Raw genomic sequence first — 113,077 nt, forward strand, 5'->3', positions numbered from 1 at the left:
ACCTCGCGCAGGGTGATTTCGCTGGCCGGGCGGGCCAGGGTCAGGCCGCCATGGGCGCCGCGCCAGGACTTGAGGATGTTGGCCTTGACCATCAGCGACACCAGGCTGCGCACCCGCGTGGGATGGGTCTTGACCCACTTGGCGATGGTCTCGGTACGCAGTTTTTGCGGTGCGTTGGCGGCCACGAACGAGAGGATGTACGAGGCGGTGATCAGGCGGGTCGACTGGCTCATCTGGCGAAAATCCCTGTAGGAGCGGGCTTGCCCCGCGATCGATGTTACAGACAAAACGCTATCGCGGGGCAAGCCCGCTCCTACAGAGGAAGGGGATTGGCAGCGAACTGATTTTGAGTTTAATGTATTTGTCACGATGACAATTACAAATATTTGCATCGATGCGTGCGAGGTTGGCTGAATCCTTTTCTCTGCAGTTCTACAGGGGCAATGCCATGAGCGATAACAACAACAAGATTACTCAAGCGATGCACGACAGCGGTTTGCCGCGTCGGGATTTTCTCAAGTACAGCGCGACGGCGGCGGCCATTGCCGGTGCATTCTCGCTCGGCCTGCCGCTGCGCGGTTGGGCCGAGGAGGCCACGCCCAAGGCCGGCGGCGTGCTGCGCATGGGCCTGGCCGGGGGCAGTACCACCGACTCCCGCGACCCGGGCTCGTGGAGCGACACCTTTACCTTTGTCGGCTTCTCGGCGGTGTACAACACCCTGAGCGAAATCAGCGTCGACGGCACGGCGATCCCCGAGCTTGCCGAGCGCTGGGAGTCCAGCCCCGATGCCCGCATCTGGACCTTCACCCTGCGCCAGGGCGTGACCTTCCACAACGGCAAGACCCTCGATGCCGGCGACGTGGTTGCCTCGATCCAGCATCACCTGAGCGAAAAATCCACCTCGGCGGCCAAGACCGTGCTTGGCGATGTCGCCAAGGTCCAGGCCCAGGGCAACGATACGGTGGTGTTCGTACTGCACTCGGGCAACGCCGACTTCGCCTATGTGGTCGCCGATTATCACCTGGTGATCATGCCGGCCAAGGACGGCGGTGCCGACTGGCAGGCCGGGGTTGGCACCGGCGGCTATCGCCTCAAGGGCTTCGAACCCGGCGTGCGCATGGACCTCGAACGCAGCCCGGATTACTGGAAAGCCGGCCGCGCGCATTTCGCCAGTGCCGAGTTGCTGGCCATCGCCGACGGCGCGGCGCGGGTCAATGCCCTGGTCACCGGCCAGGTCGATGTGATCAACAAGGTCGACCTGAAAACCGTCGCGCTGCTCAAGCGTAATCCCAACCTGGTCATTGAAGAGACCAAGGGCGCCCAGCACTACACCTTCCCGATGCTCACCGACAGCCAGCAGTTCCAGGACAACAACATCCGCCTGGCGCTCAAGCACGCGATCAACCGCGAAACCCTGCTGGCCTCGGTGCTCTACGGCTATGGCCAGATCGGCAACGATCACCCGATCCAGCCCGGCAGCCGCTTCATCAACAGCGCCCTGGAGCAGCGTGGCTATGACCCGGACAAGGCGCGCTTTTACCTGCGCCAGGCCGGGGTCGATTCGCTCAAGGTGCGCCTGCAGGCTTCGGACGCCGCCTACACCGGTGCGGTGGACGCCTCGGTGCTGTTCAAGGAGCAGGCGCGCCAGGCCGGCATCGACATCGACGTGGTGCGCGAACCGGCCGATGGTTTTTTCTCCAATGTGTGGATGAAACAGCCATTCACTACCTCGTTCTGGTACAGCAGCCTGACCGCCGACCGCATGTTCAGCATCGGCTACGCCAAGGGCGCGGCCTGGAACGAGACCCACTGGGACAACGCCCGCTTCAACCAGCTGCTCAATGCCGCCCGCGGCGAGATGAACGCGCCGCTGCGCCAGGAGATGTACAACGAAATGCAGGCCCTGTGCCGGGACGAGGGCGGGGCGATCGTGCCGCTGTTCGCCAGCTCCGTGGCCGCGCGCTCCAAGCGTGTGGCCCACGGCGGGCTGACCGCGCCCTACGGCGAACTCGACGGCTTGCGGCTGATCGAGCGCTGGTGGCAGGCGTAAGCCGCACGAGCGGATTGCACCTTTCTTGGTTGAGCCTGTTCGAGGAGCTGTACGGTGAATAGTCTTTGCAAACTGCTGCTCCAGCGCCTGGCCCTGGGCCTGTTGTCGCTGTTCGCGGTGTCGGTGATCATCTTCCTGGCCGTTGGCATGCTCCCGGGCGACGTCGCCCAGGCCATGCTCGGCCAGGCGGCAACTCCCGAGACCGTCGCGGCGTTCCGCGCCCAACTGGGCCTGGACCTGCCGCCGCTGACCCGCTTCGGCCACTGGGCCTGGCAACTGCTGCACGGGGACCTGGGCCTGTCGCTGGCCAACCAGCGGCCGATCGCCGAGCTGATCGGCGCACGCCTGGGCAACACCTTTACCCTGGCCTTGCTGGCGGCGCTGGTGTCGGTACCGGCGGCCTTGCTGCTGGGCATGCTCGCGGCGCTGTACCGCAACAGCTGGTTCGACCGCCTGCTCAACACCAGCGCCCTGAGCGCAGTGTCGTTCCCGGAGTTCTTCGTCGCCTACATCCTGATCCTGGTGTTCGCGGTCAAGCTCAACTGGTTGCCGAGCATCTCCAACCTGGCCCCGGGCGCGTCCTTCGCCGAGGTGCTGGAGCGTTCGCTGCTGCCGGTACTGACCCTGAGCCTGGTGGTGATCGCGCAGATGATGCGCATGACCCGTGCGGCGCTGATCAACCTGCTGGCCAGCCCGTATATCGAGATGGCCCGGCTCAAGGGCATCAGCCAGGCGCGGATCATCTTCCACCACGCCTTGCCCAATGCCCTGGCACCGATCATTAACGTGGTGGCGCTGAACCTGGCCTACCTGGTGGTCGGCGTGGTGGTGGTCGAAGTGGTGTTCGTCTACCCGGGGCTCGGCCAGTTGCTGGTCGACTCGGTGGCCAAGCGCGACATCCCGGTGGTGCAGGCCTGCAGCCTGATCTTCGCGGCCACCTACATCCTGCTCAATACCACGGCCGACGTGCTGTCGATTGCCAGCAACCCACGCCTGATGCATCCGAAGGGGTAAGCCATGAGCCTGATCAAACCGTTGTTGCGGGCCCCCTTGAGCGCCCAGTTCGGCCTGCTGGTGATTGTCCTGTACATCCTGGTGGCGCTGTTTGCGCCGGTGCTGGCGCCGTTTGGCGAGACCGAAGTGGTCGGCGAGGGCTTTGCGCCCTGGGGCGGGCAGTTCCTGCTGGGTACCGACAACCTTGGCCGCGACATGTTCAGCCGCCTGGTGTATGGCGCGCGCAACACCCTGGGGATTGCCTTCCTGACCACGCTGCTGGCCTTTGCCGTCGGCGGTTTCTGCGGCCTGGTGGCGGCGATCAGGGGCGGCTGGATCGACCAGGGCCTGTCGCGGCTGGTGGATATCCTCATGGCCATCCCGCAGCTGATCTTCGCTTTGCTGATCCTCAGCGTGGTCGGCACCAACGCCACGTCGCTGGTGCTGGTGATCGCGCTGCTCGACGCCACCCGGGTGTTTCGCCTGTCGCGGGCGGTGGCGATGACCGTGGTGGTCCAGGACTTTGTCGAGGCCGCGCGCCTGCGCGGGGAGGGGCTGTGGTGGCTGGTCAGCCGCGAGGTGCTGCCCAATGCCGCAGCGCCGCTGATTGCCGAGTTCGGCCTGCGCTTTTGCTTTGTCTTTCTGTTCATCAGTGCGCTGTCGTTCCTCGGCCTGGGCATCCAGCCGCCGACTGCCGACTGGGGCAGCATGGTCCGCGACAACGCCGTGCTGATCACCTTCGGCGATATCAGCCCGCTGTTGCCGGCCCTGGCGGTGGCGCTGATCACCGTCAGCGTCAACTTTGTCGTGGACTGGGTGCTGCATAAGTCCAGCGGCCTGAAGGAGTGCTGAGTATGACCATGAGTGAAAAGCCGCTGCTGGAAATCCGCGACCTGCACATCGAAGGCCATTACCAGGACGCCTGGCATCCGCTGATCAAGGGCATCGACCTGACCTTGCAGCGGGGTGAAGTACTGGGCCTGATTGGTGAGTCGGGGGCGGGCAAGTCGACCCTGGGCCTGGCCTCCATGGGCTATGTGCGCGACGGTTGCCGCATCACTGGCGGCTCGGTGCGTTTCGACGGCCAGGAGCTGGTCGGCGCCAAACCTGAAGCCTTGCGCACGCTGCGCGGCCTGCGCATCGCCTATGTCGCACAAAGCGCCGCCGCGTCGTTCAACCCGGCGCACCGGCTGATTGACCAGCATGTCGAGACGGCGGTCAGGAACGGCGGTATCGACCGCGTCCGGGCCGAAGCCGAAGCGGTGGAGCTGTACCGCGTGCTGCGCCTGCCCAACCCCGAACAGATCGGCCAGCGTTACCCCCACCAGGTCTCCGGCGGCCAGTTGCAACGGGTCATGACCGCCATGGCCATGGCCTGCCACCCGGACCTGATCATTTTCGACGAGCCGACCACCGCCCTCGACGTCACCACCCAGATCGAAGTGCTGGCGGCGATTCGCGATGCGGTGAAAACCTACGGCAGCGCCGCCCTGTACATCAGCCACGACCTGGCGGTGGTGGCGCAGATGGCCGACCGCATCATGGTGCTGCGCCACGGCAAGCTGGTCGAAGAGGCCGACACCCGCAGCATGCTTGACGCCCCGCAGCAGGACTACACCAAATCGTTGTGGGCGGTACGCAGTTTTCGCACTGAACCCAAGCCGTGCCCGCAACAGGCGACACCGCTGCTTGAGGTGCGCAAGGCCAGCGCCAGTTACGGCCACCAGCCGGTGCTGCATGAGGTCTCGCTCAAGCTCCATCGCGGCCAGACCCTGGCAGTGATCGGCGAGTCGGGCAGTGGCAAGAGCTCTACCGCACGGTTGATCACCGGCCTGTTGCCGCCGACTGCAGGCCAGGTGCTGTATGACGGTGAAGCCCTGCCGGCCGATTATCGCCAGCGCAGCAAAGAGCAGTTGCGCCGGGTGCAGATGATCTACCAGATCCCCGACACCGCGCTCAATCCGCGCCAGCGGATCGTCGACATCATCGGCCGGCCGCTGAGTTTCTACCTCGGCCTCAAGGGCCAGGCCCTGCGCCAGCGGGTCGCAGAATTGCTGGAAATGATCGAGCTGGACCCGGCGTTGTATATGGAGCGTCAGCCCCGCGAGCTGTCCGGCGGGCAGAAGCAGCGCATCTGCATCGCCCGGGCGCTGGCTGCCGAGCCGCAGTTGATCATCTGCGACGAGGTCACCTCGGCCCTCGACCAACTGGTGGCCGAAGGTGTTTTGAAGCTGCTCAACCGTATCCAGCAGCAACTGGGCGTGGCTTACCTGTTCATCACCCACGACGTGGCCACGGTGCGCGCCATTGCCGACGAGGTGCTGGTGATGCAGCGCGGGCAGGTGGTCGATCACGGCAGCCGTGAGGCGATCTTCACCCCGCCGCACCGCGACTACACCGGCCTGCTGTTCTCCAGCGAGCCGGAAATGGACCCGGACTGGCTCGACCGCCTGCTGGCCAGGCGGGCGCTGACTTCCACTGTGCAAACCGTTTAAGGACTCCCCATGAATGTACTGATCGTTCACGCTCACCCCGAGCCGCAATCCTTCACCGCCGCCTTGCGTGACCAGGCTGTCGAAACCTTTACTGCCCAGGGCCATCAGGTGCAGGTCAGTGACCTGTATGCGATGAACTGGAATCCGGTGGCCAGCGCCGATGACTTCGTCAGCCGCGAGAACCCGGATTACCTGGTGTATGCCCTGGAGCAGCGCCTGGGGGTCAAGAGCCAGTCGATTGCCGCCGACATTCAGCAGGAGCTGGACAAGCTGCTGTGGGCCGACCTGGTGGTGCTGAATTTCCCGATCTTCTGGTTCTCGGCGCCGGCCATGCTCAAGGGCTGGATCGACCGGGTGCTGGTCTCGGGGGTGTGCTATGGCGGCAAGCGTTTCTATGACCAGGGCGGGTTGGTGGGCAAGCAGGCGCTGGTGACCGTCACCCTCGGCGGGCGTGAGCACATGTTCGGCGAAGGGGCGATTCACGGGCCGCTGGAGGACATGCTGCGGCCGATCTTGCGTGGCACCCTGGCCTACGTCGGCTTCGAGGTGCTGGAGCCGTTTGTGGCCTGGCATGTGCCGTATATCAGCGACGAGGCGCGCAAGGACTTTTTGCGTAGCTACCAGCAGCGCCTGGCGCATTTGTCCGATGAGCAGCCGCTGGTGTTTCCGCGCCTGGCGCAGTTTGACGAGGCGTTGTATCCGTTGGCTTGAGGGTGGATGCAGTGGCCTCATCGCCGGCAAGGCCGGCTCCCACAGGGGTAGTGCAGGTCACTCAAACTGTGGGAGCCGGCCTTGCCGGCGATTGGCCGTAAGGTAAATGCTGCGCACCTACCCATTCGGGGTATGGTCGCCATCACCGGCTCCCTCGATAGTAACCCCGTCGGCTCACACCGAGCAGATCCTGGTGACACGACGGAGTGGCTATGCGAAAGACACTGAAGGTGACTTCCAGTCTGTTGCTCGCGCCCCTGGCAACGGCGGCGCTCGCCGCCGGCGGGGAGGCGGCCAACACACTCAGGCTGTACAACTGGACGGATTACATCGGCGAAACGACCCTCGCCGACTTTGAAAAAGCCACCGGCATCAAGGTGATCTACGACACCTTCGACGGCTACGAAACGGTTCAGACCAAACTGCTGACCGGGCGCTCGGGCTACGACCTGGTGGTGCTCAACGCCTCCCTGGTCCCGCCGCTGATCAAGGCCCAGGTGTTCCAGCCGCTGGACAAAAAGCAGCTGCCGAGCTGGAACAACCTCGACCCGCAAGTGCTCAGTGACCTGCAAGGCTACGACCCCGGCCTTGCTTATTCGGCGCCCTACACCTGGGGCAGCTCCGGGGTGACCTACAACGTCGACAAGATCAAGGCGCGCATGCCCGATGCGCCCATCGGTTCGCTGGCCATGCTCTTCGACCCGAAGATTGTCTCGCGTTTTGCCGATTGCGGCGTGACCCTGATGGACGCGCCCAGCGAAGTGATCCCGCTGGCCCTCAAATACCTCGGGCGCGACCCCAACAGCGCCACAGCGGATGACCTCAAGGCCGCCCAGGAACTGCTGCTCGGCGTGCGGCCATACATCAAGAAATTCGACTCGGTCAATTACCTGACCAGCCTGCCCAATGGCGATACCTGCCTGGCCCTGACCTGGTCCGGCGACTACGCCACCGCCCAGGCAAGGGCGCAGGAGGCGAAGAAGAACATCAAGCTGGCGTTCTTCATCCCCCAGGAAGGCTCGCTGATCTGGTTCGACAACCTCTACCTGCCCAGTGACGCGCCGCACGCGGCCAATGCCCATCGCTTCATCGAGTTTCTCCTGCAGCCGCAGAACATCGCCCAGGTCACCAACTACATCCACTACGCCAACAGCAATGCCGCTGCCACGCCGCTGGTGCGGGCCGAGATTCGCGACGATCCGGCGATCTACCCGGACGACGCCACCCGCCAGCGCCTGTTCGCGCAGAAAACCCAGAGCGGCAAGGACATGCGCGCCATTACCCGGGTCTGGAGCACGGTCAAGACCGGTAGCTGATTTCTATTTTCCCCTAGCCAAGGACACTGCCATGGCCACGCCAAACAAAGCCTTCGTAGCACCCGCCGCCAATGATGCCCTGGTGGCGGCCGACAAAGCCCACTACCTGCACGGCTACCACGTGTTCGATGAGCATGCCGAGCAAGGCGCGCTGAATATCGTCGCAGGCGAGGGCGCCTACATCTACGACACCAATGGCAACCGCTTCCTCGATGCCGTCGGCGGCATGTGGTGCACCAACATCGGCCTGGGCCGCGAAGAGATGGCCCTGGCCATCGCCGATCAGGTGCGCCAGCTGGCCTATTCCAACCCGTTTTCGGACATGGCCAACAATGTCGCTATCGAACTGTGCGCAAAACTCGCCAGCCTCGCTCCGGGCGATCTCGATCATGTGTTCCTCACCACCGGCGGCTCGACGGCGGTCGATACCGCCTACCGGCTGATCCAGTACTACCAGAACTGCCGCGGCAAGCCGCAAAAAAAGCACGTGATCGCCCGCTACAACGCTTATCACGGCTCCACCTGCCTGACCATGTCGATCGGCAACAAGGCCGCCGACCGGGTGCCCGAGTTCGACTACGGCCATGAGTTGATCCACCACGTCTCCAACCCGAACCCGTATCGGGCACCGGATGACATGGACGCGGCGGAGTTTCTGGATTTTCTGGTGGCCGAGTTCGAGGACAAGATCCTCTCCTTGGGCGCCGACAATGTCGCGGCGTTCTTTGCCGAGCCGATCATGGGCTCGGGCGGGGTGATCATTCCGCCCAAGGACTACTTCCTGCGCATGTGGCAGGTATGCCAGACCTACGACATCCTCTTCGTTGCCGACGAGGTGGTGACCTCCTTTGGGCGCCTGGGCAAGTTCTTTGCGTCCGAGGCGCTGTTCGGCGTGCAGCCGGACATCATCACCACTGCCAAGGGCCTGACCTCGGCCTACCTGCCGCTGGGCGCGTGCATCTTCTCCGCGCGCATCTGGAAGGTCATCGCCGAGCCGGGCAAGGGCCGCTGCTTCACCCATGGTTTTACCTACAGCGGCCACCCGGTGTGCTGCACCGCGGCGCTGAAGAACATCGAGATCATCGAACGGGAGAACCTGCTGGCCCATGTCGATGAGGTCGGCGGCTACCTGGAGCAGCGCCTGCAGACCCTGGCCGGGCTGCCGCTGGTGGGCGAGGTGCGCTGCATGAAGCTGATGGCCTGTGTCGAGTTCGTCGCCGACAAACGCAGCAAGGCGCTGTTTGCCGATGAAGTGAACATCGGCGAGCGCATCCACCGCCGGGCCCAGGCCAAGGGTTTGCTGGTACGGCCGATCATGCACCTGAACGTGATGTCGCCGCCGCTGATCATCACCCGTCAGCAGGTGGACGAAATCGTCGAGACCTTGCGCCAGTGCATTGTCGAAACGGCAGAAGAGCTGCGCCAGGAAGGGGTGCACGTGGGTGCATGAGCAGCCATCGCTGGCAAAGCCAGCTCCCACAGGTGCGGTGTACACCAACCCACTGTGGGAGCCGGCCTTGCCGGCGATGGGCTGCATCGCAGCCCCCAGGCGAGTTAGACTGCCGGGCATGAGCCGAGCCACCGCCGACACTCCGATCTGCCTGTCTTTCTCTGCCCTGCAGCAATGGCATGCAGCGCTGCAGCACGCCTTTGCCCGCAGCGGCGAGGCCGACGCCCTGGCAAGCCTCGCCGCCGCCCTGAGCCAGCTGGTGGCGGTCGAGTCGATGATGATCAGCCTAGAACGCCAGGGCCAGCCGCCGCAACTGCTCTACCAGCAAGGCATCCCCGAGCGTCACCGCGACGCCATCCTCAACCGCTACTTCACCGCCGGCTACCTGCTCGACCCGTTCTGCCTGGCGGTGGAGAAGGGCCTGGCGCAAGGCTTTTACCACCTGCAGGACATCGCCCCGGACCACTTCTTCGACAGCGACTACTACAAGACCTACTACCTGGGCACTGGCTGCACCGAAGACAGCTACTACATCGTCGATATCGACCACCACAGCAAGATCTCCCTGAGCCTGTTCCAGGGCTGCGGTGGCAGCAGCCTGAGCGTCGAACAACTGCACCTGCTGCAGGCGGTGGAGCCCATGGTGCGTGAACTGATCAGCCGCTTCGCCCAGCACGGCCTTGAGCAGAACAGCGAAGCCACTGGCCAGGGCAGCGTCCAGGCGGCCTTCGACAGCTTTGGCTGCAACGTGCTGACCGAACGCGAGCGTGAAGTGGCGCAGATGATCCTGCGCGGCCACTCGGTGAAATCCACCGCTGGCGAGATGGGCATCTCCCCGGAAACCGTGCGCATGCACCGCAAGAACCTCTACCTTAAACTGGAGATAAACTCCCAGTCCGAGCTGTTTGCGCGCTTTATCGACTGGTTGCGCCAAGGCTGACCCTCGGCCTTGTGGAGGCCCTGATGAACCGCTCTACCGAGCAACACCTGCAGGCCTTGGGCAACGACGGCTTCGTCTTGCTGCCGGGCGTGCTCGACAGTGCCCAGGTCAAGCTGCTGCGTCATGCCATCGACGGGCTCCAGGCGTTTCATTGGGACTACAGCGGCGGCCTGATCGAACACTACAAGTGCGTGTTCAACCGCGACCCGCTGTGGCTGGCGTTCCTCGACCTGCCCGGGGTGATCGAGCTGGCCGAGGCGGCGTTGGGTGAGGATTGCCATATCATCGGCCAGACCGCCTGGCGCTGCCATCCGGGCTACCAGGGCATGTCCTTGCACCTGGACTACCTGATGATGGACGCCGCCCCGGCGCTGATGGCCGACCCGGCCTTCGAGCTGCCAATGCAGATCTGCACCGTGCAGTTGTACCTGGATGACATCGACGCCGACCTGTGTCCGACCCGGGTGGTACCGGGCAGCCACAGGGCAGGGCGCGCGCCGCGCAAGAATGAGCAGAGCTGGCAGGGCCGTCCGCCGCAGGTGGTGCTATGCCAGGCCGGCGACGCCCTGGTGTTTCGCAGTGAGCTGTGGCACGCCGGCAGCGACAACCGCAGCGCAGACCGCAGCCGCTACCTGCTGCAGGTGCATTACGGCCGACGCATGGTCGCGCAGAAGTTCTCGCCCTACCTGCACTTTCAGTTCAACCCGGCGGTGCTGGCCGCTGCCACGCCACGCCAGCGCCGCTTGCTGGGCGAACACGCCGAAACCGAGTACGACTGAGCCTCAGCTCGCCCCGCGGATTGCCAGCACGTTGCACAGCCGGTGTTCCAGCACGTGCTCGGTGGTGCTGCCGGTCAGGCGTTCGAGCAGCTTGCGCGGGTGGTTGCCCATCACCAGCACGTCGGCGCGGCTGTGGCTGACGAACTCGGCGATGCTGCGGGTAATCGGCGCCGACAAAAAGTGCTGGCGCTCCACGGGTATTGCGTGACGCTGGGCCAGGTGCTCGAAGGCCTTGTGGATCGACTTGCGTACATCATCACCAAAGCCCGGCATGGTCACGGTCCCGGCGCCGAAGTCGGCGATATGGGTGTGGGCGCTGTCACACACATGCAACAGGTGCAGCTCGGCGTTGCACTGGCGGGCAAGGTCGGCCGCGGCTTCGATCACGGTTTCGTTGAGATCGTTGTGCGGGTGCTCGGGGTGGGTCGGGTCGACGGCGGCAACGACAATGCGTGGCAGCGGGCAATGCACGTCGGTTACCAGGTGCACCGGGCACGGGCATTCGCGCAGCAGTTGCCAGTCCAGCGGCGCGACCACCAGGCGCTTGAGCAGCGGTTCGTGTTGTACATCCTTGATCAGCAGGTCGGGGTCGATCTCGGCGACCTGGGTCAAGGCTGCTTGAAGCACGTCTCGGGCCAGGATCACTTCGGTACTGACGCGAATGCCGTTTTCATGCAGCAAGGTCGCCTCATCGGCCAGCCACTGGCGGTTGTCCAGCATCAGGGTGTCGAGGTGGTGTTCGTCGCCGCTCATCAGGCCGAGGGTGTCGATCTCGTCGATAAAGGCGCAGATATGCAAGGCGGCACCCGTGGCGCGGGCCAGGGCGGCGGCACGTTCCAGTGCCGGTGTGTGGCGCAGGTCGCAGCCGACCATCAGGAATAGGCGTTGGTACTGGCTCATGGGGCACCTCCGGTAGCGTTGTGTTGCCAGCCCCCCCCGTGCTTGAAGTCTAGTCCATGGTGCTGCCCGAAGTGCCTGGCGGGTCCGGTGCAGGCTCCTCGGCCGGGCTGTCGACGGCCAGCGGCTGCGCCACCCAGCTCATGAACAGCTCGTAGCCCACGGCCAGCACCACCGGGCCGATGAACAGGCCGATGATGCCGTTGGTCAGCATGCCGCCCAGGGCGCCGATCAACACCACCGGCATCGGTACGGCCACGCCGCGACCCAGCAGCATGGGCTTGAGGACGTTGTCGGCGAGCCCGGCAAGCAAGATCCAGATGACAAAGATCACCGTGCTGGCACTGACGCCGTCATGGGCCAGCACGTAGATCGCCACCGGCAGGGTGATCAACAACACCGGCAGCTGGGTGATGCCCAGCAGCAGCACCAGCAGGGCCAGCACCCCGGCAGCAGGAACCCCCATAATGACCAGGGCGACACCCACCAGCAGCATCTGGATGAAGGCGATGCCGACCACGCCCTGGGCTACGGCGCGGATGGTAGCGGTGCACAATGCGGCCAGTTGTTCGCCGCGCTGCGGGCCGGCGACGCGGGTGGCAATCGCCACCGCCGCGCGTTGGCCGGTTGCACCCTTGGCCATGATCAGGCCGGCGACGACCAGGGCCACAAGGAACATCAGGATGCCCGAGCCAATCCCGGCCAGTTGTGTCAGCAGGGTCTTGCTCAGGCCTTTGAGGTGCGGCGCGACCTGGGTCGCCGCCCAGCTCAGGTCACTGCTGGCATGGGCCCAAATGCCGTACAGCGGCGCGCCGATCAGCGGCCAGTCACGGACGTTGGCCGGTGGCGGCGGGATTTCGATGCGCTGGTCCTCGAAGCCGGTGATGCCTTGTTGCACGGTGTCGGCCACCGAAGCGCCCAGCAGGCTCAGCGGCCCGATCAGGCAGGCCAGGCCGATGATCACCAGGACGACGGCAGCCCAGCGCGGGCGCCCGCCGAGCCAGCCACCGAGGCGCTGACTCAGCGGATAGAGGGTGATCGCCAGGATCACCGCCCACAGCATCAGGTTGAGGAACGGCTTGAAGATGTCGAAGCAGAACAGCACCAGCACGGCGATCAGCCCGGCGCGGATCAGCACGTCGAGCAGTTCCCGGGCAGTGCCCAGGTGAACCGGGCGATTATTGGCCATGAGTGGGCCCTCGGGCAGGCGAGCGGGTTTCAGTGAACGGCCGGGCAACGGCTGGCACCGCCGCGGGCCGCCTGGCTGACCAGTTCGGTGAAACGCTTGAGGTTCTGTTGATGGGCCAGCACCAGTTCGTCGATGCTGGCGCCGGCCGGGCTCTGGATCACGCTGCGGCAGTTCAGCAGCGCGCTGCCGTTGCCGGCACGCAACCGCCAGCGGGCATCGAACAGGGCGTATTGCCCCGGCACCGAGTCAAAGCGCTGCACCTCCACGCGCAAGCCCAGGCGCGGCTGGGCAGTGCTGCTGACGAACTGGTTGACCAGAGCATTGCGCAACTCGTCGGCGAGGCTTGCGCCCCACCATTCGGTCTCGAGGATCGCCAGGCCGCTGTTGCCCTGGCGAATCACCACCTGCGGCCGATCGACCTGGGGCGGCACGCTGACCTGCTCCAGTTGCACATCGACACTGCTGGCCGGCACCGGTTGCTGCGGGATCAGTGTGTGGTAGTGGATCGGGTCGCTGCGGCAGGCGGCCAGCAACACCGCCAGGCTCAACACTGCAAACGGGGAGGCATGCGCCATGGGTGTGCTCCTGCGGTCAATTGCGCGACGAAGGTTTTAGCGAGTCAGCGGGTGCATCCTTGGGCCGGCCACGCAGCAGCGACTCGGGGTTGCGCCCCAGGTAATCGGCCAACTCGCGCAGCGAGCGCGACATGCGCCCCAGCTCGTCGAGGGTCTGGGTCAGCTGCTCACGCTGGGGCGAATCCTCGGCCAGGGTCGAGTTGGCCGACTGCAGGGTCTTGCTGACCTCCTGCAAGGTGCCCTGGACGCCCGGCAAGGTGCGGCTGTTGAACTGCTGCAAACCTTTGCGCAGCTCCACCAGGTTGGCATCGAGGTTGTTGGCGATGCGCTCGATGGGCAGGCGGTTGAGCCGCTCGACCATGACCTGGAACTGCTCCTGCAGTTGCTCCAGGCTACCCGGCACGGTGGGGATGGTAATCGGCCGGGCCGTCGGGTCGAACACCACTTTGGGCGCCTTGGGGTCGAAGTCCAGGGCGATGTACAGCTGCCCGGTGAGCAGGTTGCCACTGCGGGCCTGGGCGCGCAGGCCGTTGTCGACGAAGGAGCCGAGCAACTGCGCGGCGGCCTTTTCGTCGTCGGGGTCGTGGTTCAGTGCCTTGAGCAACTTGGTGTGGGCCCGGCCCAGGCGTTGCGGATAGATGACGATGCCGACATTGACCGGGAAGGTGCGTTTTTCGACGTCGAAGTCGAGGTTCACCGAAACCACCGAGCCGATTTCCACCCCGAGGAATTCCACCGGGGCACCGACCTTGAGGCCGCGCAGGGCCTGGTCGAAGCGCAGGCTCAGGTACTGTGCCTTGCCATGGGGCGGGGCGAGCGCCCGGGCGCGGTCGTCGAACAGCTCGAACTGGCGGTCTTCGGCGGCCACCTGATCGTCGGGGCTGTAGTCCGGGGCGCGAAAGGCGATACCGCCAACGATCACCGACGACAGCGACTCGGTGCGAAAGGCAAAGCCGTTGGCGCCGACTTCGACATCGACACCGCTGGCGTTCCAGAAGCGGGTGTTGTCAGTAACGAAGGCGTCGTTGGGCGAGTTGATGAACACTTCGATACTGACGCCTTTGCCGTTTTCATCCAGGCCGTAGGCGACCACCTGGCCCACCGGGATCTTGCGGTAGTACACCGGCGAACCGACCCCCAGCGAACCGAGATCGCTGGCGTGCAGGAAAAAGCGCTTGCCCGGTTCGCCATAGGTGATCGGCGGTGGCGATTCGAGGCCGATGAAGGCCTTGGCGCGGGTGTTCGATTCGCCGGAGTCGGCGCCGATGAAATCACCGGACAGCAGGGTATCGATACCCGACACGCCGCCGGCGCCGATGCGTGCCCGCACCACCCAGAACTTGGAATCCACCCGGGTGAAATTGTCGGCCTGCTTGACCAGCTTGACCGTGGCGGTGACGCTCTTCTGGTCCTTGCTTAACTCCACGGCGGTGACCTGGCCGATCACCACATTGCGGTACTTGACCGCGGTCTTGTTGGCTTCCAGGCCCTGACCGGTCTTGAAGGTGATCTCGATGGTCGGGCCTTGCTGCATGACGTTGTGCACCACCAGCGACAAGCCCACCAGCACCGCCACCAGCGGCACGATCCACACCAGCGAGATGCTGAAACGGCGGGTCTTGACCCCGGGCTGGCCGGGTTGTGGGCTGTCTTGGCGGGTATCAGTCATCGGCCTGCTCCTTGTCGCGCTGCCAGATCAGTCTAGGGTCGAAACTCATTGCCGCGAGCATGGTCAGCACCACCACCATGCCGAAAAACAGAATGCCCGGACGCGGTTCGATATCGCCCAGGGCCTGAAACTTGACCAGCGCCGCTACCAGGGCCACCACCAGCACATCGAGCATCGACCAGTAGCCGATCAGCTCGACGAAGCGAAACAGTCGCGCCCGTTGGCTCTGCGCCCAGGTGCTGCGGCGTTGCACGGTGATCAGCAGCAGGGCCAGGGCGACGAACTTGGTCGCCGGTACCGCAATGCTGGCGATGAAGATGATCAGGGCGATGTCCCAGGCGCCATGCTCCCAGAACTCCATGACCCCGCTCATGATGGTGCTGTCGGCGCCGCTGCCGAACAGCGTGGTGTTCATCACCGGCAGCAGGTTGGCGGGGATGTAGAACACCAGCGAGGCGATCAGGTAGGCCCAGGTGCGGGTCAGGGAATCGGGCTTGTGCGCATGCAGGGGTGCGCCGCAGCGTTCGCAGTCGTGCGGCTGGTTGCTGTTGTCGCAGGCCATGCCGCAGGCATGACAGAGCACCAGGTTGAGCTCGGCGGCGCGCGGTGGGCGGCTCATGGCAGCAGGTCCCAGAGTTCGCGTATATCGCGCCCGGCGATGCGCAGTATCAGCAGGCTCAGCGCTGCCAGCGCCACCAGGCCGATGCCCGGCAGCACATCGAGCATGCCGGCCAGCTTGAACACCGCGACCATGGCGCCGAGCAGGCACACTTCGAGCATGCTCCACGGGCGCAGGGTTTCCAGCCAGCGCATGCACAGGCTGAAGCCCGGGGCACGGCCGCCGGCCAGGGCAAAGCCCAGTACCCAGATCAACAGCAGCAGCTGGAACACCGGGGCGATGATGATCGAGATGGCCGCCACCAGGGCAATAAAGGTGATGGGGCCGGTGGCCAGGGCCCGGACCGAGTCCCACAGGGTGGCGCTATTGTGCAAGCCTTTGAGGCTAATGCTCATGATCGGGTAGAAATTGGCGAACACCCAGAGGATCAGCGCGGTGACGCTCAGGGCCAGGCGTTGCTGCACGCTCAGGCCGTTATAGCGCTGCAGCACGGCGCCGCAGCACTGGCACAGGGCTTTCTGGTGTTTGCCGAGGCTGACCTTCTGGTACACGCAATCGCAATGTTCGCAGATGATCAGCTGATGGGTATCCAGCATGGCGCGCGCTCTGGCTGCGGGCGGGGACTAGCTCAATATAGTCGGCGCTGGCGCGGGACTGCGGATTATTTAACCTCTGAGGGAGCGGGCTTGCCGGCGCTTGTAATCCAGGCGCTGCCTGGTGTGCTGGTTGTGTTGGCCTCATCGCTGGCAAGCCAGCTCCCACAATGGATGTGTGTACACCCAACCTGTGGGAGCGGGCTTGCCCCGCGATGAGGCCAGTGTGGCGCGCTGAGTTACCAACCCGGCACCCCGCGCATGTCCGGCAGCTTATGGGCAATGCCCTTGTGGCAATCGATGCAGGTCGCCTGCCCACTGGCCAGCGAGGTCGAGTGCATGGCTGCGGCACGCTTGCTCTGGCGGGTGAAATCCATGAACTCGAAGTTGTGGCAGTTGCGGCATTCGCGCGAGTCGTTGGCCTTGAGCCGCGCCCATTCGTGTTCGGCCAGCTCGCGGCGATGAGCGAGGAATTTCTCGCGGGTGTCAATGGTGCCGAACAGCTTGCCCCAGACCTCCTTGGAGGCCTGCATCTTGCGCGCGATCTTGTGCGTCCACTCGTGCGGCACGTGGCAATCCGGGCAACTGGCGCGCACGCCGGAGCGGTTGCTGTAGTGGATGGTGTCCTTGAGCTCGACGAAGACGTTGTCGCGCATCTCATGGCAGGAGGTGCAGAATTTTTCGGTGTTGGTCACTTCCAGGGCGGTGTTGAAGCCGCCCCAGAAGATGATCCCGGCGACGAACCCGCCCAGGGTCAGAAAACCCAGGCTGTAGTAGACGCTTGGCCGCCAGAGAATGCCCCAGTATTCCTTGAATAGCCTGAACAGTGCTTGCATGGCGCCTCCTCAGGGTTTCTGCGCGGCGTTGGCATCGTCTTGCAGCAGCTTGTCGATGGTTTCGAAGCTGTTGCCCACCAGCGGCTGCACCTCTTTTTGCGCGACGTGGCACTGGGTGCAGAAGTAGCGCCGCGGCGATACCGCCGCCAGGGCCTGGCCATCGCGGTCCATATAGTGGGTGATGCTGATCATGGTCGCCTGGCTGCGCGCGCTGTTGGCGCGGCTATGGCAGGACAGGCACTTGTTGCCGTTGATGTCGACCTGATAGCCACGAATGGTGTGGGGAATGGTCGGTGGCTGGTCGGGATAGTTGCGTTCGCGCTTGAGGTCCTTGTTCTCGTCGTTGGCCAGCGGCGGCGCCGGCATGCTCTGGGTCAGGGTACCGCCAGGGCGGCGACCGTCCGGACCTGGGGCATCGAGGGGGTAGTCGACCTCGGCGGCGACCACCAGGCCGATCACCGCAAACATCAGCAAGGGCAGGCTGCGAATAGGCATGACGGTTCTCCTCAGGCCACGCTGATCAGCTCGATGCGTATGGCGCATTTCTTGTAGTCGGTTTGCTTGGAGATCGGGTCGGTGGCGTCCAGGGTGACTTTGTTGATCAGCTTGTTGGCGTCGAAGAACGGCACGAACACCAGCCCCCGTGGCGGTTTGTTACGGCCACGGGTCTCGATCCGTGCACGAATCTCGCCACGCCGGCTGACCAGCTTCACTTCGCTGCCACGCCGGGCGTTGAGGGCCTTGGCGTCCTCCGGATGCATATACACCAAGGCATCCGGCACCGCCTTGTACAGCTCTTCGACGCGCTGGGTCATGGTCCCGGTGTGCCAGTGCTCGAGCACCCGGCCGGTGCTGAGCCAGAACGGATAGTCGGCATCCGGCGCTTCGGCCGGCGGCTCGTAGGGCAGGGCGAAGATGATCGCCTTTTTGTCCGGGTAGCCGTAGAACTGCACGCCGCTGCCTGCCTCGACGTAGGGGTCGAGGCCCTCGCGGTAACGCCAGCGGGTTTCCTTGCCGTCGACCACCGGCCAGCGCAAGCCGCGCTCGCTGTGGTAGCGGTCGAAGGCGGCCAGGTCATGGCCGTGGCCACGGCCAAACTGGGCGTACTCTTCGAACAGGCCTTTTTGCGGGTAGAAACCAAAGGCCTTGGCTTCATCGTTCTGGTAGCCGGCCTCCAGTTGCTCGACCGGGAACTGGTCGACCTGGCCATTTCTGTACAGCACTTCGAACAGGGTCTTGCCCTTGTATTCGGGGGTCTTGGCCAGCAACTCGGCGGGCCAGACCTCGTCGGTGGTAAAACGCTTGGAAAACTCCATCAGCTGCCACAGGTCCGAACGGGCCTCGCCCGGGGCCGTCACCAGTTGATGCCAGAACTGGGTGCGGCGTTCGGCGTTGCCGAACGCGCCTTCCTTCTCCACCCACATGGCACTGGGCAGGATCAGGTCGGCGGCCTGGGCCGACACGGTCGGGTAGACATCCGAGACGATCACGAAGTTCTCCGGCTTGCGCCAGCCCGGCAACACCTCCTGCATGATATTGGGCCCGGCGTGCATGTTGTTGCTGGCCTGGGTCCAGTACACATTGAGCACGCCGTCCTTGAGCATGCGGCTCTGCTGCACGGCGTGAAAACCGACCTTTTCCTGGAGGGTCCCGGCTGGCAGCTTCCAGATCTTCTCGGCGGTGGCGCGGTGCTTGGGGTTGGTCACCACCAGGTCAGCGGGCAAACGGTGCGAGAAGGTCCCGACCTCGCGGGCGGTGCCACAGGCCGAGGGCTGGCCGGTGAGCGAGAAGGGGCTGTTGCCCGGCTCGCTGATCTTGCCGGTGAGCAGGTGGATGTTGTAGATCAGGTTGTTGGCCCACACCCCACGGGTGTGCTGGTTGAAGCCCATGGTCCAGAACGACACCACCTTGCGCATGGGGTCGGCGTATAGCTCGGCCAGCGCCTTCAGGCGCTCCGCTGGCACGCCCGATTCCTTCGCCGCGCGCTCCAGGGTGTAGGGCCGCACGAACGCGGCGAACTGCTCGAAGTCGATATCGCTCCAGGTGTTGGCCTTGTCGGCGTTCTTGGCCTTGGCTTCCCGTGGATCGTCGGCGCGCAGGCCGTAGCCGATATCGTCGGCGCCCCGGGCAAAGCGTGTGTGCTTGCTGATGAAGTCCTTGTTCACTGCGCCGCTTTCGATGATGTGGTTGGCGATGTAGTTGAGGATCAGCAGGTCGGTTTGTGGTTTGAACACCATGGGGATGTCGGCCAGGTCGAAGCTGCGGTGCTCGAAGGTCGACAGCACCGCCACCTTGACCTGCGGCTGGCTCAGGCGGCGGTCGGTGACCCGGCTCCAGAGGATCGGGTGCATCTCGGCCATGTTCGAGCCCCAGAGCACGAAGGCGTCGGTGGCTTCGATGTCGTCGTAGCAGCCCATCGGCTCGTCCATGCCGAAGGTGCGCATGAAGCCCATCACCGCCGAGGCCATGCAGTGGCGGGCGTTGGGGTCGATGTTGTTGCTGCGAAAACCGGCCTTCATCAGCTTGTTGGCGGCGTAGCCTTCCCACACCGTCCATTGCCCGGAGCCAAACATGCCGATCGCTTCCGGGCCCTTGTTTTTCAGCGCTTCCTTGTACTTGGCGGCCATGATGTCGAAGGCCTTGTCCCAACTGATCGGCTGGAACTCGCCCTGCTTGTCGTACTGGCCGTTGCGCATGCGCAGCAACGGCTGGGTCAGGCGGTCGTTGCCGTACATGATCTTCGACAGGAAGTAGCCCTTGACGCAGTTGAGGCCGCGATTGACCTCAGCCTTGACGTCGCCATGGGTCGCCACCACGCGGTTGTCGCGGGTGGCGACCATCACGCTGCAGCCGGTGCCGCAAAACCGGCAGGGCGCCTTGTTCCAGTTCAGGGTGACCAGGTCGGCCTCGGTCACCAGGTTGCTGGCATCGGTAAAAATCGGCAGGCCGGCTGCGGCGGCAGCGATGGCGGCGGCCTGGGCCTTGGCGAATTCACGGCGGGTCATGCTCATGGGCTGTCTCCTTCTGGGGCGAGGAGTTCGTGGTAGATCAGGGCGGCGTTGAGCACGCCGGGCAGGCTGTTGATCTGTTCGATGCGCTGCAGGATCTGCTGTTCATCGCTTGCCTCGAGCACCACCACCAGCTTGCCGGCGGCGCTTTGCCGGTGCAGTTCGAGGTGGTCGAGCAGGCGCAGGTTGGCTTTCACCGCCTCGAGCAGTTCGGGGCGGGCGTGTACCACCAGGCTGGCAATGTGCAGGGCTTCATCCATGGGCTGGCTCCAGTAGTCTGCGGGCGCGGGCTATCCGTTGGGTGGGCCGGGCGGGCCGTAGAGCAACTGGTAAAACCAGACGAGAAAGCCATAGCCGCCGACAATGGCGACCGAGAGCAAGGGGAACAGGCAGACAACCAGAAACACGAACAGCAGGGTTTCCTTTCTGCGCGCAATCTTCTGTTCTTCAGCCAGTGACATGGAGCGATCTCCAGTCGAAAGTGAACTGAGCCTAGTCCAGCCTTCCATGCGCCGGCCGTGTGGCGCGACCAACGGTATACACGGCCTGCAGCTTGACAAGGCAATCGGTGATCTACACTCAAGCCACTGCTCACAGCACAGCGCCGGTAAGCGATCATGCTCGATTACTTCGCCTTGGGTTTGTTGATTTTCGTCGGCCTGGTGCTGTTCTACGGGATCATTGTGTTGCACGACATCCCCTACGAAATTGCCGTGCACCGCAATCATCCGCATCAGGATGCGATCCATGCCACCGGCTGGGTCAGCCTGTTCACCCTGCATGCGCTGTGGCCGTTCCTGTGGATCTGGGCGATGCTCTACCGCGAAGATCGCGGCTGGGGGTTCGGCGACGGCAAGTCGCCGCAAAACCATGTGCTGCGCCTGGAACAACAGGTACTCGAACTGCAACAACGCCTCGACCGACTCGAAGGAACATCCGCCGCTGACGAACGCGGCGAAGGCATCTGAGCCATGGACCTGCTACTGATCCTTACCTACGCCGCGATCTGCGTGGCGATCTTCAAGCTGTTTCGCATCCCGCTGAACAAATGGACCGTGCCCACTGCGGTACTCGGTGGCATCGTCATGATCGGTGCGCTGATCTTCACCATGAACTACAACCACCCGTATTCGGAGGTAGCGCGTTCGTATTTCGTCTCGGTGCCGGTGATCCCGGTGGTCACCGGCAAAGTGATCGAGGTGCCGGTCAAGGGCAACCAGCCGCTGGAGAAGGGCGATGTGCTGTTTCGCATCGACCCGGCGCCGTTCGAGCACCGCTTGCGCTCGCTCAAGGCGCAGATCGTCGCCGCCAGGGGTGATCTGTACCGCATCAACGAGCTGATCAAACGCAACTTCGGTACCCGCCGCGAGCAGGAAGCGGCCATCGCCCGGGTCGACGACCTGCAGGCGCAACTGGACAACGCCCAGTTCGAACTCGACAGCACCGTGGTGCGGGCGCCGAGCAAGGGCTATGTCACCCATGTATCGTTGCGCGCCGGGATGATGGCCAGTGCCTTGCCGCTGCGCCCGTCGATGGTGTTCATCCCTGAAGAGGGCCAGTACTTCGCCGCCTGGATGCGCCAGAACAGCCTGTTGCGCCTGGTGCCCGGCGATGACGCGGAAGTGGCCTTCGACGGCATTCCGGGCAAGGTGTTTCACGGCAAGGTCAAGAATGTCATCGCGGTGATCGGCGAAGGCCAGGTCCAGCCCTCCGGCAACCTGGTCAGCTACACAGGCTCCCCCCCGGCAGGGCGGGTACCGGTGATCATCGAAATCGACGACCCGGCGTTCGCCCAGTACGCCAAGCAGATGCCCGGCGGTGCCTATGGCCAGGCAGCGCTGTACAGCAAGCACTTTCCGCATATCGCCACCATGCGCAAGATCCTCCTGCGCATGGCCGCGTGGATGAACTACATCTTCCCGTTTCATTGACGGCGTGCAAATGTGCGACCTGTGGGAGCTGGCTTGCCAGCGATGAGGCCGGTACAGCCAGCACATCAGGTGTCGCCTGGATTACGACCGCTTCGCGCTCGATCGCTGGCAAGGCCAGCTCCCACAGGATTGGCGCTATATCTGTAGGAGCGGGCTTGCCCCGCGATGAGGCCATTGCTGCAGCGCTAGGCCGCCCGCGCCTGACGTATTGGCAGTTCGATCCTGAATGTAGTGCCGGCACCGAGCTCGCTGTGCACGCGGATTTCCCCTCGATGGCGCTTGATGATCCCGTACGACAACGACAATCCCAGCCCCGTACCCTGGCCAACCGGCTTGGTGGTGTAGAAGGGGTCGAAGATCTTTTGCAGGCTGTCGGCGGCTATGCCCGAGCCATTGTCGGCCACTTCAATCCATACCTGCTCGCCCTCGCAGCCGGTACGCAGGGTGATGGTGCCGCGCTCCGGGCCAATGGCCTGGGCGGCATTGACCACCAGGTTCATGATCACCTGGTTGATCTGCGAGGGCAGGCATTCGACCTCGGGCAACGGCGCATAGTCCTTGAGCACATCGGCCTTGTACTTGAGTTCGCTGGCAACGATGTTCAGGGTCGACTCGATACCCTGCTGCAGATTGGTCCACTGCCAGTCCTGGCTGGAGTCCACCCGGGAGAAGTCCTTGAGGTCCTTGACGATCTGGCCAACGCGGCTGATGCCGTCCTTGGACTCGCGGATCAGCTGGGGAATGTCCTCGAGGATGTAGTCAAGTTCGATCTCGGTGCGCAGTTTCGCCAGGCTTGCACTCAGCGCTGTCGGGTCGATGGCCGTCTCGGCGTCGCGGTAGGCCTTGAGCATGTCCTGCAAGCGGCTGAAATAGTCGTCCAGCGCCCCCAGGTTGGATGATACGAAGCCAATCGGGTTGTTGACCTCGTGGGCGACGCCTGCTGCCAACTGGCCCAGGGACGCAAGTTTCTCCGATTGCACCAGTTGGCTTTCCAGCAGCTTGCGCTCGTCGATCTCCCGTTGTAGCGCGGCGCTGGCCTGGGTCAATGCCAGGGTGCGCTGCGCGACCCGCTGTTCCAGTTGGTTCATCTGCAACTGGGCACGGGCGGTCATTTCCCACTTGGTGGTGAGGGTGTTGGCCATCTGCAGGACTTCGATGTTGTCGAACGGCTTTTTCAGGATCAGCAGGCGGTCATGGCCGTTCAGGCGGTTGAGCAACTCGTCCCAGGAGTAGTCCGAATAGGCCGTGCACACCACCACCTGCAGCAACGGGTCGTGTTGCCACAGCGCTTCAATGGTCTGCGCGCCATCCCAGCCATCGGGCATGCGCATGTCGACGAAGGCCAGGGCGTAGGGGCGCTGGCGGCTCGCTGCATCGATCAGTTTGCCCAGGCCTTCCTGGCCACCGTAGGCCGAATCGAGTTCGAACACGGTGGCGACGGCCTTGGGTGCTTCGCCGAACAGGGCGTTTTCCAGGGCATCGAGATCGGGGTTGGAGGCGCATTCCGGGGCCAGGATCTTGCGAAAATCGTCATGGATCGCCGGCGTGTCGTCGATCAACAGGATGCGCCGGTTGCAGGGCTCGGTCATGATTCACCTTCGGCGATTATCAACGGGATTTGCAGGACGAAGCGGGCACCCTTGCCCGGCCCGTCGCTGTAGGCCGCCAGGTGGCCGTTCATTTCCACCGCGGCCAGGGCGCAGCTGTGCAGGCCGAAACCATGGCCTTCCTTGCGGGTGGTAAAGCCGTGGGCAAAGATCCGCGTCATGTTTTCCGGGGCAATGCCTTCGCCTTCGTCGGTGACGCTGATCAGCAGGGTGTCGTCGAGCCGGTTGACCCCCAGGGTCATGTTGCGGGCGTGATTGCACACGTCCGACATGGCGTATTTGGCGTTGCTGATCAGGTTGATCAGAATCAGCAGCAGGCGGTGTTTATCGCCCATGATCCGCGGTACTTCGTCGTACTCCTTGAGCACCGTAACGTGGTGGCGGGTGAGGGCGCCGGCGTTCATGCGCAGGGCATCTTCGAGCAGCGTGCTGACCACCAGCGGCTCCAGCAACGTGCTGGCCCCGGCATAGGATTGCTGGGTGGCGACGATGTCCTTGATGTGATCGACGCTCTTGCTCAACTGGGTCAGCTCATCGGCCATTTCCTTCTGCTCCAGGCTGATCGCCTCGACCAGCTGGTTGAGGTAACCAGGGAGCATTTTGCCTTTGGCGTCTTCGCTCAGGTAACGCCCCAGGTCGTCGGGGTGCTCATTGATCAGCTGCATGGCCTTGCCCAGGCCCAGAGCCTTGCTGTTGCGCAGCTTGCGGGTCACCAGGTCGGCGGAAATGTTCACGCTGTTGAGCACGTTGCCGACATTATGCAGAACGTTGGTGGCGATTTCCGCCATGCCGGCCTGGCGCGCGGTGTCGAGCAGTTCGCTCTGGGTGTCCTTGAGCTGGCGGGTGCGCTCCTCGACCCGTTGCTCGAGCTCGTCGTTGGCACTGACCAGCGCGCGGTTGACCCGGTTGATCTCGCCAAAGCTGCGCATCAGGCGTATGCCCATGTAGATCAACAGCAGGACCAGCAGGGTGGAGAACACCAGCAGGTAGAAATGGTACTGCTGGTCGACCAGGGTGGCGGCACGCTCGTCGCGATCGAGCATCAACGTGATGTCGTCCAGGCGTTCGGCCACCGGCACTGCCTCGATCTGTTCAAGCAGTTGGTTGACCTTGGGTTGCTCGCGCAGGATCAAGGCAATGTGGTTGCTGAGGATATCGATGGGGACGTGGAACTCGACGGGCAGACGCTCTTTGTTGATGGCCAGCTTGTTCAGCCCGACCAGTATGTCGGCGGCCTTGTCGTCGGTGGTCATCTGGGCGAACTCGAGGCTGCTGAGCATCAGGTCGTAGGTGTCGGTGGCGATGGTGTGCAGGCGCAGTTTGTCGGCATCTGCAAGCTGCCCTAGCTGGGCCTGGATACCATCTTCGGCGGTCGGTAAAAAGGCCAGGGAATTGCGCAGCACGGCGTTATGCGACTTGAACTGTTCCACCAGCCGCGACTTCTGCGCCAGGGCGCCCTGGTAATCGGCGTAGGCCGTGCGCCAGGCGGGTGTATCGCTGTGGCCATGCAGGGCCTCTGTGGTTTCGAACGCCTGCCACAGGCGCGTCATCTCCACCAGCGGCGACACCAGCGGGTCATAGTTGTAGCTGATGGTGATGCGCGCCTTGAGGATCTCGTTTTCCCATTGCGAGTCGTATTGCTTGATCTGCCGGACCAGATCGCGGGCCCGGGCGTAGGTTTCGGTTTCATCGGCCTTGGACATGATGTACAGGTACACCAGAACCGAGGCCAACAGCGCCGCACTGGCGCCCAACAGGAACAGACCGTGCCGGTGGGTCAGTCTCATAACGGTTTGCCCTCCCATTCACCGGTCAGGGTCTTGAGGAACTGGACGATCAGCGCCTGGTCCTCGGCGCTTGGCGTGCGCCCGAGCTGATAGCGGAACATGACCTCGACCGCCGCTTCCAGGGTCGCTGCCGAGCCGTCATGAAAGTACGGTGCGGTGACCGCGACATTGCGCAGGCTGGGCACTTTGAACACATGCCGGTCGTCCTCGTCACCGGTGACGTTGTAGCGCCCCAGGTCTGCCTCGCTCGGGTTGCCGCGGTCTTTGAAGTAGTCACCCAGCACACCGAGTTTCTGGAACATGTTGCCGCCGATGTTCACCCCCTGGTGACAGGCGATGCAGCCATACTCCTGAAAGCGCTGATAGCCGTATTTTTCTTCGGTTGTGAGGGCCTCGGTGTTGCCTTGCAGGTAACGGTCGAAGCGCGAGCCGGGGGTGAGCAAGGTGCGCTGGAAGGTGGCCAGGGCATTCTGGATGCTGTGCTCGCTCACGCCTTCGCTGTAGGCCTGGGCAAAGCCGCTGCGGTACTGCGGGTCGGCGGCAATGCGTTGCACCACTACCGTCCAGTCGCTGCCCATTTCCGTCGGGCTTTGCACCACCAGGTGCGCTTGCTGCTCCAGGGTTTGCGCGCGGCCATCCCAGAACTGGCGAAAATTCAGGCTGGCGTTGAATACACTGGGGGTATTGACCGGCAAGGGCTTGGCATCGACGCCGAGCGAGCGCGGCAAACGGTCGGCACCGCCATGGTCGAGTTGATGGCAACTGGCGCAGGACAGGCTGTTGTTGCTCGACAGACGTGGATCGTTGAACAGCTTGCGGCCCAGTTCGACCCGCTCGGCAGCCAGTACCGGTAGGGCCGGCAGCGGCATGAGCGGCCCGCCAACGCTTTGTGCCAGGGCCACGGCGCTGGCGCCAAGGGTTGCTGCAACTACCAGCAAGGGGAGGGGTTGTGCCATCCATGCGCTCTCAATCGTGGGGTGCGATGCGTTGTGGGTAGGTGTGCAGCAGCCGGGCGAACGCTGCAGGGTCTAGCGGTTTGCTGAAGTAGTAGCCCTGGCCTTGCTCACAGTCCTGGGCCTTGAGGAAGCTCAGTTGCTCGGCGGTTTCAACCCCCTCGGCGATAATGTTCAGGTTCAGGCTCTTGCCCAGGCTGATGATGCTGCTGACCAGCCGGGCATCGTTGTTGTCGCTGCCCATCTCGCGGACAAAAGACTTGTCGATCTTCAACACATCGACGGGGAATTTCTGCAGATAGCTGAGGCTCGAATACCCGGTGCCGAAGTCATCGATGGCCAGGCGCACACCCAGTTGCTTGATCGCCTGCAGGGTGACGACCGTGGCGTCGACGTTGCGCATCAGCACGCTTTCGGTGATTTCCAGTTCGAGCAGCGACGGGTCAAGGCCGGTGTCATTGAGCACGCCGGCCAGGTTGTCGACAAAGCCGCGCTGGCGAAAGTCCATGGCCGAGACATTCACCGAAACGCGCAATGGCGCCATTCCTTGCGCTTGCCACGCGCGTGCCTGGCTACAGGCCTGGCGTAGCACCCACTGGCTGAGGGCGATAATCAGGCCGCTGTCCTCGGCCACCGGAATGAAATCGGCGGGGTACACCCAGCCGTGGTCGGGACGCTGCCAGCGCACCAGCGCCTCGGCACCGACGATGGTGCCGTGGCGCAAGTCCACCTTGGGCTGATAGTGCAGGACAAACTCGTCACGCTTGAGGGCCAGGCGCAGGCCGCTTTCCATAGACTGCTGGCGGCGCGCGCGCAGGTTCATGTCGTCGATGAAAAAGTTGAAATCGTTGGGGCCGCTGTCCTTGACATTGCGCATCGCGGTCTCGGCCTTCTTGATCAGCCACACCGGGTCGCTACCGTCATCGGGATAAAGGCTGATACCCATGCTCGCGGTCACCGTCAGGTCATGGCCCGCCAGGGCATGCGGCATGCTGATCGAGGCCAGGAGCTTTTCGGCGACGCCCTGGGTTTGCTGCGGATGGACAATGTCGCAGAGGATCACCACGAACTCGTCGGCGCCGTAGCGGAACACCGAGTCCGACTCGCGTACGCTGCTGGTCAGCCGTGCTGCGACCTGTTTGAGCACTTCGTCGCCGACCGGATGGCCAAGGGCATTGTTGATGCGCTTGAAGCGGTCCAGGCCAAGGAACATCACCGCGGCCTTGCGCTCGTGACGACGCGCATGCAACAGATGCTGGGTCAGGCGGTCACCGAGCAGTGTGCTGTTGGGCAAACCGGTAAGGGCGTCGTAGTGCAGCAGTCGGGACACCTGCAGCAGCTCCTGCACCCGCTCCTCGACGGTGCGTTGCAGATCATGCAGCTTGCGCGTGGCGTCCTGGGCCAGTTGCCACTTCCAGCTCAGGGCATTGGCCATCTGGCGGATTTCCAGACTGTCGAAGGGTTTTTTCAGGATCAGCAACTGGTCGCCGAACTCGATGTGCTCGGCCAGTTCGTCCCAGGAGTAGTCCGAGAACGCCGTGCACAGGGCAATTTGCAGGTGCGGGTCGGCCTTCCACAATGCCTTGACGGTTTCCAGGCCATCCCAGCCAGGGGGCATGCGCATGTCGGTGAATGCCATGGCGTAGGGACGGCCTTGCGCACGTGCGCGGGTGACCAGCTCCAGCGCGTCTTCACCCCGGTAGGCGGAATCGAGTTCGAACTGCAGGCGTCGCCTGGCGGATGAGCCGAACAGCAGCGCCTCGGTAGCTTCCAGCGACTCCCGGCCCAGCGGCTCGGGGCTGAGGATCTTGCGAAAATCCTGATGGATTGCCGGGGTGTCGTCGATGATCAGGATTCGCCGGTTGGCGGGTTGGCTGAGCGGGTTCATCGCCTCACCTGCGGCAGTGGCATGCTGTCGAGCTTCAGCAGTTCCAGCGCCTGGGCGCTGTCCAGCGAGCGGCTGAAGGCATGGCTGATCGGCTGGGCAGCGTCGCTTCCGAGGAGGTCATGTGGCTGCGACAGTTCATGCCGGTCGGCGATGATGCCGATACCGACGTCACGGGCAAAGTTGATGATGGCGCGCAAGGTCTGCGCGCAATCGGGGTCGTTGCTGGCGCAGTCGAGTAGTTGCGGGGCCAGTTTGAGATGGTTGACCCGGTAGGTCTTGAGGTAGTCGAACGAGGAATACTCGCTGCCGAAATTGTCGATGGCGATCTTCACCCCCAATTGGCACAGCCGGGGAAGGATATCGTTGTGGGTCCACTTGGTTTGCGCCAGGGTCGCTTCGGTGACGTCGAAGCGCAATTCCCAGGGGCAGATGTTCCAGCGGGCGGTGGTGCGCAACACGTCGTAGATCAGGTCCGCGCCCGACTTGAGCTGGGTCAGTGAAACCTCCATGGCGATCAACGGTGGCGCGATGCCCTGGTCATGCCACTGGCGCATCTGCCGACACGCCTGGTCCAGCAGCCAATGGCCAAGGGCGATGCTGACACCGGTTTTTTCCGCCGCCGGCATGAACACCTCGGGTGCCAGCCAGCCGCGCTCGGGGTGCAGCCAGCGCACCCGGGCCGCCATGCCGAGCACCTTGCCACTCCCCAGGTCGATCTCCGGCAGGAACTGCAACTGCAGCTCGTCGTGCTCCAGCGCGTGCTTGAGGTCGTTGGCCAGGGTTACCCGCTCGCCGACTTCGCGGGTGATCTCCTCGCTATGGAACTGGAACTGGTTGCGGCCTTTTTCCTTGGCCCGGTACAGGGCCATGTCCGATTGTGCCAGCAAGCCATCGGCGCTCAGGCACTGGGGGGTGTACAGGCTGATGCCGATGCTCGACGACAGGCGCACGGCATTGTTGTCCAGGTAGTAGGGCTGGGCCAGGGCATCGCAGACCTTGCTGGCCAGGGCGGCACAGCGGGTCGGCTCGTCGACGTCCAGTTGCAGAATGGCAAACTCGTCGCCACCCAGGCGGGCAACCACGTCGTTCTCGCGGGTGCAGGCGCTGAGCCGTCGTGCCACCTCCTGCAACAGCAAGTCACCGACCGGATGGCCGAGGGTGTCATTGACCCGTTTGAAATGATCCAGGTCCAGGTAGAACATCGCAAATGGCGTTGCACCGCGCCTGGCGGCGGCAAACGCCTGGTGCAGGCGCTCGATCAGCATGGCCCGGTTGGCAAGGCCGGTGAGGCCATCGGTACGTGCCATCAGTGCGAATTTCTCTTCGGCCAGGCGGCGCTCGGTAATGTCGAGGATGATGCCTTCGATTTCCACCAGCTGGCCCTGGGCGTTGCGTACCGGGATATAGCGGTTCTCGACCCAGCGCAGGGTGTCATCGGCGGTGCGCAGGCGGAACTCGATGGAGGCCGCGGCGGCATCACGGTCCAGTACCCGCGCCATGGCCTCGTCGAGTTTGCCCAGGTCATCGGCATGCACCAGGGTGCTGGCCCAATCCGCAGCACCGACCAGCCGGGCTGCCGAGTGACCGAACTTGGTGATGTTGTGCGAGATGTACATCAGGGCAAAGGGCGGCTCGCCCCTTAGCCGGTAGAGAATGGTCGGGCTGTTCTGCACGATGATATTGGCATCGGCCAGCTCGCGGGTGCGCGCTTCGACCGCCTGCTCCAGGCGTTCGGCCTTGAGTGCGGCCTGTTCGGTCATCTGCCATTTGACCGTCAGGGCATTGGCCATTTGCCGGATCTCGATGGCATCGAAAGGCTTTTTCAGGATCAGCAGGCGGTCACCCAGGTCAAGCTGGCCGGCGATGTCTTCCCATGAATAGTCGGAATAGGCGGTGCAGAGCGCAACCTGCAATTTGGGATCGACCTGCCAGAGCCGTGCGATGGTCTGCAGGCCGTCCCAGCCGGGCGGCATGCGCATATCGATGAACGCCATGGCATAGGGCGCCTGGGCATTCAGGGCCGCCTCGACCTTGGCCAGCGCCTGCTCGCCCTGGAAGGCTGAATCGAGGTCGAAGTGCTGGGCTGGCGCCGTCGGCGGGGCGCCGAACAGCGCGTGCTCGGTTTCCCCTAGCGCGTCGTGGGTGCAGGAGCCGGCGTCGAGGATCTTGCGAAAGTCCTCATGAATTGACGGCGTATCGTCGACGATCAGAATCCGGCGATTGATGTCGGTCGGTGGCTGGCTCATCGCAACGCTCCGATGGCGCGCGCAACCGGCAAGTGGACGTGCATCGGGCAACCCTCCCTGGTAGCAATGCTCATGGAACACCTTCAGGGTCAGCATAGTCAGGCAAATGCCCATGCGCGAACCCGGGCACAAAGGTCGACCGTTTCGGCAAATGTCATCTAGCCTGTGTTCAGGAGCTGGTGCGCAGGCCCAAGGTGCAGGGAGGGGACCATGGAAGAACCCGTAGCGGATAAACCCGTCGTGTTGCTGGTCGACGACGAAACCTCGATTCTCAACAGCTTGCGCCGCCTGCTGCGCAACCAGCCTTACGAGGTGTTGCTGGCTGAAAGCGGCGCCCAGGCCCTGGAAGTGCTTGAACAGCGCCCGGTCAGCCTGGTGATCAGCGATGCGCGCATGCCCAACATGGACGGCGCCACCTTGCTGGCGCACATCCATCAGCGTTTTCCCGCGACCTTGCGCATCCTGCTCACTGGCTATGCCGACATGGACACCATCGCCAAAGCCATCAACGACGGTCAGATCCATCGCTATATCAGCAAACCCTGGAATGACGAAGAATTGCTGGTAACCCTGCGCCAGGCGCTGGCCTACCAGCATTCGGAAAGCGAACGGCGACGCCTGGAACAGTTGGCCCAGACGCAGAACCAGCAACTCAAGGCGCTCAACGCCAGCCTCGAACAGCGCGTTGCGGCGCGTACCGCCGAACTGCAGCAGACCGCCGACATGCTCGACCTGGCCTACGAAGAACTCAAGCGCAGTTACGTGACCGGCACCGAAGTGTTCTCGCTGCTGGCCAACCTGCGCCTGCCCAAAGCCAAGCAGACCAACCGCCAGGTCATCGAACTGATCCGCGTGTGCTGCACCCGCCACCGTCTGGACGAAGGCCGCAGCCGCGACCTGACCATGGCGGCGGCGCTGTACAACATCGGCAAGATGAGCTGGAGCGACAGCATGCTGACGTGCCCGGCGGACCTGCTGCCGCATACCGAGCGCGATCTGTACCGGGCCTATCCGCAGCACAGCGAGTCGCTGGTAATGACCCTGGAGCCGATGAAGGAAGCGGCGCGCATCATCCTTCACCACCAGGAACGCTGGGATGGCAGCGGCTTTCCCGGCCGTCTCAAGGGTGAGGCCATTCCCCAGGATGCGCGCTGGCTGAAACTGGCGGTGGATTTCATCGAGCTGCAACGCGGCTTGATCCTTGAACGGCAAATGAACAGCGATGAAGCGCTGGTGTATATCCGCAGGTACGCCGGCAAGCTATACGACCCGGGGCTGGTGGAGGATTTCGTCAAGGTCTGCGCCGAGTTCCTCAGTGACGTGACCCTGGCCGATCCGACGGTCAAGGTGCTGAGCACCCGCGATCTGGCTGGCGGCATGGTGCTGGCGCGCAATCTCAATGCCGACAACGGCATGCTCCTGCTCAATGCTGGCAAAGTGCTGAGCGCGGCACTGGTGGACAAGCTGATCGCCTTCGAAGAGATGGAGGGCGGCAAGTACAGTATTTTCGTCAAAGCTCCCGAGGAACTGGTATTGCCTGCCGTTGCGCAAACCACGGCTTGATACGGTGGAGTACAAATGTACTCCGTGGCGGTTTTACATGCAGTAACGAATGCCGGTGCACTGCTTTCGGCATGCTTACGCAGGTGGCACTAAGCTTTTAGCCCTTGAGCCCAGGTCTTCTCAGGAGGTGTGCCATGCCTACCCGTCGCCACTTTCTCGCGGCCAGTGCCACCCTGGCCGCAGGGCTGGCTTTCACCCGCGCGGCCTTTGCCCAGCCCCGCACGGGATTGCTGACCCGTAAGATTCCTGCAACGGGCGAGGCGCTGCCGGTAATCGGTGCCGGTACTTCCGGCAGTTTCGAGGTCGAGGCCGGTTCCGCCGAGTACCAACAGCTCAAGGAAGTGCTCAAGGTGTTCTTTAACGGCGGCGGCCGAGTGATCGACACCTCGCCCAACTACGGCGGCGCCGATGCAATGCTTGGCCAGTTGCTGGAGGAGGGTGGCTGGCGGGATAACACCTTCATCGCCACCAAGATCGCTGCTGACAGCCGCGCGGGGGCCGAAGCGCAGTGGGCCGGGTCCCTGCAAAAGCTGCGTACCGACAAGGTCGACCTGCTGCAGATCCACAACCTGCGCGACTGGCGGCACCAATTGCCCTATGCCCGCGAACTCAAGGCCCAGGGCCTGACCCGTTATGTCGGCGTAACCCACTACATTGACAGCGGCCTGGATGAGCTGGAGCAGATCCTGCGCAGTGAAGCCCTGGACTTCATCCAGATCCATTATTCGGTCAATGCTCCCAATGCCGCGCGTACGGTACTGCCTCTGGCCCAGGACAAGGGCGTGGCGGTATTGATCAACCGCGCTTTCGACGACGGCCGGCTATTTGCCAGGGTCAAGGGCCAGGCCTTGCCCGGCTGGGCGACAGAGGCGGGGATCGGCAGCTGGGCGCAGCTGTTTCTCAAGTTCGCCATCAGCCACCCGGCAGTGACCACCGTGATCCCGGCCACCAGCCGCCCGGATCGCCAACTGGATCAGCTCAAGGCCGGCAGCGGGCCGCTGCTCGGGGCCCAGCAACAACAAGAACTGATCAAGCAGTTCGGCTAAGGCCATGAAACGCCTGAGCACCCGGCTGTTGAATGTCAGGCCCGGCGAATCGCCGGCGGTGGTCGCTGGCCTGGCCTTGTTCTTTCTGTTGTTCGCCGGCTACTTCATGTTGCGCCCGGTGCGCGAGACCATGGGCGTGGCCGGTGGCGTCGAGAACCTGCAATGGCTGTTCACCGGCACCTTCATCGTCACCCTGATTGCCTTGCCGTTGTTCGGCTGGCTGGCTTCCAAGGTACAGCGCCGGCGTATCCTGCCCTGGACCTATGCGTTCATGGCCAGCAACCTGCTGCTGTTCGCCGCCTTGTTTGCCGTGCAACCCGACAACCTGTGGGGCGCGCGGGCGTTCTACATCTGGTTGTCGATGTTCAACCTGCTGACCATCTCGCTGGCCTGGAGCGTGCTCGCCGACCTGTTCTCCAGCGAGCAGGCCAAGCGCCTGTTTGGTTTGCTGGCGGCGGGGGCAAGTTTCGGCGGCTTGCTCGGGCCGTTGCTCGGGACCTTGCTGGTGGGGCTGATCGGCCATGCAGGGCTGGTGGTGCTGGCCACGGTGTTCCTGCTCGGTAGCGTGGTCGCGGCCATGTACCTGCAGCACTGGCGCGACCTGTATCCGTTACCGGCGCAAACCGAGCACCCCCGTTCAAAACCGTTGGGCGGCAATCCTTTTGCGGGTGCCAGCGAGGTGTTGCGTTCGCCCTACCTGCTGGGCATCGCGGTGTTCGTGATGTTGCTGGCCAGCGTTAGCACCTTCCTGTACTTCGAGCAGGCGCGGCTGGTGGCCGAGCACTTTACCAGCCGCACCGAACAGACCCAGGTGTTCGGCCTGATCGACAGCGCCGTGCAGGCCCTGGCGATTCTTACCCAGGTGTTCGTCACCGGGCATATTGCGCGCAAGCTCGGGGTCGGGGTGTTGCTGGTGGCGGTGCCATTGGTGATGGTGCTGGGGTTTATCTGGCTGGCCCTGACGCCGCTGTTTGCCGTGTTCGTGCTGGTCATGGTGGTGCGCCGGGTGGGTGAGTACGCGCTGGTGCGGCCGGGGCGCGAGATGCTCTACACCGTGGTGGAGCCGGAGCAGAAGTACAAGGCCAAGAATTTTACCGACACCGTGGTCTATCGCGGCGGCGATGCCGTGAGTGGCTGGCTCAAGCGTGGGCTGGATGTCATGGGCGATCATCCGCAACTGGCGATGTTGATCGGCGCGGGTATTGCCTTGGGCTGGGCGGGGACCGGATGGTGGCTGGGGCGTCAGCAGCGCCGGCGCGAGGATGGGCGCCATTGATGTGCTGGCTGAACCGGCCCCATCGCGGGTCAAGCCCGCTCCCACAAGTTGCCAGCTACACTGTTTCTACTGTCTGATTCCGGAGTCCATCATGAACAGGTTGCCATCCATTGGCCTGTGCCTGGTTTTGTCGGCTGTGTGTGCCCAGGGCTGGGCCGAAACCGTGGTGCCGATCAAGGGCCAGAGCGCCCAGCAGGTACAGACTGATATCAACGATTGCCATAACGTCGCCGCCAGCTCCACGACCAGCCAGCCCCATGTCGGTGGCCGGGTACGCGGCGCGGCCGTGGGCGCTGCCGCCGGAGCTGCAGGCGCTGAGGTGCGGGGTCGTCAGCACGATGAGGTGTACGACCGGGTCGACGACGATGTCAAACAGCAATACCGGCAGAACCGTGCCGGTGAAACCGCCGCTGCCGGTGCGGTGGTCGGCGGCGCCCGGCAGCGTCAGGAACGCCGCGAGGACCGGCGCACCAGCGAGGCAACCAGCGCCTCGGCCTACACCAGTTGCCTGCAGAACAGGGGGTACCAGGTCACGCCATAGGCGCCGTTGATCTGCTAGTCTGCTGGCTTTGATCCGTGTGCAGGCAGCCATGAACAACGATATTCCTGAACCCCAAGCGGTGTGCAGCCCGATCACCAGCAGCGCGATTTTCATGGTCGCCACCCTGGCGCCCGGCCGTGACGCGCTGCACACCGTGCGCGAATGGTGCGCCGATATCGCCGGCCTGACCCGCTCGGTCGGCAAGCGCGTGCCGGCGGGCAACCTGTCGTGCGTGTGCGGTTTTGCCGCCAGTGCCTGGGACCAGCTGTTCGGCGGGCCGCGGCCAGCGGCCTTGCACCCGTTCCGTGAGTTTGGCGTAGAAGGGCGCCGCGCACCGGCCACCCCCGGCGACATCCTCCTGCACATCCGCGCCGACCAGATGGACCTGTGCTTTGAACTGGCCACCCAGCTGATGACGGCCTTGGGCGATGCGGTCAAGGTGGTGGATGAAGTGCAGGGCTTTCGCTATTTCGACATGCGCAGCATCGTCGGCTTCGTCGATGGCACCGAGAACCCGGTCGGTCGCCAGGTACCCAAGTTCACCCTGATCGGTGATGAAGACCCGGCCTTCAGTGGCGGCAGCTATGTGCTGGTGCAAAAGTACCTGCACAACATGACCGCCTGGAACGCGCTGCCGGTGGAGGCGCAGGAGCGGGTCATCGGCCGCACCAAGCTGTCGGACATCGAGCTCGGTGACGAGGTCAAGCCCAGCAACTCCCACAGCGCCCTGACCACCATCACCGGCGCGGACGGCGAAGAGCTGAAGATCCTGCGGGACAACATGCCGTTCGGCCGCCCCGGCGCGGGTGAGTTCGGTACTTACTTCATCGGCTATGCACGTTCGCCGGCACCGATCGAACTGATGCTCGAGAACATGTTCGTCGGCCGTCCGGTCGGCAACTATGACCGCCTGCTGGATTTCAGCACGGCGGTCACCGGCGGGCTGTTCTTCGTGCCCTCGGCCGAGCTGCTCGAAGACCTGGCCGAGCGGACACCAGACTAGTGCCTACGCCGGTTTCAATTCGCTGTCGAGCAGTGATTTAACCTCGGCAAAGCACTTCTCCGCGATTGCCGAACGCGGCTCGGTACGCCGCAGCAGCAAGCCGATGGGGGCATGCACGCTGGCAGCACTGATCGGCACGATGCGCAGGTGCTCGCTCAAGCCTTCCAGGCCGTAATCCAGCGGCATGATCGCGCAGCACATGCCGGCGCAGGCGGCCTGGATCAACTGGTAGCTGGAATCGCTTTCCAGCACCGCATGGGGCTGCAGGCCGCGGCTGCGAAAGCTCAGGTCGACCGACTGGCGATAATGCATGCCCTTGCTCAACAGCCCCAGGGGCACTTCGCTGACCGCTTCCCAGGGGAGTTCAGCCTGCTCGAACTGGAAATGACGCACGTCGTACAACAGGCCCATGCGCGTGGTGCCCAGTTCGATCACGTCGAAATAGGCGCTGTTGATCTGGTCCAGGTAGCAGATACCCAGGTCCAGCTGGTTGCGGCTCAGGCCATCGGTGATCTGCTCCGAGCTCAAGGATGACAGCTGGAACTGCAGCTCCGGATAGCGCTGGGCCAGGGGCTGGAGAAACTGCATGGGGTTGAAGCTCGACAGCGGCACCATGCCCAGGCGCAGGCTGCCGACGATCTGCCCGCGGCAACTGGCGGCTTCGGCCTGCAAGCCGTCATAGGCGGCAAGCAAGGTGCGGGCCCAGGCCAGGATGCGCTCGCCGGCCTCAGTGAAGCCCTCAAAACGCTGGCCACGGGTTACCAGCACCAGGTTCAGTTCGTCTTCCAGGTTGCGCAGACGCATCGACAACGTCGGCTGGGTGATATGGCACAGCGCCGCGGCCTGGCCGAAGTGGCGGGTCTGGTCCAGGGCGAGGAGAAACTTGAGTTGTTTGATATCCATGGCACAGCCTGGCAAGTCAGTGGGGGCGGGTGGGAAAACGGTAAAGCAAAGGGCCAGGCCCGTCCAATGAGCATTAGTGACCGGGTGATAGAGGCGCTTGATCAGTAGACGATAGACCCACTCGATAAGCCGGTCGGATCTATCGATTGGACGCTGCCGGTGTTTAGTTCTAGCGTTGCCCGCAACTTCCTGACTGCTGCCAAGGGGCTTTGCATGAGTATCAAACTGGACGCGGCCTTTGTGCCGCTGAATATCGCCGTGCTGACCGTCAGTGACACCCGCAGCTTTGACAACGACACCTCTGGCGAACTGCTTGCCAGGCGCGCGGTGGAGATGGGGCACCGGTTGGTTGATCGGGTGTTGCTCAAAGATGACCTGTACAAGATTCGCGCCCAGGTGGCGGGCTGGATTGCCGAAGACGACGTGCAGGTGGTGCTGATCACCGGCGGTACCGGCTTTACCGGCCGCGACAGTACCCCGGAGGCGGTGGCCTGTTTGTTCGACAAGCACATCGACGGTTTTGGCGAGCTGTTCCGCGCCTTGTCGATCCTCGACATCGGCACCTCCACCGTACAGACCCGCGCCCTGGCGGGCCTGGCCAATGGCACCCTGGTGTGCTGCCTGCCCGGCTCCACCGGCGCCTGTCGCACCGCCTGGGAAGGCATCCTCGCCGAACAACTGGATGCCCGCCATCGGCCTTGCAACTTCGTTGCCCACCTCAAGCCTGGCAAGCTGTGCGAATCGCGCCAGTGAACTAATCGCGGGGCACCGCTCCCACAGGTCTTGCGCCGACCTTGTGGGAGCCGGTCTTGCCGGCGATCGAGCGCGAAGCGGTCGTAACTCAACCCACAGCTGATGTGCTGGTTTCAGTGGCCCCATCGCTGGCAAGCCAGCTAGCACAGGTATTGCGCCGACCCCGCGATGGGGCGCTTCAGCTCAAGACAAAATCCACCGGCAACAGCGGCGGCGGCAGGTCCTTGCGCCCGGTTGCACCCAGCAGCTCGCGCTCCAGCGTACGCACCATGGCATCGGTTGGCAGATCGTTCTCGTCGCGGCCAAACGGGTCCTCGAGCTCGTCGCTGATCGCATCCAGGCCGAAGAAGGTGTAGCTGACGATCAAGGTGAAGATCGGTGCCAGCCAGCCCAGCGGCTCGGCCATGGCGAACGGCAGCAGGATGCAGAAGATGTAGATGGTGCGGTGCAGCAGCAGGGTGTAAGGGAAGGGCAGCGGTGTGGTCTTGATCCGCTCGCACACCGCCTGCGCCTCCGACAACCCGCGCAATCGCTGCTCCAGGTTGAGGTAACGCCATTCGCTGATCTGCTGTTGCTCGGCCAGTTGCGAACAGCGCTTGCCGATGCTTTGCAGGATCCCGTCGCTGATGTTGTGCAGCGGCAAGTTCGAAGACTCTGCCACCCAGGGTTGCGCCGCTTGCAGCTCATCTTCGCCACGCAACCTGGCATTGAGCGCATGGGCATAGCCACACAGCGCCAGCAGCAATCCATCGCGGGTCTTGCGGTCGGCAATCGCCACGCTCTCGCGAATGAACGAGCGCACCTCGATGATCATCTGCCCCCAGGCCTTGCGCCCCTCCCACCAGCGGTCGTAGCAGGCGTTGTTGCGAAAGCTCATGAAGATCGACAGGGAAATACCCAGCAGGGTGAAGGGTGTGGCGTTGACCTTGGCGAAGAACGCCGGATGCAGGTTCTCCACCAGCACGATCAGCGATGCCAGGGCGGTGACCATCACGCTGCGCCGGGCAATGCGTTTGGCGATCGAGCCTTTGAGGGAAACCAGGACGTTGAGCAGGTTGGGTTTGGGATGGACGATCATCGGGCTAGCCGCCAGTCATGTTCATGAAGCGCAGGATCTGCACCTCACCGTTGATATCGAAGGTGTGGCTGTAAGGCTTGAGGGTCATGGCCTGGCGGATGGCCTTGTCCAGGCGTTCAGTGTCACCCGGGTGGGCACGCAGCACCTGCTTGAGGTCGGCGGAATGTTCATTGCCCAGGCACAACAGCAGCCGCCCTTCGACGGTCAGCCGCACACGGTTGCAGGTGCCGCAGAAATTGTGGCTGTGGGGCGAAATGAAGCCGATACGGATGTCCGGTGCTTCGGCCAGGCGCCAGTAACGCGACGGGCCCTGGGTCGATTCGGCCGATTCGAGCAGGGTGAAGTGCTCGGCGATACGCGCACGCACCTCGTCGCTTGAGCAATAGGACTCGCTGCGCTGGTGCTCGCTGATCACGCCCAAGGGCATTTCTTCGATAAACGAGATGTCCAGTTGGCGGTCGATGGCAAAGCGCACCAGGTCGACCACTTCATCATCGTTGCGGCCCTTGAGCACCACGCAATTGAGCTTGGTGCGGCGAAAGCCTGCGGCATGGGCGGCATCGATGCCGGCAATCACCTGGGCCAGGTCGCCGGTACGGGTCAGGGCCTTGAAGCGCTGGGCATCGAGGCTGTCGAGGCTGATGTTCAGGCGCGACAGGCCGGCATCGAACAGCGGCTGGGCCAGGCGGGTGAGCTGCGAGCCATTGCTGGTCATGCACAGCTCGCGCAGGCCAGGCAGGGCGGCAACCCGGGCGCACAGCTCGACGATGCCCGCGCGCACCAGCGGCTCGCCGCCGGTCAGGCGGATCTTGCGGGTGCCCATGGCGACAAAGCGTTCAGCAAGCTGATACAGCTCTTCAAGGGTGAGGATGCGCTGGCGCGGCAGGAACTGCATGTCTTCGGCCATGCAATAGACGCAGCGAAAGTCGCAGCGATCGGTGACCGACATGCGCAGGTAATCGATTTTCCGACTGTAGCCGTCGACCAGTTGTTTGCCGTTTGCACTCATGATGGGCAGGGCCTCTTATATCGCGGCAGAGATGCTGTTTGGAGAATAAACCTTTGATAGTTGTTGAGGGTAAATAGCCCATGCAAGTCGGTCAAATCACTAATAATGACCACGTGATAAGGTTCATCTATCGGTGGCTTTAGAGGCCCGTATTCAGGGGCTTTCGGCGCGGTGATAGAGGGTTTTGATCGGTTCGTCATTTCTTTTGATTAGACGCAAAAGTCCACGCTCAATAGCCTGAAAGGGTAGAAAACGAAGTTCGCCATTAACTGCGATGTAACTATCAAGTTGTTAGATGGCGAAACGTTAAAGTTGTCCTGCGTGCCAAGCGAGGAAGCCCCGATGAGCCAAGATGAACATATAAAAAACTATGACGCCCCCGCCGCCGGTTGGGGCGCGCTGAAGAGCGTGACCAAGAGCTGGCTGGGCAGTGAAAACGCCTTCAAGAACCTGCGGGTGATGCTCAAGACCAACCAGAACGGCGGTTTCGACTGCCCGGGCTGTGCCTGGGGCGAGTCGCCGGAAAGCGGCATGGTCAAGTTCTGCGAGAACGGTGCCAAGGCGGTCAACTGGGAGTCCACCGGGCGCCTGGTCGATCCGGATTTCTTTGCCCGCTACAGCGTCACCGAGCTGGCCCGGCAGAGCGACTACTGGCTTGAATACCAGGGCCGCCTGACCCATCCGATGCGCTACGACGCCGCCACCGATCACTACGTCGAAACCAGCTGGGAAGACGCCTTCGCGCTGATCGCCAAGCACCTCAACAGCCTCGAATCCCCCGACCAGGCCGAGTTCTACACCTCGGGCCGGGCCAGCAACGAGGCGGCCTTCCTCTACCAGTTGTTCGTGCGCGCCTATGGCACCAACAACTTTCCTGACTGCTCGAACATGTGCCATGAGGCCAGCGGCGTCGGCATGTCGGAAACCCTCGGGGTCGGCAAGGGCACCGTGGTGTTCGACGACCTGGAGCACGCCGACGCAATCTTCGTCATCGGCCAGAACCCTGGCACCAACCACCCGCGCATGCTCGAACCGCTGCGCGAGGCGGTCAAACGCGGTGCCCAGGTGATCTGCCTGAACCCGCTCAAGGAGCGTGGCCTGGAGCGTTTCCAGCACCCGCAACACCCGTTCGAGATGCTCAGCAACGGCTCGGAACCGACCAACACCGCGTACTTCCGCCCGGCCCTGGGCGGCGATATGGCGGTGATGCGCGGCATCGCCAAGTTCCTCCTGCAATGGGAACGCGAAGCCCAGGCCAAGGGCGAGCCCGCGGTGTTCGACCATGCCTTCATCGCCGAGCACACCTCGGGGCTCGACGCCTACCTGGCCGAAGTCGATGCCACCCGCTGGGCGCATATCGTCGAGCAGTCGGGCCTGAACCTGGCCGAGCTGGAGTTGGCCGCACGCATGTACCGCCGCGCCGAGCGGGTGATCATGTGCTGGGCCATGGGCGTGACCCAGCACCGTCACTCGGTGCCGACCGTGCAGGAAATCATCAACCTGCAACTGCTGCGCGGCAACGTCGGCAAACCGGGTGCCGGGCTGTCGCCGGTGCGTGGCCACAGTAATGTGCAAGGTGACCGCACCATGGGCATCGACGAGCAGCCGCCGGCACGCCTGCTCGATGCCCTGGAAGCGCGCTTCGCCTTCAAGGCCCCGCGCCTGCACGGACACAACGCGGTGCTGGCGATCCAGGCCATGGAAGAGCAGCGCGCCAAGGTGTTCATCGCCCTGGGCGGCAACTTCGCCCAGGCCACCCCGGATACCCCGCGCACCCACGATGCCCTGCGCAACTGCGAGCTGACCGCGCACATCGCCACCAAGCTCAACCGCTCGCACCTGGTGACTGGCCGGGATGCGCTGATTCTGCCGTGCCTGGGCCGTACCGAAATCGACGTGCAGGCCGAAGGGCCGCAAGGCATCACCGTCGAAGACACCTTCAGCATGGTGCATATCTCCCATGGCCAGCTCAAACCCTGCTCGGCGCTGCTGCGTTCGGAGCCGTCGATCGTCGCCGGCATCGCCAAGGCCACCCTCGGTGACCGGCCGATCGACTGGGAGTGGACCGTGGCCGACTACAGCCGCATCCGCGACCTGATTGCCGACGTCATCCCGGGCTTTGCCGACTTCAACGCGCGCCTGCAGCACCCCGGCGGCTTCCACCTGGGCAACACCGCCTCGCAGCGCGAATGGCTGACGCAAAGCGGCAAGGCGCAGTTCACCGCGAGCGTGCTGCCGGCGCAACTGGTCAACGAAGAGGTGCTGGCCCGTGGCGACACCCCGGACCTGATCCTGCAGACCCTGCGTTCGCACGATCAGTACAACACCACCCTGTACGGCCTCGATGACCGCTACCGTGGGGTGTTCGGCCTGCGCGACGTGGTCTTCGTCAACGAGCAGGACATCCGCCGCCTGGGCTTCGAGCCCAACGAAAAAGTCGACATGGTCTCGCTCTGGGAAGACGGCCGCGAGCGCCGGGTCAGCGGGTTTACCCTGGTGGCCTACGACATCCCGCCAGGACAGGCGGCGGCCTACTACCCGGAAACCAACCCGCTGGTGCCGCTGGAAAGCTATGGCGATCGCACCTTTACCCCGACCTCGAAGTTCATCGCGATCAAACTCGAGAAAGCCAGTGCAGACAACCTGATTCCATCAGCGCACATCTGACACTTCACTCGACTTCCACCTACTGACTGAAACCCTGGACCCTGCAGCCGCCATTTACTGGCGGTCGCAGGTGGGCCAGCGGTTTCTCGGGATACTGTCATGTTCAATCTGGATGCGTTGGATCTGGCGCGGATTCAGTTCGCCTTCACGGTCTCGTTTCACATCATCTTTCCGGCGATCACTATCGGCCTGGCCAGCTTTCTGGCCGTGCTCGAAGGTTGCTGGCTGAAAACCCACAATCAGGTCTACAAGGACCTCTATCACTTCTGGTCCAAGCTGTTCGCGGTCAACTTCGGCATGGGCGTGGTCTCCGGCCTAGTCATGGCCTATGAGTTCGGCACCAACTGGGCGAGGTTCTCCGACTTTGCCGGGAGCATCACCGGGCCCTTGCTCACTTACGAGGTACTCACCGCGTTCTTCCTCGAAGCCGGTTTCCTGGGGGTGATGCTGTTTGGCTGGGACCGGGTAGGGCGGCGCCTGCACTTTTTTGCCACGATCATGGTGGCGATCGGCACGCTGATCTCGATGTTCTGGATCCTCTCGTCCAACAGCTGGATGCAGACCCCGCAAGGCATCGAGATCGTCGACGGCCGCGTGGCGCCGGTGGACTGGTTCAAGATCGTCTTCAACCCGTCGTTCCCCTACCGATTGATGCACATGGCGCTGGCGGCGTTTCTCTCCACCGCGTTCTTCGTCGGTGCCTCGGCGGCCTGGCACTTGCTGCGGGGCAACGACACGCCGCAAATCCGCAAGATGCTATCGATGGCCATGTGGATGATCCTGGTGGCCACGCCCGTGCAGATCGCGGTCGGCGATGCCCATGGCCTGAACACCCTGGAGCACCAGCCGGCGAAAATCGCCGCCATCGAGGGCCACTGGGACAACAAGCCCGGTGAGCCATCGCCGCTGGTGTTGTTCGGCCTGCCGGACATGCAGGCCGAAACCACCCGCTACAGCCTCGAAGTGCCGTACCTGGGCAGCCTGATCCTGACCCACAGCCTGGACAAGCAGATCCCGGCGCTCAAGAGCTTTGCCAAGGAAGACCGGCCCAACTCGACCATCATCTTCTGGAGTTTCCGGGTCATGGCCGGGCTGGGCATGTTGATGCTGCTGTGTGCCCTGGCCGCCCTGGTACTGCGCCGCAACGGCGCGCTGTACCGCAACAAGGCCTTTTTGTGGCTGGCCTTGCTGATGGGCCCCTCCGGGTTGATCGCCTTGCTGGCCGGCTGGTTCACCACCGAGATCGGCCGCCAGCCCTGGGTAGTCTACGGCTTGCTGCGCACCACCCAGGCCGCCTCGAACCATGGCGCCTTGCAGATGAGCGTGACCCTGGCGTTGTTCGTGGTCATTTACTTCTCGGTATTCACCGTCGGCATCGGCTACATGATGCGCCTGGTGCGCAAGGGCCCGAACGCCGCCGATGCACGGCACACCGATGACGCCACCGCGCGCAGACCGCTGTCTGCGGCTGATTGAGAGAGGATTTGAACATGGCAATTCAAGGCATCGACCTGTCGATCATCTGGGGCGTGATCATCGCCTTCGGGCTGATGATGTACGTGATCATGGATGGCTTCGACCTGGGCCTGGGCATCCTCTTTGCGCTGATCGAGGACTCCCGCGAGCGTGACGTGATGATGAACACCGTGGCGCCGGTGTGGGATGGCAACGAAACCTGGCTGATCCTCGGCGGCGCGGCGCTGTATGGCGCCTTTCCGCTGGCTTATGCGGTGATCCTCGAAGCGCTGTACCTGCCGCTGGTGCTGGTGCTGGCCGGGCTGATCTTTCGCGGCGTGGCGTTCGAGTTCCGCTTCAAGGCCGAGGCGCACCGGCGTCATGTGTGGGACAAGGCGTTCATTGGCGGTTCGATCGTCGCCACCTTCTTCCAGGGCGTGGCGATCGGTACCTATATCTCCGGTATTCCGGTGGTTGACCGCCAGTTCGCCGGCGGCGCCCTCGACTGGCTGGCGCCGTTCCCGCTGCTGTGCGGCGTCGGCTTGCTGCTGACCTATGCCTTGCTCGGCAGCACCTGGCTGCTGATCAAGACCGAGGGCATGCTTGAGTCGCGCATGCGCCATTACAGCCGACCGCTGACCTACCTGCTGGCCCTGGTGATTGTGCTGATTTGCGCCTGGACCGCCTGGATTCACGCTGATATCGCCCAGCGCTGGCTGGCCGGTAGCCACTGGATGCGTTCGCTGCTGCTTGCTGTGCTGGCCGTCGGTGCGGTGGTGATGATCCAGAAGGCCCTGCGCAAACGCCATTCGCACCTGCCGTTCATCGGCGTGGTGGGGCTGGTGTTCCTCGGTTACCTGGGCCTGGCCATCAGCATCTGGCCGAACATCGTGCCGCCCGGCATCAGCCTCTGGCAGGCCGCTTCGCCGCCGTCCAGCCAGCTGTTTGCCCTGATCGGCGCGCTGTTCATCATCCCGGTGATCCTGGTCTACACCTTCTGGAGCTACCACGTGTTCCGCGGCAAAGTGAAAGTCGGCGACGCCTACCACTGAGGCAATATCGCCCGTCATCGCACTTTTTCGGATTTGTCGGCTCTATTCATGGCCAGGCGGCGCTGATCCCCAGCACCGCCAGAGATTTCCGACCCGGTGCCGATGGTTGATCCGTTCCTCGTCCGTTTACTGCGAAACGTGCGCCTGCCATTGATGGCGGGCGCCTTGCTTGCCAGCCTCAGCGCCTGCACCCAGCAACAGGGCCGCGACATCGCCAGCCAGTTCAGCGAAGGCCGCCCCCAGGAACTGTTCCAGACCAGCGTCGACCGCATGGCCACGCTGTCGATGCGCGACAACCTGCGCAGCCTGTACCTGCTGATGAACAAGTTGTACCTGCGCAACCCCAACCAGTGGCGCCTGTCCGGCTATGTCGACGCCACCACCGCCGAGCGGCAGATCCGCCAGGCCATCGAGCAACGCCAACCCTTGCCGCAACTGGGCGAGCGCCGCGACCTGGCAGCGCTCAGCTATGCCCTGAGCCCGGAGTTTCGCGGCGACCGGGTCGGCGCCTTCATTTATGCCATCGGCAGCATGCTGGTCACCGCCCATGGCGGGCGCAGCGAATTCTTCATGACCGATACCATCGACCCGCAGTTCGTCAGCAACGCCGCGCGCAACATCGAAAAGGCCACCTGGCTGCTCAGCCAGCGCCAGGACGCCAATGGCGTGCTGCTGTTGTTTTCCAACGAGATATCGGAGGAGGGCAGCAACCTGAGCTTTGCCGTGGAGTTCGGCAAGATCGTCGCGCGCCTGGACCTGCTGGCGCAGATGCTCGACGAGCGCTACCGGCGCATTGGCCTCAATTATGCGCAGAGCCTGTTGCTGATGAATTTCCTGCCGGTGCAGTAGGGCAGGGAACTCAGGGTGACTTACGGCAATCCTAGTTGATGTAGGCACTCTTTATCCGGAGGCATCATCATGCGCCGTTTACTGCTCGTTTCCTCGCTTGTGTTCTGTCTGCCCTTCGGCTCGGCCCTGGCCAAAGTCGACGCCGGTGATGTCGCCACCTCGGCCGGGGTATCCGCGTCGCTGTACTCGACCTTCAAGGATGACAAACGGATCATTCCGGCGCGGGACGATGCCTCGTCGTTCATCGCCAGCGGCGGTGCAATCCGTGGGGTTTACCTGGAGTCGATGCTGCAGAGCATCCGCGCGCAGAATCCGGACCTCAACGCCAGCGATGAAGAGTTGGCCCGGGCGATTTTGCTCCAGGATGAGTTTGGCGCCGGGCAGTAACGGCGACCGCTGCGGTCGATCGCGATAGGCCTGACGGTCGCCGCACGTCTAAATCCCCCGCATAATGGCCACCTGCTACTGCGCTTCTGCTATACCTCTACCCCTGCCAATACCACTTCAGGAAGGATTCCGATGGGGGCATCCAGCAGGGAGCAGGGCGCCGCAAGCAATGGCGTAATGGGGCCTTCGCGGGCCATGCAGGCATTGCACGCACTGATGGAGCGGGTAGCGGCAAGCGACCGTCCGGTGCTGATCTGCGGCCCCACCGGGGCCGGCAAGGAAGTCATCGCCCAGCAACTGCATCGTCTTGGTGCGCCTGGCAAGCCGTTCATCGACCTCAACTGCGGGGCAATTCCGGAGTACCTGCTCGAAGCCGAGCTGTTCGGTCATGCTCGAGGGGCCTTTACCGGGGCGGTGGGTGAGCGGGCCGGGCATTTGCAGATGGCCGGTACAGGCACCCTGTTTCTTGACGAAGTGGGTGAGTTGCCACTGACCCTGCAACCGAAGTTGCTGAGGGTACTGGAAACCCGTCAGTACCGGCCGCTGGGCAGTAGCGAGAACCGCCACTTCGCCGGGCGGGTCATCGCTGCCACGCACCGTGACCTCAAGACGCTGGTGCATGAAGAACGCTTTCGCGAGGACCTTTACTACCGCCTTGCCGTGTTCGAACTTGAGCTGCCAGGCCTGGACGCCCGGCGCGAAGATATTCCCGGCCTGATCCAGTACTTCTGCAGCCTGCAGCCACGCCCGCTGACGTTCGACGCCCGGGCGACGGCGCTGCTGTGCCAACGGGACTGGCCTGGCAATGTCCGCGAGCTGCGTAACCTCATCGACCGTATCGGCGCCCTGGCCCAGAGCCCGCTGATCGACTGTGCCGCCCTGCAGGCTTTCCTCGAGCCGGCGCAGCACTCGCCGCAGAAATGGGCGAACCTCGCCGAAGCGCTGCTGCAACTGGATGGCGGTGACAAGCTGGCAGCAACCGAGAACCTGCTGGTGGAACATGCGCTGCAACGTTGCAAGGGCAACAAAAGTGCGGCCGCGCAGTTGCTTGGGGTCAACCGCAAGGTAATCGAGCGGCGCCAGAAGTTGCGGGCCGACAAGCGCCTGGCGGTAGAACGCTACCTTGCCCAGGGGCGCCTGCTGATCGAAGACGCCGACTTCCGTGGCGCCTTGCCGGTATTGCAGAAAGGCTTGCAGGTTGCAGGTGAAGTCTTCGAATGCAAGGACCTGTGGCGCCTGCAGTTCGAACTGCACCGCTTGCTGGGCGTGAGTTTTCGCAGCATCGAGGGTTGGCTCAGCGATACCAGCCAGGCCAGCTACCGTAGCGCCCTGGCTCTCGCTGCGGAACAGGGTACTTCAGACGAGCTGTCGTCGGTGCAGTTCGGTGTCTGGACCACCCAGTTGATGAGCCTGGATCTGGGCAAGGCGCGGGCCACCGCCCAGGACATGCTGCAGCGGGCGCAACTGGCCGGGCTCAGTGCCCTGCGCATCGAGGCGCATGTGGCGATGGCCAATACCTTGTTCTGGCTCGGCGATTTCGAGGAAAGCCTGGCCTGCCTGAACCGTGGTGAGCTGCTCAGCGAATACCAGCCGGACTGGCCCCAGACCCAGGGCCTGGACCTCATTGGCCTGGCGATCACCTTCGAGGGGCTGGCCGCCTTCGAGTTGGGCCGCTTCGCTCAAGCCCGCCACGCCCAGGCCCAGCTCACCGCCCGGGCCGGGCAGACCGATGCCAACGCCTTCAACCGCGCCGTGGCCCTGCAGGGCGCTGCCTGGCTGGCGGCGCTGCTGGGCCTGCAACCCGACCTGGGCGCCCTGGCGCGGGAGCTGGAGCAGCTATCGGCATGTCACGAGTTTTCGTTCTATCAGGGCGTCGGGCAGATCCTGCGCGGTTACCACCAGGGGCTGGAAGGCTTCTACGATGAGGGTGAGCGCGCCATAGCCGACGGCTACCACCACCATGTCCTGCGCAACGGCGGGCAGTTGTTCCACGGTTTCCAGGCCTGGAAGCGCGCAGAAGTGTTGCTGCTGGCCGGACGGGTACGTGAAGCACTGGCCCTGGTCAACAGCGCCCTGGACCTTGCCCAGGACCATCAGGAGCGCGCCTACCTGTGCGAGCTGATGCTGCTCAAGGGCCGCGGATTGCTGGCTGCCGGCGAGCAGGATGAAGCCGAAAGCGCCCTGCGCAACACATTGTCCACCGCCCTGACCCTCGGCAACGTCCCGGCGCGCCTGCGCACCGGCCTGGAGCTGACCCGCCTGTTGCAGCGCGACGGTCGCCCGGAACAGGCCGCCCAGGTGCTGGAGCGGGCCTTGCGCGGCATCGAGGCGGATTGCGGCTACCCCCCGGCGCAGGAAGCCAGTGACTGGCTGGCACGGCTGCGGCGCTGACACCTCTACGGCAATTCACCCACAGACAACACCAGGAGCAAGACCATGGCTTTCGAGCTGGAACATAAGGATATGCGTGCGTTGATCGATGGCGGCTGTTTTTTCGGCAGTGGTGGGGGCGGCACGCGCACCTCGGCCCTGCACTTGCTGGAGCATTTCCAGGTCGGTGATTTTTATCCCGCCACCCGGGTCAGCGTGGTCAGCGTGGAAGAGGTAGAGGAGGGCGACGCTGGCGTATTGGCCTACATGGGGGCGCCCGAAGCCATCGCCGGTTGCCGCTACCCCCTTGGACCGGTCCAGGCCTTGCAGAGTCTTGCCCGGCGCCTGGCCAGCGAAGGTCGCAGACTGGCTTATGTGGTGCCGCCAGAGAGCGGTGCCCTGGGTTTTCTGGTGGCGTGCCTGGCGGCTGCACGGCTTGGCCTGGCGGTGGTCGATGCCGACGGTGCCGGACGGGCAGTGCCATCGTTGCCGATGCTGACCTTCGCCGCCGCTCAGGTGCCGCCACGGCCGGCCTTCGTGGTCAGCCACAACGGCCTTGAGGTGGAGTTGAACGTGACCCCACCCGTCGACGCTGCAGATTACAGCGATGATGCCAGCGTAATCGCCGAGCAAATGCTGCGGCCGATCGTCGCTTCGCCGGCATTTGGCGAGTTCGGTGGCTTGGCGTTGTGGGTCATGAGCCCTGAGCAACTGCACCGGGCATTGCCGATTCGCGCCACGCTCAGCCGCGCACTGGCCCTGGGCCGGGCCTTGCACGCCGGTGAGCTGGGCAGCACCGAGGCACTGCTGGCATTCCTTGCCAACCGCTGCGGCATCCAGGCCCGGGTGCTGTGCGGGCCGGCGCGCATCGACCATGCCGGGGCCAACACCATGGGCGGCTTTGATATCGGCACCATCGACCTGCAAAGCGCCGATGCCAGCCTGCGCCTGTGCTACGAGAACGAGTCGCTGCTGTTGTGGGACAAACAGCAAGCGCAACCGCTGGCCATGGCCCCGGACAGCATCAGCTGGTTCATCCCGGGCTCCGGCCCTGGCCCGCAGGTGGCCTCCAACGGCGACCTGGTCGGCAATGACGGTGCCCTCGTCGGGCCCTACAGCGGGCGGCCTGTCTGCCTGCTCGGCTGGCAGGCCGAGGCGCCGCTGCGGGTACCTGGCGGGCTGATCCTCTGGAGCTTCCAGCAATTGCTCGCCGGCCTGGGCTACCCCGGCCCCTATCGCAGCGTCGGGCAATTGCAGGAGCTCCGCTCATGAGCCTGCGTATCGCCATGCTTGCGCCGGTCAACAGCAGTGCCTACAACACGGCCCTGATGGCCTCCATCGCCCCGGTAGTGCCGGCGGACGTAAGCGTCCAGGTGTTCAACCTCGACCAGGGCAGCCCCTGTATCGAAAACCGTTTGAACCTCAGTGAAAATACCCCGGCAGTGGTAGCGCTGGCCCGGCGCCTGGAGCAGGAGGGCTACGACGGTATCTGGCTCAGCGACTTTGACATGTGTGGGGTAGAGGCGGCCAGGGAAGTCATCGACATCCCTATCATCGGCGGCTTTCCCACCTCGGCGTTCACCGCGCTGGGGCTCTGCCAGCGGTTCTCCATCATCACCATCCTGCAGAGCACCCTGGCCCTGCAGCGTGGTCATGTGGCCAACTACGGCCAGAGCAGCAACTTTGCCTCGATTCGTGCCATCGACTGCCCGGTGGCGAGTTTGAGCGATGTCGATGTGGTCCTGGTCAAGGCACTGGAGGCTGGCCTGGCGGCAGTCCGCGAGGACGGCGCGCAGGCGCTGCTGCTGGGTTGCACCGGTTTCATGGGCGTCGCCGAACGGCTGTCGCGCCTGCTTGAGCAGGACCTGGGCTGCTATGTACCGGTACTGGACCCCAACCAGTGCGGCTTCAGTTTCCTGCTGTCGCTGGTGCGCATGGGCTTGCGCCCGAGCCGTTTGTGCTACAGCAAGGCGAGCCTGGGCTGAGGTGGCCGATTGCGTCCCCGGCCACGGGGACGCAATGGACGAAAACGGCCAACCATTTTTCGTTGTGTTTTGCCAAGTCATTGATTTTACGGTCATTAGCGACTTGGCACAGATGCTGCTCTTCTCTCCTTGCGTGGCAGACGAACTGCCCGTACCCAACACGACAATGGAGAGTGTCATGCCCAATTACTACGTGGACTTCAATAACAACACCAGCGAAACCTGGACCATGGGGGTGTATCAGGAACTGCCAGGCTCGATCGGCCTGGCGAGTGTTTCCTGGAAGCAGACCACCGTACCGCAGATGGGTGAAAGTGGCGTGGAATGGTCGGTTGACTACAACGTGACCATCGCCAACTACAAACAGATCGGCGGGATTGGTGTGTACAAGGCCAGCCAGACCCTGGAAGCCAGCCTGGGTTCGGTGTGGGATTGCGTGTTCGAAAACAACGTGCAGCAACTGCGTCTGGGCAGCGGATCCACCTCGCCGGACTCGATTCAGATCCGTAACGCCTCCAACCAGTTGGCCAACCTGGGCATTGGTATGAGCGGCCAGGGTTCGGTGTACAAGCCCGATGTCGTCGGCGGCGGCACCGCGCAGTTCCAGGTCACTCCGACCTATTACGTCGGCTTGTTCAATAAACTGGTGCTCGGTGAAGTGATCAGCAGCAACGTGGTGGTCGGCCCACTGAAACTGGTGTTCCCGTCCGGATTGAACTGCGCCACCGTCACCGCGCGGATGGACGGTGCCAACATCCGCTTGAGCATTACCTATTCGCAGGCGTCTTCGGTGTCTTACGAGGTGACCAAGCGCCTGCGTGGTATTCAGAAGGAACGTACCGGCGAACTGCTCGAGTCCGCCTAAGCCTTGCCCTCGGTGTGCTGCGCCCGTGCGCGGCACATCCGGGGTGCGGTTTGCCCTTTTTGCAAGGAGCTGATCATGAATGAAGCTGTGAAGTCCCAAGCCCTGACCCAGGACGGCCCGCTGGCTTTCAGCAGCGGTGCGGACGTCAAGCCAACGGAGCTGCAGAAATTTGTCGCAACGGTCGACCAGCAGGCCGCCGAAGTGGCCCGCGGGCTGCTCGACAGCCTGAAGAAAGAAGGGGTGAAAGCCCGCGTGGAGCAGCGCCAGAACCAGTACCTGATAATTCAGGAAGCGCTCAACCCCAGTGTCGCCGAGCTGGCGGCGGTCGAGCCGAACAGCCGGCCATCACGGATCCGGCTGTTTATCCGCAGTAGCGATGCACCGCCGACGATCAACGCCCTGCGGCTGTTTTTCCGCGACTGGCGGGCGGTGGCCGGGCTGGTCGCTGTCGGCGCCACCTGGCAGGCCGGCCAATGGCTGATGACGGTGCGCCGGCGCGAAGGTCCTACCCAGCACTAAAGGCCTGTTGGTTACAGGTCACGCAGGGCTCAGGCAGGCGTGACCAAATCGCCGAACAACGGATGTCCTGCAAGTTGAAGCCTGGCCTGAGTAGTGGCAGCAAGCACCGCTTGCTCATTGATGGCCAGGCCTTCCAGGTAGACGAAGTGCACATTCTGCAGGCCGAGTGTACCGAGCACGTGACGCAGGTAGGCGCTCAGAAAATCCGGCTGGCGAGCCCGTGCCCCCCGATGAAAACCACCTGAACTGACGATCACGTAAACCGGCCGATCCACCAGCAGGCCGACCTTGCCGTCAGGGCCGGCAATGAAGGTACGGTTGATCCGCAACACATGATCGATCCAGAGCTTGAGCACTGCCGGTACGGTGAAATTGTGCATGGGGGTTGCGATCAGCAGTAAGTCGCAACGCTCCAGTTCGCCAACAAGTGCCTCGGAACTGGCGAATACCGGGTCGTGTGCCGGCGTCAGCCGGGTCAGCGCAGTCGCATAACCGGCGCTCAGGGGTGCCAATGGCTCTGCTGCCAGATCACGCAGGGTTACCGTGGCCTGCGCGTGGCGTTGTCTGATGCAGTCGAGCAGTTCACTGGCAAGGCGCAAGCCAATCGAGGCGCTGCCGCGCGTGCTGGCATTGATCAGCAGCACGTTATCCATGGCGCTGTGGCTCGGTGGCTGGCAATGCCTGAACGAAATGCATGCCTTTGCCCAGCAGTCCCTCGCGATAATAGAAGCGCTGGGCCAATGGCATGTGTAATCCGGTATCCAGCACCAGGTGCGCATGGCCGCAGCGCAGGCCTTCTGCGCGCGCCGCATCGAGCAACGCTGCGCCCACACGAAGGCCACGCAGTTCGGGGGCTACCACCAGATCGTCGACATAGGTAAAGCGCCCATAGAGCAGATTTTCGCTGTGGCGCACACCGGCCAGCCCAATGAGCTGCTCGCCGTAAAAAGCCCCAAGCAGCCTGTAGCCTTGCTGCGCTTGCCGCCTGACTTGCTGAGCAAACGCGTCGGCGTCAATCAGGTGCGGCCGAAGCTCGCGCATGAGCTCGAATGCGGCGTGCTGTTCGGCGCCGTCTTGCAGAAACCGGATGGTTGCCTGTTTGCCCACGGGTATCTCCCTGATCAAGTTGAGGCGTTACTTTACGGCTGTAACGGACTACCTTATAGATCCAAATAATGCACAAACGACTAGGACATGCCGAACACCTACCCGCCACTCGACCCACAGGCGGCGACGCCGATCTACCGTCAGCTCTACCTGCGCTTTCGCGATGCCATCAGTGCCGGACGCCTTCAGCCTGGCGAGCGTCTGCCGTCAGTCCGGGCCCTGGCGGCGGAACTCAACCTCGCGCGTGGGACGGTCGAGGCGGCTTACCAGATGCTTGGCGGTGAAGGCTATGTGCAAGCCCGAGGGCCGGCCGGTACGGTGGTAGCGCCCTTGCTCAGTACAACGCCGGTTGCTGTCGGTGTGCAGCGGCTCGAGCGGCCACCGACCGCTCCGGGTCCTTCAACACTTGTACCCATGCCTTTGCAGATTGGCTTGCCAGCGCTGGACGCATTCCCGCGCAAGCTGTGGACGCGCCTGGTCGGTCGCGCCTTGCGCCAGGGCGGCCTGGATGGCCTGGTGTACCCAGATCCTCAGGGGCACCTTGCACTGCGCAAGGCCCTGGCTATTTACCTGGGGGTGTCACGGGGGATTTCCTGCACAGCGGAACAAATTTTCATCTGCGCCGGGTACCGAGCCTGCCTCGACCTGATATGCCGCAGCCTGCTGCACGATGGCGATCGCTGCTGGTTCGAAGACCCGGGCTACTTCCAGGCCAGGCGCTTTCTTGAGCAAGCCCGGGCGCAGTTGGTCCCGGTTCCGGTGGATGGCGACGGCCTGGATGTCGAAGCCGGTATGGCGCTGGCCCCGGACGCGCGCTTCGCCCTGGTCACTCCCCATCACCAGAGCCCCCTCGGGGCCACGCTCTCGCTGCCCCGGCGCCAACGCCTGCTGGAATGGGCCAGCAGCCAGGGCAGCTGGGTCATAGAGGACGACTACGACAGCGAATACCGCTACCGCGGCCGCCCGGTACCGGCACTGAAGAGCCTCGACACCCAGGGGCGGGTACTGTACTGCGCCACCTTCAGCAAAGTGCTGGCGCCAGGCCTGCGTCTGGCCTATCTGGTGGTTCCCCAGGCCGAGGTGGCGCGCTTCGCCACCGTGGTGGGGGACATGCAGAACCACTGCCCGCAACTGTTGCAGGCGACGGTGAGCGCCTTTATCGAAGAAGGGCACTTTGCCCGGCATTTGAGAAAAATGCGCGGCCTCTATGCCGACAGGCGCCGGTACCTGGTCGACGCCTTGCAGGCCGAGTTGGGCGAGCACCTGCAACTGGACAACAAGGCGGCGGGCATGCACCTGGTGGCGCATCTGAGCGGCGGGGGCGACGATTGCACGATCGCCAGGCGGGCGCGGGACCTTGGCCTGGCGATCGAACCCCTTTCTGGCTGGTATCGCGGGCCGGGGCAACGGCACGCTCTGTTGCTCGGCTTTACCAATGTCGCCAGCCGCGAACAGGCCGTTGCGCTGGCCAGGCAGTTACGTCTGGCGATGGACCTTTAACCGTGGCGGATGTCAGTTGCGATCCACCCACACGGTCTGCGCATTGCAGAACTCGCGCACACCGAAGTGCGAGAGCTCGCGGCCAAAGCCGCTTTTCTTCACGCCGCCGAAGGTCACGCGCGGGTCGCTGGCGCAGTAGCCGTTGATAAACACGCCGCCGGTGTCCAGCTCATCGGCCAGTTGCTCGGCCAGCGCGGCGTTGCTGGTGTAGATGGTCGAGGCCAGGCCGAACTCGCTGTCGTTGGCCAGTTCCAGGGCATGGCGGGGATCGCGGGCGCTGATGATCGAAGCCACCGGGCCGAACAGTTCCTGCTTGAACGAGGTCATCTGGTCGGTGACGTTGGCCAGCACGGTAGGCTGGTAGTAGTTACCGTTGCCTTCGGCCTTGCCACCGCCGAGCAGCAGCGTTGCGCCTTCGGCCAGGGTCGCCTGGACTTGCTGGTCAAGCTCCTCGCGCAGGTCGAAGCGGGCCATCGGGCCGATGTAGGTGTCGGCGGCGTGCGGATCGCCCATGACCAGGGCCCGGGTGGCCTCGACGAACTTGCGGGTGAATGCTTCGACCACGCCTTGCTCGACGATCAGGCGCTTGGCGGCGGCGCAGACCTGGCCGGTGTTCTGGTAGCGGCCGATCACCGCGGCTTTTACCGCTTCATCGAGGTTGGCATCGTTGAGCACGATGAACGGGTCGGAGCCACCCAGTTCCAGCACGCATTTTTTCAGCGCGGCACCGGCCTGGGCGCCGATGGCGGTGCCGGCCCGTACGCTGCCGGTCAGGGTCACGGCGGCGATGCGCGGGTCGGCAATGGCCTTGGAGACGCCGTCCGGAGTGACGTTGATCACCTCGAACACACCTTCAGGGAAGCCGGCGCGCTTGAATGCATCGAGCAGCAGGTAGGCGCTGCCCATCACGTTTGGCGCGTGCTTGAGCACATAGGTGTTGCCGGCCAGCAGTGCCGGTACTGCACCGCGCAGCACCTGCCAGATCGGGAAGTTCCACGGCATCACCGCCAGCAGCGGGCCCAGCGGGCGGTATTCGATGCGCGCCTGGCCAGCAGGTACCTGGGCAGGCTCGGCCTGGAGCATGGCCGGGCCATTGGCCGCATACCATTCGCACAACTGGGCGCATTTCTCGATTTCGCCCTGGGCCTGGGCGACCGGCTTGCCCATTTCATCGGTGATCATCCGCGCCATGGCCACGGCGTTGTCGCGCAGGGCGCCGGCCAGGGCCAGCAGCAGGTCGGTACGCGCCGCTACCGGCGTGCGGCGCCAGGCGGCAAAGCCGGTGGCGGCCCGGGCCAGGGCGGCATCCAGGGCGGCAGCGCTTTCATAGGCGTAATGGCCGATCTGCTCGCCGCTGGCGGGGTTGATCGACAAAGCATGGGTCTGGAAGTTGATCGCGGTCATCACGGCGGTCCTGATGGGAGGAGAACGGCTTCAGACTACTGCGTTGTATCTTTGCCTGAAACTGAATAATACTGAGCAAAACATTCACGCAGAGAGAATGACGATGGACCTGGTGCAACTGGAGATGTTCAAGGCGGTGGCCGAGCAGGGCAGCATCAGTGCTGCGGCCCAGCACATCCACCGCGTGCCGTCGAACCTGACCACGCGGATCAAGCAACTGGAGCAGGAACTGGGTGCCGAGCTGTTCATCCGCGAGAAAAGCCGCTTGCGCCTGTCACCGGCGGGCTGGAACTTTCTCGACTATGCCCGGCGCATTCTCGACCTGGTGGCCGAGGCGCGGCTGACCGTGGCCGGTGACGAGCCGCAAGGCGCCTTCGCCCTCGGCTCGCTGGAAAGCACCGCCGCCGTGCGTATCCCGACGCTGCTGGCGGCTTACAACCAGGCCTACGCCAAGGTCGAGCTGGACCTGACCACCGGCCCGTCGGGGGCGATGATCGACGGTGTGCTGGCCGGGCGCCTGAGTGCCGCGTTCGTCGATGGCCCGGTGCTGCACCCGGCACTGGAGGGGGTACCGGTATTTGTCGAAGAGATGGTGCTGATCGCACCGCTGAACCATGCGCCGATTACCCGCGCCGCCGAGGTCAATGGCATGACCATTTACGCCTTTCGCGCCAATTGCTCGTACCGGCATCACTTCGAAAGCTGGTTTGCCCAGGACGAGGCGGTGCCGGGCAAGATCATTGAAATGGAGTCGTACCATGGCATGCTCGCCTGCGTCAGCGCCGGTGCCGGCCTGGCACTGATGCCGCGCAGCATGCTCGAAAGTATGCCCGGGTGCAGCACGGTGAGTGTCTGGCCGTTGTCGCAGCGCTTTCGTTACCTGCGCACCTGGCTGGTATGGCGGCGGGGTACGGTATCGCGCAGCTTGAGGACGTTTGTGCAGTTGCTGGAGGCACGCGGCGAGGTGCTCAAGGTCGAGGAGGCGCAGTGAAGTGTGCGGCGCCTGGATTTTCGAGCGCTGTGCGCTCGATCGCCGGCAAGGCCGACTCCCACAGGTTCGATGGCGCCAGGTTGTCCGCGCTGCGCACACCACGCAACTGATCCGCAAGCTGGGCATTGATCGCCACCAGCTTGGCAATGTTTTGCCGCGCCTTGAGCAATTCGGTGTTCAGGTACTCGGCTTCGTTGGTCATCAGCACCACCTGATGCTTCCACATTTCCACCAGGGTCGGTGAGTCCGGCGTGGCGAAGTCTTCATCGTAGTCGTTCATGATGGTTACTCGTTGTTACTGTATGCATATACAGTAATCGATGTTTGCGACCTTTTGCCAGCCCAGCCGACAAACTGCAGGCGATGGACACCCGGGTGTGGCATTGTCAAATGCCGCACAGGTTCTACCGGGATGGACATGACCGAACAGCCAACAGCCCCGCGCGACAGTGGCCTGGACTTGCTCAAGTGGCTGGCAATCATCACCATGGTCGCCGATCACCTGCGCTTTGTCTGGCCGGCCGAGCACTGGCTGTTTGTCGTTGGCCGCCTGGCGTTTCCCTGGTTCTGCCTGGCGATAGCCGCCAACGTTGCACGCAGCATGCCCGGGCAAGTGTTTAGCGCCGGCAATGTCCGGTATGTGCGAGGGTTGGTGGTTTTCGCGCTGCTGTCGGAGTGGCCTTATCGCTGGCTCAATGGCCCTTCGCCGACGCTTAATGTCATGCCGACTTTGGCGTTGGGGTTGCTGATCGCCTGGGGGCTGCACCATCGCACCCGCGCGGCAGGCCTGTTGGCACTGGCAACGGCAGTGGCCGCGACGCTGGCGTCCGGTCGCTTGATGTACGGCGTGCCGGGTGTGTTGTTGCCTGGAGCTTTTCTTCTGGCCATGCGCTACCGGTCGCTGGGCTGGCTGCTGCCCGCCCTGTTGGCGCTGGCGGCGAACCTGACCGACCTGTGGCTTCGCGAGCATCCGCTGCACGCGATTGCGCTCATGGCCCTGGGCACCGCGTTTATATCTGCGCCGTTGGGGCTGATCGTGGTTCGGCTGAAATGGCAGGGGAACCTATGGCGGGTCGGCCGCTGGGGATACGGGTTCTATCCGTTGCATCTGGCGTTGATCAAACTGATTGCCGGCATTGACTATACTTGAGTTCAATGTACTGGCTCACCGGTCGATGTTGCGCGGATCCAGGTATATCGATCAGTGAGGGCTTGCTCAGGGCCCCAGGTATCGCAGCATGATGAACATTCACTGGGGCTACTTGTTGTTGGCAGCGATGCTGGTCGCTTCTGTCGGGGTACTGGCCTGGGGTGCTGCCGTGTCCCGGCGCCGTCGGCGCGAGGAGAGCATCGCTCGCCAGCATGACCGCGACAGCGATGAGTGACTAATGTGGGTACCTGGCCAGCACCGGCTGGGTCGTCAGGCCATGCACCACAATGCTCAACGCGACGATCGACAGGACCAGCCCCGTGCACTCCCGCGTAACGGATACCGGCAAGCCCAGGTTCAAGGTATAGAACAGGTAGTACAGGCTGCCGATGCCGCGAATCCCGAACCAGCCCGTCAGCAGCCGCTGCTGGCGATTGAGCAGCGTCCTCCAGGGTAGCAGGTACACAGCCAGCGGCCGGATTGCGGCAAACAGGATCAGCCCCACGGTTACCGCTCGCCAGTCCCAATGGCTCGCCAGGACGATGCCCAGCAGGGTCACCAGAAACACTTCCATCACCCGTTCCACCAGGTTACCGAAGGCCAGCATGTCGCCCATCATGATGCCGGCGGCCACTTCGCTGTCGTCCAGCGCCGCGGTATCGCCATGCACGGCCTGATCGGGTTCCAGGTGCTGGTGGCCGACTACGGGTTGCACCCGATGCTCGGCGGGCACCGAGGCGCTGCCGCTGGAGCTGACTTCGGCCTGACGCAGGCCGAGACCCGCGGCGAACACCGAGAGAAAGCCGTAACCCTCGATCATCTCCGCCCCCACGTACGCCAGGGCGATCAAGGCCAGGGTCAGGTAATCGTTGGGTGATACCGTGCTGTCTTCGTTGCGGATGCTCAAGGCCAGCGTCACCCGGCCAAGGCCACGGCCCATGGCGTAGCCGAGCATCAGGCCGGCGGGCACTGCCCAGAGCAGGTCGTACAGGGTCCAGTGCAGCAGCGTGGCGGCATTCAGTTCCCGCGGGCTGATCATCAGTAGCCCGAGCAGCACGAAAGGGAAGGCCACGCCATCATTGAGCCCGGCCTCACCGGAAAGGCCAAAGCGCACCGCGTCCACGTCCTGGGCATTGCTCACCTGCACCAGCGAAGCCAGCACCGGATCGGTAGGCGCCAGAATGGCCGCAATCAACAATGCCACACCCCAGGGCAAGTCGAGCAACAGGTGCAACAGCAGGCACAGGCCGGCGATGGTCAACAGCATGACCGGGCCCGCCAGGCCAAAGGCAACGCGCCACAGGCGTCGGCTCAGGGCCAGGCGCAACTTGAGGCCGCTGACGAACAGTGAAAACAGCAGCGCGACTTCGGTCAGGTGCTCCATCCACGGCGCCGCTGCCACCAGGTCCAGTTGCAGCAGCCCAAGGCCCGAGGGGCCAATGGCGATGCCCAGCACCAGGCACACCGCCGAGGTGGTGACCGGCAACCAGCGCAGATAGGACGCGGCCAGGGCCAAGGCCAGCAGCACGACACCCAGTACGGCCATCCAGAGAATGAAACTCATCGCTGCGCCTCGAATGGCCGGACCCTTTCGTACAGCTTAGAGCGCTGCAGCCATACGAAATGTTCCTTTGGCCTGATGATTCCCGACCAGATGAGGGATATGGTGTGGGAGCCGGTAGCGGCCTTGCGACCAGTGACGTCTGAACGACAGGCAGGCTTCGGGGATCTTACTTATAGGAACCCGGCGAACAGTGCGGGGCAGAACCCCGTGGGGGTGCCAGATGAACCCAGCAGACAACTCTACCGAGCCGCAACCACGGCCCAGCCACCCGCGCTTTCTGTACTTTACCGACGACGGCACGACGCCGAACAGCCGTTTGCCGGTGCTGCTTTATCATTTGCCGATGAAGAAGGAGGCCGACAACGCAGGCTTCTTTGAAACCCTGTTCGCGCGCAACCGATGGACCCCACTGTGGCGGGCAGGCATCTTCGATTATCAGCATTACCACTCCAACGCCCATGAAGCCCTGGGTGTCGCCCAGGGCAATGCCCGGGTAATCCTCGGCGGGCCTAGCGGGCTCACCCTTGGCATTGGCCGTGGCGATGTTCTGGTGCTACCCGCTGGCACCGGCCACTGCTGCCTGGAGAGCAGCGAAGATTTCCTGGTGGTGGGGGCCTACCCGCAGGGCCAGGAGGCCTACGACATCCAGAGGCCCGCCAGCAGCAACCACGGGCCCAGCAAGGCGCGGATCGCCAGGGTGGCGATGCCGGATGGCGACCCGGTCACGGGCCGCGCCGGCATGCTCAACTCGGCATGGTCTGCCGCCAGCGCTCCTGAGGCTCGCTAGCCCATCCGGTCGATCTCCCGCACAAATGTATCTGTGCCCACCGAACCTGTGGGAGCGGGCTTGCCCCGCGATCGTAATCCAGGCAACACCTGAGCGGACAGGCAATTCAGGTTGCCGGGGCCGTCGGCTTGGCCAGCTCTATACCCGCCGCGCCCAACCGCTTGAGAATCTCGAACAGCAGGTCACTCTTGGTGGTGCCGACGATCCGCGGGCTGCTGACGTAGCCGGTCACCGTCAAGGTAATGCCGTCGGGCGTGAGTTTGCTGAAGCGCACGAACGGCGCAGGCTTGTCGAGGATGGTCTCGTGCTCGCAATAGGTGTCGTAGAGCAGGGTCTGCACCTGCTCGGGGTCAATGTCCAGAGGGAACACCAGCTCCAGCGTCGCCACCCCCTGGGCGCTGCCGCCGAGGGTCACGTTGCGCAGGTTCTGCGAGATCAGCTGCGAGTTGGGCACGATGACGATGGAGCGGTCGCTCAGCTGGATTTCGGTGGCGCGCACGTTGATGCGGCGGATATCTCCCTCGACCCCGCTGATGCTGATCAGGTCGCCAACCTTGACCGGGCGCTCGGTGAGCAGGATCAGGCCGGAGACGAAGTTCTTGACGATTTCCTGCAGGCCGAAGCCGATCCCCACCGACAGGGCACTGACGATCCAGGCCAGGTTGGTCCATTTCACCCCCAGCGACGACAGGGTCAGGAGGATCACCAGGGCATAGCCGATGTTGGCGAACAGGGTGCTGAGCGAGGCGCACATGCCCGGGTCCATGTCGGTCTTGGGCAGGAACTCGTTGTCCAGCCAGCGGCGCAGGGTGCGGATCAGGTAAATGCCCAGTACCAGGGCCAATACGGCATTGAACAGGTGCCCGGGGATGATGTTGAACTGACGCAAACCGGCGCCGCCGAGAAACGCGACGATGTTGCTGATCAGTTGCCCCAGAGTGGTGCCGATGCCGCCGACGAACAGGGTGATGACCGCCAGCAGCAACAGCCCGGCGCGGCCGAAGCCGGAGATCAGCGTTTCGACCTGGTCCAGGCGCCGGTCACCGATGCCCAGCAGCTCTTTGAGCGCCTTGCCGCTGGCCTGGCGGGGCGAGAACACATACTCGCAGCCGTCCTTGAACACCTGCATCAGCAAGTAGAAACCGGCCAGCAGGATAAACACCCAGACCACCTCATAGGTGACGAAGCGCGCCAGCGACACATAGCCGGTGAGCAGGGCAATCACCGAGGTGACCATGGCGATGCTGGCAATGGTGTAGATCAGCCCGGCCATGGTCGACGCGGCTTCCGGCGCGTCCCCGGCGGCGGCCATCGCCCGGCGGGTAGTGCTGGTGCGCACCAGCAGGGCGATGATGAGGCCGGTGATCACCAGCGCGGCAATGCCTCGGCCAGCGATGACCAGCTGGTTGCTCATGCCGGCGGCATTGGAGATCTGCACCAGGGTCACCAGCACCAGCAAGGCACCGGCCAGCCAGCGGGCATAAGGCTGCAATGCCAGGGCCACTGGATCGGCGATATCCGGCAGGCGCCAGGAAGGATGCTGGGTCGACAGCAGCGCCCGGCTCAACCCGGTAATCAGCACACAGGTGTAGGCAAGTTTCTCGAACTCCTGGGAGAAGGTCGCCAGCATCGACGGCAACGGCAGGTGACGGGTACAGGCGTAAAACAGCAGCTCCAGGGCAATGCCGGTGGCCAGCAGGGTCGCCAGCACCGAGGCCAGGGCCAGTGAACTGCGCCGCAGGCGGCCTTCGGGCACGCGGTTCATGCACGCCCAGGCCAGCCAGCGTTCCACCATCCGGCGGCCCAGGGTCCAGGTCAACAGGGCCAGCAACACCAGCACCACCGTGGAGAAACGCTGACCCGGCTGCCAGACGGCCCCGGCGGTCACGCCCAGCTCATTGAAGAACGCCTGCAAGCGTTGGCGGTCGTCAGGCGAAGGGTTGAGTACCGGCGACCAGAATGCAGGGTTGAGCAGGCTGTGGGTGCTCAGGGTCAGTTCGCTTTCGAGCATGCTGCGACGAATGCCGGAAATCTGCGTCAGCAGGTTGGTGGCGCTTTCCTTGAGCGTCTCCAGCGTTTTGAGGGTGGTATCAAGGGTGTTTTTTTGCTCGGTGAGTACCGTGCGTTGCGCGGCGATGTCCGACTTGCCCGGCACCAGGGCTTCAACCGGGGCCGGGCCGAGCACCTCCAGTTGCGCGCGCAGTTGTGCCTGCTCAGGCAGGAGCGCAGTGGACAGGCGGTCGATATCGACGATCAGCGCCTGCAGCCGGTCTTGTGGGCCTTCAAGCTGGTTGTAGTTGTTGGCCTGGGAAATCTGCTGCTTGAGGCTGTCCAGGCGCAGTTGCAAGGCTTGCAGGTCGTTCTGGGTCACCTTCACCGCAGGAACTGCAGCATTGGCCGTCGCAGGCGCTGGCGGTTCGGCTGCCTGCCCGAGGGCAAACGGCTGCAGCAGGGTAAGGGCAATGATGCCGATGATCTTCAAAGCATTGCGCATGGTAATGCCCTGTATGGTTGTTGATCTCCCAGCTTTTGAGGGTAGGCCATCAGCGGTTGATCGCGGGATCAATTTGCAGTCATCTGTACGTCAGGCAAAACCCTCATTGCCCTGGGAACCCGCGAGGTTTATGACGGGCAAGTGAAGTGGGTGGGGGCCTGGGGTGCCAGGACCAGGTGCAACGGTACAGGCTGTTGCCCATCAAGGGCAGGGGGCTCGAAACTCACCACCAACAGCGGCTGGCGCTCGGTCGTGCCGCCTGCCACTGCGTTGGTCATCCGGGCGTGGTTGGCTGCGATTTCATTGAGAGTAGACACGTTACATCTCCGGTGACCGAGCAAGGCTATTGCTGGCGTCCATAAGCGTTAGGTTGATTCGCCGTCGCGTCAGGATTACGTCGCTTCACGACGGCGAGCGCCAGCCTTTGCAATCCGTACGCCAGCCTTGTCAATAAACGGGCAGGCGCTGCCGGTTTGCGATGAACGGAGGTGAGGCAGGGCATCGCTCATCGTTAACCTGAGTGTAACGATGAGCCATGCCCTGGGTGCTTAATGCACAGGATTGATGAACGGGCCACCTGTCATCTGGACGAAGAGCTTGCGAAACTCTTCATTTTCAGGGGTAAGGATCAAGGCTTGACGCAGGAACTCAAGCCCTTCGCGAGCATTGTCCAGCTGGCAGCTGAGGGCGAAGGCCAGGTAGAGGTTATGGGGGTTGAAGAAGTCGAACGACAGCGCGACCTTGACCAGGTGCAGCGCACCTTCCAGGTCTTGCGCCTGAATCCGGGCATTGAGTTCATCGTTGAACTGACTGGACTCTTTGTATGTCAGGGCCGACAGGCCGACTTGCTTTCTCAATACAACAGTATGGCCATTGCCGACTTTCGTATCAGTCTCTTCGACGCCTTCGATCAACCAGTGCCCCAGCCCCACAGAGTTGATCAGGTTGATTGCCCGCAGCATGCTTTGCAACGAGAACACGTGGTAGTGGCCGCGCCAGTTGTATTCATCCATCTGGCTCATGTCGATGCGCTTTTCGTACGCATCGATCATGTGCTCAAGGGTGGTCAGCGCTCGAACCCGGTCATTGGGGTCGGCGTTTCTTTTCGGGAATATGCAAAAGAACACGCCGTCATTCTTTACCACCCGCGAGGCTTCGATGTAGGCCGCAAACAGGTTCGGCACATGTTCGATGACGTGCGAACTGATCAGGTAATCGAAGGTTTCGTCGGCGAACGGAATGTCGGTGAAGTCGCCCAGTGCGTCGATCCGGGCGGGCTCGGTCTGGTAGTTGGCCTGTTCGTTTGCGTAGAGCTTGAAGCCTTTCAGATCGAGCGGATACAGAAACGACTCGCCGTCACAAGGCCCCACATTGAGGCAGTCCGGCTAGTAGAAAGCATTATGGCTGCCGGCACCGATTTCCAGGCCGGAACCCTGACAATACTTGTTGGCCAACGCCATACCGTTCACGTTCATATCGACTCGTATTCCCTCTGAAAATAAATGCCAAACCGAGCATCTGGCCCACGCAACGAGGCTATCGGCAGGGATGGAAAATAGTTGAGCCATCCCCGCCGCCCGGCCTACAGAAACTTGATCGGATAATTGACGATCAAGCGGTTCTCATCAATGTCGTAGGTACTGAAGTCCCGGCGCAGGGTCGAATTGCGCCAGCGCACCGACAGGTCCTTGAGCGGGCCGCTTTGGAAAACGTAAGCCAGCTCCGACTCACGCCCCCATTCCTTGCCATGGTCGGTGGCGCTGGTGTGCACATGGTCACCGGACAGGTAGCGGTTCATCAGGGTCAGGCCCGGCACGCCCAGTACGACGAAGTCAAAGTCGTGACGCAGTTGCCACGAACGCTCGTGGGCGCTGTCGTAGCTGGAGTTGTAGGTATCGTTCGCCAAGGGGTAGCCGGCCGTGCCGTTGACCCGCATCCAGCCGGTCTCGCCATATACCCGCTGCAAGCCCAGGGAGAAAGTCTGCCCGCCGGTTTTGGCGGAAAGCATCAAGGATGCGGTTTTATTGTCCATCTGCCCGGCTTTCGCCGAACCGTGTTCATCGCCAAGAAACAGACCCAGGTTGGCACCCAGCCGCCAGGTGCCGACGGCCTGGCTATGGATCACGTTCAGGTATTGCTGCTGGTAGATATCCTCAAGTTGGGCATACCAAAGGCCCACCTGCGTGGCCTTGTCATTGAACTGGTACTCGCCGCCGGCGAAGTTGAAACGGTCCGAAGTGGCGTCGGGGCGTCCGCTCATGAACAGGCGCTCCATGCTGGCGTCGTTACGCGGGCTGTTGCCGCGAAACTGGCCGGTATAGAGGGTCAGGTTCTCGATTTCCCGCGAGGTGATCTGCGCCCCGCGAAAGGTCTGTGGCAATGAGCGGCCGTCATCGGAGCGCAGGATAGGCAGCAGGGATGCCCATTCACCGACTTTCAGTTCAGTGGCCGAGTACTTGGCTTTGACCGCGACACCCAGGCGGCCGAAATCGTCTGCTGGCCTGCCGCCATCGTGTACAGGCAGCAGTTGCGTACCCGCCGTGCCGCGGCCGCCGTCCAGCTTGACCGAGTACAACCCCAGCAGGTCGACGCCAAAGCCCAGGCTGCCCTGGGTGAAGCCTGAGCGCAGATCGAAAATGAAGCTTTGCGTCCATTCTTCGGCCTTGCCCTGGGGGTAGGCGCGGTCGACGAAATTGCGGTTGTGGTAGAAATTGCGCAGGTTCAGCGATGCGCTGGTGTCGTCGACCAGGCCGGCTGCCGCCACCCCAAGCGAGGCCGTCGAGCACAGCAACAGGGTCGCAAGTTCTGGTGTTTTGCCGCGTACAAGGATTTTCATTATTGTTATTTCCTTTCTATTGAGCGCAGGACGCCCTCGCAGCGCAAAGGCTGCGAAAAATGATGGTGTCCGCGGTTACGGGGGGAGGGGGGTTACGCGCCCAGCAAGGCAACCAGGGCCGGAACGGTTAGCACGGCGGTGTAGTAGCCCATGAACTGCACGCCAATGTTGAAGCCCAGAAAGCGTGAGAGAAATCCGCCCAACAGGCCAATGGTGACAATCACCAGCAAACCGAGCAGGCCCCCTTCCCAGATGCCGATCACCAGGATCAGGCCGACAAAGGTGGCGATCACCGCTTCATGGCTGATCTTGCGCGACACATAGGAGGCCGCCCGGTGCGCGTAATTCATGGTGAAGGGGTAGGCGATCAGAATGGCCACCACCACCGCCAACATGCCGTAGCCAAGAAACTCCCAAGTGCTGAGCATCGAGTGCAGGTTGTTCACCTGGCCGGTGGCGGTATCGACGCTGAAGCGCGGCGGCGCATTGAACAGTGGCGCTGCCGGGCCGGCGGCGACCGGGCTCAGGGGCAGGCCGAAGGCAATCAGCGGAATCAGGGCTTCGGCGAGGTAGGTGGATTCGGTGACGCCATTGCGCGCCGTGATGACCGTGGTCAGGCGATGGTAGACATGCTTGACCCGTGAGCCGACGGCCTCGCCCATGATCACCGTCATGGCCACCGGGCTGAACACGAAGGTAGCGCTGGAGACGATGGCGGTGACAGCCGTCCACAGGCTCTGTTTGCTGTCCAGTACGCGCAGCGGGTTGGGAAAGAACCCGCCCCAGCTTTTTACATCCGGCGACAAGGAGAACGTGCGCAGTTCCTGGCGGCGCATGGCGGCGCGCTCGGCCGGCGCGAGCAGGGAGAACAGCGCGGCAATCAACGGGCCGATGGCAATGCCGAGGAAGTAACTGACACTGAGCTTGACTCCGTACTGCGCGGTCAGGCTTTGCAGGCCGACAATCACCATGACGAAGGGTATCAAGGTCAGTACAGCGGCCAGGCGGCCTTTGGAGAACCAGGCGATGGCCACTGCCGCCAACAGGAACACCCAAGGCGCAGCGTGTTTGATCATGTCGCCGAACGGCGCAAGCATCACCGCGAACAACACCGCCATTGGCACCGCAATCAAGGCAGCAATCACCGCACCGGAAATCATCTTGCGCAGGGCAATATGCGGGACGCCCAGGTTGCGCAAGAAATTCGCCTCGCGCATGAGTGGCGTCGCCATGGTGTCGCCCGGAATACCCAGCAATGCCGTCGGTACGGCATGGGTCATGTGCTTGGCCACGGCGCCCGCCAGGAAGAACGTCAGCACACCGGCTGCCGGCACGCCCAGCAGTACCACCAGCAAGGTCAGCGGGGCGAGGGTAGTGGTTTCATCGCTGCCGGAGATCAGGCCGATCCCGGCAAATATCACCGCGCCGAGGATACCCATGCCCAGGGCGATCAGCAGCTGATCCAGCAACAGAGCGATCATGACCGGCCTCCATTGACACTTGCTGCGCGCACAACAACGGCAGGTGACACATCAGGGTTTGGCGGGAGCGCGTTCAGGCCTTTCTCGTAATCGGCGAACAGATCATAAAGATCCATCTCCCGCAGCTCCGCAATCGTCGCCGCGGGCAGGTCAGCCAGACTGCCAAGGGGGCCGAATTCGTTCTCCAGCTCCACGAGGATTTTCGCCCGCCAGGCGGGGTCTGCCAGGTGCTCGACGACATTGCGCTTGGGCTTGAACAGCGCGGCACTGATGGCGCCGCCGGCCAGGCAGCCGACAATGCCGACCAGCATCGCGTAGGCACGGGCCATCTGCAGCGACTCTACCCAACCGACCAGCAGCTGTTGCGCGGTGAAAAAGGCGCCGAGGCTGACGGTTGCGCCGATGGCGATGGAGTAGACCAGGTGGCGACCCTCCACGGTGTCGCCCCAGACTTCGAACAGTTCGGGTTTCATCTAGATTCTCCCACTGCCCTTGCGGGCTTTTATTGTTATGAACGTGAAGAGATAGCGCTTATCGCATTGTGCCCAGGCTACGTTTGGCGTGCAGGGCACGGGCTACCCTGGAGGCCGTTGGCCGGCCGAGTTCGGCACTGATGAACTCACCGGTATCGATCAGTGCCTGAAGATCGACGCCGTGGCTCAAGCCCAAGCCGTCGAGCAGGTACACCAGGTCTTCGCTGGCAACGTTGCCCGTGGCACCTGGCGAATACGGGCAACCGCCCAGGCCGGCGACCGAGCTGTCGAAGACCCGGACATCGGCCTCCAGCGCCGCATGGATATTGGCGATCGCCATGCCGTAAGTATCGTGGAAATGCCCGGCCAGCGCGCTCACCGGTACAACCTGGCGACAGGCCTGGATCAGCGCCCTGGTCGCCGCCGGTGTCCCGGTGCCAAGGGTGTCGCCCAGGCTGATTTCGTAGCAGCCCATCCCGAACAGTGAAGCACTGACGGCCGCCACGGCTTCAGGTTTGACCGGGCCTGTGAACGGGCACGCCATGACGCAGGACACGTAGCCGCGCACCCTGACGCCGGCATCGCGGGCGCGCACCATGACCTCCTGGTACTGGCGCAGGCTTTGCGCAATCGAACAGTTGATGTTCTTGTGCGAGAACGCCTCGGAGGCCGCCGCGAACACGGCAACCTCCCGGCAACCTGCCGCTATTGCCGCCTCCAGGCCTTTGAGGTTGGGCACCAGCGCCGTCCAGGTCACACCCGGGCGCACCGGCAATGCCTTGAACACTTCATCGGAACCGGCCATCTGCGGCACCCAGCGAGGCGAAACGAACGCTCCGGCCTCCAGGGTTTGCAACCCGGCGTCGGCCAACCTTTGCAGCAACCGCACCCGGGTCTGCGGCGACAGCGTCAGCGTTTCATTCTGCAGGCCATCCCTGGCGCCGACTTCGACCAGCCGTACAGCGTCCATTACTGCGCCCGCTTGTGCTTGAGCAGTTCAGCCGCTTTGTCGGCGCGCACGTCGCGGGCCTCGACCATCTGCTTGACCAGCCAGTTGACCTCTTCGCCCCGGGCGCCGGCCGATAGGGCAATGTTGCGCGCGTGCAAGGCCATGTGACCACGTTGTATGCCTTCGGTCGACAATGCCCGCAGCGCACCGAGGTTTTGCGCCAGGCCAACGGCTACGGCGATTTCGGCAAGTTCCTGGGCGGTTTTCACCCCGAGAATGCGCAGTGACAGTTGCGCCAGGGGGTGAGTCTTGGTGGCGCCGCCAACCAGCCCGACCGGCATGGGCATTTCCAGGGTGCCGACCAGATGCCCCTGGCGATCTTTTTCCCAGGTGGTCAGCGAGCCGTAATGGCCCTGGCGGCAGGCGTAGGCATGGGCGCCGGCTTCCACTGCGCGCCAGTCATTACCGGTGGCGACGATCAACGGGTCGATGCCATTCATGATGCCCTTGTTGTGGGTGGCGGCGCGGTAGGGATCGACCACGGCGAAGTTGTAGGCATCGAGGATGCCTTCGATGACTTCCTCGCCCTTGTAGGCGGCGGTGGTCAGCAGTTCAGGGGCGATGCGCACCTGTGCCCGGGCCAGGCGCAGGTCGGCCAGGTTGGAGAGGATGCGCAGGCGTACCGTGCCGCCGGTGATTTCCTCCAGCAACGGCGCCACCGCTTCGGCCATGGTGTTGACGGTGTTGGCACCCATGGCGTCGCGCACATCGACAATCAGGTGGGCGACCAGCATCGGCCCGCGTGGGCTCTGGGCGAAGGTATGCACTTCGATGTCACGGCAGCCGCCGCCGAGCGTGTTGAGCAACTGGTCCTTGCGGTTGGCCAGCTCGATGATCTGGTCTTTGCGGCGCAGCAGGCTCAGGCGGGCACTGAAGGGGTCGTCGATATCGACGATCTGTACCTGGGCACGCATCAACGGCAGCGAGCTGGAGGTCTGGAAGCCCCCGGCCTCGCGCGCCAGCTTAGCCATGAACGAGGCCGCGGCGACCACCGAAGGCTCTTCCACCACCAGCGGCACGATGACGTCGCGGCCATTGATCTGGAAGTTGCTGGCCACCGCGTAGGGCAATTCGAATGTACCGAGCACGTTTTCGATCATGCCGTCGGCGATTTCCAGCGGCAACGCGCCGGCATCGCTCAGCAGGGCAACGTCCTCCTGAGGAAGGCCAAGCACCTCTTGCAAGTGGCTCAGGCGTTCAGTGGGCGACATGGCACGGAACATGGGCAGGCGGGAGTCGATGCTCATGGGGAGGGCTCTCTTGCAGTTATTGTTGTGAGTTGGCGCCACCCTAGTCCGATCTGTTCCGGCAAAGAAGGTACAGTTTGGACAGACAGTACCTAAGCTGTACCCTCTGTGAACCAACGCATTCAGGACTCCCGACCATGGCGCGGCTGACCCTCGCAGAGCAACTGGCAGCATCCTTGGTCGAGCAGATCGGCAACGGCACCTACCGCGTCGGCGAGCGCTTGCCGTCACTGCGCGAGTGCATGCGCTTGTTCGGCCATTCGAAAAACACCGTGATCAACGCCTATGAAGCGCTGGCTGCCCAAGGCCTGGTTGAAGCGCGACACGGGCAGGGCTTCTTCGTCAAACAAGGCGCGCCGAGCAGCAACGAGGCGGAAGAGCCACTGCCTTACGAGCGGGCGATGGACACCATCTGGCTGATGCGTCAGCAGTTCGTCCGCGAGCCCGGTCATTCACCGCTGGGGGAGGGCTTCCCCCCGGTCGAATGGTTGAAGGACATGCGCCTGGACAAGTTCACCCGGCAAATCATGCGCACCGGGGTGACCACGCTGTTCCGCTATGGCAACCGGTTGGGCAACGCCAGCCTGCGCCAGCACCTGGTGCAGAAGCTGGCCAGCTATGCGATCACCGCCAGCCCCCGGCAAATCGTCACCACCCATGGCGCCAACCACGCCCTGGACCTGATCATCCGCCGCTTCATTGCCCCGGGCGACAGCGTGCTGGTCGAAGACCCTGGTTACTACCCGCTGTTCGGCAAGCTGCAACTGCAAGGCGCGCGGATGCTCGCGGTACCCCGACTGGCGGACGGCCCGGACCTCGAGGTGCTGGAGCAACACCTGCGGGTGCATAAGCCCAAGCTGTTTTTCATTCAGTCCGTTGGCCACAACCCGACCGGCTCCGATATTTCCCCCGGCAAGGCGCATCGGCTGGTGCAGTTGGCCGAAGAGCACAACTTCATTCTGGTGGACGACGATGCCCTGGCCGATTTCAAGCCGGCCTCGGCGATCAAGGTATCGGCGCTGGATCAATTGCAGCGCTCGCTGTACGTCGGCAGTTTTTCCAAGTCTGTTTCAGCGGCCTTGCGGGTCGGCTTTATCGCCGGCAGCAAGGAGGTCATCGATGAACTGGGCGATCTGAAGATGCTCCTGCACACCAGCACCTCGGAGCTGTGCGAGCGCACCGTCGACGTGATCCTCACCGAAGGCCACTTTCTGCGGCATGTGATCCGCCTTCAGGAACGCTTGAAAGCGGCCACCACGGCCGGCTTGCAGATGCTCGACGAGATCGGTGCCGAGGTGTTTGCGAGACCGGAGCAGAGCCTGTATCTGTGGGTCAGGTTTCCAAGGGTAGATGACGCCAGGGAGCTGACCCGGCAGTTGCTGCCCAAGGGCTTCATGATTGCGCCGGGGCATATTTTTTCGCCGGAGCAGGCCCGGGTGAATCCGTGGACGCGGTTGAACGTGGCGTACTTGAATGATGCCTTGCTCAAGGCGGTATTGAGCGAGTGAGCGGGGCGCCACTCGCGTTGGTGAAATAGTGGCAATTCGGTATCATTGGCGGCTTCGTTCAATAAGGAAGAACAATGCGTCCGTCGTTTTCACTGTCGTCCCTGAAACTGCCTGTTGTCTTGCTGATGACGGGCTTGATCAGCGCATGCTCCAACTATCACTACAAGCACTACCAGGCTGATTGGGCGCCGGAGTCCATGACCCCGTATGACGTGTCCAACAAGGCGGTCGATGCGCCTGAAGTGTATTTCGCAACCGTACGCTACCGGGCACTCGGCGTGCCTTATCATCGCCTGCTACTGGTGACGCATGTAGATGACCAGTTGCTCGAAGGCGCAGGGCGCCGCTCGATTCTCGACGTCTCCGGCCAGCAGGCGCTGCGGCTGACGCCAGGCAAACACTCCCTGACCTGGTGCTGGGCATCGATGAACGCGCTGGGCACCGGCGGGGCCAAGTGCGGGCTTACTGCCCGCGATGTCGAGTTCCGCGCCGGCCAGCGCTACATCGTCGACTTTTCGACCCGCGAGAGCATCAACGGCTATCCGGGGCGTGAAACCATGACCATCAGCATCGACTCCGAGATTCGAAACCTGGATACCCGGGAAGTCGTCTACCCGCCGCAGGGTGTCGGCAAGGTCATCAAGAGCCTGGAACAAGGCTGAATTCGTCGCAGCCATGCAACGCAGGTAGCCAGGCATCCGCAATCAGGCGCCAGCCCCGGTGAACACGGGGGGGCGCCGCTCCAGGAAAGCCTCGACCCCTTCACGCAGGTCACTGCTCTCGCAGGCCTGGCGGCGCAGTTCGGCGATGCGCTCCATCGCCTCCACCGGCATCGGCTGCAGGTCTTCCAGTATCCGCAGTTGTTCCTTGACCGCCTGCACCGCAAGCGGCGCCTTGGCGGCGATCTGCACGGCCATTGCAAGGGCCACGTCATCGAGTTGCTCAGGGCTGGTCAGGCGATTGATCACGCCAAACTGCAGGGCGCGGTCGGCATCGAGCGGGGACGCGCAGAAGAACATCTCCTTGAGCACATGAATCGGCAGGTTGTGCATGAAGCGCAGCAGCCCGCTGGTGGTGTAAGGCACGCCCAGATTCGACGGGGTCATGGTGAAACTGGCGCTACGGTCTGCCACCACCAGGTCACAACTCATCACCAGATCGACCGCTGCGCCCCAGACGCTGCCAGACACCTTGGCGGTGACCACGCCCGGGTAGGCACGCACCCGTCGCAGCAAGCGGTCCAGGGGTTTGCCATGAGCCACGGGATCGCGTTCCGCCAAAACCTCGGTGATGTCGTGTCCGGCGCTCCAGACGCCCTGCAGCGGATCGCAGCCGAGGATGACAACCGCGATGCGCTGTTCAGCGAAGCTGACTAACTGCTGATCCAGTGCCGTCAGCAATTCGCAACTGAGCGCATTGCGGCTGCCGGGATTCGACATCGCTATGGTGCCGACCCGCCCCTGGAGAACACTGACCGACAGTAACGGCGACACATCATTCTGACTCATTGCAGCTCCCTTCCTTTGCGCCCCTGATATCCGGCACTCAGGACTATAGTGAGTATTCTCATAGCCATGAAATATGTTATTCCTTGGCCCCGATCTGTTTTACTTATGAACCTCGCCGAGCCGCCCTATGGACCTTCGACAGTTACGCTACTTCGTCAGGGTTGTTGAACACGGCAATGTCACCCGCGCCAGCGAAGCCCTGCATATTGCCCAGCCGGCGGTGAGTCAGCAGATCCGCAGCCTCGAGCAGGACCTGGGCATGCAGCTGCTGACCCGCAGCGTGCATGGCGTCAAGCCGACTGCCGCCGGCCAGACCCTCTATCGCCATGCCCTGGACCTGTTGCGCCAGGCCGACAGCACCCGCGAGCTGCTGCGCCAGGACGCCGAAACCCCACAAGGCAAGGTGTCGGTGGCCATGCCGTCGAGCACGTCACGGCTGGTCGCCATTCCCCTGGCGCGAATGATCCGTGATCGCTACCCGGGGATCATGCTCGAACTGATCGAAGCCCCCAGCGCCGACCTGCCGGGGCTGCTGAGCAACAGACGGGTGGCCCTGGCGGTGGTCACCGATGCGGTCGAAACGCCCAGTCTGGCCTTGCAGCCGTTGCTTACCGAAGAGCTTTACCTGATGGTCTGGCCCGAGTTCGCCCTGAGCTCGAACAAAGTCTCGATTGCCGAGCTGGCGCAGATGCCACTGGTGATGCCCAGTGCGCCCAACTCGATCCGCAGCCGGGTCGAATGGGCGCTGCGCGAACACGGGCGCCCCTGCGAGATCCTCTTCGAAGCCAGCTCGACCTCGCTACTGTTTGCCGCGGTGATGGCCCGGCTTGGGGTTACCGTATTGCCGTGGTCTGCCGCGTACCTGGAACTGCATGAACACAAACTCAAAATGGCCAAGGTCGATCACCCGCAGTTCACCCGCGAGCTGTCATTGTCCTGGCATCGCGCCGATGTCATGAGCAATGCCGTGCAGAAGGTCAAAGCCGCGATCATCGAGCTGACTGGCGAACTGCGCCAGCGCCCCGAGTGGGCCCGGCAAGATGACCAGCCCCGGCCCCACTGATCACAGCACGCCGGGGACCACCAGGGTCAACCAGGCGACACAGGGCCCCAGCAAGGCAATCACAGCGCTGTAGACCAGCAAGCTGCGCAGCACTTTTTCCCGCTGCTCCTGGGGGGTGTTGGCCACCACCAGTGCGCCATTGGTGGAGAACGGGCTGGTGTCGACGATGGTGGTTGAAATAGCGATGGCCGCGACCACGCCGATGGCGCTGATCTCGCCCTTGCTCAGGAACGGCACGGCCAGGGGAATGATCACCCCGAGCAGCGCCGTGGACGAGGCGAACGACGAGACGATCGCGGCGGTGACGCACAGCAGCAAGGCCACCAGCAGCGGCTGGCCCAGGCTGGAGATGCCATGGGCGACATAGTCGATGGTGCCGATGGTCTGCATCACCCCGATGTAGGTGATGATCCCGGTGATCAGCAGCACGGTCGACCAGCTCACCTTGTCGATGGCCGCCTTCTGCGCCTTGGGCGCGATCATGGCCAGGACCACCGCGACCGTCATCGCCACCAGCCCGACATTGAACTTGAAGACCAGCGCCGAAACCCCCAGGACCAGCAAGCCGACCAGCGTCGACAGCTTGGCCCAGTCCAGGTCATTGACCGCTTGCAGCGGCGCCCCGGCACCGGTCAGGCCGGTGCGGTGGTACGCCGGGGAAGCCGGTGTGCCGCCATGGCCGAGAATCGCCAGGGATGCGCCGGCGACATGCAGGTCGGGCCCCGGGCCGACCGCCACCAGCGCCAGGCGTGCGCTGCGCAGCCCGCCAAAAGCGACGAAGACCACCATGGCGATGCCCAGATTGAACAGCAGGCTGGTGATGAACAAGGTGATCGGCGCATAGGGCAGGCCAGAGGAGGCAACGATCTGATTGGTGATGCCACCGAATATACTCACCGGCGAGAAACTGCCGCCCTGTGCACCGTGAATCACCATCAGCCCCATGAGCACGGGATTGATGCGGTACTGCACGGCAAAGTTGAGGGCAATCGGCGCAAGGATGGCCGCCACTGCCGGGCTCAGGGCGCCGAAACCGGTGAGCAGCGCCGCCACCACGAACATGACCCAGGGTATCCAGGCCACATGGCCGCGAACCAACAGCACCGCGCGCTCGATCAGCCAGTCGATGGTACCGTTGTTCTGGGCGATGCCGAACAGGTAAGTGACGCCGACCAGGGTTAGAAACAGGTCACTGGGAAAGCCGGCGAAGATGGTCGCCGGGGCCATCTCCAGGAGCAGCGAACCGACCACAAAGGCCGCGGCGAAGGCCAGCGCGCCCATGTTGATGGGCAGGATGCTGGCGATGCCGAAGATGATCACCAGGACGATGATCGAGAGCATTTCATTGTTCATTTCAACCTGACTCCCCGCGTTTGGACGGCCCCGCAGAGACCGTCCTTGTTGTTATTCTTTCGGGTTTTTTGCTGGCCGGTTCAGGCCACGCCGGGTGCGCTGAAGCGATCGCGATAAGCGTCGCGCAGCAGGTTCTTTTGCACCTTGCCCATGGTGTTGCGCGGCAGCTCATCAACGAAGATGATCGCCTTGGGTTGCTTGTAGCGCGCCAGGCGCTCTTGCAATGCGTCCAGCAGCGCCTGCGCCTGCAGCCTGATGCCCGGCTTGCAGACCACCACAGCGGTGACGGCCTCGCCAAAGTCACTGTGCGGCACGCCGATCACTGCGCTTTCGGCCACGCCCTGGAGCTGGTCGATCTCGGTTTCGATCTCCTTGGGGTAGATGTTGTAGCCGCCGGAGATGACCAGGTCCTTGCTGCGCCCGACAATGTGCAGGTAACCCCCGGCATCGATTTTCCCCAGGTCGCCGCTGACGAAGTAGCCATCGCCACGAAACTCGTCGGCAGTCTTCTGCGCCATGCGCCAGTAGCCCTTGAACACATTGGGGCCTTGGATTTCGATCATCCCGACCTGGTCGACAGCCAGCGGCTCACCCGTAGCCGGGTCGGTAATACGGATCGACACGCCCGGTAACGGCATACCCACCGTATTGGCGATGCGCTCGCCGACATAGGGGTTGGACGTGTTCATCAAGGTCTCGGTCATGCCGTAACGCTCAAGGATCGCGTGTCCGGTACGGCTGAAAAACGCGCCGTGGGTTTCCGCTAACAGCGGCGCCGAACCGGAGATGAACAGCCTCATTCGCGCGGTACTCTGCCGATCCAGGCCCGGATGCTGCAGAAGGCGGACGTAGAAGGTAGGAACCCCCATCATCACCGTCGAGCGTTGCATCAGCGCAATGATTTCGAGGGGATCGAAGCGTGAGACGAAGCACATCGAGGCACCGGCCAGCATTGCGGTGTGAGTGGCCACGAACAGACCATGGGCATGGAAGATCGGGAGCGCGTGAATCAGCCGGTCATCGGCGCTGAAGCGCCAGGCATCACACAAGGTACGGGCATTGGAGAGCAGGTTGCCATGGCTGAGCATGGCGCCTTTGGCACGGCCCGTAGTGCCGGAGGTGTAGAGAATGGCTGCCAGGTCGTCGCTGGCACGAGGCACCGCCTCGAACTCGGTCGCGGCCATGTTGACCCGTTCGCTCAAGCTGCCTTGCCCCTGTTCATCAAGGGTCTGCAGCGTAGCGCCATGCTCCAAGGCGATTGCCGACAGTGCATGCAGCGCCTGGGGGCGGATGACAAAGACCCGTGGCGTCGCATCGCCGAGGAAATAATCGAGCTCGGCTGGCGTGTAGGCCGTGTTGAGCGGCAGGTAGACAGCGCCGCAGCGCAACGTGCCCAGGTACAGCATCAGCGCATCGACGCTTTTATCGACCTGCACTGCCACCCGGTCACCCGGCAGTACACCGAGGCTACGCAAGGCGTTGGCAAATTGAGCGGAGCGCGCGAATGCCTGGCCATAAGTGAGTGGTTCGCCGGTGGGGGATTCCAGCAGCAGCGCAGCCGCCGGCGCGGACCTGAACAGGGCGTGGAACAGATTGCCGTCCATTAGGTGCATCCTCTTTCTTGTCGTTTTATTGAGTGTTGCGAGGTCAGCCGGCTATGGGGGCAGTGTATGAGGGCGTTCGAGAACTGAACAATATGAAATTCATTGGTCGCCATAGGAAGGGCTTATGGCAGTGGCTTGCTGATGCGCGCAGATCACTGTCGATTTGTCGGTGGAGACGTCGTGGTCGTCGGCTTAAGATCTTCAGGCCTGCACGTGTCTATCCCTCATCCAGGTCAAGGCCAATAGTCTATGAGCGCTTACAATAACCCGCTTCCGCCAAGACCCGAGATGGTCAGAGCGATGCTTGGCAGCGACAGCGCCTATGAAGGGGTGTTTTTTACCGCGGTGAAAACCACCGGGATCTTTTGCCGCCCGACCTGTGGCGCGCGCAAGCCAAAGCCTGAAAACGTCGAGTTTTTTGCCCAGGCGAACGAGGCCATGGCCGCCGGCTATCGGCCATGCTTGCGATGCAAGCCTTTGGACCTGGCCGCGTCGGCGCCAGAGTGGGTCAGGGGGCTACTCGCCGCTGTGTCGGCATCGCCTGATGTTCGCTGGAGCGATGCTGAACTCATGCAGCGTGGTATCGACCCCCTGCGCTTACGCAGGTGGTTCAAACAAAATTTTGGCATGACCTTTCACGCCTGGCTCCGTTCTCGCCGGCTGGGCATAGCGTTAGGCCGTATTGTCGTGGGAGAAACCTTGGATGACACCGCGTTTGATTCAGGGTACGAATCACTCAGCGGTTTCAGGGATGCGTTCAAAAAAACCTTTCAAATTACCCCTGGCAAAGCGAGCGAGACGTCGCTCCTGCTTTACCGTCACCTGACCACGCCCTTGGGCCCGATGATTGCCATGGCGGAGGAACGAGGCCTGGTGTTACTTGAGTTTCTAGACCGCCCGGCGCTCACCGCTGAACTCGATGAATTACGCCTGCGCTATGGGTATTCGATTGCGCCGGGCGAACATCGCCATATTGAGCAGATAGACCTACAGCTCAAACAATACTTTGATGGAAAACTGAGAAATTTCTCGGTGCCCCTGCACATGCCAGGCAGTTCTTTCGACCGGCTTATCTGGGGAGCGCTATTAACAATCGACTATGGGACGACCTCGACCTATGGTGCCATCGCTCGGCGCATCGGAAAGCCGGGTGCAAGCCAAGCGGTAGGCAACGCAAACGGGCATAACCGTTTATCCATCGTAGTTCCCTGCCATCGTGTGCTGGCGAGCAATGGTGCGCTCGCCGGATATGGAGGAGGCCAGCCACGCAAAGAATTTTTGCTGCGTCTGGAAAAGGCGGCCTTGCAGATGACGCAGCAGCAAGCCTTGCCATTGGCCTAGCGGCTGGTCACAGATGACGCTGCTGCGCTATGCCTTCACTCGACGTGCGCAGCGCCAGTGAAACGCATGGACGGCAAGCACCTCTGCCAGCCCAGTGTCATCAGTGCCAGCAGCGCTGCGACGAGCCCGACCCAGGCGAGGCTGGCCAGTCCCCAACGGCTCAAGGCGACAGCCCCGAGCATCGAGCCTAAAACAACACCTGCGTTAAAGGCTGCGATGTTGAGGCCGGAGGCCACGTCCAGCGCCTGCGGTCGATGGCGGCGGGCCAGGCTCAGGATGCGCGCTTGCAAGGGCGGAATAGCGCCATAAGTGGTCAGGCCGAGCGCCATGACCAATACCAGCATGAGCAGAAAACTGTCTTGCGCCATCCCGATCAATGCCAGCACCAGGGCTATGCCACCCAGCACCCAGAACGAGGCACGGTCCATGCCGATACGATCGCTCATGCGCCCGCCGACCATATTGCCAACCGCCGCACCCAGGCCATACGCCAGCAAGACTGCACTGATACGACGAGTATCGGCATGCGTCACCTGTAACAGCAATGGCGTAATGTAGGTGTAGAGCGCGAAAGAGCCGGTGTAGGACAACAGCGGCAAGCTGGCGCCTGCCAGCAAACGGCGGTCGAGCAACACGGACAATTGGCGCCGGCCTGGGTTGTCGCCGGTGATATCGCCTGCACCTGCCGGCATCCAGCAGGCCACACCCAGCGCCCCCACCAGCCCGCAAAGCGCAATCAGGGCGAATACCCACTGCCAAGGCAAGACGCTGCCTAGCCACGTGCCTGCCGGTACCCCCAACGCCATCGCGACGGTCACACCGCCGAATACCAGCGACAACGCCGCCCCGGCACGTTCCGGGGCCACAAGCCGCGTCGCCACGCTGGACGCCACGGCGAAGAACACACCGTGCGCCAACCCCGACAACAAGCGGGCCGCCAACAGTTGCGGCAGCTGCGTAGCCAGCGCCGCTATCACGTTGCCCACAGTGAAAATCAGCATCGCGGCTACCAGCAGGCGCTTACGAGGCCAGCCTGCAGCCATGGCCGTCAGGACCGGCGCACCGATCACCACACCCGCCGCATATAGCGTCACTGCCAGCCCGATCTGCGCCGTGCCAGCCTCCAGGCTGCTGGCCAGCGAAGCGGCAAGACCAATACTGATGAACTCGGTAAATCCGATAGCAAACGCGCAAAGGGTAAAAATGTAGATGGCGACAGGCATGTAGTGACTCCAGGGCAGGCTTCATCGCCGGTAAGGCACGAAGGTGATGACTCAGCCGCCATTCTGGGAAACCTGAACTTATCCAAAAAGGAGTAGATTGGTGAAACATTTGTGATGATCTGGAACAAATAGCAATGCGCAACATGGATGATTTGGCGGTATTCCTTAAAGTCGTGGATTGCGCTGGTTTCTCTGCAGCCGCGCGGATGATGGACCTTGCACCTGCCACGGTGAGCAAGCAGATTGCACGGCTGGAGCAGGAGCTGGGCGCTCGATTGTTCGAGCGAAGTACACGCCAGTTGCGCATCACCGACGAAGGTCGAGCCGTCGCCGAACGCGTTCGTCCAGCCCTGGCGTTACTGGCTGAGGCTGCCGAAGTCGCCAGGCAAGGCGTGCAGACGCTCACCGGAACGATACGTCTGACGGCGCCTGTCCCCCTCGGTTCGCGCTATGTGGCACCAGCGATCGCCCTGTTCCGTGAGCAGCACCCGCAGGTAGGATTTGACCTGCGATTAAGCGATCACGTCGTCGACCTTTACGATAGCGACCTCGACCTGGCCGTGCGGGTTGGCGCACTGGCCAGCTCGCGCCTCATCAGCCGCCGGCTCGCTGAAAGCCGGCGCATCCTGGTGGCAGCACCCAGCTACCTCCGGCAGATGGGATTGCCTGCCGGCCCAGGCGAGCTACACCAGCATCGCTGCCTGTTGTTCTCCTACCCAGGCCTTCGGCAAAACCACTGGACGCTCCGGCACGAAGGTCCAGGCGGCGACACGGAGCTCGTTGAGGTTTCGGGCGAGTTGCGCAGCGACAACGGCGACGCACTCAGGGCTTGGAGCAGAGCCGGGCTGGGGATCTCGTTGCGCGAGACCTGGGACGTCGCCGACGAACTGCGCAGCGGTGAGTTGGTACGTGTGCTCCCAGAATGGGAGGAGCCGGCGGTGCCGATTCAGGCAGTCCGTGTGCAACGTTCGTTAGTCCCGCGCAGGGTCAGCGCGTTCGTGGACTTTCTCGCCAGTCATTGGTGTTCGCCACCTTGGGAGCACTAGGGTTTGTACGAAAAGTCTAGGCCTGACCCGGGTTGCCCGCTCATTGACAATGAAGCTTCCGTGAATCTATCTTTCATTCAATAGATTAATTGAATGAAAGATAAGACCGATGATGGGCTACCGATTCACCAAGCGCCATCAGGTCCGGGGAGCCGAATACCATGTGGGATGAATACTACGCCAGCGATGAATACATCTATGGGACAGCGCCGAATGCGTTCCTGGCGGAGCACGCGGGCCTGCTTGCGGGACCTGTGCTCAGCGTGGCCGAAGGGGAAGGGCGGAACGCTGCTTTCCTGGCCTCGATCGGGCTCGATGTGCTGGGCGTGGACAGCTCCGCCGTTGGCCTTGCCAAGGCGCACAAACTCGCCGCATTGAAAGGCGTAGCGATCCGCACCGAGATTGCCGATTTTGCCGCCTACATGCCGCCGGAAGGGGCGTTTGGCGCGGTCGTCTCGATCTTCGCCCACATGCCCAGCCGCGTGCGTAAAAGGTTGCACGGCTTGGCAGCACAGGCGCTGCGCCCGGGTGGAATCATCCTGCTTGAGGCCTACAGCAAAGCGCAACTAACACGGGATACGGGCGGCCCGGATGATCTGGACATGCTGATGGCTGGCTCGGAGATAGAGCAGGAATTCCCCCAGTGTGACGTGCTGTTGTCCCGGGAAATCGAGCGAGATGTGATCGAAGGAACCTTCCATACCGGGCTCGCCTGCGTGGTGCAATTCATTGCAAGAAGACGATAGGCCGAGCACGCTCAACGTTCGGGAAAATGCCGTCAGGCAATCTGCTGGAGGATGCCTAGCAACCGGTCGAGGGCAGGATCGATGTCCAGTGTGTCGATGCCGCCGAACCCCAGTAACAGGCCTGACCGTATTGGCGCCTGGTAGTAGAACGCGTCGATCGGGTAAACACCGACCTCGACTTTGCGGGCCAGCTCTGTGAGCAGGCGGGTATCGACGGGTACCTTGAACAGCGCCCCGATATGGAACCCGGCGGTGTTGGCGATCGGCTCCAGCCAGGCGGCCAGGTCGCCGTTCAGACGGTTGAGCAAGCGCGTTCGGCGACCGGCATAAATGGCGTGGCAACGACGGATATGCTTGTGCAGTTCGCCATCGGCGATGAACTTGGCCAGGGCCCATTGGGTGAGCGACGACGTATGCCAGTCGGTGACCTGCTTGGCCCTGATCACAGCGTCGATGAGCGAGCCTGGCAACACCGCATAGCCCAGGCGCATCTCCGGAAAGGTGGTCTTGGAAAACGTGCCAACGAAGGCCACCAGGCCATCCTGGTCCATGCTCTGCAAGCAATCGGTGGGCCGGCCCTCGAAGCGGAACTCGCTGTCGTAGTCGTCTTCGATGATAACCGCGCCCAGTGCCTTGGCACGTCGCAACAAAGCCTGTCGGCGCGCGGTGGTCATCGGCATGCCCAGGGGATACTGGTGCGCAGGGGTCACGTAGATCAACCGGGTGTTGTCGGGAATGAGGTCGACGCAGATGCCCTGGTGGTCAACAGGCACGCCGACCACGGTGGCACCCAGGGATGAAAACAGCTGGCGGGCAGGGGAGTAGCCGGGATCTTCGACAGCAACAATGCTACCCGGCTCGAGAACAACCCTGGAGATCAGGTCCAACGCCTGTTGCGTGCCGTTGCAGACCACCACATCGTGGTCCTGGCAAATCACCCCGCGAGAAAACGAAATGTGCTGGGCAATCGCGCTGCGCAGTGCCGGCAAGCCTTCGGCATGGCTGTAGAAACCGGGCGAGCGCTGCATCTGACGCAGGCCGTGCTGCACGCAGCGACGCCATTCGTCCTGGGGGAACTGCCCTTTGCTGGTGGCGCCGCCGATAAACTCGTAGCGCAGGGTGCCTTCCAGGGTCGGCGTGGGTATGGGCGCCGGCAGGTTGCGCCAGCGGTTGATCTGCGCCTCGCACGCCAACCCCATGGCACTGGCGTGACGTGGATGGGCGACGGGGCGAGCATTGACGAAGGTGCCTTTGCCGACCCGACCAATCAGAAAATTCTCGTATGTCAGCTGTGTGTAGATGTCGGAAATGGTCTTGCGAGAAATACCGAGTTGCTCGGCCAGCAGGCGGGTCGGCGGCAACTGCGTGCCTGCTGCCAGGCGACCGCTCTCGATCGCGCTGCGCAGTTGATTGTACAACTGCCCCGCGAGATCCTTTCGGCCCTTGATGACAACATGAAGTTCCATACTGCTCCCTGTAAGGGTATTTATTAACTTGGCGTCCATTGGTCTACGGAAAATAAATGCCAATGGTCTTCGACTTCACCCTGCGGGCGACCTAGCATGGTCTGCGGATCGGGGTTCCAAGGTGCAGGGAGCACATTGCCGTGGGGACTCGGTCTGCAATAGCTGTCGGTGTTGGAAAAGATTTCAAGCGGCTGAAAGTTTCTTGATATTTTGCCTCGACGACAGTCTCCCTTGAACCGTGAATATTATCCGGTGGGTTATTCCGGCACGCTATCGGGTTTTATTCGCGTGATTTGACTTTAGGACTCGGCCAATTTCGCGAGTCCTTTTTTTTTCTGAACATTCGAGGGTCAAAAAATACCCCCGCCTGCACCACGGGGGCCTGTCAGCACAGCGGCCTCAACCGCGCTCGGACGGGTCACCCTCCTCGGACTTCACGGTGTTGCGAACATCATTTCCGGCGCTCTCGCCCTCGGATTTGACGGTATTGCCAATATTGTTCTCAGCGTTCTGCTGATCGCCAGGCAGGGCCTGCGCGCGTACCGCCATCCGTTCTATCAGACGATCACTGCCCCCTTCGGCAAAGGCGATGTTATGGATAGCGAATACGAGCAGTGCGCCAAGCGTCAGAATGTTTTTCATAAAATTTCCCTGATGGAAAGTCCGTCGAAAGTGATGGCTTCAGGTTCAGGATAAAAAATCGAGCGGCGTGATTGAATAGCCAATATGCAGTAAAAGCACGGAGCCAATCGGTAAAAAGCAACGCGAGCGTGGACTATCGGTTTTATCAATAATTGGTGCTTTCGTGGTGGGTATTAAGTTCATAAGGTGATGGCGTGAGTGAATAAACTCTCGTGTTTTTCGACATGAGTTTACTTTTCAGCGAGAACCAATATGAATGCCAATCTGCGCATGAGCTATAAGAGCCGGGCAGTGCTCGCCATCAGCACGCTAACGGTAGTGGGCGTCGCCAGTTACTACCTCAATGGCTCCATGGCCACCCCAACCCCATCGCTGCCGCTGGCACCGACACCGGTGGGGGTGGCCAGCGTGATCGAGAAGCCAGTCATCGAGTGGAGCGAGTTCTCCGGACGTGTCGAGGCGATCGAGCATGTCGAAATCAGGCCGCGAGTCACCGGCACCATCGACACGGTGAGATTCCAGGAAGGGGAGATCATTGCCAAGGGTGCGCCGTTGTTCACCATCGACCCGCGCCCCTACCAGGCGGTGCTGGCCAAGGCCCAGGCGACCCGCGAAAGTGCCGCGGTACGGTTGAACCTGGCGCGTAGCGAGCTGGCCCGCTCGAACAAGCTGATCCAGGAACGGGCGACGTCGCAACGCGAGCACGACCAGCGCGCCAACGAGCAACTCGAGGCCCGGGCTGCCCTGGCAGCGGCGCAGGCCGACGTACAGGCCGCCCAATTGAACCTGCAGTACACCACCATTACAGCGCCTGTCAGCGGGCGTGTGTCACGTGCGGAACTGACCGTCGGCAACCTGGTCGGCACCGGCCCCGATGCTCCGGTACTGACGACCATCGTTTCGGTGTCGCCGGTGTACGTGAACTTCGAACTCGATGAAGCGAGCTATATCCGCTACGCGCGCAATGGCACCCGAGGCAGCACCGGCGTCGCCGAGTTGCCGGTGCTGATGGGCCTTGCCACCGAGACCGATTATCCCTACAGCGGGCGCATCAAGTCGTTGGACAACCAACTGGACCGCAACTCTGGAACCCTGCGGGTACGTGCCGTGTTCGACAACGCCAACGGTGTACTGACCCCCGGCATGTACGCCCGTGTGCGTACGGGGGACGGTGCCCCGCGCGCGGCCGTTCTGATCGACGACCAGGCGGTCGGCACCGATCAGGCGAAGACGTTCGTGTTGGTGGTCACCCAGGGCAACACGGTGGAGTACCGCGAAGTGCATCTTGGGCCGTTGTTTGAGGGCCTGCGGGTGGTGCGGTCCGGGCTGGCACGCGGTGAACAGATCGTGGTGCAGGGCCAGCAGAAGGTGCGCCCCAATGACCAGGTAGACCCGCAACCGGTGGCATCGTCCATCGCACTCCAGCAACAAGATCGGCCAGGCCGGTCCTGACCTGTAGTGAAGAGGTCTTGCACATGAACATTTCCCGCTTCTTCATTGATCGGCCGATTTTCGCTGGCGTGCTGTCCGCGATCATCTTCATTGCCGGCTTGATTTCGATCTTCAACCTGCCCGTTTCTGAATATCCGGAAGTCGCGCCACCCTCAGTGGTGGTCAAGGCTCAGTATCCTGGCGCACATCCGCAGACTATCGCTGAAACCGTCGCCACGCCCATCGAAGAGCAGATCAACGGCGTCGAAGGCATGCTGTACATGAATTCCCATGCCACGGCGGATGGCCAGTTGACCCTGACCGTGACCTTCCGCCTGGGCACCGACCCCGACCTGGCCCAGCAGCGGGTGCAGAACCGCGTCAACCAGGCGCTGCCGCGGCTGCCAGAGCCGGTGCAGCGGCTGGGCGTGACCACCGTCAAGAGCGCTCCCGACCTGACCATGGTGGTGCACCTGCGCTCGCCCAACGAGCGCTACGACATGCAGTACCTGCGCAACTATGCCCTGCTCAACGTCAAGGACAGGCTCGCCCGCATCAACGGTATCGGCCAGGTGCAGGTGGCAGGTTCCGGCGACTACGCCATGCGCATCTGGCTCGATCCGCGCAAGCTCGCGGCGCGTAACCTGGCACCTGGCGATGTGGTCCAGGCCTTGCGTGAGCAGAACGTCAATGCCGCCGCCGGGGTGATCGGCGCCGCGCCTGCGGCGCCCGGAGTGGACTATCAGATCTCGGTCAACGCCAGCGGGCGTCTCAATACCGAAGAAGCGTTTCGTGAGGTGATCGTGCGCACCTCCGCGGATGGCCGCATCACCCGCCTGCGCGACGTGGCACGGGTCGAACTGGCCGCCGGGGAGTATGCGCTGCGCACCTTGGTGGACAACAAACAGGCCACGGCGCTGCTGATCTACCAATTGCCCGGCGCCAACGCACTGCAGATTTCTGACGACGTGCGCAAGGCGATGGTCGAGCTCAAGCAAGCAATGCCCGAAGGCGTCGATTACCAGGTGATCTACGACCCGACCCAGTTCGTTCGTGCGTCCATCGACGCCGTCATTCACACCCTGCTCGAAGCGATCCTGCTGGTGGTCGTGGTGGTGATCGTGTTCCTGCAGACCTGGCGCGCCTCGATCATTCCATTGCTCGCGGTACCGGTTTCGGTGGTCGGCACCTTCGCCGTCATGCTGGCCATGGGGTTCTCGATCAATGCCTTGAGCTTGTTCGGGCTGGTCCTGGCGATTGGCGTGGTGGTGGACGATGCGATCGTCGTGGTGGAGAACGTCGAGCGCAATATCGGCCTGGGGCTTTCGCCTCGCGAGGCGACCTATCAGGCCATGCGCGAAGTGTCCGGGCCGATAGTCGCCATCGCCCTCACGCTGTGCGCGGTGTTCGTGCCGCTGGCGTTCGTCAGCGGCTTGTCCGGGCAGTTCTTCAAGCAGTTCGCCCTGACGATCGCCATTTCCACGGTGATCTCGGCGTTCAATTCGCTGACCCTGTCGCCGGCGCTGGCAGCGATGTTGCTCAAAGGCCACGAGGCACCCAAAGACGGCTTCCAACGGGTGTTCGACAGGTTATTCGGCGGCTTCTTCGTGCGTTTCAACCGGCTCTTCGGTCGCGCCTCCGACCATTACGGCACCGGCGTGTCGCGGATTCTCAAGCGCAAGAGCGCAGCGTTGCTGGTGTATGCGCTGCTGGCCGTCGCCGCGGTGCTGATCTTCAATCGCGTCCCCACAGGCTTCGTGCCGCCGCAAGACAAACAGTACCTGGTGGGTTTCGTGCAACTGCCCGATGCCGCCTCGCTGGATCGTACCGAGTCGGTCTTGCGCGAGATGACCACCATGGCCCTGGCCCAGCCGGGCGTGGATGCGGTCACTGGCTATGCCGGCTGGTCGATCAACGGCTTCGTCAGCAGCCCCAACTCGGGCGTCGCCTTCTTCGTGCTCAAGGATTTTGCCGAGCGCAAGGGCCCCGGCATGACCGGCAACGAAATCGCTGCGCAACTCAACACCCGGTTCGTCGGTATCAAGGGGGCCTACACGGCGGTGTTTGCGCCGCCTCCCGTGTCCGGCCTGGGGAGCGTGGGCGGGTTCAAGCTGCAACTGCAAGACCGTGCCGCCCTGGGCAATGCCGCGCTGGACCAGGGGCTGCAGGCGTTCATGGCCGAAGCGCGCAAGGCCCCGGAGCTGGCCGGGTTGTTCTCGAGCTTCCAGATCAACGTGCCGCAGTTGTATGCCGACGTTGATCGTACCCGCGCCCAGCAGTTGGGCGTCTCCATCCCGGCGGTGTTCGAAGCGTTGCAGATCTACCTGGGGTCGATCTACGTCAACGACTTCAACAAGTTCGGGCGGACGTTCCAGGTCAAGGTGCAGGCCGATGCGCAGTTCCGCGGGCATGCCGAAGACATCGGTCTGCTCAAGACCCGCAATGACAAGGGCGAGATGGTGCCGCTGGCCTCGCTCCTCACGCTACGACAGAGCTACGGCCCCGACCAGGCCATGCGCTACAACGGCTTCCCCTCCGCCGACGTCAGTGGCGCGCCAGCGCCGGGCTACAGCAGCGGCCAGGCCCTGCAGGCGGTGGAGCGTATCGCCGAACGGACCTTGCCGCGTGGCATCGGCTACGAATGGACCGAGATCACCTACCAGGACAAGATGGCCGGCAATACCCTGATCATCATCCTGCCGCTGGCGATGCTGCTGGTGTTTTTCGTGCTCGCCGCGCAGTACGAGAGCCTGACCCTGCCGCTTGCGGTATTGCTGATCGTGCCCATGGGCATTCTGTCGGCGATCACCGGCGTATGGCTGACCGGTGGCGACAACAACCTGTTCACCCAGATCAGCTTCGTGGTGCTGGTGGGGCTGGCCTGCAAAAACGCGATCCTGATCGTCGAATTCGCCCACGAACTGGAACACCAGGGGCGCTCGATCCGCCAAGCCGCGATCGAAGCCGCACGCCTGCGCCTGCGGCCGATCCTGATGACTTCAATCGCCTTCATCGCCGGAGTGGTGCCGTTGATCCTGTCCAGCGGGGCGGGCGCCGAGATGCGCCAGGCCATGGGCATCGCGGTGTTCACCGGGATGATCGGGGTGACCGTGTTCGGCCTGTTCCTGACGCCGGTGTTCTATGTGCTGTTACGTCATCTTTCGCTGCGCTTCACACGCCGTGAGCGCGTTGCCGCGCCGCCAACCGAGGGCTCGCGCGAACCGCTCGACCAGCAGCAGACCCAGGAGGCTTGAGCCATGAAACCCATCACCTTCACATACAGCCTGCTGACCCTGGCAGTGCTGCTCAGTGGCTGCTCCCTGGGTAAACCTACAGAGAGCATCGAGGTCGATATCCCGGCCAGCTACCGCGAGATCGCCGCGGAAAATGCCGACCGCTGGAAGTTGGCAGAACCCGCTGACGGCAAGGACCGTGGCCGCTGGTGGCGGGTATTCGCCGACCCGCAACTGGAGCGTTTGATCCTCCAGGCCGAGCAGGCGAGCCCGACGTTGACTGTGGCCTTTGCGCGGGTTCAGGAGGCACGTGCGCAAGCGGGCATGGCCAAGGCCGATAGCGCCTTGCAGTTTGGAGTAGGGGCCGGGCCAACGCGCCAGGGTACAGCACGGTCGACCCAGACCCGCCTGCGCGCCCAACTCAACGCCAGCTATGAAGTGGACCTGTTTGGCGCACTGCACGACAACTCGCGGGCTGCCGCCCTCGAGGCCATGGGCGAGGAGGCCGCTTATCGCTCGGTGTTGCTGGCCTTGCAAGCGGATGTGGCACGCAGCTATTTCAGCCTGGGTGCCTTGGATAGCGAGATCGCGGTGCTTACCCAGACCATCGGCCTGCGCCAGGAGGCGCTGCAGATGGTGCAGCGCCAGTTCGATGCCGGCGATCGAAGTGAGTTGGAAACGGCCCAGGCCCGCACCGAGCTGGCATCGGCGCAGGCCTCGCTGGAAGCGGTGATGCGTCAGCGGGCCAGCCAGGATCATGCCCTGGCAGTACTGGTCGGCAAGCCGCCCGCGGCGTTCAGCCTGACGGCCGGCGGGTTGCACTCAAGCACGGTGCAGGTGCCTGCCGGGCTGCCGTCCGAGCTGCTGGAGCGGCGCCCGGACATCGCCCAGGCGCAGCGGCGAATGGCGGCTGCCAGCGCGCGTATCGGCGTCGCCAAGGCGGCGTTCTTTCCACGCCTGGTGCTGACCGCCTCGGGTGGTTTCGAGTCCTCCGATCTCAACGACCTGTTCAAGTGGTCGAGCCGCAGTTGGGTGCTCGGGCCGCTGTTAGGCACGGTGCTGAACATGCCCTTGCTCGACGGTGGTCGCAATCAGGCGGGGCTGGACAAGGCCAATGCCCGGTACGACGGGGCGGTGGCGGCGTATCGGCGGCAGGTGCTGGTGGCCTTCAAGGACGTCGAGGACAGCCTCAGCGACATCCGCACCCTCGACCGCGAGCTGGCCTTCCAGGACGAAGCGGTCAACGCTGCCGGGCGGGCTGCAGCGCTGGCCGACACGCGCTATCGCAATGGCTCGACCAGCTATTTCGAGAGCATCGATGCGCAACGCAGCAGTCTCGATGCCCAGCGTGCGCAGGTGCAGGTGGCGGGCGAGCGTTCCAGGGCCTATGTCCGCTTGATCACCGCCCTGGGCGGCGGCTGGGTGGATACGCCTGGGTCCGCTCCGGCGCAACTGGCGAAGGTCACCGAGCACTAGTGGCCGGGCGCCAGGCCGGAAGCCGGTGGCTCATTGGTCTGGCGTTTTTCCCGGTTATTGGCTGTGGTTCGCGGGCGCACCGCGTCCTACAGTTGATCGACAACGACAGTGGAGCCAACGGATGGAATCTAGACTCGATTACTACTCGGCATCACCCAAGGCGATCAAGGCGATGATCACCCTGGAGGCCATGACCAATGACCTGAGCATCGAACAGCAACTGTTGCACCTGATCAAGATTCGTACCTCGCAGCTGAACGGCTGCGCCTTCTGTACCGACATGTACTCGATTGACTCCCGTCGCCTGGGCGAGACGGATCGCCGGCTGTATTCGGTGGCCGTCTGGCGTAGCAGCGACTTCTTCAGCGCGCGTGAAAAGGCGGCTCTGGCCTGGACCGAAGCGCTCACTTCGCTGACCCAGGGCGATGTCTCGGACGAGATTTACCGTCAGGTGAAAGCGCAGTTCAGCGATGCCGAGATAGTCGACCTGACCATGGTCATCAACGCCATCAGCAGTTGGAACCGCCTGGCGGTGAGCTTCAGGCAGAAACCCAGCATCTGAGCTGGACTTACGCTTGCCTCAGACGATAGGCCGTGGCGCTATTGCCATTGCGCTGGCGAGTCCAGCCGGCAGCCTCCAGCGGCCTGGCGATCAGCTGATTCATGATTCCGTGCTGACCTTGGGTGCGGGCTGGCTGTTGATTTCGCAACGTTCGTACTGCTCGATCCAGTGCTTCATATCGCGCGCTGAAATCTTGCCGGAGGTGGCCAGCTCAACGCTGACCATGACGCATCAGGATGTTTTCCAATCCTTGATTTGCGCTTGCGTGCGGACGCGTTACTACAGGATTTCTGTCAGTTGGGAGAGCTGTTGAGCTTCTGCAGTTCAATTTGCTCGGCGGCACTGCGCTCAAGGTTGATGCGTTCCTCGTCCAGATACCGATAAATACTCTGGAGGCTGTCGATTTTCTGTTTGATCGCTGCCATCTTTTTTTCAATCAGTTTCGCGCCGGCAGCACAATCGATCAGCTTGTTGCGCTGCGCATCGAGAATCTCGCCAATCTCCCCGAGGGAAAAGCCCATGCTCTGTGCGCGCTGGATAAAGTCCAGGTCCTGCAGGGTTTGCGAGGTGTAGACGCGGTAGTTGTTGGTCCGCCGCTGGGGTGAGATCAAGCCGATTTGTTCGTAGTAACGAAGGGTGTGTCGACTCGCTCCGCTGCGGGCTTCCAGTTCGCCGATTCTCATGAAAACATCGCTTGACTGTAGAGTTGGGTCGATAGTTTACGCTTGATTTCTCACCTTACCAAGGAGCAGAGAAATGAGCGTGGAGTGCTTTGTCACGGGGGGTACTGGCTTCATCGGTCAGCATCTGGTGGCCCATTTGAGTGCCCAGGGGCACAAGGTTCGGGTCTTGATGCGTCGCCCGGAGCGACTGGCTGAGTTGCGCGAGCAAGTTGCCAGGCTGGGGGGCAATGCCGCCCAGGTGTTTGCCGTAGCCGGCGATCTGGAGCGGAGCGAACTGGGTCTGAGTGTGGCCGACCGAGCACGGCTAAGACAGGCCAGCATCGTGTTTCATCTAGGTGCCCAGTTCGCGTGGGGGCTGTCGCTGCAACAGTCACGCGCAGTGAACGTCGAGGGGGCGAGGCAGGTAGCGCTGTTGGCCGCTGAGCAAAAGAGCCGTTTGGTGATGATCGGCGGCTACATGCTGAAGAATCACGCGCATCTGCGCAACATCGGCATTGATCCCCAGCGTCCGCAACTGACCGACTGGCCCGCCGTCTACCGCCAGGTCGGTGGTTATGAGGCAAGCAAGCTGGAGGCCCATTTTGCGACCCTGCAGGTCATGTCGGCCCAGCGCGGGGAGATGACCGTTGTCCACCCCGCGACAGTGTGCGGCCACAGTCGCACCGGCCATATCCTTGAAGGACAGCCCCTGGCGGCGCTGATACGCAACCTGGTGCAGGGCAAGCTGGCGGCCGTGCCAGGTAGCCCCGAGCACTGGTTGCCACTGGTTACCGTGGATTACCTGGTTGAGCTGCTGGCAGCCTGCGCTTTTGATGACGCGATGATTGGCCAGGAACTGCTGGCCCTTGATGAGCGCACACCCCATTTGCGAGAACTGCTGGCCCAGGTGGCGCAACCGCTTGGCGTGAAACCGCCGAAGCATCACCTGTCGCTGCGACTGATGAAAATACTCCTGAGCGTGCCTCCCATCGCGCGGTTATTGAATACCAGCGTCGAGGCCTTGGACTTTATCCAGACCACCCGTTTTGATACAGCGGCGACCGGGCAATTTGCTGACCGGCATGGCATTGTCAAACCGGATATCCGCGAGGCGCTGCAACTCACCGCCATGTTCGTCAATGCACATTGCCTGGGCAAGGGGGGATCAACCCGGCAACAACCCCCAGTCCTTTGCAAGCTGTCTTGCCGAGTCCGCAGGCAGTAGGGTCGATCCGCTGCGGCGAACCCGCGCCGCATGATCAGCAAGCCCTTCGACGAGTGCGGCCCACTCCAATCGAGGTTCCTTGACATAGTCCCAGCCAAGTCCGAGCCATGGGCATCGCCCGCCGATCCGGGCTAGTGTGGCGGTTGTCGCCTGCGTGGCATAGTCGGGGAGTACCGGCGCATCTTGTCGCGATTGGCAAGCCTTCACCGCCGGCACATGCAATTGCAGCGCGCCATGCTTGTCTCGTGTCACCTGCATTGCCCCGAGAAGCGCGATGTCATAGGGCACCGCCTGGTTTCGGGCAGCATAAAAATAGGCCATGCGGCGAATGTTGTCGTAGTCGGCCGTGGCACGGTAGAGATAGGCGCAGATGACGCCCAGCATCGGATCGACGTGCTTTTCGTGTCGCAGGTCTGCGGCGAGTCGATCAAGGCTGTCGACTCGAAGCCGGCCGGCGGCGAATTCATTGATGGCCCTCAGGGCCGCGCGATATCTTTCGGGGGAACCTTGCGCTCCGTAGACCTGGAAAACATCCCCGTCGGTGCTGGGTGCAACGACCGCATACAGACCCACATAAGGAACGACAGGGGTAAATTGCCCATCGGCCAGCTCCACCAGGACAGGCATCCCCTTGCAGTGGTCATCAACGTGGAATGCGTTGAAGGGGGGATCGGATCTGAGGGGCTTGAGCGCAGGTTCGGACAGGAGCTTCGCCTGATCGCCCCAGACGATCAGGTTCGCGCTGCCGGGACGGTTGACTTCCATGAGTCGGCGTTCAACCTCCAAGGCGACCGACTCAGCCGTGATCTTGAGGGCGTGAATGTCTGGCCCCTTCGGCAGGACAGGCTTGAGCCCGAAACCTTTGCCGAGGAGGCGATCCCGGAAGGCGCGGTTGGTCTTTGCGCGCTCCAGGATTTGCTCGGTGGATTCCGCTACGCCAACGGTCTTACCTGCGCCGAGGACCGCCGAATTGCTTCCAGATGGCCAGGGTTGCAGGTCGGCAGGGCCTGGCTGCGGGGTCGTGGTGTCGCAAAGCACCACGGACTCGGGATCGACCTGGCATTGCGGATCGAGTTTCAGGTGGTACTGGCTTGCACGCTCGGTTGTTCGCGAACGAACGCATTTACCCAGCGTCGTGGTGGTTATCATCCCGTTTTCGATGGCGGTTGGTTCCAGGCCCCAGAGTATGTCTGCGATGACGCCAGAGAACACGCATTTGCCCGGTGCGGCTGCGGCAGGGTCATAGACCATATAGCCGAGCTGTCCGTCCTGGCAGGATGCAAGGCGGTCGAATCTGGGGCTGTCAACGCGAGTGCCCTGTACAACGATCCCGCGTACACCATCAAGCCGCATCAGCTCCAGGCTCTGCGGCGCTTCGCGGCAGGTGTCGGTAATAAGCGTTATGCGTTTGACGCCGTGCAGAAGTAACTCCTCATAGAACCCATCGACCACGATACGGTACTTCATGTGCAGCGAGTCGCTGAACAGCCAAAAGATCGAGCCGAAGTTCGCCCCGGTCAGTCCATGCCCGCAAAATGACAGGATCAACTGGTCAACGACCTCGGCGCCCACCGGGAACAGTTCATCGACGGCCCGCTGTACCCGCTCTCGTGTGACCGGGTTCGCTTTGCCGTCGGTTGAGCCGTCGTCGACGACTCTTACGTTGTCGACGCCGAAACCCGAGCGCAGGGCCCATTCTCCCATTGCGCGAGCGGCGAAAACGGCTCCATCCAGATAGGCGAAGTCCAGGGCCAGTTTCGCGACAGGCGTCACCGTGCTGACGCCGATTGCCAGACAAACACGCCTAACCATGGGGACGCTCCGCATTGCGCTGGGTGAGGAGGGTGTAAAGGTGAGCGGGTGAAAAAAACCGGGGCCAGCACCAGCGCGCAGGGCCAGGAGGCGTGAACCGTTCAGCCAGCATGATGACGCCAGTGAACAGCATCATCGGAATGTGCCAGGCGCCGCTGACAACGGGCACCAACATCCAGGCCCAGCACGAGCCAATACAATAGGCCCCATGCGTCATGCCGAAGACCAGGCAATCTCGGTCGGCAGCCCGACCGAACAGGCCTATTCGCCGCGGTTGATGGCTGCGATTGAGTGCCGCACGGTGCCACGGGCTTGCGCTCCAAAGCAACGCGATCAGCAGGGCTATTGCCAGGGCGTTGTCCACGACAGTGATCTGTAGCAACAGCGCCAGGGCCGACAGGACCAGGCCTGCGGCCATCCACGGCGCGCAGTAGCCGAGCAGGAAACCGGCGCTCGCACGTATTCGCCTGTTTGGCAGGCTGGAGCGCCACACATGCATGAGTGGCATCGCCAGAAGGGGCGGCATCATGGTCAACAGCATCAACAACCAACCCGCCAGGATACGGTGGATCGGGTTCACCGCGAGCTCCGCTTGCAGCACCGCGGGCCAGCTGGTGAAGATCGATAGCCCATTGGTGGCCACGCAAAACGCGGGACCTTCTGTACTTGCGTCGCTGTAAATGGAAAGGGCCAGGCCGAATCCCGCCGTGGCCAGAAGCACTGGCCAAGGGGCATAAGTGAAACTGCGTAAAACCAGGCCTGGCCGCATGAGGCCGCCCCCTCAACTGACGATGCCGCTTCGCTTGAGCACGCTTATGCGTTCAACGGTTATAGGTTCTTCATCGGTTATCTGCTCTCCAGGCACCAGGGTCACCCGCAGATGATTCGGATCAAAGTCCCCGGCGTCCGCCAGCCGCTGGGCCAGATCGGTGATGTCGATCGTATAGCCCAACCCGCTGCCTGCATGGGGGCCGTCCGTTTGCGAGGCAACGTTGAGACCGAAAAGCGTAAGGCTACCGGCGTACCGGTCAGGGCTAAGTGCCGGGTCGGCGCCTTCGGGCAAATTGACGTACACATCCAGCAGAGGCGAGGGTGCGGAGCCGCGCACAGACTCCAGGGAAAGATAGAGCCGGGCCACTTCCTTGCCTGGCGATGTCGCGCCCATCGTGGCCATGCTGTTGGCGGCGGCTGTCGGTTCGAGGTCAATATGGGTACCTACCGGCGCCCCGCCGATCTTGACGACCGCGGCATTGGCGCCGATTGGCTGAACGGTTTGTTTACTGGGCGAGCCCATATTGACGCGTGCCACAGCATGCACTCCCGGCGTTACACCCGTGCCGATGATCAAATCATCATAGGTCCGATAAAATTTGCCGCCTTTCAACGTGTCCTTACTGGTGAACGTTACTCCAGGTGCATTGTCTCCGGGTACTGGCATGATGAAACTGCGGTCTGCCGGGCCATTGAGCCAGAGCGGATCGCGAACCATTGTCTTGCCCGGCGTGTTCATCCACGCCTCCCAGAGCCGATCGATGTTGCAATGATGAAGCCAGAAGATCGGATCAAGACCTGCGAGCAAGGCATTGCCCATGTATCCTCCGACGAGGCCATGGACCGTGTTATGCGGGTTGGTCTCCAGCTCGCCGGCAACCCCGTCGAACTGGACGAAATTGCCGGTAATCCCCCCACCAAATCCCAGGGTCCCGTTACCTACGATGAAGTCATTCTCATCCATCGCCTCAAGGCTGAACCCGCGCACAGGCTTGATCGCCTTGATTCCGGGGCGGCGAGGGTACTTGTTCAGAGGGTTTGGCTTTCCGTCGGGTAATGTCTTGGCGACAAAGGCATCGGGCAGGTACAGCGCTTGCGGGTTGCTGCTGTCGAGGTAGTTCCAGTAGGGAAGTGCCCAGTCGTCACCCGTCAGCTCCTTCACTTTAGCGGCGACGATTGCCTCGAACGCAAACAGATACGCACGGTGCCAGGACAGAAAATACCAACTGCCGTGCTGACACTGATTGCCGTAGGTATGGTTGGTCAAATCCGCTGGAATCGGGGCACCTGACTTGATCAGGCGCTCGTTGATCCATAATTGGGGATGAAATCCATGCATGGCCCCGAGGAATTTCCAGCTATTGCGGTCCGCTATTGGCTGTTCATCCAACGCTTGCATGGCCAGTGCGTAGTTCAGTAATACCTTGTTCCACCCTGGGCCGAGTTTTGCGACATCCTGACGAGAAGTACTCATGAGATTTCCCTCCGTTCCTGTTGGGTGCTGTCTGCCGGGGTGAGGCCGGACTTCATTTCGCGGCGACAGCGCTACTCTGTGTGCACCTGCCTGCAGGCCTCTCAGGAAGGGCCTGTGCGCTTGAGCACATTGGCGATGCTCTCGGCGAGAGCGCAATTGCAGGTGCTTCCGGCGCCTGGGGTGTAGACCGGCGGTTTGGCGACGGAAGGATCGCCACTGAAGAAGGGGGGGGCAGGGGTTGTACTGAACAGTTCGTAGGGGGCGCTGACGTCGAGCAGGTCGACACCGTCGTAGACCGGGATTGCAATCAAGTACTGTCCTGCGGCAGGCATGATTCCCTCCTGGGAAACACCGCGGCGAACGCGCTTGCGTCGTCAGGTGTATAGCTTTCTGCTAATCAGCGTTGCGATGCCCGGACGGCAAAACCGGAGGTCGGCCCGCTCAAGGCTAATGGCCATTAGGGCTGGTTTTGGCAGCATAGTCGGCGTTGTTTTACCTGCAAGGTGTTTTTGCGGGCAGGTGCTGAGCGGTAGTGCTCGAAGCGTATCGGTCTGCAGTGCTAGCACTGTGATCAGTTCGCTGAGGGCGCCACCGGGCACTGGCTCAGAAACGCTTGCAGCCCTTGCTGATATTCCTCGGCCGGCATCAGGTCACTGTGTTTGGCAATGAGACAGGCCACGCCCTGGCGCACCATGTCCGCGCTCGCCACGAGGTAGAAGTCCGGTGTTTCCTGCAGGCGCGCGATCTGTTCCCAGACCAGGGTGCTCTTGCCGCTGCGGGCTTTGTCCAGGCTGACCAGGCCTGGATATGGGCGGGGGTGATGCTGTAGTGCAATTCCATGAGGGCTTGATCCGAGGTCCGTGTTCGGTGAGGGCGGCAGTTTAGCGAGTTTCGGGGGGGGGGGGTAGCAGCGGTTTGTGCGCGTATGCGAACTCGCCGCTCAGGCTGGAAACTGCTCTATATGGCGCTCCACCCATTCGTACAGGCGCTCGTCGAGCCGAAGCCGCTGTTGGCTGAAACTGTCCCGGCAGGCGTTGAACAACGGATCCTGATTGACCTGCACGGCCAGCTCGATGGGGCTTTCGCGCTCGGCATGGGCTGCCCGTAGCTGTCGCTGGCGCTGATCGGCCTGTTCCAGGGTGTCCGCCAGGGCATCCAGTTGCAGGTGCCTGAACTGGGCGATGGCCTGCGGCAGATGAAAGTGCAGGGCACTGTCGAAGCCTTCCCAGTCCTCGAAGGCCAGCCATTCGTGGAGCACCATCAAGCAGCGCGGTGCCGGGGCCAGTTGCTCCAGCCGCTCGAAGGCCAGCCAGTACTGGCGTGGCAATTGTTCGGCGGTTTCGATGGCCTGGGCGATCAGGTCCAGGGCCCGGGCCTTGTCCTGGTGATGTTTGCGCAGGATGCGCCGGGTCAGGGTGAAGCGCGCTTGTTCCAGAGCACTCAAGGCGCGGTTCAGGTCATAGCCTGCGTTGTGCAGATATTCCTGGGCTTGATCGGGGGGCAGCCCGGACTTGTCCGCCAGCACCTGCAGCAGTTCGGTTTTGTAGAGTTCGGCAGCCTGCTCGGGGTTGCTTGCGCAGCGTTCCAGCAGGATCTGGGCGTGGCGCAGGCTGATGGGGATCAAGCTGCGTAGTCGTTGCAGAGCGTGGATGTGCGTCGGGTCCATCGACTGGGGTGCCTCGGGGTGTGCTGGTGGTTGGGGATGGCGGGCCGCACCTGTCACGGCTCTGTGTGCAGGGTGTGAGCTTTTCACCATCTTGCCGGACAACCTGGTTATCGTCACGGAACTCGACGCTAGGTGTTGCACAGATATTCGACGTGGGAGCAATATTTGCAGCCGCAGGCTGCTTCCTTGGCTTGCGGCCGAGCAATGCAGCGACACACTGGTCGACCCAGGACGGGCGACCCGACAACAAAAACAAGAGAAGTCATCGACATGGATGTTAGATGTGATCAGCTCAAGACGCTGACGGGCACCCTGTGCCTGGCGTTCGCCACCGGGCTGCCGCTGTCGGCTGCGGCGGCCTATCAAGAGACCGGCCGCCCGGGCGACCCCGCCAGCTGGCGGTCGGCCGAATACCAGCAGGACTGGGGCCTGGAGCGCATGCAGGCGAGCCAGGCCTATGCCGCCGGGATCACCGGCGCCGGGGTCAGCATCGGCGCCCTGGACTCGGGTTTCGATGCCGCCCATCCCGAGGCCAGCCCCGGACGTTTTCACGCGGTTACCGCCATCGGCCAGTACCTGGACGGCACCCCGTTCAGTGTGTCCGGGGTGCTCAATGGCGCCAACGACAGCCATGGCACCCATGTCACCGGCACCATGGGCGCGGCCCGTGATGGCGTTGGCATGCAGGGCGTGGCCTTCAATGCCCAGGTTTACGTGGGCAACACCAACCACAACGACAGTTTCCAGTTCGGCACCGGCCCCGATCCGCGGTATTTCAAGGCGGTCTACGGTGCCCTGGTGGATGCCGGTGCGCGGGCCATCAACAACAGCTGGGGCAGCCAGCCCAAGGGGGTCAGCTACCAGACCCTGGGCGACTTGCGCGCGGCCTACGCCCAGCATTTCCAGCAGGACACCTGGCTCGACGCCGCCGGCGACGTGGCGCGCCGTGGCGTGATCAACGTGTTCAGCGCCGGCAACAGCGGTTATGCCAATGCCAGCGTGCGCTCGGCGCTGCCGTACTTCCAGCCGGAGCTGGAAGGCCACTGGCTGGCGGTGTCGGGCCTGGACAAGAACAACCAGCAGAAATACAACCAGTGCGGCATCGCCAAGTACTGGTGCCTGGCGACCCCGGGTGCGGCGATCACCAGTACCGTGCCCGGTGGCGGCTACGCCACCTACAACGGCACCTCGATGGCCGCGCCCCATGCCACCGGGGCCTTGGCCCTGGTCATGGAGCGTTATCCCTACCTGAACAACCAGCAGGCCCTGCAAGTGCTGTTGACCACCTCGCGCCAGCTCGATGGCTCGCCGACCCAGGGGCCCAGCGACCGTGTGGGCTGGGGCGTCCCGGACCTGAGCCGGGCGTTGCACGGCCCCGGGCAGCTACTGGGTGAATTCGACGTCACCCTGGGCCGCGGGCAGGGCGATATCTGGAGCAACGGTATCTCCGACCAGGCCCTGCTACAGCGTCAGGCCGAGGACGCCGCGGAACGCCAAGCCTGGCAGCAGACCCTCAAGGATCGCGGCTGGGAGAATGGCCTGGCACCGGGAGCCAGCCAGCAGGATCGCAGCGACTATGCCCTGGGCATGGCCCGGGACGCGGCTGCCGCGCAGCGGGTCTACCAGGGCAGTCTGGTCAAGTCCGGGGCCGGCTGGCTGGTGCTCACGGGTGACAGCAGCTACCGCGGCCCGACCCGGGTCGATGGTGGATTGCTGGCGGTCAACGGCAACCTGCAATCGGCGGTGACGGTCAACGCAGGCGCTACCCTGGGCGGCAACGGCCGGATCGGTGCTCTGACTGCCAGCGCCGGGGGCGTGGTGGCCCCGGGTAACTCCATCGGTACCTTGAATGTCGCCGGCAACCTGGACTTGCAGCCGGGCTCGACCTATCAGGTGGAGCTTTCGCCCACGGCCAGCGACCGGCTCGTCGTGGGCGGTCAGGCCAGTGTCGGTGGCGCCAATCTCAGCCTGGTGCCCCAGGCGCAGCCGAACCTGTTGGCCGGCGGCCCGGTATCCAGCCTGGTGGGGCGCCAGTTCGACATCCTGCAGGCAGCGGGTGGGGTCAACGGGCGTTTCGCCCAGGTCCAGCCCGGCTACCTGTTTCTGGGGACCGTACTCGATTATTCGGCCAACGACGTGCAGCTGGACGTGACGCGCAGCGGCACGACGTTCGCCAGTGTCGGTGCCACGGCCAACCAGCGCGCCAGCGGCGGCGCCGTGGAACTGCTGGGACCGGGCAATCCCGTGTATGAAAGCCTGCTGCTCTCGACCTCGGCGGACCAGGCCCGGGACGGCCTGCGGCAGCTGTCCGGGGAGATCTACCCGGCGCTGGACTCGATGCTGCTCAGCCAGGGCTCGGTCTTGCGCGATGCCTTGGGCGAGCGTGTGCAAGGTCCTGCACTGAATGCCAACGCGCCTGGAACGACTGCGAGCGAGCCAGGCTCGACCCAGCTCTGGCTCAAGGGCCTGGGCAGCTGGGGACGCATCGAGGGCGTGCAGGGCAGCGAGTCCTATACCAGTTCCCTGGGCGGCATGCTGCTGGGCGTGGACCATGACCTTGACGAGCAGACCGGCGCCGGCCTGGCCGCAGGCTACAGCGACAGCTCCCTGGGCATGGGCGGCAGCCACTCCCGGGCCACGGTCGACAGCTACCACCTGGGCGCCTATGCCCGCCACGACCTGGACCAGTTGCGCTTGAGCCTGGGCGGCAGCTACAGCTGGCACCGTGCCGAGGTCCGGCGCGACTTGGCCTATGCCGAGGTGTCCGGCCGCCAGCGCGCACGGGTCGATGCCCGCAGCCAGCAGTTATTCGCCGAGGCGGCCTATCGCCTGGCTTTGCCGGCGCTGCAGTTGGAGCCCTTCGTCAACCTGACCTACCAGCATCTGGACCGCGATGCCTTCCATGAGAAGGGCGATGCCGCGGCGCTGCATGCTCGCGACGAGCAGCGTGATGCCTGGCTCAGCACCTTGGGCCTGCGTGGGCGCCAGCAATGGCAACTGGGCCCGCAGCAAGACCTGCAGCTGGCGGCAAGCCTGGGCTGGCAGCACCGCCTGAGCGGGACCCAGGATCGCGAGCACCTGGCCTTTGCCGGTAGCGACCTGCCGTTCCGGGTGGAGACTGCGCCGGCCTTGCGCGATGCCGCGCTGGTGGGGCTCCAGGCACGGGTGGGGCTGACCCGCGACCTGGACCTGAGCCTGGACTACCAGGGGCGCCTGGCCAGTCGTGAGCAACAGCATGGCGCGGGACTCAACCTGCAATGGCGTTTCTGAAGCGCTGTGGCGCTGGTGGGGCCAAGGGCTCGCCGGCCAGGCGTTGCAATACGGAGTTTGACCAACGCGGTTTTTATCAATGCAACTAAGGAAGGTCGTAGTGAAGCAAGTCAGAAAGGATGACAGCGCACTCGGGCAGGGCTGGTCCCTGGCCCCACTGGGTCGCGCATTGATGGGCTGGGCGGCGCTGATGGGCACGGCCCAGGCCGCACCCTACGTGGAGAGTGGGCGCCTCGGCGACGCCGGCAGCTGGCGCAGCAGCGAATTCAAGGCCGATTGGGGGCTTGGGGCGATCCACGCCGACAGCGCTTATGCCGCCGGCTACAGCGGCAAGGGGGTCAAGCTGGGGATCTTCGACCAGCCGGTATACGCCCAGCACCCCGAGTTCGCCGGCAAGGACAAGATGGTGACCCTGGTCACCAGCGGCATCCGCCAGTACACCGACCCCTACATCCCGGTGAAGGCCGGCGATGTTTTCCGCTATGACGGCAGCCCGTCGGTGGGCTCGGATGGCAAGCTCGGTTCCCACGGCACCCACGTCGGCGGGATCGCCGCCGGCAACCGTGACGGCGTGTCGATGCACGGCGTGGCCTTCGATGCGCAGATCATCAGCGCCGACAACGGCGACCCCGGCCCCGAGGATGGCATCGTCCTGGGCAACGATGGCGCGGTGTACAAGGCCGGCTGGGACAGCCTGGTGGCCAGCGGCGCGCGGATCATCAACAACAGCTGGGGCATCGGCATCACCGATCGTTTCGCCAAGGGTGGGCGCAATCCGGAGTTCCCGCATTTCACCATGGACGATGCCCGGGCGCAGTTCGCGCAGATCCAGCCACTGCTGGGCACCATGCCCGGTGGCGCCTATGACGGGGCCATCGCCGCCGCCCGCAGCGGGGTCATGACGATCTTTGCCGCCGGCAACGACTACAACCTGAACAACCCCGATGCGATTGCCGGGCTGGGCTATTTCGTGCCGGAGATTGCCCCCAACTGGCTGACCGTGGCGGCGTTACAGCAGAACCCCGACACCAGCAGCGCCAACCCGTACCTGATCAGCACGTTCTCTTCCCGTTGCGGCTATACCGCGAGCCTCTGCGTATCGGCCCCCGGCACCCGGATCTACAGCGCGGTGATTGGCGGCACCAGCCTGGAAGACCTGACCCAGGGCTATGCCAACAAGAACGGTACGTCCATGGCCGCGCCCCATGCCGCCGGTGCGGCGGCGGTGCTGATGGAGCGCTTCCCCTACATGAGCGGCGCACAGATCGCCAGCGTGCTGCGCACCACCGCCACCGACATGGGCGCGCCCGGCATCGATGCCTTGTACGGCTGGGGCATGATCGACCTGGACAAGGGGCTCCGGGGCCCGGGCATGTTGGTCACCGAACAGGACATTCCCGAGGCGTTCCGCATCGCCGGTGGCTACGGCCCGAGCCAGTTCGTGGTCGATCTGCCGGGTATCGGCGCCCTGGTGGATGCCGGCAAGCCGACCGAGCGGCGCTGCAACGACCTGGGCTGCGGGCTGGACCTGTGGAGCAACGATATCGCTGGCCATGGCGGCCTGACCAAGCAGGGCATTGGTACCCTGGTGCTTACCGGTAACAGCACTTACTCCGGCCCGACCCTGGTCAACCAGGGACGGCTGGCGGTCAATGGTTCGCTGCAATCGGCGGTGACGGTCAATGCCGGCGGCGTGCTGGGCGGCAATGGCCGGGTCGGCGCGCTGCTGGCCAACGCCGGCGGCGTGGTGGCGCCAGGCAACTCCATCGGCACCTTGCACGTGAGTTCCGACGTGACCTTCCAGCCGGGCTCGACCTATGCCGTAGAGGTGGATGCCGCTGGCAGCGACCGCCTGGTCAGCGATGGCAAGGCTTCCCTGGACGGTGCGAACCTGGCCCTGGACCTGCAGAACCCCGGGGTTTCGCTGCAGTCCCAGCGGACAACCAGCCTGGTGGGGCGTCAGTTCGACATCCTGGAGGCCGCGGGCGGCGTGCAGGGCGGTTTCGCCAGTGTGCAGTCCAACTCACTGTTCCTTGGTGGTGGCCTGGCCTATACCGGCAGCGGGGTGCAGTTGGCGGTGCAGCGTAACGCCACTTCTTTCGCCAGTGTCGGCTTGACCGCCAACCAGCGTTCGGTGGCCGCGGCCGCCGATCAGCTCGGCGCGGGCAACCCGGTCTACGAGAGCCTGCTGTTGTCGGCCAATGCCGGCAGCGCCCAGCAGGCTTTCGATCAACTGTCCGGGGAAATCCACCCGGCGGTGGGCAACCTGCTGCTCAACGACAGTCGCCAGTTGCGCGACGCCGTGGGCGAGCGAACCCGCCAGCAGGGCGTCGCCGCCGCGCCGGCCGTGGAAGGCCAGGACAACGGCCTGTGGGTCAAGGCCCTGGGGGCCTGGGGCAAGGCCGAGGGTGATTCCGGTCGGGCGCGCTATAGCAGTTCCATTGGCGGCATGTTGCTGGGGATTGACGGGCAGATGAGCGAGGACACCCGCGTCGGGGTCTTCACCGGCTACAGTGACAGTTCGTTGAGCATGGGCGATGGTCGTCATTCCTCGGCCAGCGTCGATAGCTACCACCTGGGTGCCTATGCCGGCAAGGAACTGGAGCAGATGCGCCTGAGCCTGGGCGGCAGCCATAGCTGGCACCGGATCGAGACCAAGCGCGAGCTGCAGTACAACGAGGTCAGCGATCGCCAGAAGAGCAAGCGCGATGCCCAGAGCACTCAGGTGTTCGGCGAGGCCGCCTGGAAGGTCGCACTGCCGAGCATGGCGCTGGAGCCGTTCGCCAACCTGGCCTATGTGCATATAGCCAGCGACAGCTTCAAGGAACATGGCGGCGCTGCTGCGCTCAAGGGTGGGCAGGATAATCGGGATGCCTGGCTCTCGACCCTGGGCATGCGCGCCGGCAAGCAACTGCAATTGTCCGGCGGCCAGGCGGTGGAGCTTTCCGCCACCCTGGGCTGGCAGCACAACCTGAGTTCCACCGGGGCCGACCAGCACCTGGCCTTCGCTGGCCAGGGCGATACCTACACGGTCCAGGCGCTGTCCCTGGATCGTGATGCGGCGGTGGTCGGTGCACGGGCGGGGATCGCCCTGGGTCGCCAGGCCCGGGTCAACCTGGACTATAACGGACTGCTGGGTAGTCGCGACAAGAGCCACGGGGTCGGGCTGACCCTGGACTGGGCGTTCTGAGGCCCCGGCAACAGATATGCAAGGCCCTGAGTGCCCAGCCGATGCCGGGTGCTCAAGCAGTGCATGGTGCAGCTGGCGATTCTGCGGGTGGATCTGGCCTTCTCCCGCGCATGCTTGGGCGCGATGCCCGCCACATGGCGCACCAGGTTACATCCAGGCGTTGCTCACGGCACCTGCAAGCTCGGCAGCGCTGCCCGACCCTGTGGCGACAGCAGCGGCTCCACCTGCTTCCAACTGAAGGTCACGTCTACGTCACAGCCATCGCCGGTGGGCTGGTTGGCCAGGCGCATGCCCTGGGCGTCGAAACTCAGGTCGTAGGAGTCGTAGCTCGCCACGCCGGGGCAGTCGCTGTCCGCTGTGGCCTGAGTCTGGAGCCAGCTGGCGAATGCTTTCGGCAGGCTGACATGCCCGGAGTAGGGGCTGTACCACTCAAAACGCGCACCGATCCAGGTCCAGGGATCGACGCTTTCGCCGGTCTGCAGGTTCCAGGTATGCAGGCCCCAACTGATGCCGCCGCGACCATAGCCTGCGGTCCAGCGGTAAAACCTGACGGTGATCCACTGCGACGACCAGTACGTGGGGGCGACGCTGATCTCGCTGGTGTCGGCGGAGCCGCTGCGGCCCAGGTATTCGCGTCGCTCGCTGAAGAACGCTTGCTGGCCCTCGGAGCTGACCGCGAGACGTGCCAGGTGTTGATTGATCTTGCGGATAGCCGGGCCATCCCCCTCCAGCTTCAAGGTCACCTGGGCGCCTTGGGTCCTGACCTGATAGGCGTGCTCGCCGAAGGTTTCTTTCTCTACCTTGACCGGTAGCGGTGCCGCCTCCATTGGCGCGTTATAGGCGTCGCCACCACAGCCTTCGGCACTTGAACGCGTCAGCGCCAAGGGCAACGGCGTGCCGCCTGCGGCCTTGCTCCAGGTTCCGGCCAGCGTATCGCCCTGGGGCGCGTCCAGTTGCCAGAACCCCGTCTTGCCGGCTTCGGCCCAGGGTTCGCCGGCCTTTTCCCGGGTAAGCTGGATCGGCGTCAGGAAGCGTTGGTAGTAGTAACTGCCGTTGCTGTCGGGGGCGGCGTTGAAACAGGCGGTGATCGCGGTCTTGCCGAGGGTGCCTTGCCAGACGCCGACAAGGTCGCTGGGCGCGGCGTTGGCATAGCTAGAAGCACAGGCGAGCGTCAGGAGGGTCAAGGGTTTGAGCATGCGGATCGGGCTTCCAGTTGTCTGACGGGCGGGCATCATATCTTAGGGGCAAACAAGTCAGTTGCTCCCACATCTATCTGCGACAAATCGCGATGCTGTAGGTGTTTTCTGTCAGACCGTTCTGAATCATACTTCCGGCGCCGTTGCTCTGTTGTGCCGGGCCCTTCATGGCCCTAGGCTGCTGCCGTCGTTGGAAAATCCAATGACCGGATTTAGCAGTCCGAACACGCATCTAGAGTTCAACGGAAACCGCTATATGGCGGCTGTACGTGGGGCACCTTCGGGTGCGCCGGTTTTGCTCTAGGTGCCCGGTCTGCTAACCCGCGTATAGCTGCCACCCTTCGTTTAGCAGCGAAGCGTGGTCGCTCCACCGCACCTTTGGAGCACGTTATGAAAAAGTTGGTCCCCGACCCCCGTCATTTCAGTTTGCATCGACCGCCCTCTGAAGCAATGCATTGCGCACAGTGATGGGTGTCTCGCCTTCGAGCTACAGCTCGATGCTTGGCACAAACCCGAGATTCTGAGACCCGTCAGCCAGAAACCAGTAGAGTGTTCATCAATACATCAATCGATATTTGAAGAATGAATCGTCCGCTGTTTGTGTCTCTCGATGGGCCCAAGGGCACCGGTAAAACCACACTGTTGGAGGCCGTGACGAAAGCACTGCGGGCAGACAACAGGAAGGTGATCCGACTGTGCGAGAAAAAAAGCGATCCCTACAGGGGTGAAACAATGGCCCTGGTGAACAAACTCGTCAGAGACCCCTGCCGGGATCTGGAGCTGGGGGTGTGTGAGCGCTTCGCTGATAGCCGTTATTGGATTTCCCAGCACGTGCTGACTAAACAGCCCGCAGACAGCATCATCTTGATCGATCGCTGGTACCCGTCTGATGCTGCGTTTCGCCGGATAGTCCCGTTTGCAGAGATTCTACAGTTGAACATGGATCGAAACGTGCGAGTGCCAGACCTGCATGTCGGGGTTGTCACCGCCCCAGAGGTTTCATGGGCGAGGGCAGCGGCACGAAGCCGTGGGCTGAGCAGTACCGTGATGCATAAGCTGGAGGAACAAGTCGCTAGTACCGAGGCGTTCGAGCGAGCGATTGCCGATCACGGCTGGGTTTTATGCCGCAACGAAGGAACAATCGAAGACGCAACGATGCAGGTGGTCTCCGAGATCTACAAGGCGCTTCGAGGGGCCGGCCAAAACCCTCCATTGCGCAGTTGAGCACAGCCGCCGAATTTCCTTCGGGACGTGTGTGATGTGGCGCTGACGATGGAGTCTTGAAGGGAGCAATGACTGAAATGGACAGCCTGGTTATCCGTCGTGCCAGCGCACTTGATGCGCCGGCGGTGTTGAATCTCTTTGATGAAGTAATTGCCTGGTTCGTTGGCATGGGCAATGTGGGGCAGTGGGGCAGTGAACCATGGTCACAGTCACCTCGGCAGATTGAGCGGGTGACGGAAGCCTGTACGCTACCTGAGGCGTGGGTGGCAGAAGATTGCGCAGGCAGGATTTGCGCCGCATTGGTCCTGGGCGAGGCCATGCCCTATGTGCCTTGTGCTAGCGCGCCGGAGATCTATGTGAGAATGCTGATTGCCTCGCGTGATACACGGGTTCGCGGAGTGGGTCGGCGTCTGTTGGCCTTTGCCGATGAACGCGCACGGGCTGTGGGAGTAAGTCGCTTGCGCGTGGACTGCTATGGCGGTGGGAAGAGGGCGCTGGTGCGCTTCTATGAATCCTGCGGGTATGAGCCGATTTCAGCTTTCAGCGTGGATGGCTGGCCAGGTCAGTTGCTGGGGCGTAGTTTGTGACGCGGGCGTTATACCGGCCTATGCATCGACTTCATGTTCATCTTCAACATCCATGAACCGTTGCAGGTCGAGCACATCCAGATTGATCCGGGCGATAAAGGCCGAAAAAGCAAGACCGGCGGCGAGCCGCCGCAGGTCGCTGGCCCAGGCCGGAATAAAGGTTGGCCCCACCAACCAGCCCGACTCAAACAGCGGCGCCAAGTGCAAGGTGTCGCCCAGGCTCAGGCGCCCGGCAAACAAGTGCCCGACCAGCTCCGGGCGGTTGTCGCGGATCGCTACGCGCAGCAAAGTGTGCACGCCGAGCAGCCCAGTCAGGTACGCGGCATCCTTGGTGAATGCCGAACCACCTCGCACATTGGCGCCACGGAAAATCCGCTGCGTTGAGCGCAAGGACTCTTCCGGCGACTGGCCAGCCTTGAGAAAGCCTTCGAACACCTGGATGAAGTCGGCGCCATCGAGCGCTTGCTGCACCGCGAGCACGCGCAAGGCGAGGCGCCGCAAGCGGTTGATATCCATGCTGCCGGTGAGCAGTTCAGCCAGCGTGGCAATGCCTTCTTGTGTCTGGGTGGTGCGTGGCGCCCCCAGGGCCAGGCATTTGAGGTTGGGCTGGCGCGCACCGTTCTGTGCGGTGGCCACGTGCACAAAAGCCTCGTGCTGCAGCAACTGCTGCTTGTCCAGTTCGCTGAACAAGGCACTGGCACGCAGGCGAATGCGGCTTGTCCCGGCAATTGCCTTGGCAGCCAGGCCAGGCTCAAGCTTGATGCTGATCTGGCCTGCACCAAAAAAGCGGTCCAGCTCCGGTTGCAGCCAGGCCGCAAACACATCGGCCGGAATGTCGGCAGGGCTGGGGGGAATATGGTTGCCACCCAACAGGGCGTCGGTGGTTTTCAGAAAAAAATGGGCGGCGTCCAGCATGCTCAGCTTTTGCCTGGGGTAGTAAAAGTCCGGGCGTCGGTACAGCGCCGAAGAGTACCGGGTAAATGCCGGGGTACCCATGGCCCCCAACATACGCCCGGCCGTGGCATAGCTGTGCGCGGTCCTGGCGAGAAAACGGCCCGCCGGATGCCCCTGATCGCAATGCTCGACAAAGCTGTCCAGCGCCGCGATGTCGGCGCTGTGTTCGCGCGGCCTGAACTCGACCTTGGGCAATTGCGCCTTGCCGCTACGCCATTGGGCGAGGAAAACCTCCTCGCCCCCCTCGGGCCACGCCAGAGCATCGAGTACGCGGATCTTGCGGGCCAAGCCGGGCAATGCGGCATCGAGTTCAGATAGCGACAGGGCACTCATGGCATTCACCTTGAGAGTCGAAGATCCATCGTACCAGCTTAGCCCCTGCCGGGGCGTGGAGCGTCGTAGTCCGGCCGGACGATGACGCCCGTGGGCATCGATCTATCCTGTGGGCGATCCCTCCCCAGCGACAGGAGTACCACTGATGGCCATTACCCTGGACGACATTCTCGAGATCGAGCAAATCAAGCAGCTCAAGTACCGCTACTTTCGCGCGGTTGACTGCCATGACTGGGCGGCACTGGAGGAGTGCCTGGCTGAAGACCTGACCACCGCCCTGGATAGCGGCAAATACAGCTTCAACAGCCGGGCGGCCTTTATTGGAGGGCTCAAGGCGATTCTCGACCGCCCCACGTTTCTGTGCAAACACCAGGGGCATCATCCCCAGATCGAGATCCTGGGGCCGGACACGGCCCGCGGCACCTGGTACCTGGAAGATCACGCTATCGACCTTGAGGGCGACTGGATGCTGCACGGTACCGCCTTGTACCAGGACGAGTACGTCAAGCGTGACGGGCGCTGGATAATCGTTGTGACAGGCTACCGGCGCATCTTTGAAACCGTGACGTCACCGATTCCCGCACAGCTCAAGGTTACCGCCAACCTGTTTGACCAGCGCTAAAGGCGATACTGACTGGTGGGCAGCACGTCGATCTTGTCGAAATCGATAAAGCGCGCACAGCTGTCCATCATGATCGCCAGGTTGCGCTGGAATTTTGCCTCATCGCCGACCGCGTCAAAGAAGGCCAGCGGATCGGTCATCGCCGCGGGCGGGAAGCACTCTTCGACGATGGCGTCGATGGGCGGGGCGCCGTGGGTCAGCACTTGTACCACCAGATTCTGCACGTACTGGAAGTTGTCCTGGGTATCGATGGCCACTGCCGTGTGGTGGTTGCGCCAGATGTCCAGCCAGGCGTGCGGGGTCAGGCGAGGAGGGCGAGTCAGCAGGGCGATCTGCGCGAAACCGTAGGTCCGTTCGCCGGGCGCGCAGGGAAAGCGCGTGTTGCGAATGGCTTCAGACTCACACACCAGATAGGCCGCCATACGGGCCGTTGCCTCCAGGATGAGCGTGTCAAACGGATGCCTGGCACTGGCATTGGCGCTGTCCAGCCACAGCGACAGGCTGGCATCCGGCAGAGGCCGGTTGTTCTCCTGGCGCAAACCTGCCGCGGGGGTGACGTCGGTGTCGGCCAGGTTCAGTTGCAGCCTTTGGGCACCCAGGGCCTGCAGTTGCGCGGCAAGTTCGTTGCGCAGTTGCCGGGCGAAGGTTTCGCGCGGGGTCTGCGTGTCGCGCCAGAGCAGGTAGATGACTTTTTCCATGGCGATCAAGTTCCTTCGCAGTTGTTCAATGAACGGGCGGGGTATCGACTCGAAGCCATGCTGGGGTCAAAGCAAATTAACGGAATCCTCCGAACAGACTACTGAAGCGGCGATTGGCTGACGCCTGCCCAAACGCATCGCTACAGCTAGTCCCAACAGACGATCAGCATTCGCTCGCGGCTCGATAGACTCAACTCACCCCAAGTGCGAGGTCTGCCGAATGAGCCTGGAACAACGCATTGCCCACCTGGAGGCGCTCGACGCCATTCGCCAGCTCAAGCACCGCTATTTCAATGCCTGTGACCTGAAGCAAGTGGCGGTAATCCGCGACTGCTTTGCCGAAGGCGAGATCCTGATCGACTACGGCCCGGTAGGAGTCTTTCGCGATCGCGACAGCTTCGTGGCGCTCTATCAGCAACTGGCTTGCCAGGACCGGGTGATTGACCTGCACCACGGCGCCAACCCGGAAATTCAATTGACCAGTGACGACGAAGCCCAGGGGCGCTGGGCACTGTACTACTTCAACCTGGATGGCGAGAGCGGCGCCACGCGGCAACTGGGTGGCATTTACCTGGATCGTTACCGGCGCATCGATGGGCAGTGGAAGTTGATCGAGACCTGCTTCAGCGCCCATTCCGTGGTGGTGGGACAGGCAGGTGCCTAAACGGCTGTACCTCCCCCCTGAGTAGCTAAACTTGGTCTATTGCCAGTATCTGCTACCCACATCGTGAAAGGAGGTGTTTGAGATGCAACTCATCACGTTGAAAATCGACAAGCCGGAAGCGACGAACTTCATTTTGGGCCAGACGCACTTCATCAAGTCCGTCGAGGACATCCATGAAGCGTTGGTAAATACCGTGCCGGGTATCCCGTTTGGCGTGGCCTTTTGTGAAGCGTCCGGCAAATGCCTGGTGCGCTGGTCCGGCACCGACACCGCGATGATCGAACTTGCCCGGAAAAACGCACAAGCCATCGCTGCTGGCCATAGCTTCATCATTTTTCTCGGCGACGGTTTCTATCCGCTGAACGTGTTGAACACCGTCAAGATGGTTCCGGAGGTGTGCCGGATTTTTTGTGCAACCGCCAATCCCACGGAAGTGATCCTCGCCGAGACGGAACAGGGGCGCGCAATCCTGGGCGTAGTGGATGGCTTCTGTGCCGGTGGCATTGAAGGCGACGAAGACATTTTGTGGCGCAAGGGCTTGTTGCGACAGATCGGCTACAAGTTGTGAATGAAGAGCGGGCAGGGTGGGTACACGGAGGATGCGATGAACAAATGGGCGATGTCGACTGTTCATAAGAGATCCAAACACCAGTCACGGTTTAGCTTTCGTACAGTTTTGATCCCGCGGGGCAAGTGCTTATGCCATGCGCCGCAACGCCACGGCCATGGCCCCGCCGAGTACCGCCATGCCCAGCAGCAGTGCCGGGAACGACAGCCACCAGGGCATGCCGGCGGTCATCACGCTAAACTCCGACATACCTCCGATGCTGGCCAGCAGGTTCAACGGCAGGAACACCACATTGATCAGCGTCAGATTGCGCAGGGCGTGATTCATGCCGTTGTTGGCCAGGTTTCCGCGGGCCTCGATGAGATTGGTGAAGACCTGGGCGTGGATCTTCGCCTGCTGGTAGCTCTGCTCGTTTTCGATGATCAGGTCGTTGAGCGCCTCCAACTGGTCGGGCCCGAAGCCGTGCTTCTGGCCATGGCTGCGCAGCAGCGCCAGCACGGCACCGTTGCTCTGAATCGCATTGACGTAATAGACCAGGCTCTCGCTCAAGCTGTACATCTGCACCAGGTGCTGGTTGTCCATGGTCCGGCCGAACTGCAGCTGGATCTCGCGGGCCACCTGCTTGACGATCCGCAGGTGGCCCAGGTAGTGATGCACGCTCTCGGCCAGCATCGCCATCAGCACTTCCAACGGCGTGCTCATGCCGGCCTGAAGGTCCACCCTGGCGAGCAGCGAGTTGCTGGAACAGATCACCACCAGGCGTCTTTCGCTGAGCACAACGCCGAACGACGACACGTTGAACACCCGCCCGTCGAAGCTTTCCGGGCGCTTCCAGATCAGGAACAGGTGGTCGGGCTTGATCTCGATGCGCGCCACTTCATCTGGGTCCAGAGAGGATTCCAGAGCCTGGGCGCCAACCCCTAGGCGCTCGCACAGCCGGGACTGCTCGGCCGCGTCCGGCGCAACGCACAGCCAGACGCTGGCCTGTTCCTCGGGAGCCTCAAGGAGGGCACCGTTTTCGGTGCGAAAGCATTCGATCATCGCCTACCACGCCTGGCCTAGGTGTTTGCGTTCGAGCCTCTGCACGAAGGCCTGCAGCACGCGCCGGTAAAGCTCGTCGCCCAGCACGGCGTCTTCGGTGCCGGCATCGAGGTTGGGGTTGTCGTTGACTTCGATGACCAGCACGCGGTCGCCGGTTTGCTTCAGGTCCACCCCGTACAGCCCATGGCCGATGAGCCGGGCGGTGTCGACGGCCAGCTTCACCACCTCGGGCGGCGCCTGCTCCACCGGGACCGCGCGGCACTGGCCGTTGACTTCGCCGGCCTGGGCCTTGTGGTTGTAGATCTGCCAGTGTCCCTTGGACATGAAGTACTGGCAGGCGTACAGCGCCTCTCCATTGAGTACGCCGATGCGCCAGTCGTATTCGGTGTAGCAGTACTCCTGAGCCAATAACAGCACCGAGTGCTCGAACAGCTCCTGTGCCGCCGACACCAGCGCCTGGGCATCGGCGACTTTGATCACACCCTTCGAGAAGCAGCCGTCGGGGATCTTCAGCACCAGCGGGAAACCTAAGCGGCGGCCCACTAGTTCGAGCTCCTGCGGCCGGTCCTTGTAAAGGATTTCCGTCGCCGGCGCGCCCAGGCTGTGGCGTTTGAGCAGGTCGGCCAGATAGACCTTGTTGGTGCAGCGCAGTATGGAAGAGGGATCATCGATCACCACCAACCCTTCGCTTTCGGCCTTCTTGGCGAATCGGTAGGTGTGGTCGTCCACCCGTGTGGTTTCGCGGATGAACAACGCGTCGAACTCGGCCAGGCGCGCGTAGTCCTTCTTCTCGATCAGGTCGACGTCGATGCCGAGCTGTCTGCCGTTCTCGATGAACTGCTCCAGCGCCCGGGCGTTGGACGGCGGCAGCGCTTCTGCCGGGTCATGCAGGATCGCCAGGTCGAAGCGCGCCAGGCGTTTGGAGGCGGGCTGGCGCCAGATGCGGCGGTTGAAAGCGTCCAGGGCGTCGGCGAAGAAGTGCTGCTGCTCATCGCGCAGCTTGTGCAGGGTACCGGCCTTGA

General features: G+C 63.1%; 101 protein-coding genes (1 of these 101 cut by a window edge). 50 read left to right on the forward strand and 51 right to left on the reverse strand.

The annotated features are described in order from the left end of the window. The coding region (locus JV241A_RS11535) for an Rrf2 family transcriptional regulator (protein WP_134062590.1) at nt 1–233 on the reverse strand (233 nt) is incomplete at its 3' end. A 215-nt stretch (nt 234–448) separates the two neighbouring features. Here JV241A_RS11535 and JV241A_RS11540 point away from each other — a divergent pair. The 9 genes from JV241A_RS11540 (at nt 449) to JV241A_RS11580 (ending at nt 10,734) form a co-directional block, all read left to right on the forward strand. Continuing rightward, nucleotides 449–2,050 carry an ABC transporter substrate-binding protein gene (locus tag JV241A_RS11540; protein ID WP_134062592.1) on the forward strand — a complete coding sequence of 534 codons (1,602 nt, stop codon included), beginning with the start codon at nt 449–451 and terminating at the stop codon, nt 2,048–2,050. A gap of 54 nt (nt 2,051–2,104) precedes the next feature. Further along, nucleotides 2,105–3,064, forward strand: coding sequence for an ABC transporter permease (locus JV241A_RS11545; protein ID WP_115086555.1), 960 nt, complete (start codon nt 2,105–2,107; stop codon nt 3,062–3,064). A gap of 3 nt (nt 3,065–3,067) precedes the next feature. Further along, nucleotides 3,068–3,895 (forward strand): ABC transporter permease, encoded by an 828-nt coding sequence (locus JV241A_RS11550; protein WP_115086556.1) that lies wholly within the window; start codon nt 3,068–3,070, stop codon nt 3,893–3,895. A gap of 2 nt (nt 3,896–3,897) precedes the next feature. Beyond that, nucleotides 3,898–5,538 (forward strand): ABC transporter ATP-binding protein, encoded by a 1,641-nt coding sequence (locus tag JV241A_RS11555; RefSeq protein ID WP_134062594.1) that lies wholly within the window; start codon nt 3,898–3,900, stop codon nt 5,536–5,538. Nucleotides 5,539–5,547: 9 nt separating this feature from the next. After that, complete coding sequence (locus JV241A_RS11560; RefSeq protein WP_134062596.1) at nt 5,548–6,249, forward strand: NAD(P)H-dependent oxidoreductase; 702 nt, start codon at nt 5,548–5,550, stop codon at nt 6,247–6,249. A 212-nt stretch (nt 6,250–6,461) separates the two neighbouring features. Next, nucleotides 6,462–7,565 carry a polyamine ABC transporter substrate-binding protein gene (locus JV241A_RS11565; protein ID WP_134062598.1) on the forward strand — a complete coding sequence of 368 codons (1,104 nt, stop codon included), beginning with the start codon at nt 6,462–6,464 and terminating at the stop codon, nt 7,563–7,565. A gap of 31 nt (nt 7,566–7,596) precedes the next feature. Further along, a complete protein-coding gene (locus JV241A_RS11570) occupies nt 7,597–9,015 on the forward strand; it encodes an aminotransferase (protein ID WP_134062601.1) in 1,419 nt (472 codons plus the stop codon). Nucleotides 9,016–9,133: 118 nt separating this feature from the next. Further along, a complete protein-coding gene (locus tag JV241A_RS11575) occupies nt 9,134–9,955 on the forward strand; it encodes a helix-turn-helix transcriptional regulator (RefSeq protein WP_134062603.1) in 822 nt (273 codons plus the stop codon). Between the two features lie 23 nt (nt 9,956–9,978). Beyond that, entirely contained in the window at nt 9,979–10,734 is a 756-nt protein-coding gene (locus JV241A_RS11580) for a phytanoyl-CoA dioxygenase family protein (RefSeq protein WP_134062605.1), read from the forward strand. Between the two features lie 3 nt (nt 10,735–10,737). On the opposite strand, the gene JV241A_RS11585 is transcribed toward JV241A_RS11580, so the two are convergent. The 11 genes from JV241A_RS11585 to napE all read right to left on the reverse strand — a co-directional run bounded on the left by JV241A_RS11585 (nt 10,738) and on the right by napE (nt 20,581). Further along, nucleotides 10,738–11,634, reverse strand: a complete 897-nt coding sequence (locus tag JV241A_RS11585) for a universal stress protein (RefSeq protein ID WP_115086563.1) — start codon at nt 11,632–11,634, stop codon at nt 10,738–10,740. Nucleotides 11,635–11,683: 49 nt separating this feature from the next. After that, the gene (locus tag JV241A_RS11590; RefSeq protein ID WP_115086564.1) at nt 11,684–12,820 is read right to left on the reverse strand and encodes an AI-2E family transporter; all 1,137 of its coding nucleotides are present in this window, start codon (nt 12,818–12,820) and stop codon (nt 11,684–11,686) included. 29 nt (nt 12,821–12,849) lie between these two features. Next, nucleotides 12,850–13,395 carry a PqiC family protein gene (locus JV241A_RS11595; protein ID WP_115086565.1) on the reverse strand — a complete coding sequence of 182 codons (546 nt, stop codon included), beginning with the start codon at nt 13,393–13,395 and terminating at the stop codon, nt 12,850–12,852. A 16-nt stretch (nt 13,396–13,411) separates the two neighbouring features. Further along, on the reverse strand, nt 13,412–15,064 hold the full coding sequence (locus tag JV241A_RS11600) for an MlaD family protein (RefSeq protein ID WP_115086566.1): 1,653 nt from the start codon (nt 15,062–15,064) through the stop codon (nt 13,412–13,414). Next, on the reverse strand, nt 15,057–15,683 hold the full coding sequence (locus JV241A_RS11605) for a paraquat-inducible protein A (protein WP_115086567.1): 627 nt from the start codon (nt 15,681–15,683) through the stop codon (nt 15,057–15,059). The genes JV241A_RS11600 and JV241A_RS11605 overlap by 8 nt, the downstream gene beginning before the upstream one ends. After that, complete coding sequence (locus JV241A_RS11610; RefSeq protein WP_134062607.1) at nt 15,680–16,279, reverse strand: paraquat-inducible protein A; 600 nt, start codon at nt 16,277–16,279, stop codon at nt 15,680–15,682. Before JV241A_RS11610 ends, JV241A_RS11605 begins: the two co-directional genes overlap by 4 nt. Nucleotides 16,280–16,515: 236 nt before the next feature. Further along, nucleotides 16,516–17,112, reverse strand: coding sequence for a cytochrome c3 family protein (locus JV241A_RS11615; protein WP_115086570.1), 597 nt, complete (start codon nt 17,110–17,112; stop codon nt 16,516–16,518). Between the two features lie 9 nt (nt 17,113–17,121). After that, a complete protein-coding gene (locus JV241A_RS11620) occupies nt 17,122–17,607 on the reverse strand; it encodes a nitrate reductase cytochrome c-type subunit (RefSeq protein ID WP_115086571.1) in 486 nt (161 codons plus the stop codon). A gap of 11 nt (nt 17,608–17,618) precedes the next feature. Next, entirely contained in the window at nt 17,619–20,123 is a 2,505-nt protein-coding gene (napA, locus tag JV241A_RS11625; protein ID WP_134062609.1) for a nitrate reductase catalytic subunit NapA, read from the reverse strand. Next, nucleotides 20,120–20,380, reverse strand: a complete 261-nt coding sequence (locus tag JV241A_RS11630; protein WP_115086573.1) for a chaperone NapD — start codon at nt 20,378–20,380, stop codon at nt 20,120–20,122. The genes napA and JV241A_RS11630 overlap by 4 nt, the downstream gene beginning before the upstream one ends. Nucleotides 20,381–20,410: 30 nt before the next feature. Next, nucleotides 20,411–20,581 (reverse strand): periplasmic nitrate reductase, NapE protein, encoded by a 171-nt coding sequence (gene napE / locus JV241A_RS11635; protein WP_115086574.1) that lies wholly within the window; start codon nt 20,579–20,581, stop codon nt 20,411–20,413. Between the two features lie 156 nt (nt 20,582–20,737). On the opposite strand from napE, the gene JV241A_RS11640 reads away from it, so the two are divergent. Beyond that, nucleotides 20,738–21,088: a DUF3302 domain-containing protein gene (locus tag JV241A_RS11640; protein ID WP_115086575.1), complete on the forward strand. Its 351-nt coding sequence runs from the start codon at nt 20,738–20,740 to the stop codon at nt 21,086–21,088. A 3-nt stretch (nt 21,089–21,091) separates the two neighbouring features. Beyond that, the gene (locus JV241A_RS11645; RefSeq protein ID WP_115086576.1) at nt 21,092–22,051 is read left to right on the forward strand and encodes an HlyD family secretion protein; all 960 of its coding nucleotides are present in this window, start codon (nt 21,092–21,094) and stop codon (nt 22,049–22,051) included. A gap of 185 nt (nt 22,052–22,236) precedes the next feature. On the opposite strand, the gene JV241A_RS11650 is transcribed toward JV241A_RS11645, so the two are convergent. The 5 genes from JV241A_RS11650 to JV241A_RS11670 are packed head-to-tail and all read right to left on the reverse strand — an operon-like array spanning nt 22,237 to nt 30,532. Then, nucleotides 22,237–23,640: an ATP-binding protein gene (locus tag JV241A_RS11650; RefSeq protein WP_134062611.1), complete on the reverse strand. Its 1,404-nt coding sequence runs from the start codon at nt 23,638–23,640 to the stop codon at nt 22,237–22,239. Then, on the reverse strand, nt 23,637–25,445 hold the full coding sequence (locus tag JV241A_RS11655; protein ID WP_134062613.1) for a DAHL domain-containing protein: 1,809 nt from the start codon (nt 25,443–25,445) through the stop codon (nt 23,637–23,639). The genes JV241A_RS11650 and JV241A_RS11655 overlap by 4 nt, the downstream gene beginning before the upstream one ends. Continuing rightward, nucleotides 25,442–26,401, reverse strand: a complete 960-nt coding sequence (locus JV241A_RS11660) for a cytochrome c peroxidase (protein WP_134062616.1) — start codon at nt 26,399–26,401, stop codon at nt 25,442–25,444. Before JV241A_RS11660 ends, JV241A_RS11655 begins: the two co-directional genes overlap by 4 nt. A gap of 10 nt (nt 26,402–26,411) precedes the next feature. Then, nucleotides 26,412–28,286 (reverse strand): GGDEF and EAL domain-containing protein, encoded by a 1,875-nt coding sequence (locus JV241A_RS11665; protein WP_134062618.1) that lies wholly within the window; start codon nt 28,284–28,286, stop codon nt 26,412–26,414. Beyond that, nucleotides 28,283–30,532 carry a diguanylate cyclase gene (locus JV241A_RS11670; protein ID WP_115086581.1) on the reverse strand — a complete coding sequence of 750 codons (2,250 nt, stop codon included), beginning with the start codon at nt 30,530–30,532 and terminating at the stop codon, nt 28,283–28,285. Before JV241A_RS11670 ends, JV241A_RS11665 begins: the two co-directional genes overlap by 4 nt. Nucleotides 30,533–30,742: 210 nt before the next feature. On the opposite strand from JV241A_RS11670, the gene JV241A_RS11675 reads away from it, so the two are divergent. The 5 genes from JV241A_RS11675 (at nt 30,743) to JV241A_RS11695 (ending at nt 35,961) form a co-directional block, all read left to right on the forward strand. Further along, entirely contained in the window at nt 30,743–32,095 is a 1,353-nt protein-coding gene (locus JV241A_RS11675; RefSeq protein WP_134062620.1) for an HD domain-containing phosphohydrolase, read from the forward strand. A 134-nt stretch (nt 32,096–32,229) separates the two neighbouring features. Then, complete coding sequence (locus tag JV241A_RS11680) at nt 32,230–33,141, forward strand: aldo/keto reductase (protein ID WP_115086583.1); 912 nt, start codon at nt 32,230–32,232, stop codon at nt 33,139–33,141. Between the two features lie 4 nt (nt 33,142–33,145). Then, on the forward strand, nt 33,146–34,417 hold the full coding sequence (locus tag JV241A_RS11685; protein WP_134062622.1) for an MFS transporter: 1,272 nt from the start codon (nt 33,146–33,148) through the stop codon (nt 34,415–34,417). A 91-nt stretch (nt 34,418–34,508) separates the two neighbouring features. After that, nucleotides 34,509–34,958: a YMGG-like glycine zipper-containing protein gene (locus tag JV241A_RS11690; protein ID WP_134062624.1), complete on the forward strand. Its 450-nt coding sequence runs from the start codon at nt 34,509–34,511 to the stop codon at nt 34,956–34,958. Between the two features lie 49 nt (nt 34,959–35,007). Next, nucleotides 35,008–35,961 (forward strand): Dyp-type peroxidase, encoded by a 954-nt coding sequence (locus tag JV241A_RS11695; RefSeq protein ID WP_134062626.1) that lies wholly within the window; start codon nt 35,008–35,010, stop codon nt 35,959–35,961. 3 nt (nt 35,962–35,964) lie between these two features. Here JV241A_RS11695 and JV241A_RS11700 read toward each other — a convergent pair whose 3' ends face one another. Then, nucleotides 35,965–36,864, reverse strand: coding sequence for a LysR family transcriptional regulator (locus JV241A_RS11700; RefSeq protein WP_115086587.1), 900 nt, complete (start codon nt 36,862–36,864; stop codon nt 35,965–35,967). Between the two features lie 213 nt (nt 36,865–37,077). Here JV241A_RS11700 and moaB point away from each other — a divergent pair, with 213 nt between their 5' ends. Beyond that, nucleotides 37,078–37,617, forward strand: coding sequence for a molybdenum cofactor biosynthesis protein B (gene moaB, locus JV241A_RS11705; RefSeq protein WP_134062629.1), 540 nt, complete (start codon nt 37,078–37,080; stop codon nt 37,615–37,617). Nucleotides 37,618–37,795: 178 nt separating this feature from the next. On the opposite strand, the gene JV241A_RS11710 is transcribed toward moaB, so the two are convergent. Both JV241A_RS11710 and moaA read right to left on the reverse strand, forming a co-directional pair. Continuing rightward, entirely contained in the window at nt 37,796–38,695 is a 900-nt protein-coding gene (locus tag JV241A_RS11710; RefSeq protein WP_134062631.1) for a bestrophin family protein, read from the reverse strand. A gap of 4 nt (nt 38,696–38,699) precedes the next feature. After that, nucleotides 38,700–39,704, reverse strand: a complete 1,005-nt coding sequence (moaA, locus tag JV241A_RS11715; RefSeq protein WP_115089528.1) for a GTP 3',8-cyclase MoaA — start codon at nt 39,702–39,704, stop codon at nt 38,700–38,702. Between the two features lie 342 nt (nt 39,705–40,046). Between moaA and JV241A_RS11720 the strand changes: the two genes are divergently transcribed. The 10 genes from JV241A_RS11720 to JV241A_RS11765 all read left to right on the forward strand — a co-directional run bounded on the left by JV241A_RS11720 (nt 40,047) and on the right by JV241A_RS11765 (nt 51,853). Further along, nucleotides 40,047–42,371, forward strand: coding sequence for an FdhF/YdeP family oxidoreductase (locus JV241A_RS11720; protein ID WP_134062633.1), 2,325 nt, complete (start codon nt 40,047–40,049; stop codon nt 42,369–42,371). Nucleotides 42,372–42,470: 99 nt separating this feature from the next. Then, entirely contained in the window at nt 42,471–43,847 is a 1,377-nt protein-coding gene (locus tag JV241A_RS11725) for a cytochrome ubiquinol oxidase subunit I (protein ID WP_115089530.1), read from the forward strand. Nucleotides 43,848–43,861: 14 nt separating this feature from the next. After that, nucleotides 43,862–44,878, forward strand: coding sequence for a cytochrome d ubiquinol oxidase subunit II (gene cydB / locus JV241A_RS11730; protein ID WP_134062636.1), 1,017 nt, complete (start codon nt 43,862–43,864; stop codon nt 44,876–44,878). Between the two features lie 153 nt (nt 44,879–45,031). After that, nucleotides 45,032–45,727: a hypothetical protein gene (locus JV241A_RS11735; RefSeq protein ID WP_233674412.1), complete on the forward strand. Its 696-nt coding sequence runs from the start codon at nt 45,032–45,034 to the stop codon at nt 45,725–45,727. Between the two features lie 69 nt (nt 45,728–45,796). Continuing rightward, nucleotides 45,797–46,114: a DUF2388 domain-containing protein gene (locus tag JV241A_RS11740; protein ID WP_115089533.1), complete on the forward strand. Its 318-nt coding sequence runs from the start codon at nt 45,797–45,799 to the stop codon at nt 46,112–46,114. 132 nt (nt 46,115–46,246) lie between these two features. Then, nucleotides 46,247–48,505 (forward strand): sigma 54-interacting transcriptional regulator, encoded by a 2,259-nt coding sequence (locus JV241A_RS11745; protein WP_134062638.1) that lies wholly within the window; start codon nt 46,247–46,249, stop codon nt 48,503–48,505. A gap of 45 nt (nt 48,506–48,550) precedes the next feature. Then, nucleotides 48,551–49,756, forward strand: a complete 1,206-nt coding sequence (locus tag JV241A_RS11750; protein ID WP_134062640.1) for a DUF917 family protein — start codon at nt 48,551–48,553, stop codon at nt 49,754–49,756. Further along, nucleotides 49,753–50,469, forward strand: coding sequence for an aspartate/glutamate racemase family protein (locus tag JV241A_RS11755; RefSeq protein WP_115089536.1), 717 nt, complete (start codon nt 49,753–49,755; stop codon nt 50,467–50,469). Before JV241A_RS11750 ends, JV241A_RS11755 begins: the two co-directional genes overlap by 4 nt. Nucleotides 50,470–50,647: 178 nt before the next feature. Further along, on the forward strand, nt 50,648–51,334 hold the full coding sequence (locus JV241A_RS11760) for a hypothetical protein (protein ID WP_115089537.1): 687 nt from the start codon (nt 50,648–50,650) through the stop codon (nt 51,332–51,334). Nucleotides 51,335–51,409: 75 nt separating this feature from the next. After that, nucleotides 51,410–51,853, forward strand: coding sequence for a hypothetical protein (locus JV241A_RS11765; RefSeq protein WP_115089538.1), 444 nt, complete (start codon nt 51,410–51,412; stop codon nt 51,851–51,853). Nucleotides 51,854–51,882: 29 nt separating this feature from the next. On the opposite strand, the gene JV241A_RS11770 is transcribed toward JV241A_RS11765, so the two are convergent. After that, on the reverse strand, nt 51,883–52,506 hold the full coding sequence (locus JV241A_RS11770) for an NAD(P)H-dependent oxidoreductase (protein WP_115089539.1): 624 nt from the start codon (nt 52,504–52,506) through the stop codon (nt 51,883–51,885). Further along, a complete protein-coding gene (locus tag JV241A_RS11775) occupies nt 52,499–52,960 on the reverse strand; it encodes a GNAT family N-acetyltransferase (RefSeq protein WP_115089540.1) in 462 nt (153 codons plus the stop codon). The genes JV241A_RS11770 and JV241A_RS11775 overlap by 8 nt, the downstream gene beginning before the upstream one ends. An 87-nt stretch (nt 52,961–53,047) precedes the next feature. Between JV241A_RS11775 and JV241A_RS11780 the strand changes: the two genes are divergently transcribed. Continuing rightward, nucleotides 53,048–54,460 (forward strand): PLP-dependent aminotransferase family protein, encoded by a 1,413-nt coding sequence (locus JV241A_RS11780; protein WP_134062642.1) that lies wholly within the window; start codon nt 53,048–53,050, stop codon nt 54,458–54,460. A 12-nt stretch (nt 54,461–54,472) separates the two neighbouring features. On the opposite strand, the gene JV241A_RS11785 is transcribed toward JV241A_RS11780, so the two are convergent. Beyond that, complete coding sequence (locus tag JV241A_RS11785; protein ID WP_134062644.1) at nt 54,473–55,864, reverse strand: aldehyde dehydrogenase family protein; 1,392 nt, start codon at nt 55,862–55,864, stop codon at nt 54,473–54,475. 103 nt (nt 55,865–55,967) lie between these two features. Here JV241A_RS11785 and JV241A_RS11790 point away from each other — a divergent pair, with 103 nt between their 5' ends. Then, nucleotides 55,968–56,855: a LysR family transcriptional regulator gene (locus JV241A_RS11790; protein WP_115089543.1), complete on the forward strand. Its 888-nt coding sequence runs from the start codon at nt 55,968–55,970 to the stop codon at nt 56,853–56,855. Here JV241A_RS11790 and JV241A_RS11795 read toward each other — a convergent pair. After that, nucleotides 56,833–57,135 carry a hypothetical protein gene (locus tag JV241A_RS11795; RefSeq protein WP_115089544.1) on the reverse strand — a complete coding sequence of 101 codons (303 nt, stop codon included), beginning with the start codon at nt 57,133–57,135 and terminating at the stop codon, nt 56,833–56,835. The genes JV241A_RS11790 and JV241A_RS11795 overlap by 23 nt on opposite strands. 180 nt (nt 57,136–57,315) lie before the next feature. Between JV241A_RS11795 and JV241A_RS11800 the strand changes: the two genes are divergently transcribed. Continuing rightward, nucleotides 57,316–58,005, forward strand: coding sequence for a TraX family protein (locus tag JV241A_RS11800; RefSeq protein ID WP_345789724.1), 690 nt, complete (start codon nt 57,316–57,318; stop codon nt 58,003–58,005). Nucleotides 58,006–58,093: 88 nt separating this feature from the next. Continuing rightward, a complete protein-coding gene (locus JV241A_RS27440) occupies nt 58,094–58,240 on the forward strand; it encodes a hypothetical protein (protein ID WP_166675683.1) in 147 nt (48 codons plus the stop codon). On the opposite strand, the gene JV241A_RS11805 is transcribed toward JV241A_RS27440, so the two are convergent. Beyond that, a complete protein-coding gene (locus JV241A_RS11805; protein ID WP_115089546.1) occupies nt 58,241–59,569 on the reverse strand; it encodes a cation:proton antiporter in 1,329 nt (442 codons plus the stop codon). Between the two features lie 220 nt (nt 59,570–59,789). On the opposite strand from JV241A_RS11805, the gene JV241A_RS11810 reads away from it, so the two are divergent. After that, nucleotides 59,790–60,356: a cupin domain-containing protein gene (locus tag JV241A_RS11810; RefSeq protein WP_115089547.1), complete on the forward strand. Its 567-nt coding sequence runs from the start codon at nt 59,790–59,792 to the stop codon at nt 60,354–60,356. Nucleotides 60,357–60,462: 106 nt separating this feature from the next. On the opposite strand, the gene JV241A_RS11815 is transcribed toward JV241A_RS11810, so the two are convergent. From JV241A_RS11815 to JV241A_RS11850, 8 genes are all read right to left on the reverse strand, one after another. Then, the gene (locus JV241A_RS11815) at nt 60,463–62,850 is read right to left on the reverse strand and encodes a DUF3772 domain-containing protein (RefSeq protein WP_115089548.1); all 2,388 of its coding nucleotides are present in this window, start codon (nt 62,848–62,850) and stop codon (nt 60,463–60,465) included. Between the two features lie 128 nt (nt 62,851–62,978). Beyond that, complete coding sequence (locus JV241A_RS11820) at nt 62,979–63,167, reverse strand: hypothetical protein (protein ID WP_115089549.1); 189 nt, start codon at nt 63,165–63,167, stop codon at nt 62,979–62,981. A 231-nt stretch (nt 63,168–63,398) separates the two neighbouring features. After that, nucleotides 63,399–64,220: a class I SAM-dependent methyltransferase gene (locus tag JV241A_RS11825; protein ID WP_240047855.1), complete on the reverse strand. Its 822-nt coding sequence runs from the start codon at nt 64,218–64,220 to the stop codon at nt 63,399–63,401. 212 nt (nt 64,221–64,432) lie between these two features. Beyond that, nucleotides 64,433–65,686, reverse strand: coding sequence for an OprD family porin (locus JV241A_RS11830; RefSeq protein ID WP_115089550.1), 1,254 nt, complete (start codon nt 65,684–65,686; stop codon nt 64,433–64,435). A gap of 92 nt (nt 65,687–65,778) precedes the next feature. Beyond that, complete coding sequence (locus JV241A_RS11835; RefSeq protein ID WP_115089551.1) at nt 65,779–67,167, reverse strand: tripartite tricarboxylate transporter permease; 1,389 nt, start codon at nt 67,165–67,167, stop codon at nt 65,779–65,781. Next, on the reverse strand, nt 67,164–67,640 hold the full coding sequence (locus JV241A_RS11840) for a hypothetical protein (protein WP_134062648.1): 477 nt from the start codon (nt 67,638–67,640) through the stop codon (nt 67,164–67,166). Before JV241A_RS11840 ends, JV241A_RS11835 begins: the two co-directional genes overlap by 4 nt. Before the next feature lie 58 nt (nt 67,641–67,698). After that, complete coding sequence (locus JV241A_RS11845) at nt 67,699–68,610, reverse strand: hydroxymethylglutaryl-CoA lyase (RefSeq protein WP_134062650.1); 912 nt, start codon at nt 68,608–68,610, stop codon at nt 67,699–67,701. Next, on the reverse strand, nt 68,610–69,896 hold the full coding sequence (locus JV241A_RS11850) for a hydroxymethylglutaryl-CoA reductase, degradative (protein WP_134062652.1): 1,287 nt from the start codon (nt 69,894–69,896) through the stop codon (nt 68,610–68,612). The genes JV241A_RS11845 and JV241A_RS11850 overlap by 1 nt, the downstream gene beginning before the upstream one ends. Before the next feature lie 137 nt (nt 69,897–70,033). Here JV241A_RS11850 and JV241A_RS11855 point away from each other — a divergent pair, with 137 nt between their 5' ends. Then, the gene (locus tag JV241A_RS11855) at nt 70,034–71,404 is read left to right on the forward strand and encodes a PLP-dependent aminotransferase family protein (RefSeq protein ID WP_134062654.1); all 1,371 of its coding nucleotides are present in this window, start codon (nt 70,034–70,036) and stop codon (nt 71,402–71,404) included. Between the two features lie 74 nt (nt 71,405–71,478). Beyond that, entirely contained in the window at nt 71,479–72,066 is a 588-nt protein-coding gene (locus JV241A_RS11860; protein WP_115089556.1) for a hypothetical protein, read from the forward strand. 42 nt (nt 72,067–72,108) lie between these two features. Here JV241A_RS11860 and scpB read toward each other — a convergent pair whose 3' ends face one another. Beyond that, nucleotides 72,109–72,912, reverse strand: coding sequence for a methylmalonyl-CoA decarboxylase (scpB, locus tag JV241A_RS11865; protein ID WP_134062656.1), 804 nt, complete (start codon nt 72,910–72,912; stop codon nt 72,109–72,111). A 127-nt stretch (nt 72,913–73,039) separates the two neighbouring features. Between scpB and JV241A_RS11870 the strand changes: the two genes are divergently transcribed. Continuing rightward, on the forward strand, nt 73,040–73,975 hold the full coding sequence (locus JV241A_RS11870; protein ID WP_115089558.1) for a LysR substrate-binding domain-containing protein: 936 nt from the start codon (nt 73,040–73,042) through the stop codon (nt 73,973–73,975). Here the strand turns inward: JV241A_RS11870 and JV241A_RS11875 are convergent, their stop codons facing one another. Both JV241A_RS11875 and JV241A_RS11880 read right to left on the reverse strand, forming a co-directional pair. Further along, on the reverse strand, nt 73,976–75,328 hold the full coding sequence (locus JV241A_RS11875; RefSeq protein ID WP_134062658.1) for an SLC13 family permease: 1,353 nt from the start codon (nt 75,326–75,328) through the stop codon (nt 73,976–73,978). An 80-nt stretch (nt 75,329–75,408) separates the two neighbouring features. Beyond that, nucleotides 75,409–76,932: a malonyl-CoA synthase gene (locus tag JV241A_RS11880; protein ID WP_134062660.1), complete on the reverse strand. Its 1,524-nt coding sequence runs from the start codon at nt 76,930–76,932 to the stop codon at nt 75,409–75,411. A gap of 249 nt (nt 76,933–77,181) precedes the next feature. Here JV241A_RS11880 and JV241A_RS11885 point away from each other — a divergent pair, with 249 nt between their 5' ends. Next, a complete protein-coding gene (locus JV241A_RS11885; protein WP_134062662.1) occupies nt 77,182–78,273 on the forward strand; it encodes a bifunctional transcriptional activator/DNA repair protein Ada in 1,092 nt (363 codons plus the stop codon). A 35-nt stretch (nt 78,274–78,308) separates the two neighbouring features. On the opposite strand, the gene JV241A_RS11890 is transcribed toward JV241A_RS11885, so the two are convergent. After that, complete coding sequence (locus tag JV241A_RS11890) at nt 78,309–79,496, reverse strand: MFS transporter (RefSeq protein ID WP_134062664.1); 1,188 nt, start codon at nt 79,494–79,496, stop codon at nt 78,309–78,311. Nucleotides 79,497–79,630: 134 nt separating this feature from the next. On the opposite strand from JV241A_RS11890, the gene JV241A_RS11895 reads away from it, so the two are divergent. Further along, complete coding sequence (locus JV241A_RS11895) at nt 79,631–80,542, forward strand: LysR family transcriptional regulator (protein ID WP_177414865.1); 912 nt, start codon at nt 79,631–79,633, stop codon at nt 80,540–80,542. Between the two features lie 161 nt (nt 80,543–80,703). Further along, nucleotides 80,704–81,288 (forward strand): class I SAM-dependent methyltransferase, encoded by a 585-nt coding sequence (locus JV241A_RS11900; protein ID WP_115089564.1) that lies wholly within the window; start codon nt 80,704–80,706, stop codon nt 81,286–81,288. Between the two features lie 32 nt (nt 81,289–81,320). On the opposite strand, the gene JV241A_RS11905 is transcribed toward JV241A_RS11900, so the two are convergent. Beyond that, on the reverse strand, nt 81,321–82,754 hold the full coding sequence (locus JV241A_RS11905) for a PLP-dependent aminotransferase family protein (protein WP_134062667.1): 1,434 nt from the start codon (nt 82,752–82,754) through the stop codon (nt 81,321–81,323). Nucleotides 82,755–83,153: 399 nt separating this feature from the next. Beyond that, on the reverse strand, nt 83,154–83,396 hold the full coding sequence (locus JV241A_RS11910) for a hypothetical protein (RefSeq protein ID WP_115089566.1): 243 nt from the start codon (nt 83,394–83,396) through the stop codon (nt 83,154–83,156). A gap of 252 nt (nt 83,397–83,648) precedes the next feature. On the opposite strand from JV241A_RS11910, the gene JV241A_RS11915 reads away from it, so the two are divergent. From JV241A_RS11915 to JV241A_RS11930, 4 genes are all read left to right on the forward strand, one after another. Then, entirely contained in the window at nt 83,649–84,848 is a 1,200-nt protein-coding gene (locus JV241A_RS11915; RefSeq protein WP_240047856.1) for an efflux RND transporter periplasmic adaptor subunit, read from the forward strand. Nucleotides 84,849–84,871: 23 nt separating this feature from the next. Continuing rightward, nucleotides 84,872–88,081: an efflux RND transporter permease subunit gene (locus tag JV241A_RS11920; RefSeq protein ID WP_134062669.1), complete on the forward strand. Its 3,210-nt coding sequence runs from the start codon at nt 84,872–84,874 to the stop codon at nt 88,079–88,081. A 3-nt stretch (nt 88,082–88,084) separates the two neighbouring features. Beyond that, the gene (locus JV241A_RS11925; protein WP_134062671.1) at nt 88,085–89,536 is read left to right on the forward strand and encodes an efflux transporter outer membrane subunit; all 1,452 of its coding nucleotides are present in this window, start codon (nt 88,085–88,087) and stop codon (nt 89,534–89,536) included. A gap of 121 nt (nt 89,537–89,657) precedes the next feature. Further along, nucleotides 89,658–90,098, forward strand: a complete 441-nt coding sequence (locus tag JV241A_RS11930) for a carboxymuconolactone decarboxylase family protein (RefSeq protein WP_115089569.1) — start codon at nt 89,658–89,660, stop codon at nt 90,096–90,098. A gap of 99 nt (nt 90,099–90,197) precedes the next feature. Here the strand turns inward: JV241A_RS11930 and JV241A_RS27815 are convergent, their stop codons facing one another. Together JV241A_RS27815 and JV241A_RS11940 are read right to left on the reverse strand one after the other, a co-directional pair. After that, nucleotides 90,198–90,323 carry a hypothetical protein gene (locus JV241A_RS27815; RefSeq protein ID WP_258579265.1) on the reverse strand — a complete coding sequence of 42 codons (126 nt, stop codon included), beginning with the start codon at nt 90,321–90,323 and terminating at the stop codon, nt 90,198–90,200. Nucleotides 90,324–90,391: 68 nt separating this feature from the next. Continuing rightward, nucleotides 90,392–90,781 carry a MerR family transcriptional regulator gene (locus tag JV241A_RS11940; protein ID WP_115089570.1) on the reverse strand — a complete coding sequence of 130 codons (390 nt, stop codon included), beginning with the start codon at nt 90,779–90,781 and terminating at the stop codon, nt 90,392–90,394. A 73-nt stretch (nt 90,782–90,854) separates the two neighbouring features. On the opposite strand from JV241A_RS11940, the gene JV241A_RS11945 reads away from it, so the two are divergent. Continuing rightward, the gene (locus JV241A_RS11945) at nt 90,855–91,985 is read left to right on the forward strand and encodes an SDR family oxidoreductase (protein WP_134062673.1); all 1,131 of its coding nucleotides are present in this window, start codon (nt 90,855–90,857) and stop codon (nt 91,983–91,985) included. On the opposite strand, the gene JV241A_RS11950 is transcribed toward JV241A_RS11945, so the two are convergent. The 5 genes from JV241A_RS11950 to JV241A_RS11975 form a co-directional block, all read right to left on the reverse strand. Continuing rightward, nucleotides 91,926–93,797 carry a hypothetical protein gene (locus JV241A_RS11950; protein WP_134062674.1) on the reverse strand — a complete coding sequence of 624 codons (1,872 nt, stop codon included), beginning with the start codon at nt 93,795–93,797 and terminating at the stop codon, nt 91,926–91,928. The genes JV241A_RS11945 and JV241A_RS11950 overlap by 60 nt on opposite strands. Next, nucleotides 93,790–94,566, reverse strand: coding sequence for a DUF2182 domain-containing protein (locus tag JV241A_RS11955; protein WP_134062678.1), 777 nt, complete (start codon nt 94,564–94,566; stop codon nt 93,790–93,792). Before JV241A_RS11955 ends, JV241A_RS11950 begins: the two co-directional genes overlap by 8 nt. 12 nt (nt 94,567–94,578) lie before the next feature. Continuing rightward, entirely contained in the window at nt 94,579–96,042 is a 1,464-nt protein-coding gene (locus JV241A_RS11960) for a tyrosinase family protein (RefSeq protein WP_115089574.1), read from the reverse strand. 101 nt (nt 96,043–96,143) lie between these two features. Beyond that, on the reverse strand, nt 96,144–96,374 hold the full coding sequence (locus JV241A_RS11965) for a hypothetical protein (protein WP_134062680.1): 231 nt from the start codon (nt 96,372–96,374) through the stop codon (nt 96,144–96,146). Nucleotides 96,375–96,982: 608 nt separating this feature from the next. Then, complete coding sequence (locus tag JV241A_RS11975) at nt 96,983–97,708, reverse strand: hypothetical protein (RefSeq protein ID WP_134062682.1); 726 nt, start codon at nt 97,706–97,708, stop codon at nt 96,983–96,985. A gap of 270 nt (nt 97,709–97,978) precedes the next feature. Between JV241A_RS11975 and JV241A_RS11980 the strand changes: the two genes are divergently transcribed. After that, the gene (locus tag JV241A_RS11980; protein ID WP_134062684.1) at nt 97,979–100,978 is read left to right on the forward strand and encodes an autotransporter serine protease; all 3,000 of its coding nucleotides are present in this window, start codon (nt 97,979–97,981) and stop codon (nt 100,976–100,978) included. Between the two features lie 172 nt (nt 100,979–101,150). Continuing rightward, nucleotides 101,151–104,168, forward strand: coding sequence for an autotransporter serine protease (locus JV241A_RS11985; RefSeq protein ID WP_134062728.1), 3,018 nt, complete (start codon nt 101,151–101,153; stop codon nt 104,166–104,168). 164 nt (nt 104,169–104,332) lie between these two features. Here JV241A_RS11985 and JV241A_RS11990 read toward each other — a convergent pair whose 3' ends face one another. Further along, entirely contained in the window at nt 104,333–105,364 is a 1,032-nt protein-coding gene (locus tag JV241A_RS11990) for a hypothetical protein (RefSeq protein ID WP_134062686.1), read from the reverse strand. 582 nt (nt 105,365–105,946) lie between these two features. Between JV241A_RS11990 and JV241A_RS11995 the strand changes: the two genes are divergently transcribed. After that, entirely contained in the window at nt 105,947–106,588 is a 642-nt protein-coding gene (locus tag JV241A_RS11995) for a dTMP kinase (RefSeq protein WP_134062688.1), read from the forward strand. 68 nt (nt 106,589–106,656) lie between these two features. Continuing rightward, the gene (locus JV241A_RS12000; protein WP_115089580.1) at nt 106,657–107,175 is read left to right on the forward strand and encodes a GNAT family N-acetyltransferase; all 519 of its coding nucleotides are present in this window, start codon (nt 106,657–106,659) and stop codon (nt 107,173–107,175) included. An 18-nt stretch (nt 107,176–107,193) separates the two neighbouring features. On the opposite strand, the gene JV241A_RS12005 is transcribed toward JV241A_RS12000, so the two are convergent. Beyond that, nucleotides 107,194–108,462: a flavohemoglobin expression-modulating QEGLA motif protein gene (locus JV241A_RS12005; RefSeq protein WP_134062690.1), complete on the reverse strand. Its 1,269-nt coding sequence runs from the start codon at nt 108,460–108,462 to the stop codon at nt 107,194–107,196. Between the two features lie 145 nt (nt 108,463–108,607). Between JV241A_RS12005 and JV241A_RS12010 the strand changes: the two genes are divergently transcribed. After that, on the forward strand, nt 108,608–109,084 hold the full coding sequence (locus tag JV241A_RS12010; protein ID WP_115089582.1) for a nuclear transport factor 2 family protein: 477 nt from the start codon (nt 108,608–108,610) through the stop codon (nt 109,082–109,084). Here JV241A_RS12010 and JV241A_RS12015 read toward each other — a convergent pair. Continuing rightward, nucleotides 109,081–109,782: an EthD domain-containing protein gene (locus JV241A_RS12015; RefSeq protein ID WP_115089583.1), complete on the reverse strand. Its 702-nt coding sequence runs from the start codon at nt 109,780–109,782 to the stop codon at nt 109,081–109,083. The genes JV241A_RS12010 and JV241A_RS12015 overlap by 4 nt on opposite strands. A 220-nt stretch (nt 109,783–110,002) precedes the next feature. Between JV241A_RS12015 and JV241A_RS12020 the strand changes: the two genes are divergently transcribed. Together JV241A_RS12020 and JV241A_RS12025 are read left to right on the forward strand one after the other, a co-directional pair. Next, nucleotides 110,003–110,446 (forward strand): nuclear transport factor 2 family protein, encoded by a 444-nt coding sequence (locus JV241A_RS12020; protein WP_115089584.1) that lies wholly within the window; start codon nt 110,003–110,005, stop codon nt 110,444–110,446. A gap of 82 nt (nt 110,447–110,528) precedes the next feature. Then, the gene (locus JV241A_RS12025; protein ID WP_115089585.1) at nt 110,529–111,014 is read left to right on the forward strand and encodes an adenosine-specific kinase; all 486 of its coding nucleotides are present in this window, start codon (nt 110,529–110,531) and stop codon (nt 111,012–111,014) included. A gap of 129 nt (nt 111,015–111,143) precedes the next feature. On the opposite strand, the gene JV241A_RS12030 is transcribed toward JV241A_RS12025, so the two are convergent. Both JV241A_RS12030 and JV241A_RS12035 read right to left on the reverse strand, forming a co-directional pair. Then, nucleotides 111,144–112,055, reverse strand: a complete 912-nt coding sequence (locus tag JV241A_RS12030; RefSeq protein ID WP_115089586.1) for a magnesium transporter CorA family protein — start codon at nt 112,053–112,055, stop codon at nt 111,144–111,146. Between the two features lie 3 nt (nt 112,056–112,058). Further along, on the reverse strand, nt 112,059–113,077 hold the 3' portion of the coding sequence (locus JV241A_RS12035; RefSeq protein WP_115089587.1) for a RimK family protein. 562 nt of this gene lie beyond the right edge of the window; the window shows 1,019 of its 1,581 coding nt (coding positions 563–1,581); its start codon lies off the right edge, out of view — the gene reads right to left on this strand; it ends in the stop codon at nt 112,059–112,061.

Origin of the sequence: Pseudomonas sp. JV241A, from assembly GCF_900275665.1 — a bacterium.
Taxonomy (GTDB): Bacteria; Pseudomonadota; Gammaproteobacteria; order Pseudomonadales; family Pseudomonadaceae; genus Aquipseudomonas; species Aquipseudomonas wadenswilerensis.

What these genes read in the sequence shown, in the direction of transcription:
- JV241A_RS11720 (WP_134062633.1), top strand. Translation starts at nt 40,047, where the DNA reads ATGAGCCAAGATGAACATATAAAAAACTATGACGCCCCCGCCGCCGGT.
- JV241A_RS12030 (WP_115089586.1), bottom strand. Translation starts at nt 112,055, where the DNA reads ATGATCGAATGCTTTCGCACCGAAAACGGTGCCCTCCTTGAGGCTCCC.
- JV241A_RS11905 (WP_134062667.1), bottom strand. Translation starts at nt 82,754, where the DNA reads ATGGAACTTCATGTTGTCATCAAGGGCCGAAAGGATCTCGCGGGGCAG.
- JV241A_RS11785 (WP_134062644.1), bottom strand. Translation starts at nt 55,864, where the DNA reads ATGACCGCGATCAACTTCCAGACCCATGCTTTGTCGATCAACCCCGCC.
- JV241A_RS11740 (WP_115089533.1), top strand. Translation starts at nt 45,797, where the DNA reads ATGCGCCGTTTACTGCTCGTTTCCTCGCTTGTGTTCTGTCTGCCCTTC.
- JV241A_RS11835 (WP_115089551.1), bottom strand. Translation starts at nt 67,167, where the DNA reads ATGATCGCTCTGTTGCTGGATCAGCTGCTGATCGCCCTGGGCATGGGT.
- JV241A_RS11770 (WP_115089539.1), bottom strand. Translation starts at nt 52,506, where the DNA reads ATGGATAACGTGCTGCTGATCAATGCCAGCACGCGCGGCAGCGCCTCG.
- JV241A_RS11915 (WP_240047856.1), top strand. Translation starts at nt 83,649, where the DNA reads ATGAATGCCAATCTGCGCATGAGCTATAAGAGCCGGGCAGTGCTCGCC.
- JV241A_RS11890 (WP_134062664.1), bottom strand. Translation starts at nt 79,496, where the DNA reads ATGCCTGTCGCCATCTACATTTTTACCCTTTGCGCGTTTGCTATCGGA.
- JV241A_RS11590 (WP_115086564.1), bottom strand. Translation starts at nt 12,820, where the DNA reads ATGGCCAATAATCGCCCGGTTCACCTGGGCACTGCCCGGGAACTGCTC.
- scpB (WP_134062656.1), bottom strand. Translation starts at nt 72,912, where the DNA reads ATGAGTCAGAATGATGTGTCGCCGTTACTGTCGGTCAGTGTTCTCCAG.
- moaB (WP_134062629.1), top strand. Translation starts at nt 37,078, where the DNA reads ATGAGTATCAAACTGGACGCGGCCTTTGTGCCGCTGAATATCGCCGTG.
- napE (WP_115086574.1), bottom strand. Translation starts at nt 20,581, where the DNA reads ATGTCACTGGCTGAAGAACAGAAGATTGCGCGCAGAAAGGAAACCCTG.
- JV241A_RS11695 (WP_134062626.1), top strand. Translation starts at nt 35,008, where the DNA reads ATGAACAACGATATTCCTGAACCCCAAGCGGTGTGCAGCCCGATCACC.
- JV241A_RS11600 (WP_115086566.1), bottom strand. Translation starts at nt 15,064, where the DNA reads ATGACTGATACCCGCCAAGACAGCCCACAACCCGGCCAGCCCGGGGTC.
- JV241A_RS11910 (WP_115089566.1), bottom strand. Translation starts at nt 83,396, where the DNA reads ATGAAAAACATTCTGACGCTTGGCGCACTGCTCGTATTCGCTATCCAT.
- JV241A_RS11630 (WP_115086573.1), bottom strand. Translation starts at nt 20,380, where the DNA reads ATGGATGAAGCCCTGCACATTGCCAGCCTGGTGGTACACGCCCGCCCC.
- cydB (WP_134062636.1), top strand. Translation starts at nt 43,862, where the DNA reads ATGGCAATTCAAGGCATCGACCTGTCGATCATCTGGGGCGTGATCATC.
- JV241A_RS11765 (WP_115089538.1), top strand. Translation starts at nt 51,410, where the DNA reads ATGAATGAAGCTGTGAAGTCCCAAGCCCTGACCCAGGACGGCCCGCTG.
- JV241A_RS11750 (WP_134062640.1), top strand. Translation starts at nt 48,551, where the DNA reads ATGGCTTTCGAGCTGGAACATAAGGATATGCGTGCGTTGATCGATGGC.
- JV241A_RS11950 (WP_134062674.1), bottom strand. Translation starts at nt 93,797, where the DNA reads ATGGTTAGGCGTGTTTGTCTGGCAATCGGCGTCAGCACGGTGACGCCT.
- JV241A_RS11895 (WP_177414865.1), top strand. Translation starts at nt 79,631, where the DNA reads ATGCGCAACATGGATGATTTGGCGGTATTCCTTAAAGTCGTGGATTGC.
- JV241A_RS11945 (WP_134062673.1), top strand. Translation starts at nt 90,855, where the DNA reads ATGAGCGTGGAGTGCTTTGTCACGGGGGGTACTGGCTTCATCGGTCAG.
- JV241A_RS11815 (WP_115089548.1), bottom strand. Translation starts at nt 62,850, where the DNA reads ATGCGCAATGCTTTGAAGATCATCGGCATCATTGCCCTTACCCTGCTG.
- JV241A_RS11900 (WP_115089564.1), top strand. Translation starts at nt 80,704, where the DNA reads ATGTGGGATGAATACTACGCCAGCGATGAATACATCTATGGGACAGCG.
- JV241A_RS11920 (WP_134062669.1), top strand. Translation starts at nt 84,872, where the DNA reads ATGAACATTTCCCGCTTCTTCATTGATCGGCCGATTTTCGCTGGCGTG.
- JV241A_RS11940 (WP_115089570.1), bottom strand. Translation starts at nt 90,781, where the DNA reads ATGAGAATCGGCGAACTGGAAGCCCGCAGCGGAGCGAGTCGACACACC.
- JV241A_RS11680 (WP_115086583.1), top strand. Translation starts at nt 32,230, where the DNA reads ATGCCTACCCGTCGCCACTTTCTCGCGGCCAGTGCCACCCTGGCCGCA.
- JV241A_RS11540 (WP_134062592.1), top strand. Translation starts at nt 449, where the DNA reads ATGAGCGATAACAACAACAAGATTACTCAAGCGATGCACGACAGCGGT.
- JV241A_RS11640 (WP_115086575.1), top strand. Translation starts at nt 20,738, where the DNA reads ATGCTCGATTACTTCGCCTTGGGTTTGTTGATTTTCGTCGGCCTGGTG.
- JV241A_RS11980 (WP_134062684.1), top strand. Translation starts at nt 97,979, where the DNA reads ATGGATGTTAGATGTGATCAGCTCAAGACGCTGACGGGCACCCTGTGC.
- JV241A_RS12025 (WP_115089585.1), top strand. Translation starts at nt 110,529, where the DNA reads ATGCAACTCATCACGTTGAAAATCGACAAGCCGGAAGCGACGAACTTC.
- JV241A_RS12010 (WP_115089582.1), top strand. Translation starts at nt 108,608, where the DNA reads ATGGCCATTACCCTGGACGACATTCTCGAGATCGAGCAAATCAAGCAG.
- JV241A_RS11870 (WP_115089558.1), top strand. Translation starts at nt 73,040, where the DNA reads ATGGACCTTCGACAGTTACGCTACTTCGTCAGGGTTGTTGAACACGGC.
- JV241A_RS11550 (WP_115086556.1), top strand. Translation starts at nt 3,068, where the DNA reads ATGAGCCTGATCAAACCGTTGTTGCGGGCCCCCTTGAGCGCCCAGTTC.
- JV241A_RS11620 (WP_115086571.1), bottom strand. Translation starts at nt 17,607, where the DNA reads ATGCCTATTCGCAGCCTGCCCTTGCTGATGTTTGCGGTGATCGGCCTG.
- JV241A_RS11655 (WP_134062613.1), bottom strand. Translation starts at nt 25,445, where the DNA reads ATGAGACTGACCCACCGGCACGGTCTGTTCCTGTTGGGCGCCAGTGCG.
- JV241A_RS11755 (WP_115089536.1), top strand. Translation starts at nt 49,753, where the DNA reads ATGAGCCTGCGTATCGCCATGCTTGCGCCGGTCAACAGCAGTGCCTAC.
- JV241A_RS11650 (WP_134062611.1), bottom strand. Translation starts at nt 23,640, where the DNA reads ATGACCGAGCCCTGCAACCGGCGCATCCTGTTGATCGACGACACGCCG.
- JV241A_RS11660 (WP_134062616.1), bottom strand. Translation starts at nt 26,401, where the DNA reads ATGGCACAACCCCTCCCCTTGCTGGTAGTTGCAGCAACCCTTGGCGCC.
- JV241A_RS11745 (WP_134062638.1), top strand. Translation starts at nt 46,247, where the DNA reads ATGGGGGCATCCAGCAGGGAGCAGGGCGCCGCAAGCAATGGCGTAATG.
- JV241A_RS11965 (WP_134062680.1), bottom strand. Translation starts at nt 96,374, where the DNA reads ATGCCTGCCGCAGGACAGTACTTGATTGCAATCCCGGTCTACGACGGT.
- JV241A_RS11960 (WP_115089574.1), bottom strand. Translation starts at nt 96,042, where the DNA reads ATGAGTACTTCTCGTCAGGATGTCGCAAAACTCGGCCCAGGGTGGAAC.
- JV241A_RS12000 (WP_115089580.1), top strand. Translation starts at nt 106,657, where the DNA reads ATGACTGAAATGGACAGCCTGGTTATCCGTCGTGCCAGCGCACTTGAT.
- JV241A_RS11955 (WP_134062678.1), bottom strand. Translation starts at nt 94,566, where the DNA reads ATGCGGCCAGGCCTGGTTTTACGCAGTTTCACTTATGCCCCTTGGCCA.
- JV241A_RS11575 (WP_134062603.1), top strand. Translation starts at nt 9,134, where the DNA reads ATGAGCCGAGCCACCGCCGACACTCCGATCTGCCTGTCTTTCTCTGCC.
- JV241A_RS11710 (WP_134062631.1), bottom strand. Translation starts at nt 38,695, where the DNA reads ATGATCGTCCATCCCAAACCCAACCTGCTCAACGTCCTGGTTTCCCTC.
- JV241A_RS11685 (WP_134062622.1), top strand. Translation starts at nt 33,146, where the DNA reads ATGAAACGCCTGAGCACCCGGCTGTTGAATGTCAGGCCCGGCGAATCG.
- JV241A_RS11595 (WP_115086565.1), bottom strand. Translation starts at nt 13,395, where the DNA reads ATGGCGCATGCCTCCCCGTTTGCAGTGTTGAGCCTGGCGGTGTTGCTG.
- JV241A_RS11795 (WP_115089544.1), bottom strand. Translation starts at nt 57,135, where the DNA reads ATGAACGACTACGATGAAGACTTCGCCACGCCGGACTCACCGACCCTG.
- JV241A_RS11840 (WP_134062648.1), bottom strand. Translation starts at nt 67,640, where the DNA reads ATGAAACCCGAACTGTTCGAAGTCTGGGGCGACACCGTGGAGGGTCGC.
- JV241A_RS11780 (WP_134062642.1), top strand. Translation starts at nt 53,048, where the DNA reads ATGCCGAACACCTACCCGCCACTCGACCCACAGGCGGCGACGCCGATC.
- JV241A_RS12020 (WP_115089584.1), top strand. Translation starts at nt 110,003, where the DNA reads ATGAGCCTGGAACAACGCATTGCCCACCTGGAGGCGCTCGACGCCATT.
- JV241A_RS12005 (WP_134062690.1), bottom strand. Translation starts at nt 108,462, where the DNA reads ATGAGTGCCCTGTCGCTATCTGAACTCGATGCCGCATTGCCCGGCTTG.
- JV241A_RS11850 (WP_134062652.1), bottom strand. Translation starts at nt 69,896, where the DNA reads ATGAGCATCGACTCCCGCCTGCCCATGTTCCGTGCCATGTCGCCCACT.
- JV241A_RS27440 (WP_166675683.1), top strand. Translation starts at nt 58,094, where the DNA reads ATGATGAACATTCACTGGGGCTACTTGTTGTTGGCAGCGATGCTGGTC.
- JV241A_RS11925 (WP_134062671.1), top strand. Translation starts at nt 88,085, where the DNA reads ATGAAACCCATCACCTTCACATACAGCCTGCTGACCCTGGCAGTGCTG.
- JV241A_RS11830 (WP_115089550.1), bottom strand. Translation starts at nt 65,686, where the DNA reads ATGAAAATCCTTGTACGCGGCAAAACACCAGAACTTGCGACCCTGTTG.
- napA (WP_134062609.1), bottom strand. Translation starts at nt 20,123, where the DNA reads ATGAGCATGACCCGCCGTGAATTCGCCAAGGCCCAGGCCGCCGCCATC.
- JV241A_RS11615 (WP_115086570.1), bottom strand. Translation starts at nt 17,112, where the DNA reads ATGCAAGCACTGTTCAGGCTATTCAAGGAATACTGGGGCATTCTCTGG.
- JV241A_RS11700 (WP_115086587.1), bottom strand. Translation starts at nt 36,864, where the DNA reads ATGGATATCAAACAACTCAAGTTTCTCCTCGCCCTGGACCAGACCCGC.
- JV241A_RS11675 (WP_134062620.1), top strand. Translation starts at nt 30,743, where the DNA reads ATGGAAGAACCCGTAGCGGATAAACCCGTCGTGTTGCTGGTCGACGAC.
- JV241A_RS11565 (WP_134062598.1), top strand. Translation starts at nt 6,462, where the DNA reads ATGCGAAAGACACTGAAGGTGACTTCCAGTCTGTTGCTCGCGCCCCTG.
- JV241A_RS11610 (WP_134062607.1), bottom strand. Translation starts at nt 16,279, where the DNA reads ATGCTGGATACCCATCAGCTGATCATCTGCGAACATTGCGATTGCGTG.
- JV241A_RS11690 (WP_134062624.1), top strand. Translation starts at nt 34,509, where the DNA reads ATGAACAGGTTGCCATCCATTGGCCTGTGCCTGGTTTTGTCGGCTGTG.
- JV241A_RS11585 (WP_115086563.1), bottom strand. Translation starts at nt 11,634, where the DNA reads ATGAGCCAGTACCAACGCCTATTCCTGATGGTCGGCTGCGACCTGCGC.
- JV241A_RS11580 (WP_134062605.1), top strand. Translation starts at nt 9,979, where the DNA reads ATGAACCGCTCTACCGAGCAACACCTGCAGGCCTTGGGCAACGACGGC.
- JV241A_RS11605 (WP_115086567.1), bottom strand. Translation starts at nt 15,683, where the DNA reads ATGAGCCGCCCACCGCGCGCCGCCGAGCTCAACCTGGTGCTCTGTCAT.
- JV241A_RS11665 (WP_134062618.1), bottom strand. Translation starts at nt 28,286, where the DNA reads ATGAACCCGCTCAGCCAACCCGCCAACCGGCGAATCCTGATCATCGAC.
- JV241A_RS27815 (WP_258579265.1), bottom strand. Translation starts at nt 90,323, where the DNA reads ATGGTCAGCGTTGAGCTGGCCACCTCCGGCAAGATTTCAGCGCGCGAT.
- JV241A_RS11725 (WP_115089530.1), top strand. Translation starts at nt 42,471, where the DNA reads ATGTTCAATCTGGATGCGTTGGATCTGGCGCGGATTCAGTTCGCCTTC.
- JV241A_RS11645 (WP_115086576.1), top strand. Translation starts at nt 21,092, where the DNA reads ATGGACCTGCTACTGATCCTTACCTACGCCGCGATCTGCGTGGCGATC.
- JV241A_RS11570 (WP_134062601.1), top strand. Translation starts at nt 7,597, where the DNA reads ATGGCCACGCCAAACAAAGCCTTCGTAGCACCCGCCGCCAATGATGCC.
- JV241A_RS11975 (WP_134062682.1), bottom strand. Translation starts at nt 97,708, where the DNA reads ATGGACCCGACGCACATCCACGCTCTGCAACGACTACGCAGCTTGATC.
- JV241A_RS11885 (WP_134062662.1), top strand. Translation starts at nt 77,182, where the DNA reads ATGAGCGCTTACAATAACCCGCTTCCGCCAAGACCCGAGATGGTCAGA.
- JV241A_RS11810 (WP_115089547.1), top strand. Translation starts at nt 59,790, where the DNA reads ATGAACCCAGCAGACAACTCTACCGAGCCGCAACCACGGCCCAGCCAC.
- JV241A_RS11985 (WP_134062728.1), top strand. Translation starts at nt 101,151, where the DNA reads ATGGGCTGGGCGGCGCTGATGGGCACGGCCCAGGCCGCACCCTACGTG.
- JV241A_RS12015 (WP_115089583.1), bottom strand. Translation starts at nt 109,782, where the DNA reads ATGGAAAAAGTCATCTACCTGCTCTGGCGCGACACGCAGACCCCGCGC.
- JV241A_RS11805 (WP_115089546.1), bottom strand. Translation starts at nt 59,569, where the DNA reads ATGAGTTTCATTCTCTGGATGGCCGTACTGGGTGTCGTGCTGCTGGCC.
- JV241A_RS11930 (WP_115089569.1), top strand. Translation starts at nt 89,658, where the DNA reads ATGGAATCTAGACTCGATTACTACTCGGCATCACCCAAGGCGATCAAG.
- moaA (WP_115089528.1), bottom strand. Translation starts at nt 39,704, where the DNA reads ATGAGTGCAAACGGCAAACAACTGGTCGACGGCTACAGTCGGAAAATC.
- JV241A_RS11990 (WP_134062686.1), bottom strand. Translation starts at nt 105,364, where the DNA reads ATGCTCAAACCCTTGACCCTCCTGACGCTCGCCTGTGCTTCTAGCTAT.
- JV241A_RS11555 (WP_134062594.1), top strand. Translation starts at nt 3,898, where the DNA reads ATGACCATGAGTGAAAAGCCGCTGCTGGAAATCCGCGACCTGCACATC.
- JV241A_RS11875 (WP_134062658.1), bottom strand. Translation starts at nt 75,328, where the DNA reads ATGAACAATGAAATGCTCTCGATCATCGTCCTGGTGATCATCTTCGGC.
- JV241A_RS11855 (WP_134062654.1), top strand. Translation starts at nt 70,034, where the DNA reads ATGGCGCGGCTGACCCTCGCAGAGCAACTGGCAGCATCCTTGGTCGAG.
- JV241A_RS11860 (WP_115089556.1), top strand. Translation starts at nt 71,479, where the DNA reads ATGCGTCCGTCGTTTTCACTGTCGTCCCTGAAACTGCCTGTTGTCTTG.
- JV241A_RS11880 (WP_134062660.1), bottom strand. Translation starts at nt 76,932, where the DNA reads ATGGACGGCAATCTGTTCCACGCCCTGTTCAGGTCCGCGCCGGCGGCT.
- JV241A_RS11670 (WP_115086581.1), bottom strand. Translation starts at nt 30,532, where the DNA reads ATGAGCCAGCCACCGACCGACATCAATCGCCGGATTCTGATCGTCGAC.
- JV241A_RS11560 (WP_134062596.1), top strand. Translation starts at nt 5,548, where the DNA reads ATGAATGTACTGATCGTTCACGCTCACCCCGAGCCGCAATCCTTCACC.
- JV241A_RS11845 (WP_134062650.1), bottom strand. Translation starts at nt 68,610, where the DNA reads ATGGACGCTGTACGGCTGGTCGAAGTCGGCGCCAGGGATGGCCTGCAG.
- JV241A_RS11760 (WP_115089537.1), top strand. Translation starts at nt 50,648, where the DNA reads ATGCCCAATTACTACGTGGACTTCAATAACAACACCAGCGAAACCTGG.
- JV241A_RS11735 (WP_233674412.1), top strand. Translation starts at nt 45,032, where the DNA reads ATGGCGGGCGCCTTGCTTGCCAGCCTCAGCGCCTGCACCCAGCAACAG.
- JV241A_RS11995 (WP_134062688.1), top strand. Translation starts at nt 105,947, where the DNA reads ATGAATCGTCCGCTGTTTGTGTCTCTCGATGGGCCCAAGGGCACCGGT.
- JV241A_RS11790 (WP_115089543.1), top strand. Translation starts at nt 55,968, where the DNA reads ATGGACCTGGTGCAACTGGAGATGTTCAAGGCGGTGGCCGAGCAGGGC.